Annotated in this window: 89 protein-coding genes, 2 tRNA genes and 1 riboswitch (1 of these 92 only partly in view); of the genes, 39 read left to right on the top strand and 52 right to left on the bottom strand. The window is 53.5% G+C overall.

The genetic code is table 11. From position 1 onward, the window contains the following. Positions 1 to 190 precede the first annotated feature (190 nt). The gene (locus HCX89_RS12900; RefSeq protein WP_071237667.1) at positions 191 to 2893 is read left to right on the top strand and encodes a bifunctional acetate--CoA ligase family protein/GNAT family N-acetyltransferase; all 2703 of its coding nucleotides are present in this window, start codon (positions 191 to 193) and stop codon (positions 2891 to 2893) included. 87 nt (positions 2894 to 2980) lie between these two features. Here the strand turns inward: HCX89_RS12900 and HCX89_RS12895 are convergent, their stop codons facing one another. The 3 genes from HCX89_RS12895 to HCX89_RS12885 all read right to left on the bottom strand — a co-directional run bounded on the left by HCX89_RS12895 (position 2981) and on the right by HCX89_RS12885 (position 6586). Beyond that, entirely contained in the window at positions 2981 to 4606 is a 1626-nt protein-coding gene (locus HCX89_RS12895) for a phosphoethanolamine transferase (RefSeq protein ID WP_071237666.1), read from the bottom strand. Positions 4607 to 5016: 410 nt separating this feature from the next. Further along, positions 5017 to 5454 carry a MarR family winged helix-turn-helix transcriptional regulator gene (locus tag HCX89_RS12890; RefSeq protein WP_025009721.1) on the bottom strand — a complete coding sequence of 146 codons (438 nt, stop codon included), beginning with the start codon at positions 5452 to 5454 and terminating at the stop codon, positions 5017 to 5019. Positions 5455 to 5467: 13 nt separating this feature from the next. Further along, entirely contained in the window at positions 5468 to 6586 is a 1119-nt protein-coding gene (locus HCX89_RS12885; protein ID WP_107004794.1) for a cation diffusion facilitator family transporter, read from the bottom strand. A 257-nt stretch (positions 6587 to 6843) separates the two neighbouring features. Here HCX89_RS12885 and HCX89_RS12880 point away from each other — a divergent pair, with 257 nt between their 5' ends. The 3 genes from HCX89_RS12880 to HCX89_RS12870 all read left to right on the top strand — a co-directional run bounded on the left by HCX89_RS12880 (position 6844) and on the right by HCX89_RS12870 (position 10577). After that, positions 6844 to 8907, top strand: coding sequence for a PhoX family phosphatase (locus tag HCX89_RS12880; protein WP_071237664.1), 2064 nt, complete (start codon positions 6844 to 6846; stop codon positions 8905 to 8907). Between the two features lie 292 nt (positions 8908 to 9199). Beyond that, positions 9200 to 9745, top strand: a complete 546-nt coding sequence (eco, locus tag HCX89_RS12875) for a serine protease inhibitor ecotin (protein WP_044734463.1) — start codon at positions 9200 to 9202, stop codon at positions 9743 to 9745. A gap of 136 nt (positions 9746 to 9881) precedes the next feature. Then, a complete protein-coding gene (locus HCX89_RS12870; protein ID WP_044734462.1) occupies positions 9882 to 10577 on the top strand; it encodes a tRNA/rRNA methyltransferase in 696 nt (231 codons plus the stop codon). Positions 10578 to 10596: 19 nt separating this feature from the next. Here the strand turns inward: HCX89_RS12870 and HCX89_RS12865 are convergent, their stop codons facing one another. From HCX89_RS12865 to HCX89_RS12850, 4 genes are all read right to left on the bottom strand, one after another. Then, positions 10597 to 12051: an efflux transporter outer membrane subunit gene (locus HCX89_RS12865; RefSeq protein WP_254428386.1), complete on the bottom strand. Its 1455-nt coding sequence runs from the start codon at positions 12049 to 12051 to the stop codon at positions 10597 to 10599. Further along, on the bottom strand, positions 12048 to 15188 hold the full coding sequence (locus HCX89_RS12860; RefSeq protein WP_062793681.1) for an efflux RND transporter permease subunit: 3141 nt from the start codon (positions 15186 to 15188) through the stop codon (positions 12048 to 12050). Before HCX89_RS12860 ends, HCX89_RS12865 begins: the two co-directional genes overlap by 4 nt. Then, a complete protein-coding gene (locus HCX89_RS12855) occupies positions 15189 to 16376 on the bottom strand; it encodes an efflux RND transporter periplasmic adaptor subunit (RefSeq protein ID WP_025009717.1) in 1188 nt (395 codons plus the stop codon). Positions 16377 to 16580: 204 nt separating this feature from the next. Next, entirely contained in the window at positions 16581 to 17357 is a 777-nt protein-coding gene (locus HCX89_RS12850; RefSeq protein ID WP_025889957.1) for a tRNA-uridine aminocarboxypropyltransferase, read from the bottom strand. Positions 17358 to 17972: 615 nt separating this feature from the next. On the opposite strand from HCX89_RS12850, the gene emrD reads away from it, so the two are divergent. After that, entirely contained in the window at positions 17973 to 19154 is a 1182-nt protein-coding gene (emrD, locus tag HCX89_RS12845; protein WP_257574394.1) for a multidrug efflux MFS transporter EmrD, read from the top strand. A 306-nt stretch (positions 19155 to 19460) separates the two neighbouring features. Here emrD and HCX89_RS12840 read toward each other — a convergent pair whose 3' ends face one another. From HCX89_RS12840 to dapA, 4 genes are all read right to left on the bottom strand, one after another. Next, the gene (locus HCX89_RS12840) at positions 19461 to 22553 is read right to left on the bottom strand and encodes an efflux RND transporter permease subunit (protein ID WP_107352131.1); all 3093 of its coding nucleotides are present in this window, start codon (positions 22551 to 22553) and stop codon (positions 19461 to 19463) included. Then, complete coding sequence (locus HCX89_RS12835; protein ID WP_025009714.1) at positions 22550 to 23635, bottom strand: efflux RND transporter periplasmic adaptor subunit; 1086 nt, start codon at positions 23633 to 23635, stop codon at positions 22550 to 22552. Before HCX89_RS12835 ends, HCX89_RS12840 begins: the two co-directional genes overlap by 4 nt. Before the next feature lie 439 nt (positions 23636 to 24074). Beyond that, positions 24075 to 25175 (bottom strand): outer membrane protein assembly factor BamC, encoded by a 1101-nt coding sequence (bamC, locus tag HCX89_RS12830; RefSeq protein ID WP_044734456.1) that lies wholly within the window; start codon positions 25173 to 25175, stop codon positions 24075 to 24077. A 4-nt stretch (positions 25176 to 25179) separates the two neighbouring features. Beyond that, on the bottom strand, positions 25180 to 26064 hold the full coding sequence (gene dapA, locus HCX89_RS12825) for a 4-hydroxy-tetrahydrodipicolinate synthase (RefSeq protein WP_167716279.1): 885 nt from the start codon (positions 26062 to 26064) through the stop codon (positions 25180 to 25182). 174 nt (positions 26065 to 26238) lie between these two features. Here dapA and HCX89_RS12820 point away from each other — a divergent pair, with 174 nt between their 5' ends. Both HCX89_RS12820 and bcp read left to right on the top strand, forming a co-directional pair. Further along, positions 26239 to 26787, top strand: coding sequence for a glycine cleavage system protein R (locus tag HCX89_RS12820; protein ID WP_025009712.1), 549 nt, complete (start codon positions 26239 to 26241; stop codon positions 26785 to 26787). A gap of 40 nt (positions 26788 to 26827) precedes the next feature. Continuing rightward, positions 26828 to 27295 carry a thioredoxin-dependent thiol peroxidase gene (bcp, locus tag HCX89_RS12815; protein ID WP_028779224.1) on the top strand — a complete coding sequence of 156 codons (468 nt, stop codon included), beginning with the start codon at positions 26828 to 26830 and terminating at the stop codon, positions 27293 to 27295. 116 nt (positions 27296 to 27411) lie between these two features. Here the strand turns inward: bcp and HCX89_RS12810 are convergent, their stop codons facing one another. Further along, entirely contained in the window at positions 27412 to 28038 is a 627-nt protein-coding gene (locus HCX89_RS12810; protein WP_025009710.1) for a LysE/ArgO family amino acid transporter, read from the bottom strand. A gap of 156 nt (positions 28039 to 28194) precedes the next feature. Here HCX89_RS12810 and HCX89_RS12805 point away from each other — a divergent pair, with 156 nt between their 5' ends. Further along, positions 28195 to 29088 carry a LysR family transcriptional regulator ArgP gene (locus HCX89_RS12805; RefSeq protein ID WP_107110381.1) on the top strand — a complete coding sequence of 298 codons (894 nt, stop codon included), beginning with the start codon at positions 28195 to 28197 and terminating at the stop codon, positions 29086 to 29088. Positions 29089 to 29153: 65 nt separating this feature from the next. Here HCX89_RS12805 and HCX89_RS12800 read toward each other — a convergent pair whose 3' ends face one another. Both HCX89_RS12800 and HCX89_RS12795 read right to left on the bottom strand, forming a co-directional pair. Then, entirely contained in the window at positions 29154 to 30245 is a 1092-nt protein-coding gene (locus HCX89_RS12800) for an AI-2E family transporter (protein WP_028779227.1), read from the bottom strand. Positions 30246 to 30325: 80 nt separating this feature from the next. Then, positions 30326 to 30547 carry a sulfurtransferase TusA family protein gene (locus HCX89_RS12795; protein WP_025009707.1) on the bottom strand — a complete coding sequence of 74 codons (222 nt, stop codon included), beginning with the start codon at positions 30545 to 30547 and terminating at the stop codon, positions 30326 to 30328. A 102-nt stretch (positions 30548 to 30649) separates the two neighbouring features. On the opposite strand from HCX89_RS12795, the gene HCX89_RS12790 reads away from it, so the two are divergent. The 4 genes from HCX89_RS12790 to HCX89_RS12775 all read left to right on the top strand — a co-directional run bounded on the left by HCX89_RS12790 (position 30650) and on the right by HCX89_RS12775 (position 35150). Continuing rightward, positions 30650 to 32119, top strand: coding sequence for a M48 family metalloprotease (locus HCX89_RS12790; RefSeq protein WP_045282759.1), 1470 nt, complete (start codon positions 30650 to 30652; stop codon positions 32117 to 32119). Positions 32120 to 32241: 122 nt separating this feature from the next. Then, positions 32242 to 32592 carry an arsenate reductase (glutaredoxin) gene (arsC, locus tag HCX89_RS12785; protein WP_025009706.1) on the top strand — a complete coding sequence of 117 codons (351 nt, stop codon included), beginning with the start codon at positions 32242 to 32244 and terminating at the stop codon, positions 32590 to 32592. Beyond that, positions 32593 to 32976: a DUF2069 domain-containing protein gene (locus tag HCX89_RS12780; RefSeq protein WP_025009705.1), complete on the top strand. Its 384-nt coding sequence runs from the start codon at positions 32593 to 32595 to the stop codon at positions 32974 to 32976. A 224-nt stretch (positions 32977 to 33200) separates the two neighbouring features. Continuing rightward, positions 33201 to 35150: a hypothetical protein gene (locus HCX89_RS12775; RefSeq protein WP_167716277.1), complete on the top strand. Its 1950-nt coding sequence runs from the start codon at positions 33201 to 33203 to the stop codon at positions 35148 to 35150. A gap of 91 nt (positions 35151 to 35241) precedes the next feature. Here HCX89_RS12775 and hda read toward each other — a convergent pair whose 3' ends face one another. Beyond that, positions 35242 to 35952 (bottom strand): DnaA inactivator Hda, encoded by a 711-nt coding sequence (hda, locus tag HCX89_RS12770; protein ID WP_025009703.1) that lies wholly within the window; start codon positions 35950 to 35952, stop codon positions 35242 to 35244. A 77-nt stretch (positions 35953 to 36029) separates the two neighbouring features. Next, positions 36030 to 37175 (bottom strand): DUF2066 domain-containing protein, encoded by a 1146-nt coding sequence (locus HCX89_RS12765; protein WP_144130945.1) that lies wholly within the window; start codon positions 37173 to 37175, stop codon positions 36030 to 36032. Positions 37176 to 37386: 211 nt separating this feature from the next. On the opposite strand from HCX89_RS12765, the gene HCX89_RS12760 reads away from it, so the two are divergent. Next, the gene (locus HCX89_RS12760) at positions 37387 to 38634 is read left to right on the top strand and encodes a uracil-xanthine permease family protein (protein WP_044734449.1); all 1248 of its coding nucleotides are present in this window, start codon (positions 37387 to 37389) and stop codon (positions 38632 to 38634) included. Positions 38635 to 38741: 107 nt separating this feature from the next. Here HCX89_RS12760 and HCX89_RS12755 read toward each other — a convergent pair whose 3' ends face one another. From HCX89_RS12755 to HCX89_RS12745, 3 genes are all read right to left on the bottom strand, one after another. Further along, the gene (locus HCX89_RS12755) at positions 38742 to 39221 is read right to left on the bottom strand and encodes a GNAT family N-acetyltransferase (protein WP_044734448.1); all 480 of its coding nucleotides are present in this window, start codon (positions 39219 to 39221) and stop codon (positions 38742 to 38744) included. A gap of 222 nt (positions 39222 to 39443) precedes the next feature. Then, positions 39444 to 41381 carry a sensor histidine kinase gene (locus HCX89_RS12750; protein WP_167716275.1) on the bottom strand — a complete coding sequence of 646 codons (1938 nt, stop codon included), beginning with the start codon at positions 41379 to 41381 and terminating at the stop codon, positions 39444 to 39446. A gap of 14 nt (positions 41382 to 41395) precedes the next feature. Beyond that, a complete protein-coding gene (locus HCX89_RS12745) occupies positions 41396 to 43615 on the bottom strand; it encodes an EAL domain-containing protein (protein WP_051472600.1) in 2220 nt (739 codons plus the stop codon). A gap of 517 nt (positions 43616 to 44132) precedes the next feature. Between HCX89_RS12745 and HCX89_RS12740 the strand changes: the two genes are divergently transcribed. From HCX89_RS12740 to HCX89_RS12730, 3 genes are all read left to right on the top strand, one after another. Beyond that, on the top strand, positions 44133 to 44567 hold the full coding sequence (locus HCX89_RS12740; RefSeq protein WP_167716273.1) for a GNAT family N-acetyltransferase: 435 nt from the start codon (positions 44133 to 44135) through the stop codon (positions 44565 to 44567). 54 nt (positions 44568 to 44621) lie between these two features. Then, entirely contained in the window at positions 44622 to 45110 is a 489-nt protein-coding gene (locus HCX89_RS12735) for an NYN domain-containing protein (RefSeq protein ID WP_071237652.1), read from the top strand. Positions 45111 to 45204: 94 nt separating this feature from the next. Further along, positions 45205 to 45990, top strand: a complete 786-nt coding sequence (locus HCX89_RS12730; RefSeq protein WP_093982964.1) for an alpha/beta fold hydrolase — start codon at positions 45205 to 45207, stop codon at positions 45988 to 45990. 97 nt (positions 45991 to 46087) lie between these two features. On the opposite strand, the gene ruvB is transcribed toward HCX89_RS12730, so the two are convergent. The 6 genes from ruvB to HCX89_RS12700 form a co-directional block, all read right to left on the bottom strand. Next, complete coding sequence (gene ruvB, locus HCX89_RS12725; RefSeq protein ID WP_025009694.1) at positions 46088 to 47092, bottom strand: Holliday junction branch migration DNA helicase RuvB; 1005 nt, start codon at positions 47090 to 47092, stop codon at positions 46088 to 46090. 35 nt (positions 47093 to 47127) lie between these two features. Then, positions 47128 to 47745: a Holliday junction branch migration protein RuvA gene (ruvA, locus tag HCX89_RS12720; RefSeq protein WP_025009693.1), complete on the bottom strand. Its 618-nt coding sequence runs from the start codon at positions 47743 to 47745 to the stop codon at positions 47128 to 47130. Further along, positions 47742 to 48263, bottom strand: coding sequence for a crossover junction endodeoxyribonuclease RuvC (ruvC, locus tag HCX89_RS12715; RefSeq protein ID WP_025009692.1), 522 nt, complete (start codon positions 48261 to 48263; stop codon positions 47742 to 47744). Before ruvC ends, ruvA begins: the two co-directional genes overlap by 4 nt. Before the next feature lie 8 nt (positions 48264 to 48271). Next, on the bottom strand, positions 48272 to 49018 hold the full coding sequence (locus tag HCX89_RS12710) for a YebC/PmpR family DNA-binding transcriptional regulator (RefSeq protein ID WP_025009691.1): 747 nt from the start codon (positions 49016 to 49018) through the stop codon (positions 48272 to 48274). A gap of 106 nt (positions 49019 to 49124) precedes the next feature. Next, a complete protein-coding gene (aspS, locus tag HCX89_RS12705) occupies positions 49125 to 50906 on the bottom strand; it encodes an aspartate--tRNA ligase (protein WP_044734442.1) in 1782 nt (593 codons plus the stop codon). Between the two features lie 188 nt (positions 50907 to 51094). After that, entirely contained in the window at positions 51095 to 53911 is a 2817-nt protein-coding gene (locus HCX89_RS12700; RefSeq protein ID WP_254428385.1) for a transporter substrate-binding domain-containing protein, read from the bottom strand. Positions 53912 to 54058: 147 nt separating this feature from the next. On the opposite strand from HCX89_RS12700, the gene cmoA reads away from it, so the two are divergent. The 11 genes from cmoA (at position 54059) to HCX89_RS12650 (ending at position 64783) form a co-directional block, all read left to right on the top strand. After that, complete coding sequence (gene cmoA / locus HCX89_RS12695) at positions 54059 to 54790, top strand: carboxy-S-adenosyl-L-methionine synthase CmoA (RefSeq protein ID WP_167716271.1); 732 nt, start codon at positions 54059 to 54061, stop codon at positions 54788 to 54790. Continuing rightward, positions 54787 to 55755, top strand: coding sequence for a tRNA 5-methoxyuridine(34)/uridine 5-oxyacetic acid(34) synthase CmoB (gene cmoB / locus HCX89_RS12690; protein WP_096141736.1), 969 nt, complete (start codon positions 54787 to 54789; stop codon positions 55753 to 55755). Before cmoA ends, cmoB begins: the two co-directional genes overlap by 4 nt. Before the next feature lie 63 nt (positions 55756 to 55818). Then, positions 55819 to 56583, top strand: coding sequence for an ATP-dependent zinc protease (locus HCX89_RS12685; RefSeq protein ID WP_123116292.1), 765 nt, complete (start codon positions 55819 to 55821; stop codon positions 56581 to 56583). A gap of 8 nt (positions 56584 to 56591) precedes the next feature. Next, complete coding sequence (locus tag HCX89_RS12680) at positions 56592 to 58097, top strand: inactive transglutaminase family protein (RefSeq protein WP_028779244.1); 1506 nt, start codon at positions 56592 to 56594, stop codon at positions 58095 to 58097. Between the two features lies 1 nt (position 58098). Continuing rightward, on the top strand, positions 58099 to 59046 hold the full coding sequence (locus HCX89_RS12675; protein ID WP_025009688.1) for an alpha-L-glutamate ligase-like protein: 948 nt from the start codon (positions 58099 to 58101) through the stop codon (positions 59044 to 59046). Next, positions 59018 to 60856 (top strand): M3 family metallopeptidase, encoded by a 1839-nt coding sequence (locus HCX89_RS22730; protein ID WP_174840105.1) that lies wholly within the window; start codon positions 59018 to 59020, stop codon positions 60854 to 60856. The genes HCX89_RS12675 and HCX89_RS22730 overlap by 29 nt, the downstream gene beginning before the upstream one ends. After that, positions 60816 to 61886: a DUF3541 domain-containing protein gene (locus tag HCX89_RS12670; protein ID WP_243891887.1), complete on the top strand. Its 1071-nt coding sequence runs from the start codon at positions 60816 to 60818 to the stop codon at positions 61884 to 61886. The genes HCX89_RS22730 and HCX89_RS12670 overlap by 41 nt, the downstream gene beginning before the upstream one ends. Before the next feature lie 58 nt (positions 61887 to 61944). Continuing rightward, the gene (locus tag HCX89_RS12665; protein ID WP_025009685.1) at positions 61945 to 62841 is read left to right on the top strand and encodes a LysR family transcriptional regulator; all 897 of its coding nucleotides are present in this window, start codon (positions 61945 to 61947) and stop codon (positions 62839 to 62841) included. Positions 62842 to 63262: 421 nt separating this feature from the next. Then, complete coding sequence (locus HCX89_RS12660) at positions 63263 to 63871, top strand: hypothetical protein (RefSeq protein ID WP_144225580.1); 609 nt, start codon at positions 63263 to 63265, stop codon at positions 63869 to 63871. Positions 63872 to 63944: 73 nt separating this feature from the next. Continuing rightward, complete coding sequence (locus HCX89_RS12655) at positions 63945 to 64397, top strand: hypothetical protein (RefSeq protein WP_052678553.1); 453 nt, start codon at positions 63945 to 63947, stop codon at positions 64395 to 64397. A 101-nt stretch (positions 64398 to 64498) separates the two neighbouring features. Further along, positions 64499 to 64783: a hypothetical protein gene (locus HCX89_RS12650; RefSeq protein WP_025009683.1), complete on the top strand. Its 285-nt coding sequence runs from the start codon at positions 64499 to 64501 to the stop codon at positions 64781 to 64783. A 129-nt stretch (positions 64784 to 64912) separates the two neighbouring features. Here the strand turns inward: HCX89_RS12650 and HCX89_RS22855 are convergent, their stop codons facing one another. The 8 genes from HCX89_RS22855 to HCX89_RS12610 form a co-directional block, all read right to left on the bottom strand. Then, entirely contained in the window at positions 64913 to 65881 is a 969-nt protein-coding gene (locus HCX89_RS22855) for a putative metalloprotease CJM1_0395 family protein (RefSeq protein ID WP_144406701.1), read from the bottom strand. A 417-nt stretch (positions 65882 to 66298) separates the two neighbouring features. Next, a complete protein-coding gene (locus HCX89_RS12640; protein ID WP_025888106.1) occupies positions 66299 to 66553 on the bottom strand; it encodes a hypothetical protein in 255 nt (84 codons plus the stop codon). A gap of 124 nt (positions 66554 to 66677) precedes the next feature. Further along, positions 66678 to 67835, bottom strand: a complete 1158-nt coding sequence (gene thiH, locus HCX89_RS12635; protein WP_167716269.1) for a 2-iminoacetate synthase ThiH — start codon at positions 67833 to 67835, stop codon at positions 66678 to 66680. Further along, on the bottom strand, positions 67828 to 68607 hold the full coding sequence (locus tag HCX89_RS12630) for a thiazole synthase (protein WP_167716267.1): 780 nt from the start codon (positions 68605 to 68607) through the stop codon (positions 67828 to 67830). The genes thiH and HCX89_RS12630 overlap by 8 nt, the downstream gene beginning before the upstream one ends. 3 nt (positions 68608 to 68610) lie before the next feature. Next, a complete protein-coding gene (gene thiS, locus HCX89_RS12625; protein WP_039035260.1) occupies positions 68611 to 68811 on the bottom strand; it encodes a sulfur carrier protein ThiS in 201 nt (66 codons plus the stop codon). Continuing rightward, positions 68801 to 71356, bottom strand: coding sequence for a bifunctional hydroxymethylpyrimidine kinase/phosphomethylpyrimidine kinase (locus HCX89_RS12620; protein WP_167716265.1), 2556 nt, complete (start codon positions 71354 to 71356; stop codon positions 68801 to 68803). The genes thiS and HCX89_RS12620 overlap by 11 nt, the downstream gene beginning before the upstream one ends. A 1-nt stretch (position 71357) precedes the next feature. Continuing rightward, positions 71358 to 73472: a phosphomethylpyrimidine synthase ThiC gene (gene thiC, locus HCX89_RS12615; RefSeq protein ID WP_167716263.1), complete on the bottom strand. Its 2115-nt coding sequence runs from the start codon at positions 73470 to 73472 to the stop codon at positions 71358 to 71360. 228 nt (positions 73473 to 73700) lie between these two features. After that, positions 73701 to 73800: riboswitch (TPP riboswitch) on the bottom strand. Between the two features lie 164 nt (positions 73801 to 73964). Further along, positions 73965 to 74876 carry a hypothetical protein gene (locus HCX89_RS12610; RefSeq protein ID WP_167716262.1) on the bottom strand — a complete coding sequence of 304 codons (912 nt, stop codon included), beginning with the start codon at positions 74874 to 74876 and terminating at the stop codon, positions 73965 to 73967. 605 nt (positions 74877 to 75481) lie between these two features. Between HCX89_RS12610 and HCX89_RS12605 the strand changes: the two genes are divergently transcribed. After that, complete coding sequence (locus tag HCX89_RS12605) at positions 75482 to 76162, top strand: hemolysin III family protein (RefSeq protein ID WP_167716259.1); 681 nt, start codon at positions 75482 to 75484, stop codon at positions 76160 to 76162. 72 nt (positions 76163 to 76234) lie between these two features. Here HCX89_RS12605 and HCX89_RS12600 read toward each other — a convergent pair whose 3' ends face one another. From HCX89_RS12600 to HCX89_RS12585, 4 genes are read right to left on the bottom strand one after another with little or no spacing between them, the layout of a single operon-like run. Next, entirely contained in the window at positions 76235 to 76837 is a 603-nt protein-coding gene (locus tag HCX89_RS12600; protein WP_167716257.1) for a tRNA-uridine aminocarboxypropyltransferase, read from the bottom strand. Between the two features lie 30 nt (positions 76838 to 76867). Further along, on the bottom strand, positions 76868 to 80086 hold the full coding sequence (locus HCX89_RS12595) for an error-prone DNA polymerase (RefSeq protein ID WP_167716255.1): 3219 nt from the start codon (positions 80084 to 80086) through the stop codon (positions 76868 to 76870). Beyond that, entirely contained in the window at positions 80086 to 81771 is a 1686-nt protein-coding gene (locus HCX89_RS12590) for a DNA polymerase Y family protein (RefSeq protein WP_167716253.1), read from the bottom strand. The genes HCX89_RS12595 and HCX89_RS12590 overlap by 1 nt, the downstream gene beginning before the upstream one ends. A 1-nt stretch (position 81772) precedes the next feature. Then, positions 81773 to 82870, bottom strand: a complete 1098-nt coding sequence (locus HCX89_RS12585; protein ID WP_167716251.1) for an ImuA family protein — start codon at positions 82868 to 82870, stop codon at positions 81773 to 81775. 152 nt (positions 82871 to 83022) lie between these two features. Between HCX89_RS12585 and HCX89_RS12580 the strand changes: the two genes are divergently transcribed. Continuing rightward, a complete protein-coding gene (locus HCX89_RS12580; RefSeq protein ID WP_243756855.1) occupies positions 83023 to 84450 on the top strand; it encodes an ATP-binding protein in 1428 nt (475 codons plus the stop codon). On the opposite strand, the gene def is transcribed toward HCX89_RS12580, so the two are convergent. Beyond that, entirely contained in the window at positions 84447 to 84941 is a 495-nt protein-coding gene (gene def, locus HCX89_RS12575; RefSeq protein WP_044734425.1) for a peptide deformylase, read from the bottom strand. The genes HCX89_RS12580 and def overlap by 4 nt on opposite strands. Before the next feature lie 176 nt (positions 84942 to 85117). On the opposite strand from def, the gene HCX89_RS12570 reads away from it, so the two are divergent. Then, positions 85118 to 85480 (top strand): MGMT family protein, encoded by a 363-nt coding sequence (locus HCX89_RS12570; RefSeq protein ID WP_037436559.1) that lies wholly within the window; start codon positions 85118 to 85120, stop codon positions 85478 to 85480. Between the two features lie 19 nt (positions 85481 to 85499). Next, the gene (locus HCX89_RS12565; RefSeq protein ID WP_231473497.1) at positions 85500 to 86228 is read left to right on the top strand and encodes a DUF3108 domain-containing protein; all 729 of its coding nucleotides are present in this window, start codon (positions 85500 to 85502) and stop codon (positions 86226 to 86228) included. Here the strand turns inward: HCX89_RS12565 and HCX89_RS12560 are convergent. Further along, complete coding sequence (locus tag HCX89_RS12560) at positions 86172 to 86972, bottom strand: class II glutamine amidotransferase (RefSeq protein ID WP_025009668.1); 801 nt, start codon at positions 86970 to 86972, stop codon at positions 86172 to 86174. The genes HCX89_RS12565 and HCX89_RS12560 overlap by 57 nt on opposite strands. A gap of 252 nt (positions 86973 to 87224) precedes the next feature. Here HCX89_RS12560 and fadE point away from each other — a divergent pair, with 252 nt between their 5' ends. Then, entirely contained in the window at positions 87225 to 89675 is a 2451-nt protein-coding gene (gene fadE, locus HCX89_RS12555; protein ID WP_096141723.1) for an acyl-CoA dehydrogenase FadE, read from the top strand. A 229-nt stretch (positions 89676 to 89904) separates the two neighbouring features. Here the strand turns inward: fadE and bluB are convergent, their stop codons facing one another. The 6 genes from bluB to dnaQ form a co-directional block, all read right to left on the bottom strand. Next, positions 89905 to 90648, bottom strand: a complete 744-nt coding sequence (bluB, locus tag HCX89_RS12550) for a 5,6-dimethylbenzimidazole synthase (protein WP_167716247.1) — start codon at positions 90646 to 90648, stop codon at positions 89905 to 89907. 201 nt (positions 90649 to 90849) lie between these two features. Further along, positions 90850 to 92853 (bottom strand): sodium:proton antiporter, encoded by a 2004-nt coding sequence (locus HCX89_RS12545; protein ID WP_107004765.1) that lies wholly within the window; start codon positions 92851 to 92853, stop codon positions 90850 to 90852. 204 nt (positions 92854 to 93057) lie between these two features. Then, positions 93058 to 93134 (bottom strand) — tRNA-Asp (locus HCX89_RS12540). Between the two features lie 50 nt (positions 93135 to 93184). After that, positions 93185 to 93261: transfer RNA gene (locus HCX89_RS12535), tRNA-Asp, on the bottom strand. Between the two features lie 110 nt (positions 93262 to 93371). Next, a complete protein-coding gene (locus HCX89_RS12530; RefSeq protein ID WP_107004764.1) occupies positions 93372 to 94682 on the bottom strand; it encodes a TIGR03503 family protein in 1311 nt (436 codons plus the stop codon). 8 nt (positions 94683 to 94690) lie between these two features. Beyond that, positions 94691 to 95437 (bottom strand): DNA polymerase III subunit epsilon, encoded by a 747-nt coding sequence (gene dnaQ / locus HCX89_RS12525; protein WP_167716245.1) that lies wholly within the window; start codon positions 95435 to 95437, stop codon positions 94691 to 94693. 72 nt (positions 95438 to 95509) lie between these two features. On the opposite strand from dnaQ, the gene rnhA reads away from it, so the two are divergent. Next, the gene (gene rnhA, locus HCX89_RS12520; protein ID WP_025009664.1) at positions 95510 to 95986 is read left to right on the top strand and encodes a ribonuclease HI; all 477 of its coding nucleotides are present in this window, start codon (positions 95510 to 95512) and stop codon (positions 95984 to 95986) included. Positions 95987 to 96013: 27 nt separating this feature from the next. On the opposite strand, the gene HCX89_RS12515 is transcribed toward rnhA, so the two are convergent. Beyond that, on the bottom strand, positions 96014 to 96931 hold the full coding sequence (locus tag HCX89_RS12515; RefSeq protein ID WP_071237593.1) for a LysR substrate-binding domain-containing protein: 918 nt from the start codon (positions 96929 to 96931) through the stop codon (positions 96014 to 96016). A 5-nt stretch (positions 96932 to 96936) separates the two neighbouring features. Beyond that, positions 96937 to 97680 (bottom strand): class I SAM-dependent methyltransferase, encoded by a 744-nt coding sequence (locus tag HCX89_RS12510; protein WP_028779263.1) that lies wholly within the window; start codon positions 97678 to 97680, stop codon positions 96937 to 96939. A gap of 116 nt (positions 97681 to 97796) precedes the next feature. On the opposite strand from HCX89_RS12510, the gene gloB reads away from it, so the two are divergent. From gloB to HCX89_RS12495, 3 genes are all read left to right on the top strand, one after another. Further along, complete coding sequence (gene gloB / locus HCX89_RS12505; protein ID WP_144168271.1) at positions 97797 to 98609, top strand: hydroxyacylglutathione hydrolase; 813 nt, start codon at positions 97797 to 97799, stop codon at positions 98607 to 98609. A gap of 274 nt (positions 98610 to 98883) precedes the next feature. Beyond that, positions 98884 to 100416: a LysM peptidoglycan-binding domain-containing protein gene (locus HCX89_RS12500; protein ID WP_252348041.1), complete on the top strand. Its 1533-nt coding sequence runs from the start codon at positions 98884 to 98886 to the stop codon at positions 100414 to 100416. A gap of 167 nt (positions 100417 to 100583) precedes the next feature. Beyond that, positions 100584 to 102134, top strand: coding sequence for a PAS domain-containing methyl-accepting chemotaxis protein (locus tag HCX89_RS12495; protein ID WP_167716242.1), 1551 nt, complete (start codon positions 100584 to 100586; stop codon positions 102132 to 102134). A 98-nt stretch (positions 102135 to 102232) separates the two neighbouring features. On the opposite strand, the gene HCX89_RS12490 is transcribed toward HCX89_RS12495, so the two are convergent. Genes HCX89_RS12490 through HCX89_RS12480 form a run of 3 tightly spaced genes read right to left on the bottom strand, consistent with a single transcriptional unit; the run spans position 102233 to position 105142 of the window. Then, positions 102233 to 102775, bottom strand: coding sequence for a BsuPI-related putative proteinase inhibitor (locus HCX89_RS12490; protein ID WP_115390428.1), 543 nt, complete (start codon positions 102773 to 102775; stop codon positions 102233 to 102235). Further along, complete coding sequence (locus HCX89_RS12485) at positions 102772 to 104607, bottom strand: AsmA family protein (protein WP_167716240.1); 1836 nt, start codon at positions 104605 to 104607, stop codon at positions 102772 to 102774. The genes HCX89_RS12490 and HCX89_RS12485 overlap by 4 nt, the downstream gene beginning before the upstream one ends. A gap of 40 nt (positions 104608 to 104647) precedes the next feature. Next, positions 104648 to 105142 carry a putative 4-hydroxy-4-methyl-2-oxoglutarate aldolase gene (locus tag HCX89_RS12480; RefSeq protein ID WP_107004755.1) on the bottom strand — a complete coding sequence of 165 codons (495 nt, stop codon included), beginning with the start codon at positions 105140 to 105142 and terminating at the stop codon, positions 104648 to 104650. A 210-nt stretch (positions 105143 to 105352) separates the two neighbouring features. Between HCX89_RS12480 and HCX89_RS12475 the strand changes: the two genes are divergently transcribed. From HCX89_RS12475 to HCX89_RS12465, 3 genes are all read left to right on the top strand, one after another. Further along, complete coding sequence (locus tag HCX89_RS12475; protein ID WP_025009657.1) at positions 105353 to 105670, top strand: hypothetical protein; 318 nt, start codon at positions 105353 to 105355, stop codon at positions 105668 to 105670. A gap of 363 nt (positions 105671 to 106033) precedes the next feature. Further along, a complete protein-coding gene (locus HCX89_RS12470; protein WP_071237597.1) occupies positions 106034 to 107032 on the top strand; it encodes an ABC transporter substrate-binding protein in 999 nt (332 codons plus the stop codon). Further along, on the top strand, positions 107029 to 108354 hold the full coding sequence (locus tag HCX89_RS12465; protein WP_071237598.1) for a GGDEF domain-containing protein: 1326 nt from the start codon (positions 107029 to 107031) through the stop codon (positions 108352 to 108354). The genes HCX89_RS12470 and HCX89_RS12465 overlap by 4 nt, the downstream gene beginning before the upstream one ends. 31 nt (positions 108355 to 108385) lie before the next feature. Here HCX89_RS12465 and msrQ read toward each other — a convergent pair whose 3' ends face one another. Both msrQ and msrP read right to left on the bottom strand, forming a co-directional pair. After that, positions 108386 to 109000 carry a protein-methionine-sulfoxide reductase heme-binding subunit MsrQ gene (gene msrQ, locus HCX89_RS12460; RefSeq protein ID WP_083390240.1) on the bottom strand — a complete coding sequence of 205 codons (615 nt, stop codon included), beginning with the start codon at positions 108998 to 109000 and terminating at the stop codon, positions 108386 to 108388. Then, positions 108997 to 109366 carry the end of a protein-methionine-sulfoxide reductase catalytic subunit MsrP gene (gene msrP, locus HCX89_RS12455; protein WP_107004988.1) on the bottom strand. The gene runs 626 nt beyond the window's last position, so only the last 370 of its 996 coding nucleotides appear in the window; its start codon lies beyond the right edge, outside the window — the gene reads right to left on this strand; the stop codon is at positions 108997 to 108999. The genes msrQ and msrP overlap by 4 nt, the downstream gene beginning before the upstream one ends.

Genomic DNA, 109366 nt, shown 5'->3' with positions numbered 1-109366 from the left:
AAAATTCCCCTTTCCCGCCATTCAAGTTTGCGTTTCCTCTTGCTCTTGTCTTTTCATTCCCGCAAAAAGAGTAAACACCTCTACTGCATGGTATTTTTGTAAATCAAGCCCGACTTTTTGCATATTGCTTACTTTCTCCGGCCATGGAATCATGGAGCATAGACAAGGTCCTTTGCCGACAGGGAAATTCATGAGCCAACGTACTCTGCACACGCTGTTCAAACCCGGGTCCATCGCCGTCATTGGCGCGTCCAATCGCGACAAGCGAGCGGGCAATGTGGTAATGAAAAACCTGCTCTCGGGGGGCTTTGCCGGGCCAATTATGCCGGTAACGCCCAAGTATAACGCGGTTATGGGCGTGCTGGCCTATCCCAATATTGAGTCTTTGCCGATCAAACCTGACCTGGCCATCATCTGTACCCGCGCCTCCAGCGTACCTGCGATAGTGGAAACCCTGGCACAATTTGGCTGCAAAGTGGCGATCATCATGGCCTCCGGTATGGCCGATGAATTAAACGAACAAGGCGAAAACCTGCTTGAACTGACTCAAGCCAACGCCAGACGTTACGGCATGCGGATCCTCGGTCCCAACAGTTTGGGGATGATGTTGCCGCCCCAGGGACTCAATGCCAGCCTGGCCCATGCCGGTGCCCTGCCCGGTAAAATAGCCTTTGTATCCCAGTCTGCAGCCATCTGCACCACAGTACTCGACTGGGCCAACAACAAAGGGATCGGCTTCTCCTCATTTATTTCCCTCGGTGATGCCACAGACATAGACTTCGATGAGCTGCTGGATTTTCTCGGCCGCGATTCCCGCACCAGCGCCATCATGCTCTATATAGATTCGGTCAATGAGAAGCGCCACTTCCTGTCGGCAGCCAGAGCCGCGGCCCGGCATAAACCTATTTTGGTGATCAAATCCGGCCGCAGCGCCGAAGGTGGCAATGCAGCCAAACTGCACACAGGTGGCATTGCCGGTAATGACGCCGTATATGAGGCCGCCTTTCGCCGCGCCGGTATGCTGCGGGTCACCGACTTGGTTGAGCTATTTGCCGCGCTCGAGAGTCTGGCTCACCTCAACCCGCTCAATGGCGAGCGCCTGTGTATTTTATCAAATGGCGGCGGTCCCGCCGTGCTGGCGGTGGATGAATTGGTACTCAAGGGTGGCAAGCTGGCACAGTTGTCCGACACCACTGTGGAGAAACTCTCGCAGCGGTTGCCCTCCACCTGGTCCGGGCAAAACCCGGTTGACATCATAGGTGATGCCGGCGCCGAGCGTTACAGCCAGGCGCTGTCGGTATTAATGGACAGTGATGAGCTGGACGCCATCTTGGTATTGCACTCCCCTTCGGCCCTTGGCGAAAGCGTCACCATAGCCGATGCATTGATTGAAACTGTCAAACAGCACCCGAAACGTAACCGGGTGAGCATCTTAACCAACTGGAGCGGTGAAGATGCCGCTTACCGGGCTCGAAAGCACTTTTCCAAGGCGGGGATCCCAACTTACCGCACACCCGAGGGCGCCGTGCGCGCCTTTATGCATATGGTGGAGTATCGCCGTAACCAAAAACTGCTGCAGGAAGTGCCGCAATCTATACCTGACACTATCCCAACAGACAGCACTACCGCCAGAAGTCTGTTGCAGCAAGCCATAGCCAAGGGCAAACGGGTACTGGAAACCCATGATGCCCGCAACATACTCAACGCCTATGGCTTGGATACCATAGATACCTGGTTTGCCAGGGATGCGGCCGAAGCCGTGGCCATTGCCGATAAGGCGGGTTATCCCGTGGCATTGAAAGTGCAATCACCGGATATTTTGCATAAATCGGACGTTCACGGGGTAATGCTGAATCTGACATCGGCTTCCGAGGTCAATCAGGCCGCGGCGGCAATAGTCGAACGGGTGCACGCCTCCAACCCTGCAGCCTCGGTGGAAGGCATGATAGTGCAAAAGATGGCGCTGACCGCCGGCGCACAGGAGCTCAGAGTCGCGGTAATCAACGACCCAGTGTTCGGCCCAGCCATCATGCTCGGTGAAGGTGGCTCCGAGTGGGAACCCACCCGGGATGCGGCCGTCGCCTTGCCGCCACTGAATATGGCACTGGCACGTTATATGGTGATCCAGGCGCTCAAGACTCAAAAGATCCGCGATCGTCACTTGCCCCAAGGCTTGGATATGCGAGCCTTGTGCCTGATGTTGACCCAGATTTCGCAGCTCATTATCGATTGCCCCGAAATCGAGAGCCTGGATCTTAATCCTGTATTGGCGGCGGGCGAGAAAATTACCCTCTTGGATGTCAATCTGCGCCTTAACCCGGAAGTTACGGATAACGCCGGACGACTGGCGATTCAACCCTACCCCAAAGAGCTGGAAGAAAAAGCCAAACTGCGTAATGGCCTTGAGGTGATGTTGCGGCCAATACTGCCGGAAGATGAACCCAAGCATCTGGACTTTGACAACTCGCTGACAGATGAAGACAGATACAAGCGCTATTTCGGGGTACGCTCGCGTATGACCCATGAAGAAATGGCGGTACTGACCCAAATAGATTACGCCCGTGAGATGGCGTTTATCGCCACCATAAGAGATGAAAACGGCGAAGAGGAAACCTTGGGTGCAGTGCGAGCCTCTATCGATCCGGATAACACAGAAGCGGAATTTGCCATGGCGGTTCGCAGTTCCCATCAGGGGATCGGTATTGGCAAGTTGCTGCTGGAGAAGCTTATCAACTACTACCGCACCACGGGCACTCAGGTGTTAACCGGTTTCACCATGTTCGAGAACCGCAATATGGCCAGTCTCGCCAAGAGTCTTGGCTTTACTGTCACCTTTGATATGGAAGAACACCTGATCAAGATGCACATGGAACTGGCCGGCAAGGACACATAACCCTTCTATATTGAAGGTGAACAACCACACCTCAAAACCAAGAACCCGGCCAATGCCGGGTTCTTTTGATAATTGGAGCAGACTAGCTTAACGGCGACAAAGGGCAATCAAGTCCAACTCAGGCCGGTAAACCTTGCTGCTGACATCGAAGAGCCCCAACAGCGTATCGAACAGGTTGTCGTGGGAAACACTCTTGGCGGCGGCTTCCTTTGCCAGGCAGTCATCATTCAACCCAAGTTGCTGCTTGAATTGCTTGGAAAACCAAGCCATCCAAGGCACCCTGGTTTGTTCACTCGGCGCTATGGCATAGGGTGATCCATGCAGGTACATGCCCTTTTCGCCCAGGGATTCACCGTGATCGGACAGATACATCATTGCCGTATCATAATCGATGCTGCGTCCCTTTAGCTGCTCGACCACCTGAGAGACGATATAGTCGGTATACAGAATCGTGTTGTCATAGGTATTGGTGAGCTGCTCGCGGCTGCAGTTTTGAATGTCACTGCGCTGGCAATCCGGGGTAAAACGGCGATATTGTTCCGGATAGCGCAGATAATAGGTAGGTCCGTGACTGCCGATGATATGCAACACTATCAGGCGATCCTGGCCATTGTTTGGCTGCGACAAGGCTTGTTTGAGCTCATCAAGCAGCACCTGATCCTGACAAAACTGGCCATCGCACAGCTTGGGATCGGCGTTCAGTGCTATCAGCTTGTTTTCCACCCTGTCACACACTCCTTTGCAGCCACTGTCGTTATCAAACCACTGCACTTTCACACCGGCATGGTGGAGCACATCCACAGCGGTATCCTGAGCCTTGGCGGCGCGGGAGTCATAATCTTCCCGGTTCATTCGGGAAAACATACAGGGTAAAGAAACTGCCGTGGCCGTGCCACAAGAGCTGACATCGCTGAAGATCAGCGGTGAAATCGCCTTGGTGTAGACATTGGTTGGCCTGTCATAGCCATAGTATTGGTAATTTTGCGCCCTGGCGGTTTCACCAACCACCAGCACCATCAGTCTGGGTTTAGTTTCCCCGGCTGGTTTTACCTGCTTGGCATCTGTACCCAACTCTTGATATTCGAGCGGCTTTTGCAGGTAGTGCTGATTGATGTATTTGGCCGCCGAGCCGACAAAATAGGTGGGCACAATGTAGCGTTTGATTTCATCATTATTGCGACCAAAAGCCAGATAGTTCTGCATATAGAAAAAGGCTATCACCACTATGATGAGGATGTTCGCTATGATGTACAGCGCCTTGTACGCCAGCTCCTTGCCTATGGGCTTATAGGCGATCTGGATACGATACAAGAGCACTGCCGGCAGCACCCCGGTCAACAGCAGATTTAATATCGATGCCCAGTTCACATAGGTCAAGGCCTCGGCGCTGTTGGTCTGAAAGGTATTCTCTATCATGCCGGTATCGAATACTACGCCATATTTGAACGCGGCAAAAAATACCCCCGATGAACACAGCAACAGCACAATAAAAAAAGGTTTGAGAATATATTTAAAGCTGAACAGGGAAAACAGTATCCCCAAAGCCGAGATCAAGAAGATGGGAATGGTAGCCACAAACAAAGGAGCCACATGCGCTTGGTTCTCGAGCCCCTGTTTGACTATGGTAAAAAAAGGCACATTGAACACGGCCACAAAATACAGTGCCAGTACAAAGGTCAGGCGATTGACAGAGATGGGATTCAACACACTCATTCCTAAATGACGGTTAAAATTGATGCAAGGCTCAGCAATTTCAACTTATGGTTAACTAAATGTTAATATAACAATTTTATCTTAAGGTTCCCTTATCGGTTCCGACATCGCTCATGGGGCCGAATTAAGCTTTCAGACTCTGTGCCAATGGGAAAGTTCGCGATGCACCATACGCTAAAACTGCGGTATAAAAGGTTAAAAGAGTCGTTTGATAACTCAAGAGCCGTTTTGCATGCAAATGTCCCGCAATTGTAAGTTGGAGGCGCATTAAGCTTGGCAAACCGGAAGTCGCCAAAATGTCTCTGAGAGTAAATTACGGCAAGTTTTATTGTGCTCTTCCATGTTCCGGAGAAAAAGAAAGCGCCTTTTAAAGGCGCTTTGAGGTTTTATATCAGGGTAAACAATCGCAATTAGAATTCGCTGTTGAGCCGATTGAAGAACCCAAGCAGTTGCTCCAGCTCAGCGTCACTGAATTTCGCGGTCATCTCTCGGGTTAACTGCAAATGCAGGGCATCATGCTCTTTAAACATCTGCTCGCCCTTTTCGGTTAAGGATACCTGGATGGCGCGCCGGTCATTTTCCAGCGGCTGACGTTCGGCCAGGCCCGCCTTAACCAAACGTTCAACCTGCACGGTCAGGGTTCCTGTGGTAATACCGAGCTTTTCCGCCAGTTCCTTCATCTTCATAGGGCCGTGAGCCCCCAGGATCTCCACTGTATGGATCTGAGCCAGTGAAGCGCCTTGGTCTCTGACTACGCTCTGCTCCCATGAGGACAGACGCTCATAAAACTCTATGATGGCGTGGTTGATTGACTGTTGCAGCGAATCCTGCCGCTGTTGCTGTTTCATCTATTCTTGCACCTCAATGATGATGGTGATGATGTCCTGTCTCAGTGTGGCTCGCTTGCTCACATTCTTTGGCTCTCGGCATCGCCGCTTTATCGCAGTCGGCACATTGATTTACTTCAATGGTCAGATGATCTATGCGACTGAAATCCGCCAGCAACTCATGATAATAGTCGGTACTGTGGGGAGCGTGGCTCACCAAAGAGATCATGGCTGCGTGATGATCGGCGCTGACCGGCCACACATGAATATCGGTTACCTTGTGGTCTTTTTCGGCTTCTATCCGTTCCACCAGCTTACGACTGAACTCGGCTTCAACACCGGCGTCAAGCAAAATAGGGCTGGTTTGGCTGATAAGTCCCCAAGCCCAGCGACTGATGATAACAGCTCCGACAATGCCCATCACGGGATCCAGCCAATTCAATCCGAAATATTTACCAGCCAACAGCGCGCCAATTGCCAACAAGGAGGTCAAGGCATCGGCCAATACATGGAAATAGGCTGCGCGCAGATTATGATCTTTGTGTCCGTGGGAATCCCCATGGTCGTGTACATGCTGCTGTCCGTGATCGCTGTGATGGCTGTGATTGTGGTCATGTCCGTGCTTGTGGCTATCTGCCTGGCTATGGCTATGTGCATGGTTATGCCCATGACTGTGGCCATGATCGTGACCGTGATGGTCCTTGAGCAGAAATACACTGACGATGTTGACGGTTAAACCTATGATGGCCACCAGAATCGCCTGGTCAAAATGAATATCTTCCGGATACAGGAGTCTGGAGCCGGACTCTATCAACATCAACAGTGCCACCAAGCCGAGAGCAATCGCACTGGTAAAACCACCGAGTACGCTGACCTTGCCGGTACCAAAGGCAAATCTGGGGTTGTTGGCATGTTTCCTGGCGTAAGAGTAAGCAAACAATGTCAGCATAAATGCAGCGGCATGAGTTCCCATATGCCAACCATCGGCCAACAACGCCATGGAACCGTATATAGTACCGGCAACAATCTCGGCCACCATGGTGACCACAGTCAGCAAAAGCACCCACTTGGTACTCTTCTCTCCCTGCTCATTATGGTGGGTAAAGTTATGATTATGCTGCCAGCGCGTGGTGGTATGAAACTCTGAACTCATAGTTAGCCTGCTGTTATATTTTGATGTTCAAACTATTTGATAGGCGAAATATCTCTTTTTCCTGACACAATTTCAAGCATTGCGACTGAAAAAAATCACAAGTGTGACCATGGGATTAACAAACTTCATCCTAAAGTCGGGGGATTATGTCTTATTTGTGTCACCTTTCAGTTATCTGGCTGTCATATGGCGTCATTAGTCTTTGCGTCGCATTTGCAATTCCTATAACGAGATAGAAGATCACGGAGTGAAATCTTATGAGCAAGGCGACTTTCGATCCGACGCGTTATAACAAGAGTCAGAACGAACCTTTTGCCCAGGTACTGGATAAACACCTTTCCCGGCGCAATTTTGTAAAAAGTGGCTTGGGCGTCAGTGCCCTGACTGCATTCGGCGGCTTCGGCCTTGCCGGCTGTGGTTCCGACAACAATAACACCTCTGGCACACCGGATCCTGTGCCCCCTACTCCGGTTCCTCCCAGCCAATCCAGTGTTACACTCGGTTTTGAGTCGGTAGCCGGTTCTCGCCTTGATGCAGTGGTTATCCCTGAAGGTTACCGGGCTCAGGTCCTGGCTCCCTGGGGGACTCCGCTGAACAGTAAAGCGGCCGATTGGAAGGCTGATGGCAGTAATACCGCTCAGGATCAGGCCAACTCTGTGGGTCAAAACCACGACGGCATGCATTTCTTCCCGCTTAATGAAGCCGGAACCGATGGCCTCTTGTGTATCAACCATGAATACATTGAACAAGATGCCCTGCACCCCAACGGCCCGACTATGGATGCCGATACCGGCCTGAGAACCCTGGTCGATGAAGTCCGTAAAGAGATCAATGCTCACGGCATGACTGTGGTACGCATCAAGCTTAACGACGGCAGCTGGGAAGTAGTCAAGGACGACAAACACAATCGCCGCTTCACCGGTGCTTCCACCATGGATCTCAGCGGCCCGGTAGCCTACACAGACAAAGTCGTAACCGCCTTCTCGCCTGATGGCAGCCAGACCCGTGGCACCCTGAACAACTGTGGTAACGGTTATACCCCTTGGGGGACTTACCTCACCTGCGAAGAGAACTGGCCCGGCTACTTCGTCAATAAGGGCGAGATGACTCAAGCCCAAAGCCGTATCGGTGTCAGCAGCAGTTCTACCCGCTATGGCTGGGCCGATCTGGCCGGTCATGCCGAAGAGCGACTGGATGAATTTGCCCGTTTCGATGTCACCCCCAAGGCCAGCGATGCCATGTATGACTATCGCAATGAAGATAACGGCTATGGCTATATCGTCGAAGTCGATCCCTACAATCCCAACTCCCGCGCAGTCAAACGCACAGCCCTGGGGCGTTTCCGCCATGAAGGCTGCGCCTACGGCAAGCTGACCGAAGGCAAACCACTGGTATTCTATTCGGGCCATGACTCGCGCTTCGAATATCTGTACAAGTTTGTTTCGGCGGCGCTTTGGGATCCCAAGGATGCAGACAGCAGCAACCGCCTGGCAACCGGTGCCAAGTACATGGATGAAGGTACCCTGTATGTGGCCAAGTTTAACGAAGGTGGCGTAGGTGAATGGTTGCCGCTGACCATGGATGCCATGACAAAGGACGGCAAGACCCTAGCCGATACATTTGCCAGCCAGGCAGATATCATCATTAATACCGCCGGCGCCGCCGATTTGGTTGGCGCGACGCCAATGGATAGACCCGAGTGGTGTGTGGTGGATCCTTTCACCGGCAGTGTCTATCTGACCCTGACCAACAACTCCAAGCGGACTGAAGCCAACGCCGCCAACCCAAGGCTTAAAAACAACTTTGGCCATATCATCCGCTGGGATGAAGGTGCCAGTGATACCGAGTTTAGCTGGGATATCTTCCTGTTCGGTTCTCCGGCCGACGGTGACGACGCCACCAACCTCTCCGGCCTGACTGAACTTAACCAGTTGGCCAGCCCGGACGGCCTGGCGTTCGATGCCCGCGGTATTCTGTGGATCCAGACAGATAATGGCGCCAAAGAGGTGACTGAGCACACCAACGACCAGATGCTGGCAATAGTGCCATCCAAGATGGTCGATGGCGACGGCAAGCCTCTGACAGTTACCGCCGACAATCAAACCGAGCTGAAGCGCTTCTTTGTCGGTCCCAATGGCTGTGAAGTCACAGGCTTTGCTATCTCGCCGGACTACACTTCGGTATTTGCCAACATCCAGCACCCGGGGAATTGGCCGGTATCGGCCAATGCCGCCGAGGAAACACCCATCGGCACCAGCATACGCCCGAGGGCAGCGACCGTGGTGCTGCGTAAAGTCGATGGTGGTGAAGTTGGCATTTAAATAAACAGCTGTGTTTAAACGAACAGCCGGTTCACACGAACCGGCCTGAACTGACAACGCCCGCCAGACTGAACCTGGTGGGCGTTTTGCCTCTCGATAACTTGAATTAAGAGCAAGCACATAGCTGGTACTATTTTGATTTGTATAGCAATACAAAATTATTTATGATTTTTTTGAAAATAAATAACCCTTTCTCAGAAGCTGGCCGTTTAACTCTACAGAAGCGCAATCATACACAGCGCCAATCCAATAATTGATTTCAGCCCATAGCGGGCCCATAAGGAGAAAACCTATGCTTAAGTCCGGCAAACTGAAACTGGCACTTATCGCTTCCGCTTTGTTATCTGCCCAGGTTTTGGCAGTCAGCCCGCCGCATCCACAGGGATACAATCAGAACATGATTACTGCAAACCAATTTGATGCCAACAGCTATCAGCCGCAGGATAGCAGCAAGATGTTCCCCGCCCCCAAAGAAGGCATGGTGCAACACATACTGACCCTGCCCCAATTGGAAAACGAAGACGACTACATGGTTGAAATTCAGGTGGGCCAAACCCAGATGGTCGACTGCAACAAGCACGGCCTGATGGGCGAGCTGAAGCAGATGGATCTCAAAGGTTGGGGTTACACCTATTGGGAGTTGGATGAAATTGGCCCGGGACGCTCGACCATGATGGCCTGCTTCGATAAGGCCAAGCATGAAGAGTTTGTTCGCATTCCGGGTGAATACAAGCTGAGATATAACAGCAAGTTGCCTATGGTTATCTATCTGCCTAAAGATGCCGAGCTGCGCTACCGGGTGTGGCGGGCCGAAACAGTGTTCAATTATTCCAAGTAACACAGTGCCTTAAGCCTTCTGGCTGCTCAAATAGAGCTGCAACAAACCTTTTCCCGGCCGGTTGCAGCTTTTTTGCTTTATTCTCGATTGCAGAACCTTATAATCGCTGCAGTTTTCCTTTAGAGCCTTTTTTCGGATGAAACTCAGCTTTGTACTCGTCTCCCCTGCTCGCGCCGCCAATGTTGGCGCTGCTGCCCGCGCAATCAAGACCCAAGGGTTCAATGAACTCATTGTGGTGAATTCGCAAGCTCACCGGGAAGAGGAAGCGGCCTGGGTCGCCTGCGGCGCCGAGGACATACTGGACAACATCCGTGAAGTGGCCAGCCTGGATGAGCTCAGAGAAGAGTTTGAGCTTATGGTGGCCACCACAGCAAGAGAGCGCGGCAGCCCACGACACTATTTAAGCCCGGCAGAACTCGGCGAACAACTGAGTCATCAGCAGGAACAGGTGAAGCGCACCGCCATCGTCTTTGGCTGTGAGGCCAGCGGCCTGAGTAACGCCGACTTGGCAATTTGTGACTTGCTCAGCTACGTACCACTGGCCACCGAATACCCTTCCCTCAATCTGGCGCAAGCCGTGATGGTCTATTCCTACGCTCTGGGTCAGGCTTTGGCTTGTGCCGATGGCAGCCTGGGGCTAAAAAGTGCTCAATCGCCGTTGGCACAACTCAGCGCCCTCAAACAAAAAGCCACCACTCTGCTGGAGCGAGTCGATGCCGCCGATGATGCCAAGTTAAGCCTGTGGTTGAATGAGAGCCTCTCTCGCCTCAGTGACAGAGACGCCAAAATGGCCCACCAACTGCTGGGCGATATACTCAAGAAACTCGACTGAGGTTACTGTGTTCCCTGGGTTAACTCTTTGCCGGTGCGCCGCCACGCAGGGCGCGATATAGGGCTATCATAGCCAGCAACTTATCGCGTTTTGACTCGCTCAACGAAAGCTCGGCGCTGAAGCGTTGGCGCTGGGCATCCATCAAATCGAGTGAAGTAGCAACACCGTTCTTGTATCTGAGCCGCGCCAGGCGCACATACTCAGAGGAAGCATCAAGCAAGCGTTGCTGCTCTATCAGAGCCTGCTGCGTTCTCTGATAATCATTCATCGCATTGCGTACTTCCATATAGGCGTTCAATACCGTGCTGCGATAAGCAAGCATTGCCTGCACCTGCGCTTCGTTGGCTATCTCATATTCGGCGCTTATCTTGCCGGCATTGAAAATTGGCGCCGTGATCCCACCGAGCAGCGACCAGGTGAGCCCCTTTGAGCTGAAAAGGTTATCCAGGCTATTAGATTCGCGGCCATATTCGGCGGTAATGGTAAAGCCGGGGAAAAAGGCGCTCTTGGCTACCCCGACCCCGGCCGTGGCCGCTACCAGAGCCAGCTCGCTGGCGCGTACATCCGGGCGGCGCGACAGTAGCTGTGAAGGCACCCCAACCGCCAGAGATTCGGGAAATTCACTGCTCACCAGTTTGGGAAGCTCTGGCAAGGGGTGATCGTAAGCCCCCAGTAAGATAAGCAACTGATTACGTTTGGCCTTGCTGTCATATTCGAGCTGAGGCAAGGTCACCATGGCGGTTTGATATTCCACTTCCGCCTGGTGTACATCGAGACCCGAGATCATCCCGTTGGCCCGCCTGAGCTTAGCCAGCTGCAGTTCCTTGGCGCGGATCTGAGCCGTTTCCCGGGAGATCTTAAGTCTTTGCTCTATATCGGTCAGCTCGTAAAAGGCGGTGGCGATATCACTGATAAGGCTGATTTTGGATGCCTCAAGCAGCTCTGCCTGCGACAGAGTATTGGCAAGCGCCGCCTCACTGGCCCGGCGATTGGCGCCCCAGATATCCAGCTCCCATGAAGCGACCCCGTTAAGGCCCAAGGCTGTCTTGGCACTGGGATCTTTATTGGTAATGGCGCTGCTAAGCGACCGTTTGGCTTCAAACTCCAGCCCAAGTTCGGGCCACAGGGCCGCATCGACCACCCGCCCTTCGGCTCTGGCGGCTCGCAGCCTGCTCTGCATCATCGCCAGGTCGATATTGTTTCCCAGCGCCTGACGAATAAGCGCCTGCAGTTCGGGATTGAGGAAAAACGTCTGCCATTCATCCTTAACGGCTTCATTGGACTCTACTTGCGGCAGCGTCTTATCAAACTGCGCCGGCATGTTGAGCTCGGGGCGCTGATAATCAGGCCCCAGAGTACAGCCCCAAAGGCCCGAGGAAAGTATCAAAGCGACTAGCGCCGGTCTAGTGCATTTGCAACTGACAAGGCCCTTGTTCGGCTTCTCTTGGCTCATGGCTAATACTCCGGTCATCATAAGCCTTCCTCCGTTGCCGGCTTTTGGCTTGCCGAATCACCCTTAACCTTGGCGCGAACCCAACCGGCTGTGGTCACAAAGAACAGCGGCACCAGTATAATCCCTATGCTGGTCGCCAGCACCATGCCGCCAAGGATGGGAATAGATACCGAGTGACGACTGACTGAGCCGGGTCCGGCCGATAACACCAGTGGCAAGACACCGAGAATAAAGGCCATGGAGGTCATCAAAATCGGCCTGAAGCGCATCGCGGCGGCTTCCATTGCCGCCTCCAGTCTTGAACGGCCCTCCCGGTGCAGTTGATTAGCGAACTCGACAATCAAAATCGAGTTTTTGGCTGCCATCCCGATAAGGGCGATAAAGGCAACCTGGAAGAAGAGATTACTCTGCATACCACTGAGCAGTGTTGCCAAAGAGGCTCCCAGCATGGCGACCGGAGCAATAAGCAGCACGGCCACAGGAATGGTCCAACTCTCATACAGCGCCGCCAAAAACAGGAATACAAACACCAAAGCCAGCGTAATGGCGATACTGGTCTGGTTGGCCGAGCGTACTTCCTGGAAGGTAAGCCCGGTCCATTCGTACTTGAATTCGGGCGGCAGCATGGGCTTAGCTACTCTGTTGATTGCTTTTATCACATCACCTGAAGCATACCCGGCTGCCGGAGTGATGTTGATGGAAGCACTGGAGAACAGATTGTAGTGAGTCACAGCCGCCGGCCCCACAGTATATTCATAGTCGGCCAGAACTCCGATAGGCACCATGACACCATTGGATGACCGGACATAATAATCTTTGATCTGCTGGGGGAACTGGCGATAACTGTCCTCGGCCTGAACCCTGACCTTATACACCCGGCCAAACAGATTGAAATCATTGACTACAGAGGAATCGGTAAAGGTCTTGATAGTGCTGTAAAGATCGGCCACATCCACCCCGATAGCCATAGCCTTGGCTTCGTTGACCGAGAGATACATCTGCGGAATGGAACCCTGCAGCGACATGGCCGCTGCCGCGACTTCCGGTTGTTGTTTGAGCTGCTCCACCAATTCGTTGCTGGTTTCCATCAGCCCCTTGAAATTGGTTCCCGAAGTATCCTGCAGCACCATTTCAACCCCGGAGCCGTTCCCCAAACCGGGCACGGCCGATGGCAGGTAGAGGTTGAACTCTGCCTGCAATACCTGGCTGAGTTCATGTTTCAGCTCTTTCATCACCTTCTGCACTGTGGCCTGGCTTTGCTCCCGCTCCGCCCAGGGCTTGAGGACCACTTCAAACTGGCCGTTGGCCTGATTCGAACCCGAGCGGCGGTTTTCACCGGCCAGGGTGAAGGACCAGGCTACCGCAGGATGGGCCAGCACATGGCGCTCGGCAATCTTGAGTACCTTTTGGGTGCGGTTGACCGTCGCTCCGGCCGGCAATGTCATATCAATAAAGAAACGCCCTTGGTCCTCATCCGGCATAAAGCTCGATGGCAAGTGGCTCATAATGTACCAAACCGCCACCACCATGGCGCCAAACACCAGGTAACTGCGCCGCGCATGTTTGTTGGCTACACCTACCAGGGATACGTATTTGTCGGTCAATTTGGAGAGGCGGTTGTTGAGCCAGAAGAAGAAACCGCTCTTGGCCGCATCGCCCGGACGCAACAACAAGGCGCAAAGTGCCGGACTCAGGGTCAATGCCACCACTGTCGAGATCAGCACGGCTACGGCAATGGCGACGGCAAATTCCCGATACATAATACCTGTGATACCGGCAAGGAAGGACACGGGAACAAACACGGCGCACAGCACCAAACTGGTCGCTATCAGGGCTCCGGATAACTCTTTCATGGCGCTGCGGGTGGCCGCCATCGGGCTCATGCCCTTTTCATTGATAAGTCGCTCGACGTTTTCCACCACCACAATGGCATCGTCAACTACAATACCAATGGCCAAAACCAGTGCCAGTAGGCTTACTGTATTGATGGTAAAACCGAAGGCCAGCATGGCGGCCAGCGTCCCTATCAAAGAGACAGGTACCGCGATCGCCGGGATAAGGGTCGCCCGCAGGTTCTGCAAAAACAGGTACACAACCAACACCACCAACACCAGGGCTTCGATCAGGGTCTGCACTACCTCATCGATAGACTCTTCGATAAACACAGAAGCATCGTAAAACACCTGCCAGTCCATACCGCTTGGGAACTTGGTCGCGAGTTCGGCCATGGTTTCCTTGACCTTACGGGTCACCTCAAGGGCATTGGCACCGGGCAGCAAATACACCTGCAAGATGGTGGCGTTTTCCCCATTGAGTTGTGATTGTAAGGTATAAGCCGAAGAACCCAGTTCTACCCTGGCAATGTCACGCAAGCGAATGAGCGAGCCGTCGGGATTGGCGCGAACTATGATTTCCTCAAATTCCCTGACACTGGACAGACGTCCGCTGGCGGTTATCGGCAAGGTCTGGCTCAAGGCGCTAGTGTTGGGTTGGGTACCCACGGTACCAGCCGGAGTTTCCTTGTTTTGTGCCTTGATGGCATCGATAACGTCTGTGGTAGTCAGGCTGTGACCGGCCAAGGCATCCGGGCGCAACCACACCCGCATGGCATAACTGCGAGCGCCTGTGTTACGAACCCGGCCAACGCCGGGGATCCTTCTCAGTGCCGATTCGATATTGATGGAGGCGTAGTTGGAGAGGTAAATCTCGTCAAAACGGGGATCTTTGGAGGTCAATGACAGCTTGAGCAGTTCCACCGAGGAATCCTTGGAGACTGACACCCCGGCGGTCTGTACATCGATAGGCAAGCTATCGATGGCCTGCTGAGTGGCATTCTGCACATCCACCGCCGCCAGATCCGGACTGGTGCCCACATCAAAGGTAATGGTGACATTGGTGCTGCCGGAATTGGTGCTCTTGGAGCTCATATAGATCATATTGGGCACACCGTTGACCTGCTGCTCCAGCGGTGTTGCCACAGACTCGGCGGCTGTAGTGGAAGCTGCCCCCGGATAAGAGGCTGAGATACTCACCTGCGGCGGCGTGATATAGGGATATTGATCCACCGGCAGCTGGAACATGGCTATCAAGCCCAGGAGCACGATAACGATACTGATAACAGCCGAGAATACCGGCCGTCCGATAAAGAACTGAGCCATTTACTTACGCTCCTGTTCTTTTGATTGCTGCTCCAGTGCCTCTTTCTTTTCCTGCTCGTCGAGCCGCTTTTGATACTCTTTGGCATCCAGCGGCTCGGCCAGTTGGCCATGACGCACGCGGTGCATACCTTCGACTATCACACGTTCACCGGCGTTGAGACCGCTTTTAACCACCACGCCTTCCGGGCCCTGGTATTCAATCACGATAAAGCGCCGTTCAACCTTATTGTCCGGCATCACCACCATCACATAGACGCCGCCCTGATCTACCTGAGTCGAGCGCTGCGGGATCACTATGGCATTGTCTATCTCACTGAGTTTGATCCTGACATTGGTGTATTGACCCGGCAATAACTCCTTGTCCGGATTGGGCAGTACCGCCCTCACCTCAAAGGTACCTGTGCTGGAATTGACCTGGGGATCGGTAAAACTGACGTTACCCAAATAGCGATAATCACTGTTGTCCGGTAAGGTGATACGCACAAAGCCTTCAACCGCCTTGCCTTCAGTTTCCGCTTCCTGCTGTTGGTTGTAACTGGTCATTCGCCGTCTGGCATTGAGGTAATCCAGCGCCGACATATTGAAATTCACATAGATGGGATTCACCTGCTTCACCCGTGTCAGCAGCGATTGCCCCTGACTGCCGACCAAGGCGCCGATATCCACCTCAGAGCGGCTGACCAGACCTGCGATCGGCGCTCTTATTTCGGTATAACTGAGTTCCAGCAGCGCCTCTTCCAGCTCGGCGTGGCCGGCGGCCAGGGCCGACTTGGCCTGCGCCAACGCCGACAGGGCATTATCATAATCCAGCTGACTGGCGGCATCCTGCTCATAGAGGGGTTTCAGACGCTTCACATCCCGCTGCGCCTTTTCCAGTATCGCCTGCTGCGACTCGACGTTGGCCTTGAGTCGATTAACCACAGCGTTATAGGGCTTGTTATCTATCTTATACAAGATATCGCCGGCATTGACCGCGCTGCCCTCGGTAAAGAGCCGCTCCTCGACAAAGCCATCGACGCGGGCCCTGACCTCCACATCCAAAGAAGCCTTGGTGATACCGACATAATTACCGTAGACAGGCACCGTCGCCTGTTTGACCTCTTCCACCACCACCAGTTTGGGCGTGATGGCAACGGGTTCGGGGTCACAACCGAGCAATAAAAAGCCACTGACGATAAGCAGTGGCATAGAGAAAAGCGATGCATTTGAACCCTTTCGGGCGAAGACGGTCATTAGCGCAGCAAAGACAGAGGACATAGCAGCTTCCAGCGTTCAATGGGAGATCCTGATTGTTAAACACCCCGACGTTTGGCGACAGGTTGTTCATTTACCAGTGTAAGTCCTTGAAGCTGCGTGTCAATTCCCGACTATTATTAAGGGAAAGCTAATAACTTATTTAAGCCTCAGAGTTTCAACCTGAAAAGCAAACTGCTCTTTAAGTGATTGAATATGCTCGGGCTTATTTTTTATCAAGCGGCTACGTGTTGCCAGACTGCTGCTGATAAAGAGCTTAAACCAAGTATCAAGCGCTTCGGCGCAGCCCTCTTCACCCAGAGACTGCAGCGTTAAAATTGCCACTTCGGCTGTACCCATCTGAAAGTCGCGGCTACCCTTTCTGAGCTGATAGCGAGCCAAGGTTTCGGCGCTGAATGACAACATAGGTAATTGATGCAGGTAAGCACTCTTGCGAAACATCTTCACCGCCTCACGCCAACTGCCATCGAGCAAAATGAACAGCGGTCGCTTGCCTTGCTCCGGATCTCCCTGATTAGCGAACACCTCGCTCAAAGCCTCAGTCACCACCTCTTGCCCCGGTAAGGCATATTCCCCCGGAAACACCAGATAAGGCTGATAATCCGGGTTTTCCAGCAAGGCTAAGAGTTGAGGGTCCGGCTGAGTTCTCGACCAAAGAAAGGCATGGGTATCCGGAATGAGATCGGCTATCAAACGCCCGCTGTTGCTGGGTTTCAATACCTCGGCATCATACATAAGCAAAGCAAACGCCGCTTCGCAGGGCAGAAGGCGCCTGTGCTCACAGGTACAAAAGCTCTGCTCCAACAGGCAACGGCCACAGCGAACAAGATTCTTGCCCCTTGATGCATAAGGCTTGGTCGACAGCGACTGTCGGTATTCATACAGACGGTGTACCGCGTGAGGTTGAATTGACATGAATTTCCCGAATTACAATGACTTAATAACTCTAGTGTACGACTTTCTTACCGCCAGCCTTGATGCTTTGACTGCCGTGCGTAAGAGCCGGCGCAGTTTACTGCCGCATTCATGTGGCGGCAAGTCGTTTAACCTCACTCTTGCCAGGATAGCCGGCACTTGGTACTTGTCCATAAGGCCGAATGAAAGAACCGATGGAAAATAATCCATCATCAAGATTTGTAAACATATCATTCCAATATAGAGACTCAATACAGCAATGAAAGTCCTCTGTAGGGCTATCATGGCGCTTTCAAAGGTAAACAACCCCAACTTTTGGGTTGTATTCCACCCAAACAGTGTAAAGATTAAGGTACACAAATATATTCTATATAAAATGTTATCAATAACCTTAATTTTTTTCTTGTATAACAGCGACTTCTGTCATTGAAATTGCAAAATTGCCGAGTATGATAGCGCCCGTCTCGGGAGCTCCCGAGCAGGAAGGGGCAGATACTTATCTCAAGAGGCACTCGCCTTATCGGCATCTTCCCAAACGGTTCTTTAGTTATGGTTCTTTATCAAGGTTGTGGGAGTATTACTGTGGTACCTGATGAGAATGTTTCCGGCGTATCCTTGAAGCCTTTATTAATCATGCTGGTGATGATGGTCGCCAGCGGCCAGATTGCCCAAACCATTTTTGTGCCGGCGCTGCCTATGATGGGTGAGCAATTCAGTGTCAGTGCCGGGCAACTGCAGGCGATTATGGGCACTTATCTCTTGGCCTATGGCCTACTGCAATTTGTTTATGGCCCGGTATCGGACAGATTCGGTCGCAAACCGCTGCTGCTCATCGGTCTTAGTCTTTTCGTCATAGGTGCCATCATCGCCGCCTGCGCCGAGAGCTTTAATACCTTGCTGCTGGCCAGTGCCATTCAAGGCTGCGGCACAGCCAGTGCCGGTGCCCTTTGCCGCTCTATTCCAAGGGATTTCTTCTTCGGCGAAAAACTGGTGCGTTTCAACAGCTATGTGTCCATGGCCGTGGTGTTCTCGCCGCTGCTGGCTCCCTTTATTGGCGGAGTGTTGAGTGTGCATTATGGCTGGCATGCCGTGTATTGGTTCCTGGCTTTTTTCGGTGTCTGTGTGGTGATAACCCTGGCGCTGAGGTTCAAGGAATCCCTCCCCAAGGAGAAACGCCAGCCGCAGTCCATGCTCAAGTCCTATGCCTTGGTGCTGAAGCACAGAGCCTTTCGCGGTTATCTGCTGTCCTTGGTGGCTACCTTCGCCGGGATTGCCGCCTTTGAAGCCATCGCCGGTATACTCTATGGCCAGGTGCTGGCTATGAGCCCCATGATGGTCAGTTGTTATTTCGTGGCGCCTATTCCGGGTTATCTGTTGGGAGCCTGGTATGCCGGCAGACAGGCATCACTGCATAAACTGTTTCACCACGGTGTAGCGCTGCTGGGTGCCGGGGCACTGTTTTTACTGCTGCCCGGCCTGTCAACTTTGGTGATAGGTTGGAGTCTACTGATTGGCTCAGTGCTCTTCTTCACCGGGGCCGGCATATTGTTTCCGGCACTGACATCGGCGGCGCTTGAACCCTTCCCGCGTCAAGCCGGGGTTGCCGGCGCCCTGCTCGGTGGCCTGCAGAACTTTGCCGCCGGCCTTGCGGCCATGTTAATGTCGCTGGTGCCCATGATGGGGCAACTCAGCATTGGGCTTTTGACTTCGTCCATGGTAGTGCTGGTGGTGTTGGCACTCAACTATGCCAGAACTCATCCGGATATTGATGTGCATACCGCCGGGGACCCGCTCTGATTTCCCTGTCAAACCATTAAACAGCAAGACCGGCCAACGGCCGGTCTTGCTGTTTATACCCCTCACACATCATGCTCTTCTTTGCGATTCAGACTTTGTCAGCGTTTTAGTCGACGAAGGCATTCGCTTTTGGACGCTATCCTTATGCGCCTTGCCAAACTGCGATCATGACAACAAAGCCAAAACAATCGAATAGCTCAGGCATAAAAAGCGCCCCTAAAGGAGCGCTGGTACCTAAATCTGAGGTTAAACCGAAAACAAAACCAACAGCCCCACCTTAAACGGTTTGGCGACTGATTAGGCCGGTTATTCTGCCAGCTCTTTTTCCAGTTGCTGCGCCACGGCTTCGGGCGAACTGGAACGGCGGGCAAACAGTGAATAAGCCACAGGGATCACCAACAGGGTAAACAAGGTGGCCAGCAAGATACCGGAGAGCACCACCACACCGATAACAAAGCGGGTCTCGGCGCCGGCACCTTCGGCGAGCACCAGAGGCACGGCACCGGCGGCCGTGGTTATGCCTGTCATCAGTATGGGTCTGAGCCTTTGGTTGGCCGCCTGCAAAATAGCGGCATCAAAGTCGACCCCCTTATCCCTGAGCTGGTTGGCAAATTCAACAATCAGAATACCGTTCTTGGCCGCCAACCCCACCAACATGATGATGCCTATCTGGCTGTAGATATTCAGACTTTGACCGGTCAGCAACAAACCCACCAAGGCGCCCACGGTTGCCAGCGGTACAGTCAGCATGATCACCATGGGGTGAATATAGCTCTCAAACTGCGCCGCCAATACCAAGAACACTATCCCCAGTGCCAGCAGGAACACGAAGTACATGGAGCTGCCGGACTCCTGATAGTCGAGCGACTGGCCTTTGTAGCTTATCAAGGCTTCTGCCGGCAGATAGGTGTGGGCCAAATCATTGAGATAATCGAGCGCCTCACCCAGGCTGTAACCTTCCGCCAAACTGGCCTCCAGCGTAATGGCCCGCATCCGGTTGTAGCGATGGAGCTGACTGGCGTCGGCAAACTCCTCTATGCTGACCAGGTTCGAGAGTGGGATCAGCTGCTTGCTGCGATCTGAGCGCACATAGATATTCTGCATATCCGAGGCGGTGTTTTGGCTGTCGCGGTTCCCCTCAATGATCACGTCATACTCTTCACCGTCGCGCATAAAGGTAGTCACCAGGCGTGACCCCAACATGGACTCAAGCGTGCGCCCTATATGAGCGATGGAAACCCCGAGATCGGCCGCCCTGTCTTTGTCGATAACGACTCTGAGCTGGGGCTTGGTTTCCTTGTAGTCATGATCCAAACCGACGAGATTGGGGTTTTCCGCCGCTTTTTCGAGCATGATGTCGCGCCATCTGGCAAGCTCCTCATAACTGGGGCCGCCAATGACAAACTGCACAGGTTTGCCCACTCCACGGCCAAAGGCCTGACGCATTACAGGAAACGCTCTGACACCGGCGAGATCGGCGAGCCTGGCACGGACATCATTGATGATCTCCTTGGCGGGACGGCGCTGGCCCCAGTCATTGAGCACTATGATCGCCATACCGTTGGAGAAGTTGGCCGAGCCGCCCCAACCGCGAGGCGCACGGATCAACAAACGCTTGATTTCGCCGCTGTCGACCAGAGGCATCAAACGTTGCTCCACCTCGTTCATATAGGCTTCAATATATTCATAGCTGGCGCCTTCCGGGCCGTTGACCATCAGGAACATAGAGCCCCTGTCTTCTTCCGGCGCAAACTCCTGCGGGATCAGTTTAACCATGTAGGCACTGGCCCCAAGAGCCGCCACCACCAACAGGGAAACCAGCAAGGGGTGCTTCATGGCGCCGGTGAGGCTGCGGCTGTAAAAGCCTGCCAGAGCGTTCATTCCCTTGTCGACCTGCCGCATCAACCAGGTATCCTGGCTCGCGGGTTTAAGCAGCTTGGAACACATCATGGGGCTGAGTGTCAGTGCCACTATCGAGGAAAACAACACGGCGGCACTCATGGTGACGGCAAACTCTTTAAACAGCTTACCGAGATCGCCATCGAGGAAGGTGATTGGCATAAATACCGCCACCAACACCGCCGTAGTGGCAATAACCGCAAAGGCCACCTCACGGGCGCCGAGGAAAGCGGCTTTCAATGGACTGTCACCCTCTTCGATGCGGCGGTGAATGTTTTCCAGCATCACGATGGCATCATCCACCACCATGCCGATGGCCAGGATCATCGCCAGCAGAGTCAAGAGGTTAATTGTGTATCCCAAGGCGTAGAGCACGATAAAAGTGGCCAGCAGGGATACAGGCACAGTCAGCGCCGGGATCAACATGGCGCGCACACTGCCAAGGAACAGGTAGATGACGATGATCACCAGAATAATGGCGATAAACAGTGTCTGATACACTTCATCGATAGAGGCTTCGATAAACACTGAGCTGTCGTAGGAGCGTTTAATCTCCATCCCCTGGGGCAGAGTCGGGTTGATCTCATCCACCAGTTTATTCACCGCCCGCGCCACTTCCAAAGTATTGGCGGTAGACTGTTTGGAGACCCCCAAGCCTATCATGGCTTCGCCGTTACCACGGAACATGATCCGCTCTTCTTCCGAGCCGATTTCGACCCTGGCCACATCCCCGAGCTTAACCAGGTAGCCATCGCCCCCTTGGGTCAGCACCAGGTTGGCAAAGTCTTCGGCGGTGCGAAAGCTGCGTTCAAGCCGCACGGTAAAGTGACGTTCCTTGGATTCGATGGAGCCGGCCGGCAGTTCGACGTTTTCCGATCTCAGGGCCGCTTCGACATCGGCTACGGTCAGGTTGCGGGCCGCCAGTGCCTGGCGGTCAATCCAGACCCGCATGGCGTAAACCTTGCCGCCACCGACACGCATATTGGCCACCCCGTCGATAACGGAGAATCTGTCGGTGAGGTAACGGCGGGCATAGTCGGTGAGCTGCAAAGTGGTCATCTGATCCGACACCAGATTGAGCCACATGATCACTTCATCGCCGCCATTGGCCTTTTGCACCTCCGGCGGATCGGCCTCTTCCGGCAAGTTATCCAGCAAACCGGCAATCCGGTCACGGACATCGTTGGCGGCGGCTTCAATATCGCGGTCAATATCAAACTCAAGCACCACAGAGGAGCGGCCATCTGTGCTGGAAGAGTCGATATGACGTATGCCTTCAACGCCACTGATCCTGTCTTCAATCAGTTGAGTGATACGGCTTTCCACCACAGAGGCACTGGCGCCACGGTAGCTGGTATCTATCGAGACTATCGGCGGGTCGATATCCGGGTATTCGCGTAGTGGCAACTTACCGAAGGACACCAGACCGAAAGCGATCAGCAACAGGCTGATGACCGAGGCGAAAACCGGCCGTTTAACGGAAATGTCTGTCAGTATCATGCTGTGGTCTTCGCCTCTTCAGCCGTCAGGAAGCTGAAATGTTCCTTGAACTCCACCTTGACCTTGTCACCGGGACGGACCTTGAGGATCCCGCGAATGATCACCTGCTCACCCAGCTCAACGCCTTCGAGAATTTCCACCCAGCCACGGCTGCGCAGCCCAATAGTAACCTGACGCTGTTCCACCACACCTTCACTGTTGGCCAGATAGATGTAGTGACGGTTTTGAATAGGAATAATGGCCGACTCAGGCAGCAACAACGCCTCACGGTTTTGCTTGATAAGCTTGACCTTCATCAACATGCCCGGTAGCAGTTGACCATCGGGGTTGGGGATTTCGGCGCGCACCACTACTGCCCGTGTGGTTGGGTTAACCCGGCTGTCGATGGAAACAACTTTGCCGCGAAACAGTTTATCCGGGTAAGCGACCGCGCTGGCTTCCACGATTTTGCCCGGCAACAAGTCCTGAATAAAACGCTCGGGAACCGAGAAATCCAGCTTGATCACCGAGATATCATCCAAGGTGGTGATCACCACTCCTGGGGTGACCAGGCTGCCGACCGAAACCTGGCGTAAACCCAGGCGACCATTGAAGGGGGCGGTGATCTGTCTGTCCCGCAGCGCCGCCTGTGCCTGCTCGACTTCGGCCCTGGCACTTTCTATCAGAGTTTGCAGTCGGTCGCGCTCGGTTTCTGCGACTGTCTTGCTGGTGACCAGAGAGCTGATGCGGTCGAACTCGCGGGTATTCTCCCGTACCTTGATCCTGGCCAGTTCCACTCTGGCCTGCTGCTCGGCGTCCTGCAGCTTGGCAAGCAGTTGCCCTTGCTTGACTATCTGACCATCATCGAAGCGAATCGAGGTCACCACATCGCTGACCTTGGGGGTGATGGTGACTGACTCATAGGCTTTGGAAGTGCCAAGGGCCTCCACTTCATCCCGCACAGCCTGAATGGCTGCCTTATACACCACAACATTGGGTACCGGGCGGGCCTTTCTCTCCGCCGGGGCTTGCTGCTGATGCCATTGTTGATAACCAATGGCTGCGGCCGCCAGTAGTACCAAAAGGAGTATTATTTTTTTCATTGGTTGTCCGAAGGTACAGAGTTTTATGGGTAAAACAGTTTACTCTGCGACTTATCGGCTTCAATACGTTTTACCTTTTCTTACAAATTACATTTATTTGACACAGATACACACACAGTTAAAACAACTGCATCAAAGCCGCCGGAACAAAGATACAGGCTATAGATTGACTCAAAAACCAAGGACTATTCTGCAAATGACTTTACAAACAGGGAGGCGTTGATTTCATCTATCGTGCGGTAAAGATGAAGGAGTAGGACAAATATCAAATAAAAACATTATAAATTAAATGGTTATAAATGGCTGGTGCTGAGAAAGCCACAGAACTTCGGTACCGACTTTTGGCACCCAAGGGCAGCAATAGGCTTATGAGGAGATCAAAAAAGGCGCCGAAATCGGCGCCTTTTCAATCACACTCTCTGGTATAAACCCGCAGAGCTTAACGCACTTTACGATCTTCGCGCATCAAATCCGCCAGGTTCTGATAGACGGCTTCAACGGTTTCATTCGCGAGCGGTTGGTCGGCCACATCGTGCAGGCGGATCTCTGTCTGCTCTTTGTTGGCGGCACTTTCCTGCAGCAATAAACGATAGCTGCCCTCTTTAAGCGCTAACTTGTTATCGCCCCACAGGGAACTCCAGAAGCCAGAGTTATCATTCAAGTTAACGTAGAACAAACCTTTGCTTGAGTCCATGTCCACCACTTCCAAACCAAGCTCAGGCAGTACTATCCGCAGACGATCCCAGGTACGCTTGAATGGCGCATCAGCCACCCAGTAGCTCTCGCTGTCGCCGCCCTGATGCAATGACATATCAATACCCAGACTCTGCTTGATACGGTTGGCCTTGATCATCTGCTCACGCTTGAGGCTCATATAGGCCACGGCGCTGTTGAGCATATCTATGGTGTAACGGCGCTTATCTTCACCACTGAGCAGTACCGGCAGCTCTGAGCCGTCGTAATGCTCTTCGTGATCTATAAGGTTAATCACCAGGTTGCCTGTGCGGCCATGTGGACGAACTTCGACATCGAAACGGAAACGCTGGCGCAGCTGGTAGACTTTATCGCTGCCAAACCAGGAAGAATCGAGCACCTGCTCTGTTTCAATCCAATCTGTTTCGATAGCGCCTTTATCATAATCTTCAGAGACTATGCCATAGCCTTGCTTTTGCAGATAACCCTTAACCGTGCTGAAGATCTCCTGTTTGAGATCAACGCTGTTGTCGATGGACTCAACCACCACTTTGATGTTGTCGCTGCCCTCTTCCACATGGGTGCCTTCAGCCATGGGCAGCACTTGCAAAGGCGGACGAATATCGAGTTTTTCACCAACAAACTCAGCATTACTCTTGGCGCCCGCTTGCGGGATCTCAAACTCTTTACTGAACCTTGGGGTGTCCAATCCTTCCGGGATCACCAAGGGAGCTGAAGTGCCGGCTTCAACATACTCGAAGTTGCCATTGGCCTGACGACGGTCAATCGGCGTACTGCAGGCTGAAACTGCGACAACCAGCACTAAGGGGGAAACTTGCTTTAGCATTAAATTATTCAACCTCTATCCCGGCTTTTTGCATTGCGTTAAGCAACAGACCATGAAACTCCTCGGAAAGTTCAGTCAAAGGCAAACGAATTGTGCCTTCGCTGATGAGTCCCATGCGATGGGCCGCCCACTTAACCGGTATTGGGTTCGCCTCACAAAAGAGTGCACTGTACAGGCCGCTCAGGGGTTCATCCACGGCTTTTGCCTCTGCTGCTCTTCCTTGCAGCGCCGCCTCACACATGGCCTTGAACGCCTTAGGGACGATATTGTTGGCAACCGAGATCACCCCGTTGCCACCAAGGGCCAGGAATTCGCGCGCCGTGGCATCATCACCACTGAACAGCAGAAAATTATCGCCGCAAAGCTCACGCAGCCGTTTAACCCGTGCGAGATCGCCTGTGGCTTCCTTCACCCCTATGATGTTGGGCACATCACAAAGTTGAGCAACGGTTTCCGGCTTCATGTCAACCGAAGTGCGGCCTGGAACGTTATACAGAATTTGGGGAACATCCGTACTGGCTGCAACCGCTTTATAATGGGCAATCAACCCCTTGGGAGTGGGCTTGTTGTAATAAGGTGTCACCCCCAGCATGGCAGCCACATCGAGTTTCGACAGGCCCTGGGTCAGCTCTATGGCTTCAGCGGTGGCATTGGCGCCATTACCGCCTATGACGGGAATACGGCCTGCGGCAAAAGAAAGGGTTTGTGACACCACTTCGAGGTGTTCGCGAATGGGCAGAGTGGCAGATTCGCCTGTGGTACCAACTGCAACTATGGCATCGGTCCCCTGCTCGATATGAAATTCCACCAAACGCTCGAGACTTGCAAAATCCACTGAGCCATCGCCTTGCATGGGCGTAATTAAGGCTACGATGCTTCCGTTTATCATCTTATGTCCCCAAGATTTCAGGATTCGCTATGGTACTGGTGCAGCCAGCCAATGACAAGCACTGTCAGGGCTAACAAATCGAATTAGTTGTGGTAGCATGGTTGACCGCACAAAAAACTCAGCTCAAAGGGGCTGAGTTTTCGCTCTATGATACCGGAAATATGAGGAAAATTCATGACCAACTACCTGGTCGTTACCGCTATGGGGGCCGACCGTCCCGGCCTGGTCAGCAAACTGGCAAGATTAGCCAGTGATTGCGACTGTGACATAGTCGACAGCCGCATGGCGCTGTTCGGCAACGAGTTTACTCTGATTATGATGTTGTCCGGCTCCTGGGCATCCATTACCAAGATAGAAACCAGCCTTCCCAGTCTCAGTGTCGAACTTGAACTGATGACGGTAATGAAGCGCACCTCCAAGCACACGCCGCAAAATTACATCTCGCGCATTGAAGTGACTTTCAACGGTCAGGACCAGCGCGGCACCATGAAACGCATCTCCCAGTTCCTGGCAGACAGGTCCTTGGATCTCGGTGCGGTGCGCTCCTACTCGGAAGAGCTGCCGGACGGCAGCCAGACTCAGCACGTTTTCCTGGCCATCAATATCCCGGAAAAGGTCGAATTGGATAAACTGGAAACCAGCATCCAGGCCTTGGCCGAAGAGATGTCCCTGACCTGCAACATCAAACGTATGCAGGGTATTGCGGTCCCCAAAGCCGATTGAATCCCACTCACCCCAGATAAAGATCAAAAGGATTGAACGCATGAACACCTTAAAAGCAGGCGATAAAGCGCCACTCTTCACCCTTAAAAACCAAAACGATGAAAATATTTCACTACAAGACTGCCTGAAAAAAGGCCGGGTACTGGTGTATTTCTACCCCAAGGCGATGACGCCTGGTTGTACAGTGCAAGCCTGTGGCCTGAGAGACAGCAAGGCGGAACTGGACGAATTCAATGTAACCGTGCTTGGAATAAGCACAGATCCCGTGGCGAGACTGGGCAAGTTTATCGATAAGCATGAGCTCAACTTCACCCTGCTCAGCGATGAAGACCACGCAGTAGCCGATGCCTTCGGTGTCTGGGGCGAGAAAAAATTTATGGGCAAAGTTTATGATGGCCTGCATCGCCTGAGTTTCCTGATTGACCAGGACGGCACCATCAGCCACAGGTTCGACAAGTTCAAGACCAAAGATCATCATCAAGTGGTGCTGGACTATCTCAAGGGATAAACCCCACGGCTATTTTGCCGGCTCCTATTGCCGGCATTTACCGCATCCCCAAGCCAGAGACGCTAAAAAGCCCGCAATGCGGGCTTTTGTTTTTCTGCAAGATACCTGAACTTACCTCAGAAGCCCCTTCCCTGAAAATAGGGCCACAGAATAGCCAGGGCGATTGACCACATGGTCAACCAGATAAATCTGTCCAGATAACGCCAGGCCGCGGGACGGCTGAACACGGGCGCTAGCAGGCGCGCGCCAAAGCTCAGACTAAAGAACCAGATAAAGGAAGCCAGCACGGCCCCGGCACCAAACCAGCCCCTGACCTCGGTATCAAACTGGGTACTTATGCTGCCGAGCAAAACCACTGTATCCAGATACAAGTGTGGGTTCAAAAAGCTGATCGCCAAGGTGGTGATCATCGCCTTGCGAAATGAATCCGCCGCTTCAGCATCCCCGGTCTGCAACCCCTGACTCTTGAATGAAGAGCGCAGCGCGTTGAAGCCGTACCACAGCAGGAAGGCCGCGCCGCCAAAGCTCGCCAGATGTTTGATGGCCGGCACGGCCAAGATCAACTGCCCTAGCCCGGCAACCCCAGCAGTAATCATCAGGGCGTCTATCAAAGAGCAGGTCAAGGCGATGGGAAACGGATAAGCACGCTTGATGCCTTGCTTCAACACAAAGGCGTTTTGAGCTCCCACGGCAATGATTAGACTGGCACCTATCCCCATGCCCTGAATGAAAGCGGTTTGCATAATCTCTCCAACAGCAGTTCGCCGCGATAGCCGGCGACCAATAAAAGTTTTCAATGGCGGCAGTTTACTCCCGGCAATAAAATTAATATAACTAATGTTTTTTATTGGTCATTAGCAAAACTTATAATCGAACAAGGATTAACCCAAGGAGTTTTTATGCTGGACTACAGTCACCTCAAAGCCCTGTCTGTGGTGGTCGCTGAAGGCGGTTTTGAGCGAGCAGCCAAACGGCTGCATGTGACCCAATCGGCGGTATCACAGCGGATAAAGCAGCTTGAGGAAAGAGTGGGTCAGGCACTGCTCGTCAGGAGTAATCCCGTAGTGCCGACACCAACAGGGAAGCGGCTCTTGCGCCACTATGCCCAGGTCGAACTGCTGGAGACTGAGCTCAGAGCCGAAATGGACGCCGACGATCCGGCCATGCCCACTGTGGTGAGAATCGCGGTGAATGCCGACAGTCTGGCAACCTGGTTTCTACCGTCCATCAGCGCCATATTCGCCCGCCGCGGTTGGTTGTTGGAATTGATAGTGGATGATGAATCTTACACTCATCACCTGTTGAAAAACGGTGAGGCTGTCGGCTGCGTGACCACCTTGGGTCAAGCGATGAACGGCTGCTCCAGCGAGTTTCTCGGGGTGATGGAGTATGCCTGTGTGGCCACGCCTGAGTTTGCCGAACGTTTTTTCGACGGCTTGCCGGATACCGACTCGCTGGCCTCGGCGCCGGCAGTGATATTCTCCACCCGCGACAAGCTGCATGAAAAATACTTGAAGCGCTACTTCGAAATGCTGCCGGGACAATGGTGGCAACACACAGTGCCGTCATCGGAAGGCTTTTTGGAAGCGATTCTACAGGGATTGGGTTATGGCCTGGTGGGCCATTTGCAGGCCGAGCCGCTGTTGGCATCCGGGCGCTTGATAGAGTTGACACCCATGATGCGGATGCGGGTACCGCTTTACTGGCAACACTGGAACCTTAAGGCCAAGCAGACCACTCTGGTATTCAGGGCATTGGCGGCGAGCGCCAGAAACCACTTGTTGCCCGAATGAATAGCGGTTGAAAAAACACAGGCGACCATAGGCCGCCTGTGTCAGTGAACTTGAAATTTACCGCCTTATTCGGCTTGCGCCTCTAAAGCGGCTTTGGCCGCATCTGCTTCGGCGTTGGGCCAGGCGTTCAGTACAGCCTTGACCAGAGAAGCCAGCGGGATCGCGAAAAACACGCCCCAAACACCCCAAAGGCCACCGAAGACCAACACTGCGGCTATGATGATCACCGGGTGCAAGTCCACCGCATCGGAGAACAACAAAGGCACCAGCAGGTTGCCATCCAGCGCCTGAATGATGCCGTAACCCAGCATCAGATAACCGAACTCGGGGCTGACGCCCCACTGGAAGAAGGCAACCAGCGCAATAGGTAAGGTCACCAGGGTGGCACCGACATAAGGAATAAGCACTGAAAGCCCGGTCAACACCCCAAGCAGCGCCGCATAACGCAGATCCATCAGGGCGAAGAATACGTAACTCACTACCCCGACAATCACAATTTCAATCACCTTACCGCGAATGTAGTTGAAGATCTGCTGATTCATCTCGAACCAAACCTTACGGGCCAGATCACGATTGCTGGGGAAGAAACGCTTGCTGCCGCGGATCAGTTCATCTTTATCCTTGAGGAAGAAGAACACCAGCAGTGGCACCAGGATGGCGTAAACCATCAGCACCAGCAAGGATGCCGAATAGCCGAGAAGCTGCTTGGCGATATCCAAAAGATGCTGGGTGTCGAGCAATTTTTTGAGCTCGGACACCATGGTATCGAGCTGATCTGTGGAGATAAACTGCGGATACTGCTGCGCCTGCTCCTGCAGCAGGATTATCCCCTTGTCCAGCATGGTGGGAAGGTCAGTCAGTAGCGCAGCACCCTGGCGCCAGATACTGGGGATCAGGCCGAATGACAACAAGATCATCAAGCCGATAAAGAGGATCAGCACCAAAGAGGCGGCCGCGGTGCGGCTTATCCCTACCCTTGCCATCTGTGCCACCGGCCACTCCAGCAGAAAGGCCAATACCAGAGCGACCAGCAGCGGCATCAATAAGCCACCGGCGAAATAGATGGTCAAGGCAATACCAAGCAGAATAAACAGCAGTGTCAGAGCCTGAGGATCACTGAAGCGGGCCTGGTACCAACGACTCAAATAGCTAAACATCCGGGATTCCTGTGGTGATGATGGCTGCGCCATCTTGATTATCGCTTCTTCAAGAAGCTGTGTAGTTACGTCCTGCGCTTCTATTCTGCAACGGACACCTGTAAGCGCAATACGGCCGGCTCGTCGGACTCAATCCGACAATCATAGCCCTGTTTTTTGGCAAAGCGGGGAACATCCTGCCGCGATCCCGGGTCTGAAAGCAAGAGACACAGAGTTTCACCGGGCCGCAAACGTTTCATCGCCATCTTGGCCTTGACCAGGGCTTCGGGACAACGACTCTGAGTTAAATCAATTAAAACCATGATGAGCTTGCTAAACATAAACCTCGGCTATTATCCTAAGTTGCAACTCAAACCACAAGCCAGGCAGTTATGCATTAGTGGCATACAGGAAATCTAATCAGCTTGAGTACATTGACTTTTTCCAAGTTCCGACATTCCATTCTGGCCGGTGCCACTGCTGTTTTAATTGCCACCGCCAGCCAAAGTTTCGCCAATAACGACCTGCCGGATCTCGGTACCGCTGCCGTCAACACCTTCAGTCTCGAAAAAGAGATGGTCTATGGTGACGCCTATATGCGGGTTATTCGTTCCCAGGCGCCTGTGTTATCCGATCCTGTGTTGAGCCAATATGCCACCGAACTGGGTAACAAATTGGTGGCGCATGCCACCGGGGTTAAGACCCCCTTCTATTTTTTCCTGTTGCGAAACGATGAAATCAACGCCTTTGCCTTTTTCGGCGGCCATGTGGCAATCCATACAGGCCTGTTTCTCAACGCCGACAATGAAAGTGAATTGGCCTCGGTACTGGCGCACGAAATTACCCACGTAACCCAGAGGCACCTGGCACGCTCACTCGAAGCCCAGGAGAAAGCCAGCCCGGCTACCATTGCCGGGTTGCTCGGCGCCATCTTGCTAACCATAGCAGCGCCTCAAGCCGGGATGGCGGCGCTGGCCACCACCCAGGCACTCTCGACTCAGTCCAAGATCAACTATACCCGCTTGCATGAAAAAGAGGCCGACAGGATAGGCATGCAAATTCTGGTGGAATCCGGTTTCGATCCCAATGCCTCGGCCAACTTCTTCGGCAAACTGGCGGCCCGTTACCGTTTTACCTCCAAGCCGCCGCAAATGCTGCTGACTCACCCCCTGCCCGAGTCGCGGATCACCGATGCCCGTAACCGCGCGGCTCAGTATCCCCACAGATATGTGGCAGACAACCTTAACTTCCACTTGGCCAAGGCCAGGATCCAGGTGCGCTTTTCCAGCTACAGCGACGATGCTGCACTGTCGCTGTTTGAAACCCAGTTAGCCAAGCACAACTATGCCTTTAAAGATGCGGCCCTCTATGGCAAGGCATTGGCACTGTTTCGCCTCAAGGACTTCAAACAATCCGAGCAGCTCATAGATCAATTGCTGGAAAAAGATCAAGACAACCTCTTCTATCTCGATACCAAAACCGATCTGCTGGTGGAGCGTAAGGATTATCAGGGCGCGATAAAGATGTTGGAGGCCCAAAGACGCCTCAAACCCACCTCCCAAGTGATCAACGCCAACCTGGCCAGTGTTTATCTCGAAAGTAAACAGCCACAGCGGGCAATCCCTATTCTCGAGGACATGGCGTTTCTGGATAAACAAAACCCCTTGCCCTATCAGTTGCTGACCGAAGCCTACAAGCAAACCGGTAACAAGGCGCTGGAACACTTCTCCAATGCCGAGTCCATGGCACTCAGGGCCGACTATAAAGGGGCTATAGATCAGCTCAATTTTGCTTATAAAGCCGCCGACGGCCAGCCTCTGCAGATTGCCAGAATCGAGGCCAAGATACGCCAGTTCCGTGTCGCCGACCGAGCGCTGGACGAATTGAAGAAATAATCGGCTTACACTTTGATTATGCTGGCTTTCACTGGCCCGTTAATCGGGCCACTTTCCGCTGACGTAACCGCTGATTTTTGCTATCATCGTCGCACTTTTCAGCCAAGGTAAAGAGAAAACCCATGACCCAGGTCACTATTTTCCATAATCCTCGCTGCTCCAAGAGCCGCGAAACACTGGCACTGCTGGAGTCCAAAGGCGTCGAGATCCAGATTGTCGAGTATCTGAAGCAGGTACCGGATGCTGCCACCCTCAGTGAACTGCTGGCTAAACTGGGCATCAGCGCCCGTGAATTGATGCGCACCAAGGAAGAGGAATACAAGGCTCAGGGGCTGAATAACCCGGAATTGACCGAAGCTCAATTGATTGCCGCCATGATTGCCACCCCCAAGCTGATAGAGCGCCCAATCGTCCTGGCCAACGGTAAAGCCGCCATCGGCCGCCCACCGGAAAACGTGTTGGCGATCCTGTAAATGAGCAGTCATGCGTTATTACAGGTCTCACGCACAGGCTATCTGCTACTGACAGCCTTGTTGACCTATGCCTTTATCGGTAAAGGGCTCGACGGCGAATACTCGCTGCTGTTCACCAGTCTTTGGCTGGTGCCCTTGCTGCTGCCGTTGCCTGGGATCCTTAAAGGTAATCCTTATACCTTTGCCTGGGCCAGCTTTATTCTCTGTCTCTATTTTTTGCACGGCTTGACCTTGCTCTACATAGCCGAGGGCAATGAATGGTGGTTTGCGCTGATTGAGAGTCTGTTGATCTCATGCTTACTGATCAGCATGCCCTTCTACGCCCGCAAGCGCGGCCGCGAATTGGGTCTGGGACTCAAGAAACGCGCCAAAGACAAAGAGTAAACCCGGATAATAGATAGGGGCCGACGATAATGGCCCCTTTTTTGTACTCTGTTCAGCTCTTGCTCTGACTCCCTCGCATACTGGCATAATTTGCAACAATTTTTCCCATCTTAAGGACTATTGGTCACCCTGCTGGCCCGTGCTATAGTGCCCAAGCAACACAACCATTTTTATATAAAACAACAACAAATAATAACAAGCAGTCAACCAAGTGGAGTCGTGCCATGAAGATACTGCCTTACCTCCCCTTCACCTGTACTCTATTGCTCACCGCCTGTGGCGGTGGTGGCAACGATGATGGCAGCGACCTTATCCCTCCTGTCGTTACCCCACCTCCGGCCTTGTCGCGTTGTGAACAACAAAGTGAATTCGACAACCAAACCACAGCCTCTGGTCTGGTTTTTAAGCTGCAAAGCCGCTATTTAGCCGGCCAGCAAAGCAGCGTTCTGGCCACTCTGGGAACGCTCAACAGCCGTAATATGCAGTTCCAGTGGCAACAGTTGTCCGGGCCCAGTGTCGATATGGACATGAATGACAGCCCTGTGCTGGCCTTTGTGCCGCCGCAAAGCGGTGATTACCGCTTTCAGTTGAATGTCAGCGGCAGTGATCTCAGCCTGCAGGAAACGGTAACCCTGACAGTGATGGACGGAAGTGGCCTTAATATCCGCCAGGATCACCAAGTGGTAGAGGGCAACAATGTCAGCGTACGACTGGATAGAGTCGATGGCACAGTGGCAAACAACATCAGTTGGTGTATTGCCGCCGGACCTGAGCTCAACCTGGATCTGACCAACCCTGAACGCCCCTTGTTTGTTGCGCCCGAGGTCAATCAGGACACAGGGGTGATCTTAAGAGCCAGCGCCAGTGTCAATGGCGAGACCTTAAGCGATGAAGTCAGCATACTGATAACAGATGAAGAGCAAATCACCTCAGAGTACTTTGATGCGCCCATCGCCCGCACCCATGCCTACAAACGCAACTCGCCTTATGCCGAAGTGTTAAAGCGCTGCACTTATTCCAATCAGTTGAGCGCTTGCCAGCTCAGTACCTTGCCCTTGATAGGACAAGGTGCCGGCGGCATCAGTGATAAAGAAGCGATAATGAACCGGGTACTGGTATCCCACGACTGGATGGGACGTAATTTTGAAGCCTTCCTCGATCAAATGGACACTCATGGTGACTTTGCCACCTTGCTGCAGTCTGTCACCGCAGTGGTGATAAGTTACGATGTCCGCCCCTCCTTCTACTGGGTGGTCACAGGTGCTATCTATCTGGATCCGGAAGATCTTTGGTTGACGGCAACTGAGCGCGACAGTATCAATGAAGCGCCGGATTACCGTGCCGGTTTCGGTAATGAACTGCAGTTCCTGATCCCCTGGCGTTATGTCAAAGACAACGATTATGCTTCTGTCTATCGTGATCGCAGCCAGCGCAGCAACCGCCCTATCAGCGAGTTGACAACCGATCTCTCCTCGCTGCTTTATCACGAGTTGGCCCATGCCAATGACTTTTTCCCGCGCAGTGTTCACCAAAGCCTTGAGGGGCCGACTTTGCTGGATGACTATTACCGACGCACGGCACAAAAAGCCTTGATATCGGATCAGCTCAGCAGCGCCTATCCGCTGGGCAGCGCAGAGATGAGCGCCCTGGCCGGCGTGAGCTTTATGGGCCAAACAGCCACCGCCACCCAAAAGGCATATACGCCCGGGGATGTCAGTGGCTTCTTCTCCGCAGACAGAGCCAATGACTTTTACAACTACAGCACCCCCAGGGAAGATGCCGCCATGCTGTTTGAAGAAGCCATGATGAGCTACCGTCTTGGCGTGCAGCGTGATGTGGCGATTACAGACAAACCCGAAACAGTGACCGCAAATAGCATCAGTGTCGACTGGGGCCAGCGGGGACGTATCGGCGCCTCGGCCCTCAGAAACCGTACAGGCTTGGTGCTGAGCGAAATGATGCCTGAGCTCAATGCTCAGCTGCTGCTGGATAGTTTGCCGGCGCCGCTGCAGATGCAACCAGGCCTGAGCTGGGCGGCCAACCTCGGCATATCACCCACACTTATGGCGCCGAACAGCAATGTCCAGCGTCAGCAAGGGCGTGAACAGACCCAAGTGCCGCTGCGTTTAAGTGGCGATCGCCACAAAACTCCCGTAGGGGTGAACAGACCCTGACACGCTTTTCGGTTTATTCGAGCATCAAAAAAGCGCAGCTTCAGCTGCGCTTTTTAAATGCATTTAAAATAACTAGGCTTGGACTCGACAGTCAGAGGCGCAACATCTCTTTGATAAAAGGAATGGTCAACTTACGCTGATGCACCATGGAGGCCTTGTCCAACCTGTCCAACACATCGAACAAGGTGCGCAGATCCCGGGCCAAACGATTGAGCAGAAAACGGCCCACATCTTCCGGTAATTGCAAGCCACGCATGGCGGCGCGGCGCTGCAATGCCACCAACTTTTCCTCATCGGCCATGGGTTGCAGCTGATAATTGAGCCCCCACTGCATCCTTGAGACCAGATCCGGCAAGGCAAAACCGGCATCTATGGGAGCCGCACTGCCGCTGACCACCAAAGCACAATGTTTCTGCTCGGCGACTCGGTTGTAGAGATCGAATATCGCTTCTTCCCACAAAGGGTGGCCGGCAATGGCATCGACATCATCAATACAGACAAGATCGAGCTGCTCCAAGCCTTCAAGCAAAGCGGTGGAGATACTGGCATGAATACCCAGGGGAATATAGAAGCTGCTGCGTCCCAACTCATTGGCATGAGCGCAGGCGGCGTGCATCAAGTGGGTTCGTCCCGACTTAACCGGTCCCCATAGGTAGACGGCTCCCTGGCTGCGGCCTTCGGCACAGGCCCTCAAGGTCTGGATCAGTTCATCGTTTCCTGCCGCAGGATAATAACTGTTAAAAGTCTCATCGTCCGGCAAGTGAACGGGCAGTGAAAGTTGCAAGGGTGAGTTTTGTGTCACTCAGGATCGTTCCAAATCGCAGTAAATCAAGTAATGCGGGCGCCAAGTCTAGCATGACTGGCGCCGCTGTTAAAACCTCAACGGCTGTGCCATTGGTATGGGCCTATGGGCTGGTTCACATTATCGCTGAATTCTGTGGTCTTGGATGGCTGTGGCAATGTATTCATGTCGTCATTGCCCTGCCCGCCAGCCACATCCTGAAAACCAGTCTCGGCCGAAGATAAACGTGGTTCCAGACGCAGCAGGTTTTTCAAGTCCTCTTCCGAGCCAAAAAGCTGCACGCTGAAAGTGGCACTGTCACCCTGCAGAGTACTGAGACTGGCTTCACGCACCGCACTGAGTTGGTTGAGAAACGCCTCTATTTCAACCAACTGTTTCATTTGGTTGATGCCGGTAAAACGCACTTTGCTCAACAGGCCATCGCCGGAATCGGCAATCGCGTACCGGGAAACGAAGTAATCAGACAGTGACAGCATCATCTCGGCCACGGCTTCGTCCTTACTGGCGGCCCGCCCCTGACGGCTGAGCAGAGGTTGGCCAAAAGACTGACTGACATCTGTCTTGGGATAAAGCACCAGTTGATAGCTGAATTCACTGCCGCTGGCTTCCAGTGTACCCATGGCAAAGAAGTCCGCCTGGTAACGCCCTGAAGCGGTAGCGACGGTATCTGCAAACAAACCGCGCACATCATTGACATTGATGCGCATCAGATCGTCCAGATCCATCAAAGGAAACATCAAAGGCACACCACGTTCCATCGAGGCATTGGCAAACGCCTTGCGCTCTTCGGCACTCGAATCATCACTGAGGATAACCCTCTCATTATTGATATCCGTGCTGAGCCAAAACAGAGTCAGGGGACGTTGTTTGCCCCAGACCGGCAAGCCGGCTTCGCGCAGCATGCTGATTATCTTGCGGTGATCGAAATTGGCCTTCAGCTTTAGCCCCTCTTCGGTATCCAGATAGCCAAACTGACTGACCATGGCATCGGCATTGGCGAGCTTGGCCTGAATTTCCGGGCTTTCGAGGGCGCTACGGGAGCCGGAGTTTTTCAAAATAACATCTTCCAATGCCTTCTTGAGCCCCTTGCTCTTCTCGGCACTGGTTCGGGATTCCACGGCTACAGTGGCTTCATCCAAACGTTTGACCTCAACAGCCTGGGCCAGAGTTGTGGCACAGAACAGGGAGAGAAAAACGACTGGCTTTATAAATGAATTCAGCATCTTTGCGACGGTAAAAAATGGTCGGAATGGCAAAAGTGTATCATATATGCCTCACTTGGCGAGCCGATGGAGATGAAAAACCTCCCGCTTCGTTCATCTAGGGTTCAGCGGTAGAATTTGTGAAAAATTTGATCTAAAACGGCAAATAGTCCCCCACGATTTACAGTGAACTGGTAATATTGGCCGGTTTAACCTAAATACGGATAAAAAAATGAAATACCTTGCCCGTCCTCTGCAAGGCGCACAGATGTTATTTGTCGCTTTCGGAGCCCTGGTGCTAATGCCGCTGCTCACCGGCCTAGATACCAGCGTAGCCCTGTTCACCGCCGGATTCGGCACCCTGTTGTTCCAGTTGATCACCAAACGTCAAATCCCTGTTTTCCTTGCTTCCTCCTTTGCTTTTATTCCACCTGTCATGTACGGCGTACAAACCTGGGGCGTCCCCGCGACCATGGGGGGCCTGATGGCTGCAGGATGCGTCTATCTGGTACTGGCCTCTGTGGTTAAACTGCGTGGCAGCGGCGTAATCATGAGACTCTTGCCCCCTGTGGTGGTGGGACCTGTGATCATCATCATAGGTTTAGGTCTGGCACCGGTTGCCGTGAATATGGCGCTCGGCAAGAGTGGTGACGGCAGTCAGGTACTGGTTGCTCAGGATACCGCCCTTATTGTTTCTCTGGCATCACTACTGACCACCATAGCCGTGGCCATCTTTGCCAAGGGACTGCTGAGGTTGATGCCGATCCTGGCCGGTATCATAGTAGGTTACGGCCTGAGTCTGTATTACGGCATAGTGGATTTCAATGTGGTACATGAGGCCGCGTGGCTGGCCATGCCCAACTTCGTTGCCCCCGAGTTCAACTGGCATGCCATTGCCTTTATGATCCCGGTTGCCATAGCCCCTGCCGTGGAACACATAGGAGATATTTTGGCTATCTCCAATGTTACCGGTAAAGATTATTTGAAAAAGCCCGGTTTGCATCGCACTCTTGCCGGTGACGGGGTCGCCACCATAGCGGCCACCGCTTTTGGCGGCCCGCCAAACACCACTTATTCTGAAGTGACGGGCGCTGTGACCCTGACCCGCAACTTCGACCCCAGAATTATGACCTGGACTGCCATTACCGCCATTTTGCTGGCCTTTGTTGGTAAACTGGGCGCCCTGATGCAGACGATTCCAGTACCTGTGATGGGCGGTATCATGTGTTTGCTGTTCGGCTCTATTGCCGCTGTGGGCCTCAACTCATTGATCAAGCATCAGGTGGATCTCAGCGAGCCCCGCAACCTCTCCATCGTTGGGGTGACATTGGTATTCGGTATCGGCGGCATGGCTTTCGGTATCGGCTCATTCAGCCTGACCGGTATCAGCCTTTGCGGTATTGTGGCTATAGTGATGAACCTGCTGCTGCCAAGCAGCAAGCCCCACGCAGCCAAGACAGGTGACTCCCTCGCGGACTGAGCCTTATCTCATTTTTGCGTAAACTTGAGTATCAAAGTACAAAGCGCCCAAAAGGGCGCTTTTTCATATTTTAAGCCACCCAAGAGGCCTTAACGACTCTTGGGCTGCTATAACGTCAGGCTCATGGGAATATCCACCATTCCCTCTCGCTCACGAACGCCATCTATACGTTTAAAACCGAATTTCAGGTAAACATTCTCGGCAGTGACGGCTGAATTAACCGTAAATTTGCCCTCATTGCCCTTGTCCAGGCATACCTTTCTGGCCACATCCCAAAGTCGCCGTGCCAGCCCCTGACCTGCTGCATCTTCGCGAACAAACAGATGATACAGATGGCGATTTTCCCTCATGCCTACTACCCCCAAAAGCTCACCTGAATCATTGACAGCCAGATGATAACGGTAATCTCCGTTTAAATAGCCGCTGACACTGGCAGGCGACATGGAATCAAGCAGCATTGCATGAACCTGAACACCACAGGAGGGCAATACAAACTTGCGGGTTTGGGGAATAATCAGATCACTGATAGCCTGGGCATCGGCAGAATTAGCGATTCGGATACTGGTACTGCTAGTATTGGTAGCCAATTGATAACATCCTGTTTTTCGTTCTAAATAGTTAGGGTTAATACTTTATGCATGGAACGCATCTATCTCAAGGTTGTTTGCCTTCAACCAGGGAAAAGTTCACTCATACATGACAGATACCGTCGAGTTATTGTAAAAATACGCAGAATAACAAGGGGCTGAGGTTAAGCTTTATAAGCTTTTATTTCAGGCAAGGACTTTTAGCTTTGCTCAAGGCAGGCTTCAGGCCGGTGCCATATCGGCTTCTTTAGCTGCGGGCTTGACCGCCGTTTGCTCCAGCGGCAACAGCAATATCATCGACGTTCCTATGCCATTGACTCCCGAAGATACCCGCACACTTCCTCCCAACACTTCAGTGGTCAGATGGTGCACTATATGCAGGCCGAGCCCGGTACCACCGCTACCTCGCTTGGTGGTATAAAAAGGGTCAAACACCCTTTGACTATCCTGCTCCTTAATCCCTATGCCGTTATCCATCACGCAGATCTCCACCTTGTTTTGCAGCTTGCGGGCACAGATATGCACTTCGCCCCGGTCGGGCTCTTCAAAGGCATGGATCAGCGCATTGTGTACCAGGTTCTGGATCACCTGCCCCAGGGGGCCGGGATAACTGTGCATATGAATATCGCTGGGAATATCCGTGGTCAACTTATGATGGCTGTGTTTCCACTGGCCGTGATTCAGTGCCAGGATATCCGCTATCAACTCGTGGAGCCAGAAGGCTTGCCTGTCGGCATTGGCCCTGTCAGATGCTACCTGACGGAACTGTTGAATAAGCAGGGCTGAACGTTTGAGATTGCGCTCGGCCAGGGTTAAACCTTCCGCTTGGTATTCAATAAACTCCTCCAACTGCGAGCGTTTAATATTGCCACTGTGATACCCACGCTTGAGTTCGTCCACCCTTTCATTCAGCGCAGTGACACACAACATGGCGGCACCAATAGGCGTATTGAGTTCATGAGCCACTCCGGCCACCATCAAGCCCAGGGACGATAGTTTCTCGGTGCGAACCAGTTCCTGTTGTGATGCCCTCAGTTGAGCCAATGTCAGTGCCAATGCCGCGTTGCTCTGTTGCAACTCATGAGCCTTATCCCCCAGACGCAGATTGGATCGCGCCAAAAATGCCCCCAGTAAAGTCATGCACAGAAGCACCACGGCACCGACACCTGTATAGAGCTGCCTGAGCCTGGCTTGAATGAGCAAAGGCTGCTCATCATGGGACAAGGTGTAAAGCATGGGCACTTGGCTGCCATTGTTTAAGCTCGGGCCCACCCGAGAGAAGGTCCACATACCGGTTTCATCGATAAACTGCCCCAGGCTGGTCTGCTGAATGCGCTGCCAGACCTTGGGGTGAACGACCGCCAGACGCTGCTCGGGATCGCCGAACATAAAGCCCCATTCCCTGTGGCCATAAGTTGAAAGCAGCCAATAGCCTTCGGCATTCAGCAACATGGTCTTGCCGGACTGGCGTAAACGCTCGAGTAAACCACTGCCATCCAGGTTTACCAATGCCAGTCCAAGCTCGCTGGCATTGGTATCCATCACTTTGGTGGCGGCGCGTAAGGTGGGACGATAGGGTTTCTCTATCTCACCGCCTTCGATATTGAGATCAAAAGGAGAGTAATAAACCGCCCCCGGAGCCAGTCGGTTGGCTTCAATCACGTAATAGCGTGATGATTTATCCTGCAATGCGTCGTTGGCAACGACCCGCCTTTGATTATCTGTATGATCAACCCTGACCCGCTCAACTCCTGAGATGCCTATCCAGCGAACTTGCATATAACTGGGATAGGCCTTGCTGAAATCAACAAACAGGCGTTGTAACAAGCTCAGCTGTTCGCTCTCGTCAAGCTTTGGGTCGGCCAATACCGATGCCGTCATTTGCGATAGCAGGCTGACATCCTGATGCACCTTGGTCAACTGCGCATCGAGTACCAGAGCGTCTCTGTCTACCAGCTCCCGCTGAGCATAACGCACCTGATCTATCTGCCATTGGGATGCATAGTGATACATGAGCCAGCTTCCCAGCGGTACCAGCAGCCACCAAGGCAAGAGATAACTGACCCAGGTCAACCACTTATTGCGTTTCTGACTCTTGGATGAGGTTTCCCCTGAAATCAGTGGTGTCATCACGGCCTGTTCGGGCAACTCTATCGACATAAGTGGGGTCCCATTCAGCGTTTACTGAGCCACAACAACAGCTCATCCAGTGGCATGGCCTTACCATACAGCCACCCTTGAGCGATATGGCAGCCATTATCCCTGAGCCAGTTGGCCTGGCTGCGAGTCTCAACCCCCTCGGCAACCACAGAAATATTCAATCGCCGTCCCAACTCAATGATCATCGACGCCAGAAAACGGCTGCGCTCATCTTCATCCAGCCTGGCGACAAAGGTCATATCTATCTTCAAGTGATCGGCCGGCAGCTGCAGCAGGTATTCGAGTGACGAAAGCCCGGTACCGAAATCGTCTATCGCAACTGTGCCGCCCCAGGCACGGTGACGCTGGAGAATTTTCGCAACTTGCTGGAACGATTGCATCATGGCGGTTTCGGTGACTTCCAAACACAGACGGCTAGGCTCAACACCTGCAAGACGGCATTGCTGTTTGAGCCTGTCGAGTACATCCGGTTTATCCAGTTGGCGGGCCGAATAATTAAGACTGACCAGAATATCGGTAAAACCGGCCTGATCCAGCGCATGTACCGCCTGACAGGATAACGCAACCACTATGTCGCCTATGCCGTGAATGTAAGACGACTGCTCAGCCAACGGGATAAAGGTGCCCGGAGGTACCATGCCGTCTTCGGTCTGCCAGCGCAGCAAGGCCTCCACGCCGACAACCTCACCACTCTTGAGATCTATCTGCGGCTGGAAGTGCAGTACAAACTCCTGGCGTTGAATGGCGGTATGCAGCCGTTGCATCAACTTGAACCTGTGTGCCGCCTGATGTTCAAACTCGGGATCAAACGCCTGTATGCTGCCAGGCCCACGGGATTTGGCATTTCTGAGCCCGGTACCTGCGGTGCGCAGCAGTTCGGCGGGATCCTGGCCACTGATGGCCAGAGAGACTTCTGTCATACAGGCGGTGAGAATATGACGGCTGTTATCGATTTCAAACGGCGCACTGAACACCCGCTGCGCCCTGTCGATATTGACCTGCTCCTTATGGCCAATGACGGCGAACAGATCTGAATGCAGTCGTCCAATAACAGTCGGCTGCGGAAAAACCTCCTGTAACCTTTCGGCTACCGCCTGCAACACCTGATTGCCAAACACAGAGCCAAACAGATTGTTGAGGCCGGAGAAATGATCCAAATCCAATAACAGCAGATTGTGCGCGCTTGCGCTGGACATAGCCTGCAACCTTGAGAGTTCCCGCAGCAAGGCACTGCGATTGGGGATGCCGAGCAGTTCATCCTGGTAGGCAATCTTGTCGAGCCGGCTTATCAGGGCTACGTTGCCAAAGCCCTTGGAAACATTGGCGGCAAACACCTTTAGCAGCTCCATTTCGGTGTCGTCCAAGGTGCGATCTGTGGCCACATAGATGGCAAATTCGGCCAATGCTGCCGATTTCGGGAAAAACAGCACCTGGCTTTCATCGGTACTGACAAAACGTTTTTCCCTGAGCGCCTGTTCCACCATGGACTGAATAGTGGGATCCGGCAACTCCCTGAGGGCACGATTGGCGTACTGCCGGAAACGGCCACTGCAGGCTATCGTCATAGGCTCAAAGATCTCCTGCCCCGAGCCATCTGCGCTATGACGACCCCGATTGACACAAACCAGCCCCTCATCCGGCACATCAATGAGATTGGCGATTTCACTTAAGGTAACCGAGGCTATCTGTGCCAGCGTTCGCAGCCCAAGCAAACGGTTGCTGGACTCGACAATGAGTTGCAAACCACGGCGGGCAGAGGAAATGGTCTTGAGCTGGTGATAATTACGCACAGCACCCGTCAGTATGTTGCGAATGCCGCGGCTGGCGAGATCGGACTTAAGCACATAATCAGACAAATCATAGTCTTGCATCACAGACTCGGCCGGTGCCATTCCCGGCTGGCCGGTTAAAAGCACAAAGCGGGTATCGGATATCCCCAGCAGATCCCGCACCGCCTTGACTAACCTGAGACCGGCATCTTCGGTTTCCATTACCACATCGACCAGGACTACGGCAAAGTCGGCGTCTTTACCAAGCAAACTGGACGCCTCGGCCATGCTGTAGGCTTGTATGAGTTCGAGAGGCCGCCCCATAAGGGTCATTTTATTGATGGCAAAACTCAGCGAGTTCTGGAATTTGACATCATCATCCACCGCCAGAATACGCCACTTATTGTCGCGTTGATGGGGCTCTTCCGGCGATGTTTCAGACGAAAACAGAAAATCATCGATCATAGTCACTAATCCCTCAGTCACTTTGTCCGCGTTATTACTTGGACAAAACCTGCAGGCGCTCTATGCCCTGCCCGGTACTCAGCACTATTTGCCTCGGCCAACTTCCTGAACCTACGCTCCTGAACCTCAGTTCAGATGAAATCAGCATGGTTACCGCAATCGCTGCGGCAGCACAATTCGGCATCAAGTACTTTTCAATACAGTACGCTATGTCTGATTTAAAGTGTAATCCACTTTTGGCTTAGTGCCGGTTAACTGCCCGAATAACGGTGTAAATTTTTGCCTAACACCTGTTTCTGCCTGCGATACTGGTTCAGTTGCCAACAACTGACGGGAAACAACCTATGTTGACGGTATTAAGCAATAAAAGTAAGGCTTTGAGCCATTTATCATTTTTTTAGCTTGCCCGGTTTGCTATTCTGCCCCCCATTATAGGGATTTGCCGAGCCCGCCAGCCAATTGGGGCGGTAAGCCTCCTAATCCCGTAACCAATTAAAATAATCCACAAGGAAGTTATATGATCCGTTCATTCGCCAAGGAAGACATGTATTCGCTATTGGAAATCTGGTTGACCGCCTCCATCAATGCACACGATTTTATCGCCGCAGATTTTTGGCAGTCCCAACTGGATAATATGCGCCGGGTCTATATTCCAGCAGCCGAGAACTATGTCTACCAGCATGGCGCCGAAGTGCTGGGGTTTTATTCTCTCTACGAGAACAGCCTGGCGGCTTTATTTGTCAAACCTGCGATGCAGGGATTAGGAATTGGCAGTCGCTTACTCGATCACGCCAGGCAGCAAAGAGAACAACTTACCTTAAGTGTTTATTGCGACAACCAGGCCAGTGTCGATTTTTATCAACGCAGGGGAGCTGTGATTATTGGCGAACAAACCTGCGCCGACACAGGCCACAGAGAATATAGCATGCAGCTGACAGGCCTCAGACCCTGAAAGTGGCTCAGATTGCCGATAAAGTTAGCGCCCTGAAGAGAAGGAACACCCGCTATGAGTGAGCAGCGAGGCAGAGTATTGATCCTGGTTGACGTACAAAACGTCTACTACACCACCAGGCAAGCGCTCGGGCGCAATCTTGACTACAACCGGCTCTGGTCCAGAGTCACCCGTCAACGGCAGCTGGTTAAAGCCTTCGCCTACGCCATAGACAGGGGCGATAAGAAGCAACGGGAATTTCAAAATATCCTGCGGGCCATCGGCTTTGAGGTGAAACTCAAACCCTTTATCCAACGCGCCGATGGCTCGGCCAAAGGCGACTGGGATGTGGGAATTACCATAGATGCACTGGAATACGCAGATGTGGTGGACACCATAGTGCTGCTGTCCGGTGACGGCGATTTTGCCCTGTTGGCCGAAAAACTACGTCAAAAAGGTAAACGGGTTGAGGTTTACGCCGTTCCCGAATTAACTTCGCTGGCTCTGATCAATGCTGCCAGCGAATTCTTCCCCATAGAGGGAGAGTTATTGCTCGGGCAGTGATCCGGGTTAAGGTCTGCAATCCAATATCTGCTCTATTGCTTGGCCGGCGTGGTTTACACCGGTTAGCAAAGCCAAGTTCAAAAGGAAAATAAACATGGAAAACAGTGGTTCAGATAAGCGCCCTTATCTGATTTTGGTGCATGGTGCGCTGGCCAATGCCGAGATGTGGCAACCGCATCTTCCCCACCTTGAAAATGAGTTTGAGATAATCCCTGTCAACTTACGCCATTTCACAGGCCAAACGGACGGCGGTTTCGGCCTCAATACCCACGCCGATGACCTGTATACACAGATAAACAAATTACCGCAGAAGAAGGCGTTGTACCTTGCCGGTTGGTCTTATGGCAGCGATGTGATCCTCAATCTGCTGCTAAAGCATTCTGTTATGCCCACAGGGATATTTCTCTATGAACCCGGTTACCCTGGGGCACTCGAAGGTCAAGTGATGCAAAGCTGGGGGGAAGATGCCAACAATATGTTTGCGCCGATATTTGAACGGGTCGCCAAAGGCGAGTTGGCTGCAGCGGTTGAAGCCCTGATAGATGGCTCGGGCGGTAAGCCCGGCTACTTTAGCCGCCAGGCCGAGGATATTCGCAAGCCCCAACTGGCGCTGGCTTATACTTTGCCGATGCAGCTCAATCAAACCGAGAGCCCTGCCATCACAAAAGATGCCTTGAAAGCTTTCAGGCTCCCCCAAACCTGTACCTTTATAATTGCCCACGGCAGCGATACCCGGGCACTGTTTCACTTGGTCAGTGAGCAGACCTCAAACCTAGTTGAGAGTGCTCAACTAAGAGTGGTGAAAGACGCCACCCATATGTTGCCTTTGGAAGCGCCCGAGCGCCTGGCCGAGCTTATCAAGAAAAGTTTGCTGTCCTAGCATCGGCATTTTTCCAAAATCACAAAAAAAGCGGCAACCTTTCAGCTGCCGCTTTTTTGTCTTATTCCCATTCTGCCCTAGGACTTTGGCCGGTGCTTTATTCGGGCTTTATCATCTCAAAATGGCTGTAGGCCCTGGCAGTGGCTATCCTGCCCCTGGGAGTACGCTGGATAAAACCTTGCTGGATAAGAAATGGCTCCAGCACATCTTCTATGGTTTCCCGCTCTTCGCCTATGGCCGCCGCCAGGTTGTCGAGCCCCACTGGGCCCCCCATAAACTTGTCGATGATCGCCAGCAGCAACTTGCGGTCCATGTAATCGAAGCCTTCGCCGTCCACATCCAGCATATCCAGCGCTTGCTCGGCCACCAACTTGGTGATCCGGCCATCGTGTTTCACCTCGGCAAAATCACGCACCCGTCTGAGCAGGCGGTTGGCGATCCGCGGGGTTCCGCGGGCACGGCGGGCGATTTCCCTGGCGCCGTCAGAGTCCATCTGCAGTTCCAACATATTGGCAGAGCGGGCAACTATGGTGCTGAGGTCGTCCACATTGTAAAACTCAAGTCGCAGCGGGATCCCGAAACGAGCCCTTAACGGGGAAGTCAGCGCACCGGCGCGGGTGGTGGCTCCCACCAGGGTAAATGGCGGCAAGTCCAGTTTGATGGAGCGGGCCGCCGGGCCCTCGCCTATCATGATATCCAGCTGATAGTCTTCCATCGCCGGATAGAGAATTTCTTCCACCACTGGGCTGAGACGATGAATTTCATCGATAAACAGGACATCGCCCGGCTCGAGATTGGTCAGCAATGCCGCCAGATCGCCGGCTTTTTCCAGCACAGGCCCCGAGGTGGACTTGATATTCACCCCCATCTCATTGGCCACTATCATTGCCAAGGTGGTCTTGCCAAGCCCAGGCGGGCCGTAGATCAGCATGTGATCCAAGGCTTCCTGGCGGTTTTTGGCGGCTTGAATAAACACCTTGAGCTGAGCGCGTGCCTCATTCTGACCTGTGTACTCGTCCAGTAACTTGGGACGCATCGCCCGATCGATAAGCTCCTCCTGAGGAGAGCTTTGGGGTTGGATCAGTCTGTCGGCCTCTATCATGCCTTTACCTTCATTCCTCAGTTATCCGCTCCATGTTACAGCATGGATTTGAGTGCGGCCTTGATCAGGGTTTCTGAATCTATGCCTTCAACAAAGGCGCTGGAAACCGCTTTGCTGGCCTGGGCGGGTTTATAGCCCAAAGAGAGCAAGGCTGCAATGGCATCTTCTTCAGCGCTGTTGGGCGCTTCTACCGGGGTAAAGTTGGACTTGAGCACAAACTCACGCTCATTGCCGCTGGAGGCTTCCATCAGGCTCTTGAGCTTGTCGCGCATCTCAACCAATAAACGCTCGGCGGTCTTCTTGCCCACCCCCGGCAGTTTCACCAAGGTGGCAATATCGTCGCGCTCGACACAACTGACAAATTCCTGCGCCGTCAGCCCCGACAGTATGGTCAGCGCCAATTTGGGGCCGACACCATTGGCCTTGATAAGTAACCTGAACAGGGCTCTTTCCTGCTTGGTAATGAAGCCATACAGCAGCTGAGCATCTTCACGCACTACAAAGTGGGTATAGAGAGTGGTGCTCTGTTGCAGTTCCGGCAGCTCATAAAAGCTGGTCAGCGGCATCTGCAGTTCATAGCCCACGCCATGCACATCCAACAACACTTCCGGAGCTTGCTTTTCCAGCAATATTCCCTGTAAACGCCCTATCATCTGTATCTTCCATAGCTGCGGGCCGTTGCCCGGCCGCCGAGGGCAACCAGACTCTGGCAAGTATGATAATGACACACGGCCACGGCGAGCGCATCTGCCGCATCCGCCTGCGGGGCGGCCGGCAGTTTGAGCAGCTGCTGGATCATGTGTTGTACCTGAGTTTTCTGGGCCCTGCCCGTCCCGACCACGGCGCTCTTTATTTGGGTTGCCGTGTATTCAGCCACCGGTAAATTCGCCACTGTGGCCGCCACTATGGCCGCGCCTCTGGCCTGGCCCAATTTCAGCGCCGAATCGGCATTTTTGGCCAGGAACACTTTCTCAATGGCAAACTGCTCCGGCTGATATTGGCGGATAATCTCCGACAGGCCGTCGAATATCTGTTTGAGACGGGAGGGAAGATCCTCGCAGCTGGTGCGAATGCAACCGCTGCCGAGGTAAATCTGGTGCCTTCCCTGACACTGGATCACGCCGTAGCCAGTGATCCGCGAGCCAGGGTCGACACCCAAAATAATCGCCATAGTCCGCCTTAACCGAGGCGTTCCATCACATCATCGGCAATTTCCGCGTTGTGATAGACTTCCTGAACGTCGTCGTGATCTTCCAGCGTGTCGATAAGACGCAGAAACTTGGCGGCGGTATCTTCATCCAGATCGGCCTTGGTCGATGGCACCATGGTCACTTCAGCATTCACCGCTTCAACCCCAATGGCATCCAGCGCATCTTTCACCGCACCGAAATCGGCAGGTGCAGTGTATACATCCACAGAGCCGTCATCATTGCTGACCACGTCCTCGGCACCGGCTTCCAGCGCGGCTTCCATGATGGCATCTTCATCAACGCCCTCTTCGTAGCTGATGACGCCCTGCTTGGTGAACAGATAAGCCACTGAGCCATCTGTCCCCAGGTTGCCGCCGGACTTATTGAAGGCGTTACGTACGCCGGTAACAGTGCGGTTGCGGTTGTCTGTCATACACTCGACCATCACGGCGGTGCCGCCCGGGCCGTAGCCTTCATAAACCACGGTTTCCAGCGACTGGCCATCGAGCTCACCGGCACCGCGCTTAACCGCACGTTCGACTGTGTCACGGGTCATGTTGTTGGACAGCGCTTTGTCGATAGCGGCACGTAAACGGGGGTTGGAATCCGGATCTGAGCCACCTTCGCGGGCCGATACTGTCAGCTCGCGGATAAGTTTGGTGAACAGTTTACCGCGCTTGGCATCCTGAGCGGCCTTGCGGTGTTTGATGTTGGCCCATTTACTATGACCTGCCATAGGTATATCTCCTCTCAATACCGGTTTAAATTCAAACCGGTAAAAAAACAGACCGAGGCTTATGCCCCGGTTTGATTCACACTTTTATGACTTCAAGCTCAGTCCTTCAGACTTCAGCTTTGTCGGCCGCCTTTTCAGCAACCTTGATACCCAATTCCACCAGTTGTTGTGGATTGGCCTCACCCGGTGCATTGGTCAACGGGCAGGCTGCGGTAGTGGTTTTCGGGAACGCCATCACGTCACGAATCGAGCTGGCGCCGGTCATCAGCATGACCAGACGGTCGAGACCGAAGGCCAAACCTGCGTGCGGTGGTGTGCCGTAGCGCAGTGCTTCCAGCAGGAAGCCGAATTTTTCTTTGGCTTCTTCATCTGTGATCCCGAGAATACGGAATACTGTGGCCTGCATCTCCTGGTTGTGGATACGCACAGAGCCGCCGCCGAGTTCGGTACCGTTGAGTACCATATCATAGGCGTCGGATACCGTCTCGGCCGGGTTGGCTTCCAGCTCGGCTGGAGTCACGCCCCTTGGCGCGGTAAACGGATGGTGCACGGCGTACAGGCGACCGTCGGCCTTTTCAAACATAGGGAAGTCCACAACCCACAGCGGAGCCCACTCGCCCTGGAGCAGGTTGAAATCTTCACCCAGTTTCAGACGCAGCGCGCCCATGGCTTCGGCAACCACGTTGGCCTTGTCGGCACCAAACAGAATGATATCACCGCTTTGCGCGCCGGTGCGTTCCAGCAGCGCCTTGACGATATCTTCATTGAGGAACTTGAGCACAGGTGACTGAATGCCTTCCATGCCGGCAGCCAGGTCGTTGACCTTCATCCAGGCCAGACCGCGAGCACCGTAGATACCGACATACTTGGTGTAGTCGTCTATCTGCTTACGGGACAACTCGGCGCCGCCCGGCACCCGGATAACCGCCACTCGGCCCTCAATATCGTTGGCCGGGCCGTTGAATACCGCAAACTCAACATCCTTGACCAGATCGGCCACGTCCACCAGTTCCAGTGGGTTACGCAGATCCGGCTTGTCGGAACCGAAACGGCGCATGGCTTCGGCATAGGTCATGGTCGGAAATTCACCCAGGTCCACGTTGAGCAGTTCGAGGAACAGACCACGCACCATCTCCTCGGTCTTTTGCATCACCTGCTCAGAGCTCATGAAAGAGGTTTCGATATCAATCTGGGTAAATTCAGGCTGACGGTCGGCGCGCAAGTCTTCGTCGCGGAAGCATTTGACGATTTGATAGTAACGGTCGAAACCTGACATCATCAACAACTGTTTGAACAGCTGAGGCGATTGAGGCAAGGCGAAAAACTGCCCCTTGTAAGTGCGGCTTGGCACCAGATAGTCACGGGCGCCTTCCGGCGTAGCCTTGGTCAGAATAGGGGTTTCGATATCCAAAAAGCCGTTGCTGTCCATAAAACGACGCACGGCACTGGTGACCTTGGCGCGGAAAATCAGTCGCTGGGCCATTTCCGGACGACGCAGGTCCAGATAGCGATACTTGAGACGCTGCTCTTCGCTGTTGTTCTGGAAGTTATCCATACTCAGCGGCAGTGGGTCGGCGGCGTTGATTATGGTCAGTTCCTTACCCAGCACCTCGATTTCGCCGGTACGCATATGAGCGTTGACCTGGCTGTCGGGACGGGCTCTGACCACACCTTTGACCTGGACACAGAATTCGCTGCGCAGTGTGCTGGCGACATCGAAAACCTCAGGCAAGTCCGGGTCATATACTACCTGGATCAGTCCTTCACGATCCCGGAGATCCAAAAACACCACACCTCCCAAGTCGCGGCTACGGTTCACCCAACCCACCAGGGTCACTTCTTGTCCAACGTGGGACTTGTTTACGTCCCCACAATAATGACTGCGCATCTGCTTTATATCCTTTATTCCGGCCTGCTGAGCTCTGGAACGATTCAACACGATAAGAGCGGCATTATAGAGAATATCTGCCACTTACCAAAGTACTTCACTTTCAGACGGTGAAGTATCAAACAGTTTGCTCCCTTTGACCAGTGGCTGAACCAAGGTCAAGGCACGAGCGTTCAAAATAACAACAATCAGGCACTGCGATAACAACTGCCGCCACTCTCTTTGGCGCGATACATGAGTTGGTCGGCCCGTTTGAGCAGTTCGATGGCGTTGTCGCCGTCCACCGGATACACGCTGATCCCGACGCTGAGCGACAGCTGCACACTGATGTTTTGCCACTTGAGCGGCCCGGCAAGCGATTGGATCAAATTATCCGCCACCTGACAGACAGCATCAAAATCCTGAATTCGATTGAGTATCACCACAAACTCGTCACCGCCAAAGCGCACCAGAGTATCAGATTTACGGATCACCGCGGCCAGGCGCTGGGTGACCTGCACCAGCATTCTGTCACCCACCTCGTGACCATAGGTGTCGTTTATGGCTTTGAAGCCATCGACATCCAAAAACAGCACGGCAAAACGCTCCTGCTCTCTGGCATGTTGCAAAAATGCCTGCTCCAGCCTGTCATCGAGCAGTGCCCTGTTGGGCAAGCCGGTGAGCGGATCGTGATTGGCAAGATGCTTCATCTTGAGCTCGGCCTCACGCCTTAAGCTCATTTCCCGGCTGAGGCGCCGATTGAGCTGCAACACCAGCAGTACAATAAACAGCGCAATCAAGAGTGCCAACAGAAAATAGCCAAGCCACTCCTTGTATTGTTGGCTCTTGTCGGTAATCACAGTGCCAACCCATTTTTCATGGATCCTTTGCCGTTGGCTGTCATCTATACCGCTTATTACCCGGTTAATCAAAGGCACCAAGGGTTTATAGCCGGGCGTGACGCCAATATGGCTCTTTTGATCGGCCATATCGGTTATCAGGTTCATCTTCAGCGCCGGATATTGCCCGGTAGAAAGGGCCGAGGCCAGCGATACCACTTTATCGATAAAGAGATCCGCCCTTCCCAGGTTGACGGCCTCCAACCCTTCACGCATGCCGGGCACCAACACTGGGCTTATGCCCTGGCTCTTGGCCATAAGCTCACCGGCCAACTGATAACCTTCAACAATCGCCACCCGCTGGCCATTGAGTTGTCCCAGGCTATAAAGATTCAGATGATCCACGGTTGAAACCATGGCCCAGGGCGATGGCCAATAACCGTCGGAAAAAGCCAGCGCAGCATGTTGCTCATCCCTCGCCGCCAGACTGGCGGCCACCACCACTTCGCCGCTGCCAAGCGCCTTGAGGAGATCGCGCCACTCATCGAAAGCCACGGGCAGCAGTTTAAGCCCCAACTGTTGCGCCACCCTCGTCATCACATCGGCATTAATTCCGGCAAACTGCCCCTGCTCATCCTTGAATTCAAAGGGGGGCCAATCCTTGAGGTAACCCACTTTAAGCTCGGGCAAGCTTTCAAGATAGCCCAGCTCTGCCTGGGTCAATGGCAGCCGACTTTGATCCTTGCTGTAAACATGATCGTCACTATTGAGCATCCATTTGTTTTCCAGCGCCGCCAACTCGTCGCGGGTCAACAGGTTAAAGCCGGCGATCAGCCTTTGGGTCAGGCCATCGTCCTGCCTGCGGGTCAACACATAGATATCTGAGCTGAACTGCAAGGCTTTTGCTTGCTGGTAACCGGCCCAGAGTCCATGAGTCAACAGATAGTGCTGAGTCCAGGCCGAGGGCGAGACAAAGCCTGAGATATCGCCCCGGTCGGCGGCATTGACCATGGCATCGAGAGAGTCGAAATACTTGAGCTGTACCTTGGGCAAGGCCTGTTTCAGCTCTGTGATATAGGGTGATGACGGGAAAATCCCCAAGCGTTTGCCGTCCAATAGCGCCAGCGGACTCTCCATCTGGCCTTTGAGAAACAGACGGCTGCTTTGGGTGTGTAAGTGCCAGGCACGCTTGAGTCCAGAGCTGAGATCGTCACTTTCAGGATAGCCTATATGGGCATCGACAATCCCCTGCTTGACCTGCTCCAGAGTGCTGTTCATGCTACCGGCAACAAACTCCACCGGCACCCCGGTTTTGGCGGACCATTTGTGCCAGATATCCACATACAGGCCATGGGGTAAGCCATCCGGGCCAAGATCGGAAAACGGCTCCATATTCAGTGGCATGGCAACCGTGATCCCATGCTGATCGGCACGATACCCCAGCCAGCGCCTCTGAGTCTGAACGATAAACTCAGGAGTGATCTGGGCAAAGCCACTATTAATTTCGGCCACCAAGGTCTGCCTGCCTTTGGCGACAGCCGGCGCCACCGGCGAATGCTTTATCAGCATCCGGTTGGCGGTGGGATATTGCTGGGCAATACTGCGGGCCAATTGCCGGTCACGTAGATACCCTTCCATGCCGGCAAACACCTTGATTTCTCCGCGGGATACCGCCTTGAGCAATGCGTCGCGACCTGGGTATAAGGCAAATGAAAGGCCGGACTCCTGAGCCTTAAGATCCGATTCGTGGGACGAGCCTTTGACTATCCCTATCCGATACGGCAGCAGCTTCTCAAAACTGTCCTTGTGCCTCAGTTCAGAGTGCAGATAAAGGTAGGTGTCAATACGACTGATGGGCTTGGCAAATTCAAATTCGGCTTCGCGCTCCGGGGTCAGCGCCAACGCCAGGTGTACATCCGCCTTGCCTTCTTTGAGCTGCTTCAGGGAATCGTTCCAGTGCCGCGCCACTAGTGTGATGGGTCTTTGATTGACCCGGCTCCATTCCTGCCAGAGATCAACCAGGATCCCCTGTGGCTGGCCGGCATCATCAACAAATTGGTAGGGATAACTATCCTCCCCCATCACTATGACGAGTGGTTTGGCGGGGGACTGGACTTGAGTGGCCGCATCCAGCGGCAGACATACGAGCACACACAATAGACTCAAAAGAGAGGTCAGCGATTTCAAGTGCTTATTTCCTGGTAAGGCGATGTAATTATTTTGTTATTCCTGCACTATTAGACAAAAAATTTGCGTCAATTACCAGAGCGCACTTGCTGCTTTCACGCGGGATTCGGTAAAATACGTCACTGATTTTCCCGCACAAGATTTCAGATGAACACTTCTCAAGACACCATATATGCGACTGACTGCGGTCAGGTCTCAGACTTTGCTTTTGATGACAGGGTAGCCGGCGTATTCAGCGATATGATCCGCCGCTCTGTGCCGGGTTACGGCCAGATCATCAACACCATTGGCGACTTCGCCGAGCGCTTTGTGACACAAGACAGTAAAGTCTATGATTTAGGGTGTTCTCTTGGCGCGGCAACTTTAAGTATTCGTAGGCGCATTGAAGGCAAAGGTTGCGAGATTATCGCCGTCGACAACTCGCCGGCGATGACCGAGCGCTGTCAGGAGTATCTCAATGCTTATGTCAGCGATACCCAGGTGCAGCTTATTTGTGGTGATATTCGTGATATCGTCATCGAAGACGCCTCCTTGGTGGTGCTCAACTTTACTTTACAGTTTCTGCCGCCCGAGGATCGCGATACCCTGATCCAGAAAATATATGCCGGCTTAAGACCCGGTGGCGCCTTGGTGCTGTCGGAAAAAATCCGCTTCGGCGATGAGGTTATCCAGCAAGTACTGGATGAACATCATCTGGATTTCAAACGCGCCAATGGCTATAGCGAGTTGGAGATCAGCCAAAAGCGCAGCGCACTGGAAAACGTGATGAAACCCGATCAACTCAACAATCACTACAACAGATTATCCCAGGCCGGTTTTGCCCATTACGGTGTCTGGTTCCAGTGCTTCAATTTCACATCCATGGTAGCTATCAAGTGATCAGTTTCAGTAATTTCTATCAACAGATTGCCGACTCCAATCTGCAGCATTGGTTGGAAACACTGCCGGCCAAACTCGGCGACTGGCAAAGAGAGCACAAGCACGGTGCCCTGCCCAAGTGGGAGAAGGTGCTCGCCAAGCTCAATTACCCCAGCCCCGACAGCCTGGATTTCAAAGACAGTGTCACCATAGGTTCCGGGGAGCAACTGGCAACGGGGCAGCGGGAAAAACTGGAAAACCTACTGCAGTTGCTGCATCCCTGGCGCAAGGGGCCATTTCATATCCATGGCATTCATATCGATACCGAGTGGCGCTCCGATTGGAAGTGGGAGCGGGTCGCGCCCCATATCAGCCCTCTGGCAGGCAGAACCGTGCTGGACGTGGGTTGCGGCAGCGGCTATCACATGTGGCGCATGTATGGTGAAGGCGCCAAAATGGTGATTGGTGTCGACCCCTCTTCACTGTTTTTATGTCAGTTTGAAGCGGTCAAACGCCTGGCCGGCGGGACTCCGCCGGTGCACCTGCTGCCTTTGGGTATAGAAGAGCTGCCGCCACTGGACGCCTTCGATACTGTGTTCTCCATGGGGGTGCTGTACCACAGGCGCTCACCAATTGACCACTTGTTGCAGTTGCGTGATCAATTGCGAACCGGAGGTGAACTCGTGTTGGAGACTTTGGTCATAGAAGGTGATGAAAATGCCGTACTGCTGCCACGGGATAGATATGGAAAGATGAATAATGTATGGTTTATTCCGTCCGTTGCCGCGTTGCAACTCTGGCTTGAGAAGTGCGATTTTCGTGAGGTTCGCTGTGTTGATCTTGACGTCACTTCACTGGCCGAGCAACGCTCCACGCCTTGGATGCGCAACGAATCTCTGGTGGATTACCTCGATCCGACCGACATCAATTTGACAGTGGAAGGTTACCCCGCCCCCAAACGGGCAACCTTTATCGCGATTAAGTAAGTCGAGTTCACCGAACCCTATATAAAAGTGACGCAATCTGGAAAACAGAATACAGGAAGCACTATGTTGAAACAGACGATTTCAATCGCCGTCATGGCCTCCATGGCAACACTTGCCGGCGGCTGCGCCAGCACTCAGGAAGTGGCAAATACCCCGGTGCCGGTCGACGCCCAGACCTTGCAGTCCAACCTCGCCTCTCAGGAAGCCAGCATAGTCAATGTGATAGCTCAGGCTCAGAATCAACAGCAACAGCATCTGGATGCCCTGAATACTCAGCTTCAGAGTTTACAACAGCAGATGAAGAAACTGCAGCAGCCCCCGAAGGAAACCATCAAGGAAGTACAGGTGCCTGCGCCCTGCGAAGCTTCACCTATTGGCGACAAATATATTCTCGGTGAAGTCGAGAGCGTCTTTATCGATGAGCTGAATGCCAGTTTCGATACCCGTATCGATACCGGCGCAGAATCCTCTTCACTCGATGCCCGCAACATTATTCTGTTTGAGCGTGACGGCGCCCAGTGGGTTAGATTCGATGTGATGATCAATGGCGCGGATGCGCCGGGAAAAACTTTCGAATCCAAGGTGGTACGTTTTGTCCGTATCAAGCAAGACGCCGATGAAAAAGACGATCGCCGTCCGGTGATCCACGCCCACCTCAAAATAGGCAAATATGCCGCCGAAACCGATCTTAACCTTACCGACCGCAGTCACCTCGAATATCCTTTGCTGCTCGGCCGCAAGTTTATGAAAGACATAGCCGTTGTCGACGTAGGCCAAGCTTACCTGCACGGCAAAGCCAAAGACTTAGTGATTTCGAGCCATAAATAGGAGCGGTAATGCATTCACGGAAACCTTTCTACCTGGTGGTAGCTCTGCTGTTTATTGTTGGGCTCAGCGCCAGTATTTATCGTGGTATTGAACACAATGTGCCCTTCCTGCCCGGTGAGCAGGTACAAAGTTGGGCTGTCGATGCCAAAGTCAGTTTTCAGGGTACGGGTGGCCCGGCAGAAGTCTCTTTCTCCCTGCCACAGGATCCGGCATTTGAAGTCTTGATGGAAAATGCCACCTCCCCGGGTTATGGCCTGACTATCAGCAACAATGAACAGGGCCGCCGCGCGCTTTGGTCGATTCGTCAAGCCAATGGTCAACAGGACCTCTACTACAAGGTCACCCTGATCCCCACTGGCCGTGAAATACTCAAGGCTCAGGAAGAACCTCTGCCGCCTGCACCTTATATCTGGTCTGCGACCGAGAAAGCCGCCGCCGAGCAGGTGATGGACGAAGCCTGGGCTCGCAGTGCCGGTAACCTCTCTTTTGCCCGTGAGATCATGCGCGCCATTGCCGGTCGCGATCGCAGTCAGAACATAGAGCTGCTGCTGTCGGCCAACTCACCCACCAAGCTGTTTGTCCATATGCTCAATAGCCGCGGTATTCCAACTCAGGAAGTCAATGGTCTGTATCTGGAAGATCAGCGCCGTCGGCAGCAGCTTTCTCCCTTTGTCGAAGTCTATCAGGACGGTAAATGGCACCTGTTCGATCTGGTCAAAGGCACAGAGGGCCGTCCGGAAAACATGGTGCTGTGGGAGCGCAGCGGTAAATCGGTATTGGACGTACTGGGTGGCAGCAACTCCCAGGTCAACTTCTCCATGCTGAAAGACACACGTTCAGCCCTGGCGACTTCCATAGACATGATGGCCAAAAACAACGCCATCGACTTTTCCCTCTATCAACTGCCGCTGGAAGAACAGAGCCTGTTCAAGGGTATTTTGCTGATCCCTATCGGGGTGCTGATGGTAGTATTCCTTAGGGTTATCATAGGAATAAAGACTTCAGGTACCTTCATGCCTGTACTTATCGCCCTGGCCTTTATCCAAACCACACTGCTGACCGGCTTGATAGGTTTCCTGCTGATTGTGGCCTTTGGCTTGATGATCCGCTCCTATCTATCGCATCTGAACCTGTTGCTGATTTCGCGAATATCGGCGGTGATCATAGTGGTGATAGGCATCATAGGCCTGTTTACCCTGCTGTCGTACAAGTTTGGGCTCAGTGAAGGCCTGACTATCACCTTCTTCCCGATGATCATTCTCGCCTGGACCATTGAACGTATGTCTATCCTCTGGGAAGAGGAAGGTGCCAAAGAGGTGATGGTGCAAGGTGGCGGTTCACTCCTGGTAGCCACTCTGGCTTATCTGGCCATGAGCGCCACTTGGGTACAGCACTGGGTGTTCAACTTCCTGGGTATCCATTTGGTGATCCTGGCGCTGGTGCTGCTGATGGGTCAGTACACAGGTTATCGACTGCTGGAGCTCAAGCGCTTCAAGCCACTGGCAGGAGAATAAGATGAATTTTGCCTGGCCATGGCAGCTGCGCCGCGCTGGCGTGCTGAATATGAACAAGCGCAATATCGACTATATTGGCCGCTACAATCCGCGCAAGTTTTACAAACGGGTGGACGACAAGCTCACCACCAAGCAACTTGCGCTTGCCAATGATATTGCCGTACCCGATCTGATAGGCGTGGTGCGCGAGCAACACGGTATCAATAGCATTCCCGAGCAGGTAAAAGATCGCAGCGGCTTTGTGATCAAACCCTCCAAAGGCTCGGGCGGCAAAGGGATCTTGGTGATCACCCATGTGGAGAATGGTCGCTTCTATAAGCCCAATGGCAATGAAGTCACCCCGAGCGAGGTCGATCGCCACGTTTCCAATATCCTCAGCGGCCTGTTCTCCCTCGGTGGCAAGCCGGATGTGGCCATTATTGAGGGCTTGATTGAGTTCGATCCCGTATTCGATGGCTTCAGCTATGAAGGGGTTCCGGATATCCGCCTGATAGTGTTCAAGGGTTTTCCTGTAATGGGAATGCTCAGGTTGTCCACCGCCGCTTCCGATGGCAAGGCCAACCTGCACCAGGGCGCGGTTGGTGTCGGCTTGGATATCGCTACCGGCCGCGGTCTGCATGCGGTGCAGTTTGACTGCCCGGTCGATTTGCATCCGGATACGGGGCGTAACCTGATTGAAATCGAGGTGCCCCACTGGGATACCTTGTTGCACACGGCCTCGAGCGCCTATGAGATGTGCGAACTGGGTTATCTGGGAACCGATATGGTACTGGATCAAAACAAGGGACCACTGCTGCTGGAGCTCAACGCCCGTCCCGGGCTTGCCATCCAGATAGCCAATGGCATGGGGATATTGCCAAGGCTGCAGCATGTGGAAAGAATGACGGGCAAACCCATGTCAGTGGAAGAACGGGTCGCTTATGCCAAGAAGCACTTTGCCAGCCGTTAACTCCGGCCTAAGTCCGTCTCGCCTCAAGTCCAGGCTGCCACTGTCGGTGTTGGCGTCGCTGCTAGCATCGACTGTGGCCTCTGGCATTTCCCCTGTCCTGGCCGCGCCTGATGCCGTCCCCTTGCTGACGGCCCAATGTGTCGAATACAGCAGCAATTTTCAACCTGAATTTCAGGATCTGCAGTTGCTGGAGCGACAAACCCTCGGGCTGCACAATATCAATGACCGCCTCGGTTATTATCGGAGTTTTCCCCTGTCAGCGGCTCAGCATGAGTTGCTGTTGCAGTGTCAGTTGAAACTGGCCGACACCATGGATAGATTCCTGAGCGAACCGGCGCTGATAAGCCTGACATCCGAACTGAACCATGATGATGAGCCACAGCTTCAGGCATTGTCCCAGAGATTGGACTGGTTGATGCAGCAACATCTGGGCATAGAGGAAAAAGCACGCCTCCACGGCGCCCAGGCCAGCATTCGCCAGGGAATGCGCAGTGACGATCTCAAGCTGGAGTTGGGACAATGTGCCCTGCCCGGCATGCAACAGGCTCTCAATCCCGAAGAGAATTCAGCGGAGCAGGAAGCCGCTCAATCACCCCAAAAGCCTGGCTTTTTTGCAGTCAATATCGCCTCTTACTTGATGCAACAGGCCGATGGTGATTGTCGCGCCAAGGTTTGGCGCACTTATCAGGGCCGCGCCAGATTACGCAATCAACTGCCGCTGTCATCCGTTTTTGCCCTGAGACAACAACAAGCCAAAGCGCATGGTTACCCGAGCTACAGTGATTTTATCCTCAGTTCTCAGTTGCTGAGCACGCCAAGCGATGTGGCCAGGTTTCTCGATACCAGCACCCAAAAACTGGATTACGCCCCTTGGGATCTGGGGCGCGAGTTACAGCAGGCCCAGTCAACCGAAATGGTCGCCCTCAAAGGCTCTGAAGTACTAAAAGCCCTGTTTGACCATCTCAAACCGCTGGGATTAACCACAGAGCAGATTAACGACGACTGGCTCAGGGTGTATCACCATGGTCGGCTGCTGGGTGAACTGCTTATCAGCGAAGGCAAACACAACCGCCATAAAATGCTGCGCCGCGCCGTTGTCGGCCAACAAACCGGCCAGAGCGAGCTGGTGCTTAAGCCTCAGCAACTGAAGCTCAAGGACTATCAGACCGCAGTTTCTTCCCTGAGCGCCGCCATAGCCCAACTCAGTGGCGGCGGCCGTTATTATCTCAACAACAGTCTGGAGTTGCCTCAGGATGGCGCCGGTGTGGGCAAAGCCTGGCTTGAGCGCTATCTGGCCGGCGCATTTAGATTTTCACTCAAGCCGGCTCCCGGCTCTCGCGAACAACTGGCCGAAGAATACCAGCAGCAGCTCAAGGTGTTTCGTGCCAAAGTGGCCCTCGCCAGCTTTGAAGCCTTTGGCAACAGCCAATACCCACAGCTGCACAAGGCGTTTGAAGCCAGTTTTAATGGCTCCTGGCCCGAAGTCAGTGACTATAGCTACAGCTTTGGCGCCATCAGCGATCAGGGGCCGCTCTATTATCTTGGGCTCTGGCAACAGCAACTTGCCAAAGCCATAGATGTTCACACCCGGGGCTGCAACCCGGCGCAACTATTTGATCTCTTGCTGGTCAACGAATCAGCCCAACCTATGGCCGCCCGTTTGCAAAGCCTGTTTGGCGCTGCCGATGCGGCCACACTCATCCGGAGGATACGCGATGCCAATACTCAAGAGAACCGGTCAACTGACACTTGCCCTCTGCCTGGGAGTGATGAGCAGTACCCTGGCGGCCAAGAGCCAGCCCAGCGCTGACGAGGTTTATCAACGCATTCAGCAGAATCTGGAGCAGCATCTCTACCAGCTGCCACCCAGGGTGCAGGGTCATTACGGGATCCGTCTCTATCGGATGACAGGTGACGAGCAGTACGCCAACGCCGCATTGGTGGATCTGTTTGCGGTTACTGAAGCGCAAAGCTTCTATGCCTGCCAACTGGACGACCCTGAATTTGTCAAAAGTGAATCGCTCAAGGCGATATCCCAACTGGGCAATGGCCCCCGGGCCAAGGCACGCAAAAAAGCGCTCAAACCCTTCCCCGAATTTCTGTTTTATACCGATGTGCTGCTGCGCTACGCCAGTCGCATAGATGAATTGGGATTTACCGGGCCCTGCCACGACAAGTTGCTCAAAGGGCTCAAGAGTACAGATCTGCAGCACGGCCTGACCGACGAAGCCATGATTGAAGCCTGGGCGGCGCAGCTGATCAATTATGTTTACTGGGCCAAGCAGCTTGGCGTTGGCGATTACCTGGAAGACTACAAGGCCGCCTTCAAACGTGTCTACCCTGATGCCGAGGATGACAAGCTCAGTAAGGCACAATATCGCAATAAGCTCTATGGCATGACTCACTTTATCTTCGCCGCCAGTGAATACTATCAGCACCCGGTTGATGCCAAGGAATTCGCCTGGATCCTCGACTACTTCGAAGCCAACCGCGAACGGATCCTCAGTGATGCCACCAACGACATTATTGCCGAAGTAGGAATAAGCTATCTGCTCGCCGGCAAGGGCAAAGATCATCCCATGGTGAAAGCCACCCAGGCGCACATAATCAACTCCTTCGATCCTGAAGTAGACTTTATTCGCTCCCCCAAAGGTAACCCGGCGCTGGCCCTGGGTGAACACCGTAATGTGCTGGCGATGATGCTGCTCAAATGGCCGGAAAAACTGCATAAAGGCCCCTATTTGAGTGAGCTCAAGGCGACCCGAAAATACCTGCCGATGCAGGTGACGCCACTCGAGTCGGTCAAACAGGCGACCGAGTCGACGAAAAAGGCTAAATAGTTTGAAAAACTGGCAGTTTCCACCCATGATAGGCCGAAATCTGACGAGTTTTTAGAAAATGAACAGACCCAAGTCCACATTGGAACAGTGGCGGATCCTGCAGGCCGTCGTCGACTTCGGTGGTTACGCCCAGGCCGCCGAGCAGCTCAACAAGAGCCAATCATCCCTCAACCATGCTGTGGCCAAGCTGCAGCATCAGTTGGGGATCCAACTCCTCGAAGTGCGTGGCCGCAAGGCCTATCTGACCGAATGCGGCGAAGTACTGCTTCGTCGCTCTCGTCACGTCACTCAGGCTGTGGGGGAGTTGGAGCAGCTCGCCAGCAATCTGGAACAGGGCTGGGAGCCGAGTCTGAGCATCGCCAGGGAGTTGGTCTACCCCATGGAAACCCTGACCGAGGCGCTGGCCGCCTTTCTGCCCCAGAGCCGCGGAACCCGGGTCACAGTGCGGGACACAGTGATCAGCGGCACCCAGGAGATGATCAAAAACCATCAGGTAGATATTGCGATTTGCGGTACCCCGCCCATGGGTTATATCTCTGAGCCCCTTTGCGATCTGGACTTCTACCTGCTCTGCCACCCTTCCCATCCGCTGGCGGCCCAAGTTGAAATTGAAGACGACAGAGTGCTGGCCCAACATCTGCAAATTGTGATCAAAGATACCGGCGTCAATAGTCAGCAGGAAATCGGCTGGCTCAAGGCCGAGCAGCGCTGGACCGTCAGCAACTTCCACGAAGCCAAGGTGATCCTGGCCAAAGGCATAGGTTTTTGCTGGATCCCGGCGCATCTGGTCAAGCAGGAGCTGGAAAATGGGCAATTGGTACGGCTCAGTCTCAAAGGCTCCAGCAGTCGCAAGATACTGCTCAGTCTGGTAGTGCCACAGAGAGACAAACAAGGCCCGGCCTGTAAGCTGCTGGAATCACTGATCCTGGCTCAACATAAATCCGGCTCAGTATAAATCTGAGCTCATTATAAATAGTAAGAAACGGAGCAACTTCATATTTACGCTGTGTCCCTATGGTATGACGTCATGAATATCAGTTGGAAAAAGACCCGAACAGCCCCTGGAGAGCGCTATAACGCTGGTTTTTCACACAGTATTATTGAGGTTTTGACAAAAGCCCCTGAAATTTGAAGTTAATCTGGCGCATTATTTCTGTAATATCACAGAAAATATCATTAAAGTCATATAGATATAAAACACTGTTGGTAGATAATAGGTTTGGAAACCGCGCATGTACGTTTAACTGCAAGGGATATTTTGGCTAGACTCTATTATATCTAACTAATACAAAGAGATAGCTATGCGCGTTTACAGTCCTCCGAGGACTAAAACGCGCATGCGCACTATACAGCTGTTATATGCTCAGAGGGAAACTGTGAATCAAGATATATTAAACATTGCGTTTGAGGAAAGCATCGATAGTAAAGCTATTGATCAGTTAAAGCAGTCCCTAGAACATCTTGGTCAAGATGTGGCTTTTCACGAAACTCCTAAAAAAGGCCCTCAAGCTTCCATCCTACTGCTTGGCATCTCATCCGTTGCAATCCTTTTTGGCGGAGCTTTTGTCAAAAAGCTAGGCGACAAGGCAGCTGAGGATACCTATCCACATATTAAGAATGCTTTATCCAAGTTATATCTAAAATACTTCGGGGAAGACCCAGAGTATAAAGTCAGTATATTGACGACGTCCGAGAATAAGGAACCAGACACAAAGTATTCCTTAATATTGGCGCTGTACTGTGTAGGAAAAGATAATCAGCGGGCTAAGTTTTTATACGAAACCAGCTGGTCAAAAGAACAATTCGAAATGGCTACGGACATTTACATTCGCGCAATGACCGAATTCGTGACCAACAACCAGAGTGAAGTAAAAGAGTTGATTGACGCCAGTGGTAGCAGAATGGAGCCTCATTTAATTGCTTGGTCCCCTTCAGTTGGGAAGTTGGTTAGAATTAGCGCATTACCTAGCCATGTGCGCAAATAACAAGGCCAGCCAGAGGGACACCCAAACCACTGCGCGCTTTGTCTGCCCCTGCTGGCGGCGTTAGGCTTCCAGTATGTTCGAGTATGATGATCTAGAAAAAATTGATTTTGAAGACATGAGTCTTGGGCGCTACCGAGGTCTTTATACAACCACGTATAACCGGTTTGCATTTAGAGTACCTGATTCCGAGGAGAGCATTCGAATCTGTAGATCTCCAAAGCTTGGTCGCGATAATGGTTTAAATTTTTGGTTAGCTGCCGAACTTCAAGATGACTGGAGCGATCGAGAAGAATACTTTAAGCCATATATTATTGAGGCTGATTTTACAAAGATATCAGAAGATAAATTTAACTCAATGGTACACAGCCAGTGTAGTGAGCTTATAGCGCAGCCAAGTTTACCGCTTAACACAGGGGAGTTCGTTGGAGCCTATGCAATGTATACCCTTGATAGGGAGTTAATAGTTGACTTGTATGCCGAATACACAGACGAATATATACATTTCATTTGGGAGTCCACAGCCTAACAAGGCCATGCACGTGACCTTCGGTACTTGTCACGCTTTTTTCCAAAAAGTGTGCCAAATACCTCGGCTCGTGATGGCGGCGTTATGTATAGGAAAGAGATATGATCGAGAAGCCTAAAGTAACTACGCTTACAGAAGCCAAGGTAATACACAAGCTTCATTGTGGCGAATGCAACTGGAAGCAAGAGATAGCTGCAAACACCGATGCAGAAATTAAGTGTTGCCCTTGGTGTGGATGGAGTGATTTAGACATAAGCACAGTTGCTAATGAAGGTGGATTTCAAGAAATTGAATGCGAAAAGCACGGTAAAGTAACAGTCATTATGCCAAGTCCAAATATTGAACTACTAGATTTTATGGATAATTTATTTTGCCCATTCTGCTGAGAATATAGATTCCCAACGTTAATGACGCGGAAGTAAACCTCCTACTATGCTTTGTTTAAGCATTGAACAAAGAGGTTATTAAACCGTGCCCTCGCCGAACTCAAATTGGCCTTGAAGATATGTGAAGCACTAACGACTCTCATCCCGAATACGCTGCGCCTGTTGCTGCTCAGCGGCTATCACGTCGGCAACAGAACCCGACTCAAGCTGCAACTCGGCCTTGGGTGGACTGAAAGCCCGTTCATTCAAGGCATTTGACTGCTGTGCTATGGCGCCCATCAAACGAGACAGACCTATGGGGAAGTTTGCAGAGTCGCCAGCCTTGGGTTCAAAGGAAGGCGCGGACTTTTCAGCAGCCGGATCTGCGGCTCCCAACAGGTTTTGACTCAGCTCAGGCTTTGGTGCGGCGGCAAGTCTCTGGTTTCCGGCCTCTTCTCTTGCCTGGTTATATTTACGCATCGCCTCGGCGGCAACCCGGATATCGGCCATGGAGGGATCGACAGGTGCCATCGCCGCCGCATAGACCTGTTTCATTTTCGCCATGGTCGCCAGCGGATCGCCGTTCACTACAGAGACATCTATCTGAACTTCACCTTCCACCGCGTAACGCTTGCCATCGGGTCCTTTCTCGAATTCAAATGCCGGTTGTCCGGCATGGATCCCGCCTACCGCGGCATGAGCCTGTTCATGGGATCGCACCTGGGTATCGCGCTTCATCAGGGAGTCGATTTCCCGCTCAAGCGCCTGTTGCTCACGACTCTCACGGTTCTGCTGCTGTTTCTGTTGCGCCTCATCCGGCTTGGGTTCGGCGGAGCTTGTCGTATTCGACTCCCCGGTTGACTGGCGAGCCGCCCCTTCGTCCCCTTCTTTTACTTCGCTGCCAGCCTGGCTCGATGAGCGACTCGATGAGCTGCCGGAAGTGTTGTCAAAATCCTGCTCTGCCCCACTCATAGAGTTGGCGGAAGTATTTGTGCCATTAAAAGCGGGAACCTCAGGAGCTTCTCCCGCTAAAGTTACTGGTATCGCAGGGCCGCCGACAATGTCAGCCCCTTGGCCGGAAAAGGCAGATGCTTGAGTCGATGTCCCCGCGAGCGGCATCGATGCTTGAACCTCTCCATGCCAATGGCCAGAGCTGGACAAGGCCGCTGCCCCCAGAGCTCCTTTAGTCAAACTGACCAGTGCTTCCCGCGGTGGCTTTACAATTTGTGGCTCTGAATGTTGCGCAGCTGAACCTTGGAGTGGGCTCAGATTAACTGAACTTGTATTGACTGGGCTTTGATTTCCCGAGCTCAGGTTTATTGGGCTCGGGTTTATTGAGCTGGGCTTTACGCCACTTATCTGAGAGGGATTTTCCTGAGAGGGATTTTGACTGGCGGAGATTTTACCGGCAGGGTTGGCGCTGAGAGGCGATTGGTTTATGGAGCTGCCACTGCTTAAGTTGGCAATTGACGAGCTTGGCCGCCGGGACACGGCTGTTGCCGTCAGCCCCGCGCCGGCCAGCGCGCCAACCATATATTACACCTCGATATCTATGATACTGCCCAAGGTGTCGGATGCGCGTTCAATCACCTCTACTGAAGCTTGACCCTGGGCCTTGGATTCCAATGCAGATACCAGTGCCGAGGTTTTGTCTGCCTCCTCAACCGGGCGGGCCGAATCGGCCTGCTGCGCAGGTGCCGGACGAGCGATATCCACTGTTGCCTGAGTCAGGCCGGACTGGGCGCTTTGCAGCCCTTGAACTCCCGCCGAAAAAGCCGATGGAATTTGCATGATTGCCCCTTGTCTGTATTGGACTGTGGATTTTCGTTCTGTGGTTAAAATCAGTTGCTACCATTTTAGCCACAGCTTTGAACAATTATTGGCCAATTCAGTGCAAATGTACAGCCCGAAAGGTTCATGCGCCTTGATGGGTTACCGCAAAGGAGGCGCCTGCGAGCCAACTCGCGTCCCAATCTTTCCACACAGGTTGCATGCCTTGTGCTCGAATGGCGCTGACCACCTCAGGAACTGTGCGCTCATCACTTATCTGGAACTGATCCAGCTGCAACTTGGGATTGCTGTAACCACCTGGCTCTGTTGAGCTGGCGGCACTCACATGGGTGATCCCAAGGGGCAATAGATTGTCCCTGAGTGAGGCGCTCTCCCGGGTAGAGAGACTCAACTCCAGCGCCGGGCTGAACAAGCGCATGGCGCAGATAAGCTGCACCAATCCGGCATCATCCAGAGTCACAGCCGGCGTTACTCCGCCAACGCAGGGCCTGAGCCTTGGCAGCGACACGCTGAAGCGACTACGCCAGTACTTTTGCTGTAAATAGTCCAGGTGCAACCCCATCAATGCCGAGTCCAAGCGCCAATCATCCAGCCCGAGCAAAACGCCCAGGCCTACTTTGTCGACCCCGGCCCTGGCGGCCCTGTCCGGTGTATTAAGCCTGAAACCAAAGTCCTTTTTATTGCCTCTGAGATGATGGCGGTCATAGGTGGCGGGCTGATAGGTCTCCTGATATACCATCACGGCATCCAGTCCCTCATCAACCAGGCGTCGATAACCCGCTTCTGCGAGAGGCTGCACTTCAATCGCCAGATAGCTGAAGTCCTGCTTGAGCCTCAAAAGCGCCTGGGCAAAATATTCCAGCCCTACCTTGGTTTCATGTTCGCCGGAAACCAGCAACACAGAATCAAAGCCGCGCTGCTTGAGAATGGCAATTTCAGCATCCAGTTCGGCCTGGCTTAGGGTCTTGCGGCGAATTTTATTGCTCATGCTGAAACCGCAGTAGTCGCAATCATTGGCGCATAGATTGGAAACATAGAGCGGCGCATAGAGACCTATGTTGGCGCCGAACTTCTTGCGGGTGAGCGCAGCAGAGAGCTGCGCCATAGGCTCGAGAAATTCCCGGGCCGCCGGTGACAAAAGAATGGGCAAGGCCGAGGGATTGTGCGCTATCGTCTCGGGCCGCGCCAGACAGCGCTCAACCTCGGCGGCGCTGACACTGGCAATCGCAAGGCGCAGTAGATCTCTGTCGATAGCGGTAAAACGCTCAAGAAAATCAGCCATGGTTTTCTCCCAGATTGAGAAACCCGGTCAGCGGACTGGTGTTTTGGGCTCGATTGCTGATGGTCCCGAGTCCGGCAAGATAGGCTGCTCGCCCGGCGCGCACCGCATCCTTGAAACTACTCGCCATGGTCACGGGATCCAAGCTGGATGCGATGGCAGTATTGACCAGCACGGCATCGGCGCCCAACTCCATCGCCCGCATCGCCTGAGACGGCGCGCCGATCCCGGCATCCACCACCACAGGCACATTGGCCTGCTCTATGATGATCTTCAAAAAGGGTTCTGTGGCCAGCCCCTGATTGGAACCTATGGGACTGCCAAGCGGCATCACGGCGGCGCAGCCTACCTCTTCGAGGCGCAAGCACAACACGGGATCGGCATGCACATAAGGCAGAACAGTGAAGCCTTCGGCGCACAAGATCCGGGCCGCTTCCAGTGTTTCTACCGGATCCGGCAATAGATAACGGGGATCCGGGTGGATCTCCAGCTTCAATAGTTGGGTGCCCAGCATCTCCCGTGCCAGCTCGGCGGCAAAAATCGCCTCCCTGGCATTGCGGGCCCCGGCAGTATTGGGCAGCAGCTGCACGCCGCGCTCTTTGAGCGGTGCCAGCAATTCATCACTGCCCTGATTAAAATCGAGCCGCTTCATCGCCACAGTGACCAACTCGGCGCCGCTGGCCACGAGCGAGCGTTGCATCAGCTCTGCCGAAGCAAACTTGCCGGTGCCGCCAAACAGCCTGGATTGAAACTCAAACTCGCCAATTTGCAACATATCTCAACCCCCTGCAACGGCGGAAAACAGCTCGAGGCTGTCTCCGTTTTGACATTCAAGCTCTGGCCACTGAGATCTGGGCACTACGGCGCCATTACGCACCAGCGCCACGCTGCCAGGCGCTATCTCACACCACTCGAGCAGCTGTAACAGCGTCATAGCTTCAGGCAACTCTTTGACTTGATTGTTTATCTTAATTTGCATCGCAATTCTCCTCACGGCTAAGCTCTGGGCGCCCTTTCATGAATTGGGTTTGTGTTTTATGTCCAGCCTGAGTGTGGGTTTGACAGCAAAGACATGCCGGGTCGGCGCAAAGCGCAGCCTCACGTACGCTTAACGTTCGGCAATCCAGGCTGATGAGCCGTCCCAGGGTGCTGCGCTCTCCAAGCAGAGTATTGATGGCTGCCAGCGACTGCATCGCCGCCAGGGTTTGCACCGCAGGCCCCAGCACCCCCATGTCGCGGCAGCGCCCCGAGCCAGTGCTGTCTCGCGGGAACAGGCATTCATAACAGCCCGCCTCTGGGTTAAGCCAAGGGGCGGTATGACACAATAGGCCGGAATCGGCGCTGATCGCCGCCGCAATCAGCTCTTTGCCCAACTTCACACAGGCTTGGTTAAGGTTATGACGGCAAAAAAAATTGTCGCTGGCATCCAATACCAGTGACGCCTCACTAATAAGCTCCGCGCTCTTGGGGCCAAATAGCTTGGGCTCAATCTCAATCAGGCAGTTTGGATAATCGCGCCCCAGCTTTTCCTTGGCCACGTCGACCTTCAAACGGCCGATATCCTGCTCGTTGTAGAGCAGTTGCCTCGGCAGATTACCCAACTCGACAATATCGGGATCGATTAGAATGAGACGCCCTACTCCGGCGGCGGCCAAAGAGCGCGCCAGATGATGACCAAGACCTCCGAGCCCCACTATGGCGACCGTCTTTACCTGTAAGGCGAGCTGCCCCGCTTCTGAGACTCTGGGCAGCAGCAACTGGCTACCGTAACGGATAAAGTCGCGATCGCTCAGCCCGGTACAGTCCTCAACCCCAGCACGGCCCAGAACTCCAGTACCATCCCGCTCAGCTGCACCTTCCTGAAGCCCGGCATTTTGTTGGGCATAGCTAATCCCGCTTGCAATCGTGGCTGCTCGCCCTAACCAGCTTTGTGTCAGGTGCCTGAAAGCCGTTACCGGTTCGGCGGCCTCGGTAATGGCCCGCACCACGGCGACATTGGCCACACCGGTATGCTTGACGGCATCGAGGTTATGCTCGTCAATGCCGCCAATGGCGACCGTCGGCAGCAAGGAGCCGAAAGTTTCGCTATAGGCGCCAAGGCGCGTCAGTCCCTGGGGCAGAGACGGCATCACTTTGGTCTTGGTGGCAAAGATATGCCCGAGGGCCAGATAACTGGGCCTGTGGCGCAATGCAAGCAGCGCCTCGAAATAACCATGACTGGATAACCCCAGCGCCATACCCGCCCCTTGGATGGCCTCAAGGGATGCCTGGCTGAGATCCTCCTGGCCCAAATGCACACCAAAGGCGCCGTGGACAATGGCCAGTTGCCAGTGATCATTGATAAAGACCCGCGCCTGATATTGGCGCCCGAGCGCGATGGCGCGAATGATCGCCCGCTCGGCGCTCGAGCCGGGCAGCACTTCCTCCTTGAGCCGCAATTGAATGGTGCGGCAACCTGCCTTGAGTAAGGCTTCCAGCAATTCGACATCGGCCACGACCGGATAGATACCCAGATTATGGGGCAGTGTTTTAAAGCCTTCAGCACTAACGCCTTTAACACTAACAGCATCAGCAGAGGTTGGCGCTGCAAGCCAAGGGGCGCCGAGCACCTGGGCTGGGTTGGCCCAGGGATAATCCTCCAGCGGCCAAATGACAGGCATAAGCTCGGCGGCCAGACAAGCCCCGGGGCGACCTAAGGGGCCGGGACCACTGCCTACCCGATAACTCTGCGCCAAAGCGCCATTGATATAGGCCTTGGCCAGAATTAGGGCATCGGGCAAGATCCAGTCGTGGGCCAAAAATGCCGCTATGGCACTGGATAACGTGCAGCCGCTGCCATGGTTGTTGCTGGATGCTTGCCTTGGGCTCGCCAACACAAACCCCTGCCGTTGATGCAACCCGGAGCTGTGAGGCAAGTCTTTAACAAGCAGCAAGTCTTCTGCCAAGCCGCGCGCGATCCCCGCCTCGAAATCCCCGCCCTTGGCCAAGAGATGGCAAGGCAGTTCGTTTGCCAGGCAAGTTGCCGCATCTTGCCAGGAAGGAAAGTCATGAATATCGCTGCGACTCAGCAATGCCAGCTCGTGAATATTGGGGGTCAGCACAGTGGCGAGCGCCGCCAGCGGCCGGTAATCCAGCCGCGCCGTGTCCGTTGCAGTGCTCTTTGAGAGTGCATCGCCGCAACTGGCCACCATGACGGGGTCGACCACCAAAGGAACATCAGGCAGGTGCCGAGCCAACCAGTCACAAAGCAGCTGCAGCTGCGCTTGATTGGCAAGCAAGCCAATTTTTATCGCCTTGGGCGGCAAGTCACCGAGCAGAGCATTGAGCTGCGCCAGCAACATCTCCTCGCTCACCGCCTCGGTTAGCGTCACTGCCACACTGCTCTGGGCGGTCAAAGTGGTGATAACAGAGCAGCCATGGCAGCCAAGATTACTCAAGGTGGCAAGATCGGCCTGGATACCGGCGCCGCCGCCACTGTCTGAGCCGGCTATGCTCCAGACTATCGGCCTTTTATCAGCCGCCATTTCAGGCTTCCTCTTCATAGCGTGTAGCCTCTGGCTCGGGATTGGGATAGGACTTGGGATTGGACTCGGGTTTTGGATTGGACAAGGGCTTTTCGCCTGCTGTAGCCGGATGATACAGGGCGCTGCCAGCGGCCTTGAACTGCGCCGACATCCGCGCCATCCCCGCCTCGGCATCCAGTACTTCCAGCGGCTGTACCGTCAGTTCTTCAGCCTGCACTGGCTCGGTTTGGCGCTCTGCCGCGTCTGGCCCTGACGAATCCCCCGAAGCTAGCTGAGATGCAGACAAGGATGCAGCCAAAGACGCTGCATAGTCGCGTACATCCTGGGTGATTTTCATCGAGCAGAACTTGGGGCCGCACATGGAGCAAAAATGCGCCACCTTGGCAGACTCCTGAGGCAGGGATTCATCGTGGAACGCCCGGGCGGTATCGGGATCCAACCCCAGGTTATATTGATCTTCCCAGCGAAACTCGAATCTGGCCTTTGACAACGCATTGTCGCGCAGCTGGGCACCTGGGTGTCCCTTGGCAACATCGGCGGCATGCGCCGCAATTTTGTATGCAATAAGCCCTTGTTTAACGTCTTCCTTATTGGGCAAGCCCAGATGCTCCTTGGGGGTCACATAACAGAGCATGGCACAGCCGTACCAGGCAATCATCGCCGCGCCTATGCCAGAGGTGAAATGATCATAACCGGGCGCAATATCCGTGGTCTGGGGCCCCAAGGTGTAGAAAGGCGCCTCATCACAGTACTCAAGCTGCTTGTCCATATTTTCCTTGATCAGCTGCATAGGAATATGGCCCGGCCCTTCGATTATGGTCTGCACATCGTACTCCCAGGCGATTTTCACCAGCTCACCCAAGGTTTCCAGCTCGGCAAACTGAGCCTCGTCGTTGGCATCGGCGATCGAGCCGGGGCGCATGCCGTCACCGAGCGACAGAGAAACATCATAGGCGGCGCAAAGCTCACAGATGTCGCGGAAATGGCTGTAGAGGAAGTTTTCCTTATGATGGCTCAGGCACCACTTGGCCATAATGGAGCCGCCGCGGGATACCATGCCGGTCACCCGATTGGCCGTCATGGGCACATAGCGCAGCAAGACCCCGGCATGAATGGTGAAGTAATCCACCCCTTGTTCGGCCTGCTCTATCAGGGTGTCGCGAAACACTTCCCAACTGAGATCTTCGGCAATGCCGTTGACCTTTTCCAGCGCCTGATAGATGGGCACGGTACCTATGGGCACAGGCGAGTTACGCACTATCCATTCGCGGGTTTCGTGGATATAACGGCCGGTGGACAGATCCATCACTGTATCGGCGCCCCAACGGGTGGCCCACACCAGTTTTTCCACCTCTTCCTCGATGGAAGAGGTCACCGCCGAATTACCGATATTGGCGTTAACCTTCACCAAAAAGTTACGGCCGATAATCATAGGCTCGGCTTCCGGATGGTTGATGTTGGCGGGAATGATGGCGCGGCCACGGGCCACTTCGCTGCGGACAAACTCAGGGGTTATCGGCGTGGCAACTATAGCGCCAAAGGCTTCTCCTTTGGCCTTGCGGGCCAGCTGCGGATCTTTGGCAAGCGCTTCGTTGGCCCGGGCCATATTTTCACGAATGGCGATATATTCCATTTCAGGAGTGATAATGCCGGCGCGGGCGTAATGCAATTGGGTCACCCGCTTACCCGGCTTGGCCCGGCGCGGTTTGGGCAAAGCGTCGAATCTCAAATGATCCAGCCCTTCATCCGCCAGCCGCTGCTGGGTAAAACTGGAGCTGACAGAAGTCAGCTCTTGCGTATCATCACGCTCTAAAATCCAGCCCTGGCGCAGTTTATCCAGGCCCTGGCGCACATTGATAGCTGCGTTGGGATCTGAGTAAGGGCCGGCACAATCATAAACACGTACAGCGGGATTGGGTTCAAATTGCTCACTGCCATCTTGGGTTGGTATTCGGGTGTCTGTCTGCCTGATTTGGCGCATGGCAACCTGAATATCTGCCCGGGAACCCTGAACAAACAGCTTCTGTGAATTGGGATGCAACAAGGGTTTAAGGTTATCGATAAAAGCCTGGGCGGCCTCACGGGTTTGACGACGATTGGATTGACGATTTGACATAAGCAAGCTCACTCTTTTGGAAAATGAAATTGCTTGTCAGGAGAGTTGAATAATAAGCGGCGCGAGCTGACTGATTAAACTCCTTGATTTGGAGTCCTCCTCCGGCGGTGTTGGCAGACTGACCTCGTGGTTTCAGGTCAGTTCAATGTCAGCTGGAGAAGCCAGATATCGCCTCGGCTCTTTAAAGCCTTTGGCATAGATTTTTGCTCGCAGTGGCTGCGGTAATGCTGCAGCTGAATGCTTGTTTCCTTCGCAGGTGCTAGCCTGATCAGGTTCAACGGATCCCGAATAAACGGTCTCAGCCCAGAGGGCACTCCGACAAGATTACTGCCGAGTATAAGCACAAGCGGAAGCGGGAAACAAGCCCGACAGCAAAACGCGCCGCAGAATCTAATCCATTAAAATCATAAGTTAATTATTTGAAGTTAATGAAAATATTTACAAAAATCTGGAAACCAATCTATTTCCAATCAAATAAATTGATTACAAAACTCACTTACCAAGCCGCTTTAGACGGCTGACCACCGCCTCCTTGAGTGCTTTTTCCATCTCTGTCTGACCGCACTTAAATGGAAACCCCAAATTTTCGGCGTAGGGATTGAGCGGAGTCGGCACCTTGACGACCCGATAGCAGGTATCACCATCTTTGACGATACGGTTGGGGTCAAGCGGCAGATCAAGACTGGCCACTTTATTGAAATCATCGGCGTCATTGACCCAAAGCTCCTCCATCTCCCCATCCATTTCACTGAGGCTCTTGCGTCCCGTGGCCTTATCCGCATATTGTTGTGATAACTGCTGCAGCGCCTGCTGTTGCGAGTGTTGCAATACTTTTCGGGCAGACTTTAATGCGCTTGAACTGAAGTCAAGCTGAGCTTGCTCTGCCGGCTGCGGTTTAAAGTCATTTGTTCGCTCTGGCGCAGATACGGCTGCATTTTTTGTTTTTTCAATGACTCTATCAATAGACTTAACGCTTTGAGCCCGAGTCTTGGGGATGCTTTGCTCTTTCTGGTCTTGAACAGCCACTTGTTCAGTCTCTTGCAGCGGCTCTTCGGCAGCCTGCTCTTGTGGCTCAGTGTTTTGTTGCTCGGTTTTTTGTGGCTCAGAACGCTTGCTCGAGTCAGCTTTTTTAACCTCTATCGCTTCCTTGGACTGGATTATTGCTTCTTCGGCCAAGGCTTCCGGCACTGACGTTAACGGTTTGGGGCTGGGCTGACTGAAATAAAGATAGGATTGCAACGCCTTGGGTTTGGCAGGCTCTGTCACCACTCTTCGCCATTCGGCTTGCTGCCAAAACCAGGATAACCCCAGCAATAGCACTAAGTGCGCGGCTCCCGCCACGGTCCAACTACTGAAGGCGTTGCCCTTTGCCTCAGCATCCCCCTGCTCTGCTTTTTTAGTCATGCCAACTTGCGCCAGGCATTGGGGTTGAACCCCAAGCTGTTGACTAAAAAGCGATTGGTCAAAGAAAGGGTCAATCGAATGTATTTGAAAATGGCTTGGTTGGCAGGAACCTGTGTTAAGGATTTCATCCAGATCAAGCTCAAAGGCAGCATCCCTACCCGGAATGCTGAAGCTCAAGCTTGCCATTGTCGCCGGGCTTTCGTCTCGGCTGGCAATCAATTTATCTGAATGTGGAGGCATAAGCCGCTGATTTATCTTTCACCAAATGTAAACTCAGTGTTAGAGAAAACCCTCGGTAAAAAGTTCATTCCCTTGTTTGAAAAGCAATTTACGCTACAAACTCAAATCGACGGCTTCAAACAAAACAGGTAAAACCTTTGTCAAATAAGGCTGACGGGATCCTCTGAACAAATTAACTGTAAAAAGCGACTTGGAAGCCGGGCAACGAGTTGTTAAGGTGCAGCATTAGACGTTTGCAAAAAATGCAGACGATACGGTTTAAAGAACAAATCAATCTCAGCGAACAGCTGTACACTTTTATCTGGCCAGAGTGCCATAGCGCTGTTAGACTCACTTTCAATGAGGTCGAACCAGAAGAGTCAATCATGCCCAACAGTAAAGCTTCAGTCACTGCATCTCAATTTAATAGCCAATTTTCAGCTGGATACAGTCTGAATGAAGAGATAGCCAATGCCGTCAGCCATGGTTTGGGAGTGGTTGCCGGCATTCTGGGCTTGGTGCTGATGTTGCTCAAGGGCTGGCATTCGCTGGATGCTATTCAGTTAACAGGCGTAACCATCTATGGCAGCAGTATTATCCTGCTGTTCCTCTGCTCGACCCTGTATCACAGCATTCCTCACCCTGTGTGGAAACGGCGCCTCAAGATGCTGGATCACTGCGCCATCTATCTGTTAATCGCCGGAACCTATACCCCACTGATGTTAATTACTTTGGCCGATGCCCAGGAAGAATGGGTGCTGATAGCCATCTGGTCGTTGGCACTGGGGGGAATAGTGTTCAAGAGCTGCTTTATTCACAGATTCAAGGCGCTGAGCCTGATACTGTATCTGGCCATGGGCTGGCTCTGCGTCGCCGTGTTGCCTGAGCTTATCGATAACCTGTCAACAGCCGGGTTCAACTTGCTGTTGGCCGGGGGGCTGAGCTACAGCTTGGGTGTGATCTTCTACGCTACCAAAGCGATCCCTTTCAATCATGCCATCTGGCATCTGTTTGTGTTGGGCGGCGCCGTTTGCCATTTCCTGTGTGTTTATCTGACGGTGATCTAACGCAGGCGAATAGACTTAACTCAGCGCCGCCGTAGAGACAGCTTCCGGCTTGCAGTTCTAACTCTAGTGCAGCTAGGCCGGAGCTCTTATCTCAGCCTGCCATTGATTAAACTCACTGAGTAACCGCCTGGCGGCGATACTATAGTCCCCCCCCAAGTCTTGCCAAACAGCCGCAATACATTCCAAGGTACATAACCCGCCCTGGCGCTGATTGCGCCGTAAGCGAAACGCCGAGCCCTGCTCTGCCTGCAGTTCGACTCTGGCAAGCGACTGCAGATAGGGGCTTTGGCGATACATCTTGCCGGCCTCCTGCCAGGTTGCATCGAGTATGACCAGCGAATTTAGCGGCTTCCCTAATTTCAGAGCAGCTTTCTGAGCAGCGTTGTGAGGCAATGTTACGCCCTGAGCCGGGCTTTGGTTTGGGCTCTGGCTTAAGTTTGGGCTTTCATTTACAGCTTGAGCTCGCGAAATACTTTCTTCAGAAGTATTTTCTTCGGTTTGCGGATAGAGTAAGGCGGTTCGCCCCAAAGACAAGTGCTCCATTAACCAAGCATCCGGGGCTTTACGCGCCCACAATACCCGCTTACAGAGAGTCGGATAAGCATTAAGCGCCAGGGTGGCTGTATTACTGGCTCGATTCAACTCTCTTTCATGGGTCAGCAGGATTATTTTCACAGATAGCTGCAGCTTAAAATGGGTTATCGGCTAATGGAAATCCCGCGAGTGTACCACCAGCGCGTGCATACTGCCCGAGATATCCTCCAACCGACCGGCCAGCAGATGCAATACGCCGGACGAGAATTCCACGACCCCACTCACCTTGAGGATCCTGGCGCTCAAATAAGCCTGTCGCTGGGCCCTTGCCGTATCACTCCATACCACCAGGTTAACATTGCCGGTTTCATCTTCGAGGGTGATGAAGGTAACACCACTGGCAGTCCCAGGCCTTTGCCTGCCGACCACCAGCCCGGCCACAGTCACATTCTGACCATGACGACACTGCCACAAAGAGGTGGCGCTGTGACACTTGCCGAGTACCCCCTGCTCTCTGAGCAATGCCAGAGGATGGCGCCCCAGAGTTAGCCCGGTACAGGCGTAGTCAGCCAGCAAGGCATCGACTTCGGTGACCTCAGGCAAGGCGGTTTCAAGGCGAAAATCGGCCTCGTCCGGCTGCTCAAACAAAGGCAAACTCTGCTGACGGGCGGCCAACTGCCACCTGATCTGATGGCGATCGCCCCCCAGGGTAGCAAAGGCATTGGCGCTGGCAAGCGCCTCCTGCTCACGCCTTGGCAGTGCCAGAGCCGCCAACTGCGATAAGTGAGTAAAGCCCTCGCCCCGACCCGCTACTATCTTGGCGGCGCTGTGCTCGGATAATCCCTTGACCAACCTGAACCCGAGGCGCAATGCCAAGGAGCCATCGGTTTGTCGCTCCAGTGTGCTGTGCCACTGACTGAGGTTGATGCAAACCGGCAATACCAGGCCGCCATGATGACGAAGATCCTGAATAAGCTGTGATGGGCTGTAAAAGCCCATGGGTTGACTGTTGAGCAAGGCGCAGCAAAACGCCACCGGGTAATAGTGTTTGAGAAAGGCCGAAACATAGGCCAGGAGCGCAAAGCTGGCCGAATGAGACTCGGGAAAACCATATTCGCCGAAGCCGCGGATCTGGTTGAATATCTGCCTGGCAAAGGTGTCACTATAGCCTCGGGCCGTCATCCCCTGAAGCAGCTTGTGTTCAAATTGCTCCAGCTCACCACTGCGTTTCCAACTGGCCATGGCTCGGCGCAATTGATCGGCTTCCCCGCCACTGAAACCGGCGGCGACCATGGCCAATTGGATCACCTGCTCCTGGAAAATGGGCACCCCCATAGTGCGTGACAACACGCCTTCCACCTCGGCCGAAGGAAAAGTAACCGGCTCGATTTTATCGCGGCGGCGCAGAAAGGGATGCACCATGTCTCCTTGAATTGGGCCCGGGCGCACTATGGCTATCTGTATTACCAGATCGTAGTAGCAGGCGGGTTTGAGCCTGGGCAGCATGCTGGTCTGGGCTCGTGACTCCACCTGAAACACCCCCATGCTGTCGCCCTGCTGCAACATACGATAGACGGCCGGATCTTCCCAGCGAATATCCGACATGGCAAAGGGACGAATGTGACGGGAGATCAACTCGAAACATTTGCGGATCGCGGTCAGCATTCCCAACGCCAATACATCGACCTTTAACAGCCCCAGACTCTCGAGATCATCCTTGTCCCATTGGATCACAGTGCGCTTGGCCATGGCGGCATTCTCTACCGGCACCAGCTCGGCCAATGGCCCGGCCGAAATCACAAAGCCGCCGACATGTTGCGACAAGTGCCTTGGAAAACCCATCAGGGTCTCCACCAGCGGCAACAACCACTGCCCCAAACCTTGTTGTGGCAATAGCTTGCCTTGTTGCAACTGCTGCTGCCAAGGCACTTGCGGATCGCGGCGATCGACAGCGCCTATCAGCTCATCCAGCCGTTGCTCGCTGAGCCCCAGAGCCTTACCAACATCTTTCATGGCACTCTTGAAACGATAAGTGTTCACACTGGCGGCCAGGGCTGCACGCTCACGACCATATTTTTGGTAGATATACTGGATCACCTCTTCGCGGCGTTCATGTTCAAAATCGACATCGATATCCGGCGGCTCATGGCGCTCCTTGGAAATAAAACGCTCAAACAGCATGTTGACCTTGGTGGGATCCACCTCGGTGATCCCGAGGCAATAACAGACCACAGAGTTGGCGGCCGAGCCACGTCCCTGATGCAGTATCCCTTGCCTGGCGGCAAAACAGACCAGATCATAGATGGTCAGGAAAAAGTATTCATAATTGAGCTCGGCAATCAGCTTGAGCTCGCGCCGATACTGAGTCTGCACTTCAGGTGGAACCGCCTCGCCAAAACGCCTGCGGGCGCCCTTTTCCACCTCTTGCGCCAGGTATTCACCGGCACTTAGGCCGCTTGGCACCAACTCGGCCGGGTACTCATACTTGAGTTCATCCAGGCTGAAATGGCACCGGGACGCCAGCTCACAGCTCCTTGCCAACCAGGCTTGGGGATGACGCCTGGCCATGGCGGTTATCGGTTTAAGTGCCATTTCGGCATTGCCCGATAACAGCTCGCCGGCCATGGGCACGGCGCGGCCATGGCGGATACAGCTGAGTACATCGTGCAGCCTTTGCCGCTCGGCAAGATGCATCTGCACATTACCGGCGGCGACACAGGGAAGGGAAAAACGATTCGACAGCGCCTCACAGGCCTCGAGATACCAAGCCTCTCCGGGTTGCAATTGCCGCTCCATCAAGAGATAAAGCGGCAGTGAAAACACGGCTTTGACCCGTGTCGCCAGGGCATTCAATTGTGCCAGACTGCGCTGCTGCAGCTGCGTCAACCAAGGAGTTTGCTGACTTAGGCTTTGGTTGCTTAATCCCTGGTTTGTAGAGTTCTGATTATCGACATTCTGCTGACCAAGGCTTTGGTGCTCAGTGCTTTGCAAGTCGGCTTGCGCCAGCAACTCGCTCACTGATGGCGGCCGCCACAGGCAAAAGCAGCCGCGGTCAATGGTCGCAAAATCATCCAGGGTTAACCGATACTTGCCCTTATCGGCCCGGCGCCGCCCCCGGGTTATCAGAGTGCTGATAAGACCATAGCCCCGGCGATTTCTTGCCAGCAGTACCAGGCAGCCTTCCGGCAGGTGGAATTCGGCGCCGACAATCAGCTTGATACCGCTTTGTTTGGCGGCCTCATGCGCCTTGACCACACCCGCCAGAGAGCACTCGTCGGTAATGGCGATGGCCTCATAGCCCAGTTTGGCGGCCTGCTGCACCAACTCATCCGGGTGGGAAGCCCCGCGCAAAAAGCTGTAATTGGAAATAGCATGCAATTCGGCGTACATCAGCTGAACCAAGCGTGAAGAAAGAGCCCATTAGCGGTGCGAAACAGCCAACACAGACCGCCGTTCTCCTTATGATGGGCAAGAAAATAATCCCGGCAGGGGAAAGGCCCTGAATGCCAGGGGCTCTGTAACCTTTCCGGCCCCCTAAGCAGCTCCACGGCTTCATGAGCAATGGCTTGCGGCTCTTGCAGCAGCCAAAGAGGCCGCAGTGCCAGCGACGGCTGAACAGGCGGCCTTGCCGGTGGCGGCCAGCGAGTCAGGGGAGCCGCCGTACTGGCCAGTTCAGGCATGGGATCGGCCGCCAACACCAAAGAGCGCACCTTATGGCTACCTAACCTGGCCTGTAATCTGGCGAGTAATTGATTGGCATCCTGCTGCTGCCCTTCTCTGGACTCGGTCAACTCTCGACTGCCCTGCTGCTGCGACACAAACTGCCTGGCTCGCAGCTCAATATCGACGACCGGGCTCGGCAGTTGCAATCCTTCCAGCTGTAAACGGCAGAGCTGAGATAACCCCTGCAGTTGATATTCTCCGAAGGGATAGTTGAGTGTCAGTTGCAGCGCCGGGGTCTCTGGCTCGCGAAACTTCAGCCACAACTCCAACTGTTGCACCGCCAACTGCCTGATCCGCAAATAGGTTGCCAATTCCCCCAGCAGCTTTTGCAATGGAAACAGCAATCCCTGAACCCACTCAACATCATGCAGCAAGGTCAACCTGGCCTGAAACTGTTCGGGTAACTCATATCCCTTGCGGCAACAGGGCAAACGCCCCTGGATTTGTGCCAGCAGCTGCAGCAAACCCTGACCAAAGCGCCGCCCCAACTCGGCAAGGGGTAAGGTATCAAGCATGGCTAGAGTCGTCAGCCCAAGCGCGCCGAGCCGTTGCCGTTCCTCTTGGGTTAATGGCAGCAAATCCAGTGGTAAATCTGGCGGTAAGCCATGATGCACCTTGAGGTGCCCGGCTTTTTCAGCTGTGGGTGAGCTCATGAAGGCAGCTGATACCGCGCTGATGCCGACGTGAGTATGCCGCGCCAATATCGCCGCATCCAGCGGTCCGTGTGCCACCACCAATGAGCATTCCAGACCATAGTCGGCGACTTTGTTGAGATAAGCCTCGACAATGGCGCTCAAACTGCCAAACAGTTTAACCATGGACCCCACTTCCAGCAGCAGTGTATCTGTAGGCCAGCGCGCATCGGCCGCATTTTGAGCAGCTTGTTCAGTAAGCCCGGATAACAACGGCGGCCAGATTCTGGCGCTGAAATCATAGCTCCACTGACACAACCAATCCCGCAACGCCTCGCTGTCCACCTCTTGCAGCGGCCAGAGTTGCAACTCTCCGAGCAGCGACTGGGCGCTGCCGACACTCATCCCCGCTGTAACGCCTTTTGCTTGAGCGGCGGGACAGGCCGAATGTATGACCAGCTTCCGGCTGTCATACAAGGCCATGGGTACTTGGGGATCAAGAGGCTCTGACGCCGCAGCGGTTGGCACTGTTTTGGGTTGATTTTGGGTTTGGGGCTGAGGTTGGGCGCGTGTTTGAACCTGAGACGCACCACTGCCTGTCATACTTCCAGTCATAGTACCAGTCATAGTGCCCGTCATATTGTCGAGCATAGTCAGGCGATAACGCTGATATTGCAGCAATAGCTGCGGAAACCAGACTCCCATCCATACCTGGGTCATCTCAGATAGCCTCTTGACTCTGAGCAGTATGGTTTTGAGTGGTTTGAGAATTGACCGTTTGCGGATTAGCGCTTTGAAAAAGCCCCGCGGGCTTGTTTGACTCTTGCCGTGCCGTCCAGGGATTAGGCGCGCCTTCATTGGATGCAACAGTCGTTGACTGCGCCATCCCCCAAGGACCATGAAGCACAGTGCCATGAAAACCAGAGTCGTGAAGAACAGGGTCATTAGCCTTGCGGCCGGAATGGTTTGGCTCAATTGAGTCTGTTGAGTTACTTAAGCAATGATTGGGAGCCGCCTTGCCGCTTCTCAGGGTTACCACGCCCGGCTCGACATGGGGCAGTTCAAGCGCCAGTGCCGGCAAGCCACGCAGATGCAATTCAGGGACGGGCCAACCACCGCGACGCTTTAAAATTTGCAACTTGACGGTATTAACGCCAGCCGTGCTGATAGCCAGCTTTAGGGTGACAGGATGATTGCTGTCGGCCTGAGCCATAGGCAACTGGCAAATTCCCAGCGCCTTGCCCTGCTCTGCGGCAAGTTGCAACCTTCTGGCCTCGGTCAGTGTTAGCTTGTCCAGCCAAGCCAGCACCAGGGGACAGGCGCCGCTGCTCAGCCCTTGCTCCATGGCCCAGAGCACCTCTTTACGCTGGGTTAACTCCAGCCACAAAATACGCTCGGCGGCAATACCGTGCTGGGCAAAGCTCTGTGCCAGCGGCTGCAGTGGCGGCGCTATCAGCATTATCATGGTATCTCTGGAATCATCCCCTCTGGACTGATTTTTTTCGGACTGACTTCTTGCCGAATGATTTCTTTCGGAATGAGAGCCACACTTAGCCGGCAGTAAATAACGCATCAAAGGCAACAACAGGCTGAGTTCCCCGTGCCCAGGAGACTGACTGAAAAGCTCACAAATGCCCTGCCTTGGCCACCCTGCATCACTGAGCTGCGCATCCAATGCTTCAAAACCACTGGGATACCCCAATGTTTTGCCCTGACTGCCCGGCCCCAACCAGAGATCCCGGCGCTCCAGCAGACCGTTCAAGGCCTGAGATTTTGCTGGATCAGATTTTACAGAGTGAGTTTTGGCTGAAAGAGACATGAAAAACACCGATACTGTATTTTTATACAGTATAGCGAACTTTAGCCAACTGACAAGTCGTGCTGGCGCCAAAGCCTTAACCCGAGATAGAATAAATGAGAATGATTATCGAAACATATTCTCGACTTCAGCGAATAATTCAGGAGCTTGCCTTGCTGCCCTTTTCCGGCCTGTTTTCCCAACTCCAATGGCGACTGTTTGGCTATTTTGGTGTGTCATTACTGCTTATCCTGCTGCTCGCCAGTAGTATTGAAGCCATGTTGCTAAACCGCTTGTTACTGCTGCCCCAGCAGACCCAAAGCCAGTTACAGCAACTGGCCGATGAGGCCAACGACTATATCGTCAGGGGCGATATAGCAGGACTGGCGGATTGGGAGGGGCGTCAGGCATTTGTACTCTATGTGCTGGATAGCAAGCAGCAGGCGGTGAGTCAGCGGGAAATGCACCCGCACTTTGTTTACAAACTCAATTTCCTCAAGCAGTTGCAGCAGCCTATGGGGGACAGGGTGCAAAAACCTTTGATAGGCCTGCCACTACGCAATAGCCTGGAGCCGGACAATCCCCTGCTCTTGGTGGTACAACTCAACGCCTCTTTACACCCGGCGCAGCAACTGGATAAAAGCCTCTGGCTTATCCGTATCCTGGTAGGACTACTGGTGCTTTTGTTGTTCAGTCGTCTGCTGAGCCGCCATCTGATCCAGCCGCTGAGTTTACTGCGCAGTGCCACCCGTCAGCTGGCACAGGGCCAACTCGATACCCGGATTGCCGGCCATTTTTCACTAAAGCAGCCGGAATTTTTCCAGTTGGCGACCGACTTTGACCATATGGCCGAGCAGCTGCAAAAGAGCATTCAAACCCAGCAGCGGTTACTGAGGGATGTATCCCACGAACTGCGCACTCCCCTTGCCCGGCAGGAGCTGGCCTTACACCTGTTGGAAAATCGCTTGGGGGAGGAACATCAACAACCGCTTGCCAGGCTAAGACGCCAGGGCGAAGAGATGGCGCAATTGATTAACACTATTTTAGACTTCAGCCGCCTGAGCAACGGCTTCATCAAGCTGACGGCAGCGCCTTTTACCCTGACAGAATTACGCCGCTCACTGCTGCAGGATCTGGAGTTTGAGTCTGGCCCCAAGCAAAGCATAGTCTGGGCACAGGCCCCCATTGATGAGCAAACTTTGCATACCGATATGGCCTACTTGAAGCGGGCGCTGGAAAATGTCTGTCGCAATGCCCTCAAATATGCCGGTGAAACCTGCCGGGTGGAAATCCAGGTATCTCAATTGGGTGACGACAAATTGGGTGATAGCAGACTGCAGCTGAGTGTCAGCGATAATGGACCCGGGATCCCCAAAGAGCAACTGGAAGCCTTGTTCAACCCTTTCACCCGTTTGGATGAAGCGCGTCACAGCTCTCAGGGAGGTTATGGGCTGGGATTGGCGATTGTGCGCCAGTGTATGCAGCTCCTGGGCGGCTCGGCCCAAGCGATCAACCGGCCTCAGGGCGGTTTGAGCATATTGCTTGAGCTGCCGCTGCAACTACCAAACTGCAGCGAAGCCCAACTTAAGTCTATTGCTTAGGCGGTAAACTTACGCACCTTCTTCAGTGCCATCTCCTGTTTAAGGCGGGAGAGATGCTCGATAAATACCTTGCCGTGCAGATGATCGATTTCATGTTGCAGCACTATGGCCAGGAAATCATCACTGTGGATCGTCTGGGCTTGGCCCTGGCGATCCAGATAGCTGACAGTGACCGACTCGAAGCGTTTTACCTTGGAGCGATAACCGGGAATGGACAAACAGCCCTCTTCACCGATAAATTCGCCGCTGGACTCAGTGATCTGCGGATTGATCAGCACCAGAGGTTGATTGCGCTCTTCTGAGATATCAATGACGACTATCGCGTGTTCACTGCCCACCTGGGTCGCGGCCAAGCCGATACCATCGTCTGTGTGATACATGGTTTGCAACAGATCATCGATGAAAGGCTGCACGGCTTCTATTTCGGTGACAGGCTTGGCTTTACGCTTGAGCCTGGGATCGGGAACCGTCAAAATATCCATAATTGCCATAGGGTTATATTCTCAATTTACTCGACTTGGCGTTCAATGGGCGCCATTATGGCGAAAAAGCATCAAAAGGCAAACCTTGCGTGTGCAGCACAGAGCCGCCAAGGCACTTTTGCCAAGTGAGTAACCTCCGCTATGGAATGGTATTATAATTTGCGCCAATAGCATCAGGAGCCAAGATGACCCCGGAAACGAGCGCCCCGCCACTAAGTCCAATGCAGAAGATTTGGCATATAGTTGCACTGATCCCCGAAGGTCGGGTGGCAAGCTATGGCAAAATTGCCGACTATGCAGGCCTGCCCGGACGGGCACGCTATGTTTCCCGGGCACTGAAACAGGCGCCGGACAGCCTGGCGCTGCCCTGGCACAGGGTTATCAACAGTCAGGGGAAAATCTCCTTTGCCAAGGATACCCATCCGTTTCAGCTACAGATGAGCCTGCTGCGCAGCGAAGGCGTACAAGTGAACCAAGGCAGAATTGCCCTGTCTGAATATGAGTGGCGGCCGGACATGGCCACTCTGGTCTTGTCCATGCCGTTTTAACCACAGGAGACTGCCTTTGATCCGTTCGCTTCTACTTTTGATACTGTTACTGCCCTTGCCGTTATGGGCGCAGACCAGCCCCCTGGCACCCCACACCGCCGAATATCAGGTCAATTATGGCGAAATCAATCTCGGTGGCGCCCGTTTTATGCTGTTGCCGCCAGAGGGCGACTTCTATCAATACAAGTTGGACAGCGATCTCAGCCTGCTGGTGCTGAGCGATAAACGCCATATCCGCAGTGAATTTACCTATCAGGATGGTCAGTTGACGCCGCTGCGCTTCAGCCATCAGCGAACCGGCACTGGCCCCAACTTCAATGAGCAGATAGCCTTTGCCAAGGAACAGGGCAAAATTTTCAGTCGCTACAAGGATGAAAAGAGCAAATTGGACTATTCAGGCACTCTCTACGATGCCCTGATGGTGCAGCTGCAGTTTCGGCTGGATCTCGCCGCCGGCAAGGAGCCCCTGGCCTATGAGCTGGTCAAGGACAACGAGATAGATGACTATCGTTTCAAGATAGTCGGCAAGGAGCGGATGACACTGGACAGTGGCGTCTATAACACGGTGAAACTGGAAGTGGTCCGCGACAGCACCAAGCGGCAGACCTTTGTTTGGATGGCGCCGGATCTCGGCTGGCTGCCGGTGCGCCTGACCCACTTTGAGTCAGGCAGTAAGCAGCTCGATATCAAGTTAGCCAAGCTGAGCCTGGGCTCGGAAGTCAATAACCAGCTCGCCAAGACGGAATAATTTCCAGTCCCCCGGCGCCAACAGCTGCCAGTTTTCATTGCCGGTCAGCGGCCGGGTGGCTATAACAGTGACCACATCCTTGGGGGTGGTCTGGGTGTCGAAATCAATCACCACATCCGTGTCTATCAGCTGCGCCCGGCCAAAGGGCGCCCGGCGGGTGATATAGCAGAGGTTATTGCTGCAATAACTCATCAGATAACGGCCATCGCTGAGGATCATATTAAACACCCCAAGAGTGCGGATCTCCTCGGCAAGCTGGGCCACATACTCAAACACGGGCAAAATATCGTCCGGCTCGGATTCGCCGAAACGCTCGACCAGGCGGCTCATTATCCAGCAAAAGGCCTGTTCACTGTCTGTGTCACCCACGGCCTGAAAGCGGCCGCTTTGAAACTTCTGTTCATAGTCAGACAACTGGCCGTTGTGGGCATAGGTCCAGTAGCGGCCCCAAAGCTCGCGGGTAAAGGGGTGGGTATTTTCCAGCGAGACTTCACCGCGGTTGGCCTGCCGAATATGGCTGACCACCACTTCACTCTTGATCGGGTATGACTTGATAAGGCTTGCCACATGGGACTGGCTGCTGGGGCTGGCATCTTTGAAGGTGCGGCTGCCCTTGCCTTCATAAAAGGTGATCCCCCAACCATCCACATGGGGCCCGGTCACCCCGCCTCGCTCCGCCAGCCCGGTAAAGCTGAAGACAATATCCGTTGGCACATTGGCACTCATCGCCAGCAGCTCACACATCTTGTTTTTCCTGTCACTGAATCTGTTATTTCATTATCTGCGGCATTGTAGCCAAGCCGTGTCGGCAGGGGAATTATTGCTTGCAATAAAAAATTTAAACAATTGTTTGAAAAATGCTTGTATTCGATTTCGCTTAGGTTTAATTTTATTGCGACACAGGTCTGACCACATACTATAATTGTGATCTTGATCGCTCTCAAGCGAGGCGTTCTACACTGAATAAAGTGGTCGTTTTATTAAGGAGAACAAACAGTGACTACCCTACTATGGATCCTGGCATTGCTCTTGGTTTTAGGAGCAGCAGCGTACCTCAGAGTATCCCTGCTGACCGCAACCATAGCCGCCGCAGTGGTCATGGCAGCAGGCAGCCTGCTGGATGTAACTGGACTGATTAGCTGGATAATTTTCCTGGTTATTGCCCTGCCGCTGAACCTGAGTGCCTTCAGGCAGAGTGTGATAACCCGGCCATTACTTAAACTCTATCGCGGCATCATGCCGGAGATGTCTTCTACCGAAAAAGAGGCTATTGAAGCCGGTACTACCTGGTGGGAAGCCGATCTCTTCGCCGGTAATCCCAACTGGAAGAAGCTGCACAACTATCCGGTTGCCCGTCTGAGCGCCGAAGAACATGCCTTTCTGGAAGGACCTGTGGAGGAAGTCTGCCGCATGGTTAACCAGCATATGGTTTCCCATCAATTGGCGGACTTGCCTGCCGAAGTATGGCAATTCCTCAAGGACAAAGGCTTCTTTGCGATGATCATCAAGAAGAAGTACGGTGGTCTGGAGTTCTCTGCCTACGCCCAATCCCGGGTACTGCAAAAGCTGGCCGGTGTCAGCAGTGAACTGGCTTCAACCGTAGGTGTGCCCAACTCACTGGGCCCGGGCGAGCTGCTGCAGCACTATGGTACACCGGAGCAGCAGGATCACTACCTGCCCCGCCTGGCCAAAGGTTTGGAAGTTCCCTGCTTTGCCCTGACCAGCCCTGAGGCCGGTTCAGATGCCGGCGCCATTCCGGATTTCGGTGTAGTCTGCAAAGGCCAATGGCAAGGTGAAGAAGTACTGGGGATGAAACTGACCTGGAACAAGCGCTATATCACCCTGGCACCTGTTGCCACAGTTTTGGGGTTGGCATTCAAGCTTAAAGATCCCGAGCATCTGCTTGGCGATAAGGAAGAGCTGGGCATTACCTGCGCCTTGATCCCGACCGATGTTGAAGGTGTGGAAACCGGCCGACGCCACTTCCCGCTCAACTGTATGTTCCAAAATGGTCCAACCCGAGGCAAAGAGGTGTTTGTTCCTCTGAGCTTTATCATAGGTGGCCCGAAAATGGCGGGACAAGGCTGGCGCATGCTGGTGGAATGCCTGTCGGTTGGCCGCGGCATCACCCTGCCCTCCAACTCAGCCGGTGGCGTTAAAACCGCGGCTTTGGCAACCGGTGCCTATGCCCGCATTCGTCGTCAATTCAAGCTGCCTATCGGTAAGCTGGAAGGCATTGAAGAGCCAATGGCACGCATCGGTGGTAACGCCTATCTGATGGACGCTGTAACCTCCTTGACCACCACAGGTATTGATCTGGGTGAAAAGCCTTCTGTCATCTCGGCGATAGTCAAATATCACCTGACCGACAGAATGCAGAAATGCGTTATCGACGCCATGGATATTCACGGTGGTAAAGGGGTATGTCTTGGCCCCAACAACTATCTGGGACGCGGATATCAAGCGGCACCTATCGCCATCACGGTTGAAGGGGCCAACATTCTGACCCGCTCAATGATCATCTATGGTCAAGGCGCCATTCGCTGCCATCCATATGTGCTGGCAGAGATGGAGTCGGCCTTTGATAGCGACGTAAACCGTGGCCTGAATAACTTTGATGCGGCGCTGTTTGGCCATATCGGCTTTACCACAAGTAATTTTATCCGCAGTCTGTGGATGGGCCTCACCGGCAGTCGCTTCTCCAATGCGCCTTTTGCCGACAAGACCAAGCGTTACTATCAGCATATGAACCGCTTCAGTGCCAACCTGGCCTTGCTGTCGGATCTGGCGATGGCGACCTTAGGGGGTAACCTCAAACGTAAAGAGCGGATCTCTGCCCGCCTGGGTGACTTGCTCAGCCAGTTGTATCTGGCATCGGCAACCCTCAAGCGTTATCAGGATGAAGGCCGTCAGAGTGAAGATCTGCCACTGGTACAGTGGGCGGTTGAAGACGCGCTCTACAAGCTGCAGTCTTCTCTGGATGATCTGCTGGATAACTTCCCTGCTGGCCTCGGCGGCGTGCTGCGCCTGGTGTTGTTCCCCTTCGGTCGACCACTGAAGCGCCCAAGTGATGTGTTGGACCACAAGGTAGCCAAGATAATGCAGACCCCTTGTGCCAGCCGTGACCGTCTGGGTAAGGGACAATTCTGGGAAGCTTGCGACAACAATGCCGTAGGTATTCAGGAGCAGACCTTCAAAGACATACTGGCGGCAGAGCCCTTGTATGACAAAGTCTGTAAGGCTGCCGGCAAACGTCTACCCTTTATGTGGCTGGATAAAGTGGCCGCAGAAGGCAAGGCGCTGGGGGTTCTGAGCGATGATGAAGTGGCCCTGCTGGAGCGCGCTGAAATCGGCCGAATGAAATCCATCAACGTGGATGACTTTGACCCCGCCGAACTCAAGGCCCAGAGCCTGGAGCAGGACAGCCGCGAAGAACAAGCTGCTTAAACCTGCCGAGTAACAAGCATGAAAAAGGAGACTCTGAGTCTCCTTTTCTTTTATGGCGAGGCAGACTTGATCACTTTTATGTGTCTATCTTTTATGTCTCTATCTTCTCTGTGCTTATCTTCTTGTAGCTATATCCACCTATTTTTCACCGACCTTACCGCTCTGCCATTTCATCCTTGCCTTGAGCTCATATCTGCGCTTAGCTCAACTGTTTCTATAGAATGAGATGTCATTTTCCGCTTTGGCGCTCTCTTTGGCGCAAGAATTCGGCCAGCAGTTCATCGGTTTGTTGCTGCTGCGCAGCCTGCCAGCCATCTTCATGGACCGCCAACTCAAGTGGTCGCCGGGGCAACCAGCCTTTGCGCTCAAGCTCAGGGGTATCGTTGAAAGCGCTCACCCGCCCCAGACACAAATAAGCGATAATTCTTATCTCCTCAGGTATCCCCAAGGTCTCACGCAGCACTTCATCATCAAGAATACTGACCCAGCCCACACCCAGGCCTTCGGCTCTGGCGGCGAGCCACAGATTTTGCACCGCGCAAACTGCACTGTAGTTGTCCATTTCCGGCTTGATGGTGCGGCCAAGTACCACAGGCCCGGTGCGGCTGGGATCGCAGGTCACACAGATCCCCAAAGGCGCCTCAAGAATACCTTCAAGCTTTAACCGCTGATAATGAAGCAGTCTTTCGCCACTGAACTGTTCCGTCGAACGGGCATTGGCGGCATCAAACCCCTGTTTAATGGCGCGGCGCTTGGCTTCACTGCGCACCAGAATAAAGTCCCAAGGCTGCATAAAGCCAACGCTGGGCGCATGGTGCGCCGCATCCAGGATCCTCTGTAAGCTCTCTTCAGGAACCGGCTTTGACAAAAATTGACTGCGTACATCGCGGCGGGCAAATATCGCCTTGTACAAGGCTTCTCTCTCCTGCAAAGAAAACGCTTCTGCTTCGGAGGAAACGGCAAAATCGGACATGGTTCACCTCTTTGATGGCTGATCTTTAACGCCTGCGGTGCCCGGACTATAGCAGGCATGTTACAGGAAGCGCCAATCCGGCATCTCAAGATTTGATGCTGCATTAATCTTCTATAGCCAAACCTTGTGATATAAAAATACCGGGCCGTTTTAATGACCCGGTATTTCCCGTTTGCTTTCGGCGCTGTGGCTCAAATTTGATCAGGCGGTAACTTTCCCCTTGTCTTCCCCATTACCTTTCCCGCTCTCTTTTCCACCGGCTTCGCCCTCTTTATCACAGCTCACTTTGTCTTGAACATCAGCCTCAGTTAGCGCGGTTTGCTGCTCTTTCGCTTCCTGCTCCTTGGCCTTTTGCTCGGCTTCAGCCCTTGCCTGCTTGAGGGTTTCCTCCGCTTCCTTGAGCGCCGATGCCTCCGCCAGCGCCTCTTTGGGGATCAGGCTGATAAGCTCGATTCCGCTTGGCAAATCTGTAGTGTTGCCGGTCAACATAGTGACCTTACCATTTTTCAGGTACATCAGCGGCACCACCGTTTCACCATAGCGGCGGCAAAAGTCTTTGTAGCCAAAGCTTTCTGTCAGGTTAGTGCTCTTCAGCACCCCGCCCTTGGACATCAAACTGGCCAGCTTGGCGTAGGAGACTGTTTCACCGAATAGGCACATACGCTTCAAATAGGACTCAGACAATTGATGGCGGGCACTGGTACCATTGCTTTCCGTGTTACTGAGACCATAAACCTTCTTCTGTCCGAGAATATCCTGGAAATGGAAATAGACCACAGGGTTGAGCTGACGATAGGGAGACAGGATTAACACCTTGCCGATGCCGGTCAAATCCAGATAGGTGTCGGCATGCTCCGAGGCCGGGTTGCCAAAGTAAACCGGAATATTATCCATCCGCGCCAAACGAATGTTATCCCAGTTACTATCGGCAAGGATCACCTTGATATCCTTGCTCTTGAGCACCTTGGCCAGCTCCCGGGAAAACTTGGAAGCGCCAAAGATCAGCAGGCCGCGGGCAGAGCCTGCCTGCACCCCAAGAATACTGGCCCAGCGTCTGGCGGTGAGCGACTGGATCACAACTGTGCCTATGATGATTAAAAACACCAGTGGCACTATGGTCTCGGCGCCGGGCACTTCCATCTTTTCCAGCTTGATGGCAAACAGTGATGACACGGCCGCCGCCACTATCCCCCGCGGCGCCACCCAGCTCAAAAACCACTTTTCAGCGCTGCTGAGCGAAGTGCCTATACCCGAGAGCCAAATGCTCAGCGGCCTGGCCACCAAAAGCACCACTGCCAGTACCCCAAGGCCGCCCAGACCAAGGTCCAGCATGGCCGACGAATCCAACCTGGCCGCCAGCAAAATAAACAGCGCCGAGATAAGCAGCACCGTGAGTGTCTCTTTGAACTCGAGGATATCGGCAATATCCACGCCGCGCATATTGGCGAGCCAAATCCCCATTACTGTCACGGTCAACAGGCCGGACTCTTCCTGCAATAGGTTTGAACCGACAAAGACCCCGAGCATTATGGTCAGTACAGCCGTGTTGGTTAGATAGTGGGGCAAAAGATTGCTTCTCAGCACCCGCCCGACAAGATAACCGGCCAAGGCACCAAGCCCAAGGCCAATACCCAGCATAGAGCCGAGTGCCAGCAGTACATGCGCTGTCTGCCCGGCGCTGACAGTAATGTACTCAAACACCAACACCGCCAGCATGGCGCCTATGGGATCTATCACTATCCCCTCCCAGCGCAGAATGCTCGCCAACTGAGACTTGGGCTTAACGGTTCTGAGCATGGGCACTATCACAGTCGGCCCGGTAACCACTACCAAAGCACCAAACAACAGTGCCAGCGGCCAATCAAAACTCAGCAGGAAATGCGCCGCCGAGGCGATGCAACCCCAGGTGATCAGCGCGCCCACAGACACCAAATGCGTCACCATCCGGCCGTGATCCTTGATCTCCTTGAAGTTGAGCGTCAACGCCCCTTCAAACAGAATGACAGCAACCCCGAGGGAGATGATGGGAAACAGCAAGTCGCCGAAAATCGCATCGGGATCCAGTAAACCCAGCCCGGGACCCAGCAACAAACCACAAAGCAGCAGCGGTAATATCGCCGGCAGACGCATCCGCCAGCCAATCCACTGACACGCCAGAGATAAGACTCCTATCAACGCCAGCATGGCGGTGATTTTTTCAACCATAAGTAGAATCCTTTTTTGTTTCTTTCGGGCGACCCGAAACAGCTTTACAGCATGAGCAACGCCAGAGTCAATCGCTGTTTCTGTATGAGCATATATGAGTTAAAGAGGATGGGATCAGAAATTTTTGTGGCAATGTGCCAGATTCGGCTTGAAACCAGATAAAACAAAAAGCCCGGTCATTGCTGACTGGGCTTTCTGCTTGTTTGGCGGAGCGGACGGGACTCGAACCCGCGACCCCCGGCGTGACAGGCCGGTATTCTAACCAACTGAACTACCGCTCCAAACTCTTGCTTATCACCTGGGCAATAAGGCTTGAATTCGTTAACTTGACTGGCGGAGCGGACGGGACTCGAACCCGCGACCCCCGGCGTGACAGGCCGGTATTCTAACCAACTGAACTACCGCTCCACTCAAGTTGCCGGGAATAATACGTAGGCCCCTTGTCAGCGTCAACAACTTTTTTACCCCGAGGATCCCGATTAGCTAAAAAATCAGCAAAGCATGGATAATCAAGATGTTCAGTTGGATTTGCGCTCATCCTCATCGGGTAGGGTCAGGTCAATCTCCTGCACATCATCTTCCTTGGGCGCCGCCTGCTGTTTTGCCAGCAACTGCTCTTCAGCCGCAGCCAAGGCCTGCTTCAGACTTTGACGCTTGCGCCAAAACAGAATCGCACCGACCCCAAACAGTAACAGCAAGACGTTACCCCCTATGATCAGGTAAAGGGCATTTTGTTTGGCCGCCGCTTCTTCTTTGGCTGCTATTGCTGCAGCCCTGGCGGCCATCTCTTCGGCGCTCGGTGGCGGCTTGGGTGGCTCGACAAAATTGAAAAAGCGCTCCGGCAGGGTCAACACCAGCTCCCTTCCCTGCTTGTCTGTGCTGAAGACAGTGCCCTTGATACGGTAACTGCCAAAGTCACTCACCTGGGGCAGCACGAGTTGCGTGGTGCCTTCTGTGGGCTGACGCACGGTAACCGGCAGTTGCAATCCGGCCGGCCCCAAAAGCTCAATATCGAAATAGGTTTCCTCAAGGCGCAGAATGTCTGGATTGGCACTCAGCATCAGGCCCCATGGCTGAGTCAGGGGATCGTCCGGCTCAACCACCTTAATATCCACAGGCGAAGGTTCGAGGCGAAATGCCTGTTTGAACTCACGTTCAAACACATCGTTTTGCACACTGACCTGCAGGGTGTAATCTCCCCAGGGCTGGTTGAGGTTAATATTGGAAGTAAAGGTGCCGTCATCTGGCCGTTCATCCAGCGCCTCTCCGTTGTCCTGATAACTGCCGACAATAAGGGTACCGGCGGCAAAGTTTTCATCGCCCGGTTTGTGGGAGGAAACAAAACGCGCCGTCCATTGCAACAGGTATTCAAGCCCGGGAAGTCGCATTCTCAGCGAATCACCGGTGAGATGGGCGGTCAGCTTAAGGCGCTCGCCCTGATACAGTGGCTGAGGCAGTTCATCCACCTCAATCCCCAGCTCGGATACCCGGGTGATTTGCGAGCCGGGCACCACTTTACCAATGAGCTGCCAAGGGCCTGGCACAGGGTTTTCCACCGCAATCATGTCGCCTGTGACGCCATCGGTCCATTTGACATTCTCCGGGTGGCGCGAGGCATACCATTTACTGCCATCAGGCAAAACCACCACCACAGGGGCGGAGCCGTATTCCCGCTGCACCAGAAGCACGATTCTGTCGACCATATGGTCAACCCGAAAACGATTCTTAAGCTCAGAGGCCTGTTCCTTGGGTACTATCTCGGCCACAGCCGGGGCCCCAAGGCCAAGCAGCAGACACACCATGAGGCCCAGCGCTGGTCTCAATCCCATTATTTGCTTCAATCCATAGGTTGTGGCTCGTCGCGCCAGAGGCACTTGCCTGATTTTGCAATTAAATCGAGCCTTTGCTCATGCATATTCAGTTCATCGGCCGATGCGGCGATCACTTTAAGTTTTGCGCGATTGGCATCGAGACGCATGATGCCGCCGGCTTCCTGACCTGCTTGTTCACTGGAGAGGTTGAACTTGGTCTGGCCGCCTGTCATCGCCAGATAAACATCGGCGAGGATCTCGGCATCGAGCAAAGCGCCGTGATACTCGCGGCGGGAGTTGTCTATGTGATAACGCTTACACAGGGCATCCAGATTGTTCTTTTGCCCTGGGTGCAAAAACTTGGCGATGGCCAGGGAGTCGAGGATCTGACAAATATCCGCCGTCACCGGCCCCCTGGGATGGGTCATGGAAAACTCATGATCCATAAAGCTCACGTCAAACGAGGCGTTGTGAGCCACAATCTCCGCCCCTTGAATAAAGGCGATAAAGTCGGAGGCTATTTCATGAAACCTGGGCTCGTTGGCCACTCTCTCATCTGTGATACCGTGAACCGCAATCGCTTCTTCATCAATGGGTTGGCCCGGATTGATATACTGGTGGAAAGTGCGGCCGGTCAAGCGGCGGTTAATGACTTCCACACAGCCGATTTCAATGATTCTGTGGCCTAGATAGACGGGGCCTGCGCCCTGGTTCATACCTGTGGTTTCGGTATCCAGAATGATCTGCCGACTGGCATTCGATATGATATTCATCTATTTTTTGCAGCTTCCTGAGTGAATTTACGGGTATACTCGCCCGCATTTGCCGGATATGGTAACAACTTGATGAGCGAACTGAAACAGATCCAGATATACACCGACGGCTCTTGCCTGGGCAACCCCGGGCCCGGCGGCTATGGTGTTGTCATGCGCTATAAACAGCATACCAAAGAACTCTCCGGTGGCTTTGCCCTGACAACCAACAACCGCATGGAGTTGCTGGCACCTATCATAGCGCTTGAGAGCCTGAAAGAGCCTTGCAAAATCGTGCTGACCAGCGACAGCCAATATATGCGCCAGGGGATCACCCAATGGATCCACGGCTGGAAGAAAAAAGGCTGGGTCACTTCCAACAAGACGCCGGTGAAAAATGTCGATCTCTGGCAGCGACTCGATAAGGCCACGCAACAGCATCAGATAGACTGGCGCTGGGTCAAGGGCCACGCCGGACACCCGGAGAACGAGCGTTGCGACACCCTGGCCCGCGAAGCCGCCGAGGCCAACCCTGCCACAGTCGATCAGGGTTATCAGGCCAGTCTTTAATGGCTACAGTCTTTAGAGGCTTGGTCTCTAATGACTACCTTTGTCCGCGACTGTCTTGAGTTTCAAAAATTTGCCGCAAAAGTCGATAAAGGCCTGCGCCAACGGCGTCAGGCTGTGGCTCTTGTGGCGGATGAGGTAAAACGGCCGCTCGAGCGCCAGTCCCTCCACCTCCACCAACGCCAGCTCTCTGCGAGCCAGCTCTTTATCCAGTGTCAGCTCAGACAAAACCCCAAGCCCGGCGCCCTGCTTCACCGCCTGTTTGATGGCATCCGGAGTTGGAAAACAGAAACGGGCTTCTGGCTGCAGGTCAAGGCGGTTGGCGGCATCGACAAAGTACTCCCGGGTGCCCGAGCCCTCTTCTCTCAATACCCAGGAGAGCCCCTTGAGCTCGCTTGGCGATACCTTGCTTCCCGCCAGCGGGTGCGCCGGATGGCAGAACACCTTGAGACAGTCCTGATGCCAGGGCAATACGGCGATACGACTGTCGAGGCAATAACCTTCAATAAAGCCCAACTCGGCGCGAAACTCGGCCACATCACGGATAACCTTACGGGTATTGTCTATCGCCAAGTCGACCTGAGTCTGAAGGTGCTGCTGGCTGAATGCCACCGCCGCCTTGGCAAGCAGAAAATTGCCTATGGTGGAACTGGCGCTGACATTTAACATACCGGCCAGTTCATGGTTGTTCGGAGTAAAAGCCTGCTCTATGCGCTCGATGCGCTGCAGCACATCGCTGGCCAGTGGCAACAGCAGACTGCCTTGAGAGTTGAGCTGCAAGCGGTTGCCTATACGCTCAAACAAACGGGTATCGAGCTGCTTTTCAAGCTCCGACAGTGCCATGGAGGTGGCCGGCGCGGAGAGGTTAACCCGCTCGGCGGCCTTGGCCACCTGGCCTGTGCGGGCCACGGCTTCAAAAATCATTAACTGTTTCAGGGTAATACGCATTGCAATTATTGCTCTTCTTTAGTGTGGCGCTCCAGTTGCCTGCCGGAGAATCCCGGTGTCGGCGTGGGTTGCCAGCCGGGGATCCGCTGACGACGTTTATCCCCCAAGGGGGTTAACGGCGAATCCAGCTTGCGGGCCACCAATAGATACAGAGAGCCGGTACCCGGCAGCCACTTTTGCTGCCAATGATGCCATATCCTCAAGGGCGCGGCTTCGCTGAGCAGCGAATGGTACAAGAGCCGCTCATCGTGCACCAACTGATACCCCAGAAGCCCCAGCCAGTCCTTGACCCTGGCCGGCATAAAGAAATGGCCGCTCCAGGGTAAAGCCTGCTGAAATCTGGGCAGCAGCTTGCCGAAAAAGGCGCAGCTGAACGGGTTAATCCCGACGATGAAAAGATAACCTCCGCTGACCAGCACTCTGTCGGCTTCACGTAAAATCCGGTAAGGGTTTGCCTCAAACTCCAGCACCAGGTTCATCACCACCGCATCTATGCTGGCCGGAGCCAACGGCAGCGAGGCAAAATCGGCAACTATCGAAGCGCCGTTGCCGGGATAGAGGGAAAACTGATGCCCGACCGGACAGTTTTTGATCTCGAGTTCGCGGCTTAAGGCCCCCAGGCGCAACAGATGATAACCAAACACTCTGGGCCACCAATAGGCCAGTTTGCTTTCCAGTTCACGTTTAATAGTCTCACCGGCTGGCAAACTGTCCCAGGAGCTGGGTCTGGACTCAGACGAGAGAGGCATAGATACTCCGGTTAAGCCGTTCTAGGCTCAGCTTAATAACGAACCCCCTATACAAGCAAGTATGAGGCTCAGTAAAATTGAAACTGATCCCGTCGACTCAAAGGAGCCTTGAGCTTATGTCCAATGTCAATGTCCCCCTCGCCCGGCCAAAGATAACGCCCATTGCCGCCTTCGATGACAACTATATCTGGGCCATAGTGGCACCCCAAGGTGATTGCTGTTGGGTGGTGGACCCGGGTGATGCCGCGCCCGTGTTGGCTTTTTTGGCACAAAATAATCTGACGCTGGCCGGGGTACTGATAACTCACCATCACAGCGACCATACCGGCGGTATCCAGGCCTTAAAGGAAACTTTCGGCTCGCTCCCGGTATACGGGCCTGCCAATCCGGCCATCAAAGGCATTACCCGGGTACTAACCGAGGAAGGCGAATATCGGCTTGAGCCTAGGCAAGGCCGATTTGCTTTAGAGTGCCGACTGTTCAAGGTTCCCGGGCACACGCTGGATCATATCGCCTACTTGATTGGCGATGCCCTCTTTTGCGGCGATACCCTGTTCTGCGCCGGCTGCGGCCGCCTGTTTGAAGGCAGTGCCGAACAGATGTACCACTCCTTGAGTCAGTTTGCGGCCCTCGATGACAACACCAAGGTGTATTGCACCCATGAGTACACCTTGGCCAATCTGCGTTTTGCCAAAGCCGTTGAGCCGGATAACCAGGCACTGGCTGACTACCAACTTGCAGCCGAAGCGCTGCGCGAGCAGCAACACCCCACACTCCCCTCCACTATTGGTCGTGAAAAGGCCATCAATCCCTTTATGCGCTGCCAAAAGAACACACTGCAGAACGTACTGGAGGCCCACAGCGGCCACCCCTGCCATGATCCCGTGAGCCGCTTTGCAGTTCTCAGGCAATGGAAAGACAATTTCTGAAAACCGGGTTACAATAAGCCGCTTTTTTGTGTCGTTATTATGACAACGCTAGGCCAAGATAGATTTATCTACTTGTTTTAAATAACAATACTTGGCTTCCAGTAACGGCACTTCTTTTTCACCACGGAAACAAAACCAGGGTAAAAGTACCACCCAAGGTACTATCCCGGGCCAAGGGACCAGGCCTATCCCGGGTTTCCGTTTGATGTGCGTTTGCCTGTCTGTTCAGGCCATCATTCGAGGATTGCTGTTTTTGAAGCAAATCAGATTTTTTATGTTGGCGGGGAGCCTTTCCCTGCTTGGCGGCTGTCAGCTGCTGTCTCAGGCGCCGGAGTCCACTGCCGAAGCGCCGGTCAAGGCCACTCCGGCTCCGGTCATCACTCAGGCTCCACAAGTCATCAGTGAGCCGGAAGTCGCTGTCACAGATGTATGGCAACGGATCCGCAGCCAACTCAATATGCCGGTTCCCGATGAGAAGCTGGTGCGCCAGTACCGTCAGTGGTACATCAATAATCCAAGACACCTGGAGCAGATCTCCGAGCGGGCTGCCCCTTTTATGTATTTGATTGTCGAGCAGATAGAAGAGCGTAAATTGCCGATGGAGCTGGCGCTGCTGCCGATAGTGGAAAGTGCCTTCGACCCCTTTGCCTACTCCCATGGTGCCGCCTCCGGGCTGTGGCAGTTTACGGCGCCCATGGCGCTGCATTTTGGTCTGGAGATCAACTGGTGGTATGACGGACGCCGCGACGTACCAGCTGCCACGGCCGCTGCGCTGAATATGATGGAATACCTTTACGACAAGACGGGCGAGAACTGGCTCTATGCCATTGCCGCGTATAACACAGGCGAAGGTCGGGTGTTGAACGCGGTTAAGCGTAACCGTCAAAAGGGGCAAGCTACCGATTTCTGGTCCCTGTCACTGCCCAAGGAAACCGAGCGTTATGTGCCGCAACTGCTGGCACTGGCCGATGTGATCAAAAACGCCGACAAATACGGCATTAACCTGACACCGATTGCCAACGAGCAGAAGTTGGAAGTTGTCGATGTCGGCAGCCAGATAGATCTGGCTCTGGCGGCGCGCCTGGCCGGTATGGAAGTCAATGAACTGCAACAGTTCAACCCGGGTTTTAATCGCTGGGCCACAGCGCCGGAAGGGCCACACAAATTGGTACTGCCGTTGGACAAGGCCAAAGAGTTTGAAATCGCCCTGGCCAGCACTGAACCCAGCGAGCGCCTCAACTGGCTCAGATACAAGATCCGTAAGGGTGACTCCCTTGGAGTGATAGCCAAGAAACATCATACCAGTATCGATGTGATCCGTTCTGTCAACGGCATCAGTGGCAACAATATTGTCGCCGGTAAGCACCTGTTGATCCCGGTCGCCCTCAAGGATGCATCGGCCTACCCGCTCTCCAAAGAGCAGCGTCTGGGTCAGAATAAGTCCGGCAAGAGTAAACGCAGCTACCATGTCAAGTCCGGTGACTCCCTGTGGCAGATAGCCAAGGATAATGGTGTCAGTGTCAACGAGCTGGTGAAATGGAACGGTATCTCGGCCAAGACGCCGTTGCGTCCCGGGAAACAGCTGACCATCTGGACTAAAGCCTCTGGCAAATCCCAGAATGCCAACGCCGTAATGCGCACCGTGAAATACAAGGTTCGCTCCGGGGATTCGCTGGCACGAATAGCCAGCAAGTTCAATGTCACTGTGGATGATCTGCTGGAATGGAACCAGCTCAAGGCCAGTAAATACCTGCAACCCGGACAGATGTTGACCCTGTTCGTGGATGTGACCCGAGTCAAGACCTGATAAAAACTCCTACCCAAGCGGTATCTTTGATGCCGCTTTTGATCCTGCTCTAACTTTCACAAGCCGCTTCGGTACAATTGTTAACCATTTGTTCGCTGTCACAAATTTGACGCTCATCTTTGTCGATAATCATCCGCTGAATTAATCCACCCTAAATAAAAACAAAAATGAGCAGAGATTTGTCCATTACCGGCATCGAGACGCCGGTGCCTGAAGGTGCCCGTATTCTATCAACCACAGATCTCAAAGGGCGTATCACCCACATCAATCAGGAATTTGTCGAACTTTGTGGCTTTTCCCATGAAGAGTTGTTGGGCCATGGGCATAACATAGTGCGCCATCCTCATATGCCCAAGGCAGCCTTTGCCGATCTCTGGCAACAGATCAAGAGTGGCAACAGCTGGATGGGTTTGGTGAAAAACCGCCGCAAGGATGGTGGTCACTATTGGGTCAACGCCTACGTCACCCCGATCCGCCGAAAAGGCAAAATAGTTGAATATCAATCAGTGCGAACCAAGGCAACACCAGAACTGATTGCCAGAGCCGAGGCCTGCTACCTGGCCATCAGTCAGGGAAAATCAGTACTGCCACGCGTTAAACTCGACCTGACAACCAAACTGGCACTATGCTGGGGTGCATCACTGCTATCCTTGGTGCCCCTGCCCTGGCTAAGCGGCCTCTGGCAATTTGTGCCTGTCTGCACCGCGGCAACTTTGATGGGCTGGAGCCTTTTCAGACTCAAACAAAGGTTAAAAAATGTCAGTCAACTCAGCCGCGGAGTACAGAATAATCCACTGATGCAGGCTATTTACTGTAACAGCACAGATGAACTCGCCGAGCTGGAATTGAGCCTGAGAATGCAGCAGGCCGAGATATTCGCCATCACAGGGCGGATAAAAGACAGCGGTGAGATCCTCGATAACAGTTTGAGTGCCCATCAGGCCGCAGTCGATGCCAACTACCGCGAACTGGCACAGCAAACCGGCGCACTGAAACAGCAAGGTGATGCCATCAACGAACTCAAAGGTGCTGTGACAGAGATTGCCGAAACTTCCGCCGACACCGCCAACGAGGTCACTGAGCTTGAGCAAAGTAACCGGCAAACGCTCGAAGCCCTGGCCGCCAGCCGCGCAGCCAACAGTGAAATCACCGCTCTGCTTACCAAGGTGGAGGCTCAACTGCTGGCGCTGGATAAACGCTGCAGCAGCATTAACACCGTGCTGGAAGTGATAGAGCAACTATCGGATCAGACCAACCTGCTGGCACTCAATGCGGCAATCGAAGCGGCCCGGGCCGGTGAAGCCGGCCGCGGATTTGCCGTGGTGGCCGATGAGGTACGTAACCTTGCAATGCGCTCCGGTGAATCCGCCGGTGAAATACATCAAATTATTGCCGAGCTCAGTCTGCAAAGTCGGCAGACAGTGACCGAGATGGAGCGCAGCCAGCAACTGACCAAAGAAAGTCTGCAACTGGAGCAAAAGTTGGCGCAGCGGTTGGATGAAGCCACCAGTGCCCTGGGCCGAATTGCCGCACACAGCCAGCAAATCGCCGTTGCCACGGAGCAGCAAGCCTGTGTGGTTGAGCAGTTGCACCGCCACTCAGAGCAGTTGCAACAAGGGGTTGGCAGCCTGACCAGCAACAGTGAAGCCGCAAGCCATCACGGCGAAGAGTTGACCCGCCAAAGTGAACGGCAAAAGGAACTGATAGCCCAGTTTTAACGCGCTTTACCGCCCGTTACAGCTTGGTCAAAGACTGAGTATCCCAATAAAAAAGTCAGGATTAACCTGACTTTTTTATTCCAACCTAGATAAGCGCCTTAACGCCTCGCCACCGGCACTTCCAGCATGGCCATAGCCGCCAACTTGGACTCCAGAGGTTTGCCTTCAAAGCGGGCCTGGAAGCTGTATCCCTCAGGGCCAATTCGCTCAAGTGTCTTGGCCGGTACCTTGAACATCACTTTCAGCGTCTGTCCCGGCTTGATACTGGTATCTCTGATAGCCTGAGTGAACATCATTTCATCCGACCAAGCCCAGACTCGCTGTTCCTTATCATCCACCAACCAGAGATCCGCCGTCATCCCTGAGTTAAAGCGGATCCCAACCACATACTCGCTCGGGTTACGGATCTCCAGCATCGCCTGCAGCGGCTGCTTATTGACTACTTCTGCAAACGTCAGTTTACCCTCAAGCAAGGCAGCTGTCGGTGCTTTTTTGATGGTACCAAAGTGCAGTGTCGGCATTCTGAGTTCCTCCATCCCAGTCGGGGTCTTTTGAGGTACAGGCTCAGTAGTTGCAGCATTGGAGCCGCTGCAACCTGCGAGTGCCAAGACCGCCAGCAAAGGCAAAACGGCGCGCATCATTTACCTCCTCCGAGTTTCTTGAAGATGCTGTCTTTAAGTTTATCTTTCACCTTCTCGGTTTCTTCCTTGAGTTTGGAATCAAACAGCGCCTGGGTATCGAGTGCAAACTTGGGTTCCTGGAATGAACCGGAAATCATCAGCGGAATTTCAACACCGGCCAGATCATTCTTGCCTTCACCGCCTTGGCCCTTGAGGCTGCCGACCACTGAGGTTTTCAGCTTATAGTCCAACTGCTCACTGATAAGGTTGGCGCTACCGGCACCCGCCAAGCGAATGAGTGGTGAGGCCATCGCCAGATCCGGGTTATTGGCCACACCATTTTTCAGACTGAAACTGCCGGTCAGGCTGGAGAAGTCTGTCTTGCGTTCGCCCTCTTCCTGAGCCGACAAATCACCTTTTAGCTTGGCCTGGGCACTGCGGATCATATGAGGGATATTCACGCCGTAAAGGGCACCGTCACTGATTTCAAACTTGCCGTTGGCGTCCAGGTTTTGCTTGATGTTATCCGGAATTAGGCTCTTGCCTTTACCTTTGACATTAAAAGCGGTGGCACCGGCAAGAATTTCCAAATCGGCCGCATCCTTGAGCAAAGGTTGAATTTTGACGCCACTGAGCTGAGTATCAAAATTGTAGCTGGCGACCTTGTTGCGACCGTCAAGTTGTGCCTTGGTCATCAGTTTGCCCTGATACAAGTCAGCGCTGAGCTGCTTCATATCCAGCACGCCATTGTTCAGAGCCAGATCCATTTTCCAGTTTTCAGTGGTCAAGCCGGTAGCCTTAATGGCCTTAACAGTAAGATCCATGGCGAAGTTGACCTGCTTCATCGCACTCAAGTCCGGTTCACTGCCGGCCTTGGCGACCGTTGCCGACTCAGTGGTTTTGGCTGCGGCTTTATCTTCCTCACCGGCAGGCAGTAACTTGTCGAGGTCAATTTCCCCCAGTGCCAACTTGGCTTTTACATCCGGTACCTTGCCGCCGAAAGCCACTTTAAGATCCCCTTTGCCTTCAATATCGGCCACCTTGAGACTGCTCAATACCAGCTCGGCGTTTTGACGGTTGAGATCCAATTTCACATCGGTATTCAGATCGGCGCTCAACTTGCCGCCGGGCATACTCTTGCCTTCAACGCGATTTTCAATGGCAAAGCCGGTGATCTCCAACTGCTTCATGTCCGGTGAGATCTTCAATTGCCCTTTACCCTCGCTGGCAATTTTCATGTCCGGCATGCTGCCGCTGAACTTATAAGCCAGAGAGGCAAATTTACCCAGCGAAAACTCGCCCAGGGTCAGGGACTCAAGTACAAAGGTTTGGTCACTGCCACTGCGCTTGTCGAGCAGATGAATTTGGGTATTGGTGATATTGATGCCACCGATATTGAGACTGGCCAGCCCCTGAGCGTTGCCTTCGGTATTCTTGGGTTGCTCTTTGGCCGTACCGGCATCGCCGCTGAGCCCATCCAGACTGGTGCGGCCGTCTTTCTGGGTTATGAGATCCAGTTTCAAGCCATCGAGGTTTAACTGGGCAATTTCCACTTCTTTACGAAACAGCGGCATCAGAGCAACTTCAGCGACAACCTGATTAACTGCCAACATCTGTTTCTCGTCGAAACCATCCGGGTTACTCAGGCTGATACCGCCCAATTCAATTCCCAGAGTCGGGAAAAAAGTCCAGTTGAGATCCTGACTGATGACCAATTCACGCCCTGTCTGTTTTTTTACCGCATCGACTATTTCGGGTTTAAAGTCGTTGGGATCAAATAACAAGGTCAAATACAGAACCAGACCGAGAAACAATACCGCGAAAATACCCAGTATCCACTTAACCACTTTCATAATAGTTTCCTTGTTCAACAATAAGGACAAAGGCGCTTGTTCAACTGATAAAGGCCATATTCAAGGGATTTTGGCTGACGGCGATGCCATTATCATCGGCATAGAGCATCATGCCGGGAGTTATCTGCACATCGCCAATGGAGAGCGCACAGTTGATTTCTCCAGCCCCCTTACGCTCGGTTTTGATAGGTACCGCCGCCAGGGCCTTTACCCCAAGCTGCATGGTCGCCAAGGTGGCAACATCGCGCACGGCGCCATAAATCACGACTCCCTGCCAACCATGGTCAACTGCGCTTTGGGCAATAAGGTCTCCCATCAGGGCCTTGGATGTAGAGGCGCCACCGTCCACCAACAGCACTTTACCCGTGCCATCAGTAGCCAACAGCTGCTTCACCATGGAATTATCCTCGAAACACCTGACGGTTACGGCTTCGCCCCAAAAAATAGACTTGCCACCAAACTGGTGAAAAACAGATGGCAGCAACATGAGATCATTTTCATAATGATCAAAGAGATCCGGTAACAAATCCAGCATATAGGCCTCCGTGCAAATACTGCTTTCTAGGTTAACGCCCTTATCCTGCCACCACAAGTTTCATGATAGCAAAACAGGCATCTCCTACGCTGTGCAGTGAAATGCTTGAGTAAGTTCGGAAATATACTATAAACTACTACAAGTGACAGCTTTACGATCCCTTTATCCTGTCCACTCTTTCGGGCAAAACTTCGTTTTAAGTGAACATACATGACAAAAGATCTCGATTTGCAGAGTGCTATTGCGGCGCTCGATGCATATGGATATGAAAAAAAACACTCAACGGATCTTGAGCAAGCCAGAAACAAACAACAGATGACCCGTTACTTGAAGTCTTTGGACTATAGCCTCAGGCGTTTGAAGCTTCTGCAGGAAGCGGTCAATGAATTGGTCGAAGAAACGCAGAACGACTTGCATAAACAAGAGCAAGTACAAACCTTCAAGACCAAGGTCATCAATTTATCCCGCGAACTCAATATGTCCTACGATGAAGTATTGGTCTATATGGCCAATCAAGGCGGTAAGTAAGTCCTATAGGGAAGTGAGTTCAGTATCGATTGCAATATAGTTCGATATACCAGAAAGGCGCAGACAATATCTGCGCCTCTCTTTTTATAACAATGATATAAACCCTTTCTGTCCAACAACTATTTATTCCATCTTTTAAATTTCATTCCGTTATTGAAAGTTTCTGATGCTTAACAAAAAGCAATAAGTATCCGCTCAAATCCCCAACCTATTATTCGTCCGGATTATTCCAAATAATCCCATGAAAATTATGAGGCTTTATAGCGCACCCTCTTGTTTGCACTACACTTAGGGAAAGTACAAACGGCCCAGTTTGAAAAGATAAGGGCTCAAAGCTGTGACGAATGGAGGGCAGCAACCACTATGGGAAAGATGCTAGTGCCTTTGGCTCTGCTGCTACTCTTGTTTATCTGGCTCAGCGGGCCCAGGCAACCAACCTCCCCTGTTTTACTCAATCAGACCCCGGTTCGCATCGCCGTGTCCACCTCGCTGCTTTCAGCCCCTGTCATCATTGCCGATAAGCTCGAACTCTTTGCCCGCGAAGGCGTCTATGTGGTGCTGCAACCACTTCAAGGTGGCGATCTTTGTTTCGAGGCCCTGCTCTATCACAGGGCGGATCTGGCCACCAGCTCAGAGTCAGTGGTGATGTTCAACAGCTTTGAGCGAACCGACTTTACCGTGCTGGCCAGCTTTGCCGAATCGGATAACGACATTAAGCTGTTAACCCTGAGCCAGAGCGGTATCACTACCCCGGCGCAACTGGATGGCAAACGCGTTGGAGTCGTTGCCGGCAGTGCCAGCGAGTACTTTCTCGATACCATACTGAATATTGCCGGACACCCAGCCTTGGCGCCAGTTAGGGTGGATATCCGTCCGTCTCGCTTGGCACCGGCGCTGTTGGCCGGCGATGTGGATGCGATTTCAGTTTGGGAGCCCTACGGATTTCAGCTGCTCAAGCATCAACCGGGCAAGATAAGCGAGTTCCCCAGCCGGGGGTTATATAGCCTTTCTTTCAATCTCATCAGTCGTAAGGCCGACAACCAAGCGTACTACGAGCATCATGTGCGGATCCTCAAGGCGTTGAAACTCGCCAGTGAATTTATTGTTCTGCACCCGCAGGAAGCCCGTCAACTGGTTGCCGAGTATCTGCACCTGCCAACAGAGGAGGTTGCCGCCCTCTGGCCCGACTACCTGTTCCGTCTGTCGCTGGGTAACAGCCTGCTCAGTAATCTGCAGTCGCAGGCCCGCTGGGCCATGGCCAGCGGCACCATTGAAGCCAAGCAGCTACCGGATTTCAGAAGCGTCATAGATCCCACTGCATTGGATCAGATACAACACATGTCTTTGGTGGAGCAGCAATGAAGCTATCCAGCCGCCTCAATATCCTGGTCATTCTCTGCATCACCCTGACGCTGGTACTGGCGCTGTCACTGCTGCAACAGCGCCATTTTTCCCAGCAGACATTCCAGCAGATGCACAAACTGGTGGAGCTGCAACTGCATCTGGATCTACTGCGCTCCAACTTATGGCTGTTGCAGCAATACCGGGATAACCGGGCAGTTGAAAATACCCAGCGGGATCTGCTGCGCCTCAACGCCCTCTTGAGTAACACTCAGGTCGATGATGAGCAGCAACAGCAGCTATTGGCCAATTTAAAACGCCAGAGCAGCAACATCAGTACCCTGCTGGAGCATTCCCTGCCCAAGCTGTCGCTGATAGCAGATGATCAGTTGGTCAGCAGCATGTTGCTGTCCAGATACAATATGAGCATTCAATCCATGAGCGAAGATCTGTTTCGCTTTCAACATTACACCATGGACAGAGCCCGTATGCTGCAGCTCAGTCATCTCTATCTCAACGGCGCCCTGCTGCTGGCCATTGCCCTGTTGGTGACAGGCTTTACCCTGCATACTCTGAGGCGTTTTCGGCGCCACTTGGGCAGTTTGAAACGCGGCATTCGCGATCTGGCCAAAGGCGATCTTCACAGCCGTATCAGGTTGGAACAACAGGATGAACTCTCGGAGCTGGCCAATGAATTCAACAATATGAAACAGGCATTGATGGAAACTACAGCCCGAAAGGAGCAGTTACAGCTGGAAGTGGAGGCGCAAACCCGTCAGTTGCAGCAGCAACAGGATAGATTAAGATATTTGGCGGATCATGACGATCTCACCGGCGCACTCAATCGCGGTGCCGCCACCACCGAGCTGGAAAACGCCATAGTACGTTGTCAACGTCAACAGCTTAAAGCGGCGCTGCTGTTTATCGATCTGGATAAATTCAAACCCATCAACGACAACTTTGGCCACAGCGCAGGTGACGCAGTGCTGGTGGAAATCGCCAAAAGGCTGCGAGAGACCTTAAGACGCTCGGATTTGGTGGCCCGTATCGGCGGCGATGAATTTATCATCTGGCTGGAGCCGATAAATAGCCGCGAAGAAGTCTGTGCCGTGTTGGAAAAGATTCATGCCTTGGGTGCCGATATCCCCTGGCAAGGGCAACAACTGCAAGTCGGCCTGAGTACCGGCATCAGTCTCTATCCTGAGCATGGCGACACCCTGGCCGAACTCATCGGCGCTGCCGACAGTGCCATGTATCAGGCCAAGCAGGCACTACCTCAGGCTTCCATGGAACTGGCACTAAAGAAGCGCTACAGCTTTGCCTCACCCAGTGCCGATGCCTGACTATGCTTGCCCGGCCACACACGCCTGAACTTCAAACTGCCGGCCAAAGGCGCCTAAACCAGCTGAACCTCGGCAGTCTTATCGCCAACAACAGCAACATGGCAGCAAGGTAAAGACTGGGCTCAATGATTTCAGACTTCACCGACCAGTAATAATGCACAGGTACCAACAGGGCTATGGCATAGATACTGTAATGCAGTTGCTGCCAACGTCGCCCCATCCGGCGCTGCAATGCCTTGAACGAGGTCAGCGCCAGCGCAGCAAGCAACAACCAGGCGCTGGCCCCCACCAGAATATAGGGACGCTTGATAATTTCACTGAGTAGCAGCTCCCAGGCAAACAGCAGATCCAGGCTGAAATAGCTGAGAATATGCAAGCAGGCCCAGGCAAATACCCAGAGTCCGAGCAAACGCCGGGTCTGCATCAAAAAACCCAATTTGAATTTTCTGGCAACAGGCGATACCAACAAGGTGGCCACCAAGACATTGAGCGCCCCTTTGCCGGTAAAATGGATAATATATTGCACAGGATCGCCACCGGCACTGTCTGTCACCACTTGCAGAGCCAAATAAAGCAGTGGCAAGCCGGCCGCCAAATGCAGCAACGCCTTTAACCAAGGCAGTAGCTTGGGGTCTAGACGCATCAATAATATTTCCTTAAATCCAGATCCCGGTAGAGATGGGCTACCTGCTCGCCATAACCGTTGAACATCTGGGTCGGGATCCGTTTGGCAGAGAAGATCCCACCTTCGGCAATCCGCCGCTCTGTCGCCTGTGACCAGCGCGGGTGATCCACCTTGGGGTTCACGTTGGCATAAAAACCATATTCATGGGGTGCCAGCTGATTCCAACTGGTCGGTGGCTGTTTGTCCAAAAGCCTAATTTTCACGATAGATTTAATGCTCTTGAAACCGTATTTCCAGGGCACCACCAAACGCACGGGAGCCCCATTTTGCGGCGGCAGTGTCTTGCCATAGAGGCCCACCGACAGGAAGCTTAACTCGTTCATCGCC

The organism is Shewanella sp. Iso12 (genome assembly GCF_012030025.1).
Classification (GTDB): Bacteria; Pseudomonadota; Gammaproteobacteria; order Enterobacterales; family Shewanellaceae; genus Shewanella; species Shewanella algae.
Note: the sequence above shows the minus strand (reverse complement) of the source record. Positions and strands in the feature narration are given on the sequence as shown.

What these genes read in the sequence shown, in the direction of transcription:
- HCX89_RS12890 (WP_025009721.1), bottom strand. Translation starts at nt 5,454, where the DNA reads ATGAAACAGCAACAGCGGCAGGATTCGCTGCAACAGTCAATCAACCAC.
- HCX89_RS12585 (WP_167716251.1), bottom strand. Translation starts at nt 82,870, where the DNA reads ATGTCTCTTTCAGCCAAAACTCACTCTGTAAAATCTGATCCAGCAAAA.
- cmoA (WP_167716271.1), top strand. Translation starts at nt 54,059, where the DNA reads ATGAACACTTCTCAAGACACCATATATGCGACTGACTGCGGTCAGGTC.
- arsC (WP_025009706.1), top strand. Translation starts at nt 32,242, where the DNA reads ATGACCCAGGTCACTATTTTCCATAATCCTCGCTGCTCCAAGAGCCGC.
- HCX89_RS12760 (WP_044734449.1), top strand. Translation starts at nt 37,387, where the DNA reads ATGAAATACCTTGCCCGTCCTCTGCAAGGCGCACAGATGTTATTTGTC.
- HCX89_RS12805 (WP_107110381.1), top strand. Translation starts at nt 28,195, where the DNA reads ATGCTGGACTACAGTCACCTCAAAGCCCTGTCTGTGGTGGTCGCTGAA.
- HCX89_RS12605 (WP_167716259.1), top strand. Translation starts at nt 75,482, where the DNA reads ATGCCCAACAGTAAAGCTTCAGTCACTGCATCTCAATTTAATAGCCAA.
- HCX89_RS12655 (WP_052678553.1), top strand. Translation starts at nt 63,945, where the DNA reads ATGTTCGAGTATGATGATCTAGAAAAAATTGATTTTGAAGACATGAGT.
- HCX89_RS12675 (WP_025009688.1), top strand. Translation starts at nt 58,099, where the DNA reads ATGAATTTTGCCTGGCCATGGCAGCTGCGCCGCGCTGGCGTGCTGAAT.
- HCX89_RS12780 (WP_025009705.1), top strand. Translation starts at nt 32,593, where the DNA reads ATGAGCAGTCATGCGTTATTACAGGTCTCACGCACAGGCTATCTGCTA.
- ruvB (WP_025009694.1), bottom strand. Translation starts at nt 47,092, where the DNA reads ATGATAGAGGCCGACAGACTGATCCAACCCCAAAGCTCTCCTCAGGAG.
- HCX89_RS22730 (WP_174840105.1), top strand. Translation starts at nt 59,018, where the DNA reads ATGCCAAGAAGCACTTTGCCAGCCGTTAACTCCGGCCTAAGTCCGTCT.
- HCX89_RS12590 (WP_167716253.1), bottom strand. Translation starts at nt 81,771, where the DNA reads ATGACCCAGGTATGGATGGGAGTCTGGTTTCCGCAGCTATTGCTGCAA.
- thiH (WP_167716269.1), bottom strand. Translation starts at nt 67,835, where the DNA reads ATGGCTGATTTTCTTGAGCGTTTTACCGCTATCGACAGAGATCTACTG.
- HCX89_RS12650 (WP_025009683.1), top strand. Translation starts at nt 64,499, where the DNA reads ATGATCGAGAAGCCTAAAGTAACTACGCTTACAGAAGCCAAGGTAATA.
- HCX89_RS12560 (WP_025009668.1), bottom strand. Translation starts at nt 86,972, where the DNA reads ATGTGTGAGCTGCTGGCGATGAGTGCCAATGTGCCAACGGATATTGTC.
- HCX89_RS12835 (WP_025009714.1), bottom strand. Translation starts at nt 23,635, where the DNA reads ATGAAAAAAATAATACTCCTTTTGGTACTACTGGCGGCCGCAGCCATT.
- HCX89_RS12710 (WP_025009691.1), bottom strand. Translation starts at nt 49,018, where the DNA reads ATGGCAGGTCATAGTAAATGGGCCAACATCAAACACCGCAAGGCCGCT.
- def (WP_044734425.1), bottom strand. Translation starts at nt 84,941, where the DNA reads ATGGCAATTATGGATATTTTGACGGTTCCCGATCCCAGGCTCAAGCGT.
- bluB (WP_167716247.1), bottom strand. Translation starts at nt 90,648, where the DNA reads ATGTCCGATTTTGCCGTTTCCTCCGAAGCAGAAGCGTTTTCTTTGCAG.
- HCX89_RS12820 (WP_025009712.1), top strand. Translation starts at nt 26,239, where the DNA reads ATGACCAACTACCTGGTCGTTACCGCTATGGGGGCCGACCGTCCCGGC.
- HCX89_RS12775 (WP_167716277.1), top strand. Translation starts at nt 33,201, where the DNA reads ATGAAGATACTGCCTTACCTCCCCTTCACCTGTACTCTATTGCTCACC.
- HCX89_RS12800 (WP_028779227.1), bottom strand. Translation starts at nt 30,245, where the DNA reads ATGTTTAGCTATTTGAGTCGTTGGTACCAGGCCCGCTTCAGTGATCCT.
- HCX89_RS12470 (WP_071237597.1), top strand. Translation starts at nt 106,034, where the DNA reads ATGGGAAAGATGCTAGTGCCTTTGGCTCTGCTGCTACTCTTGTTTATC.
- rnhA (WP_025009664.1), top strand. Translation starts at nt 95,510, where the DNA reads ATGAGCGAACTGAAACAGATCCAGATATACACCGACGGCTCTTGCCTG.
- HCX89_RS12495 (WP_167716242.1), top strand. Translation starts at nt 100,584, where the DNA reads ATGAGCAGAGATTTGTCCATTACCGGCATCGAGACGCCGGTGCCTGAA.
- HCX89_RS12670 (WP_243891887.1), top strand. Translation starts at nt 60,816, where the DNA reads ATGAGCAGTACCCTGGCGGCCAAGAGCCAGCCCAGCGCTGACGAGGTT.
- HCX89_RS12685 (WP_123116292.1), top strand. Translation starts at nt 55,819, where the DNA reads ATGTTGAAACAGACGATTTCAATCGCCGTCATGGCCTCCATGGCAACA.
- HCX89_RS12500 (WP_252348041.1), top strand. Translation starts at nt 98,884, where the DNA reads ATGTTGGCGGGGAGCCTTTCCCTGCTTGGCGGCTGTCAGCTGCTGTCT.
- HCX89_RS12840 (WP_107352131.1), bottom strand. Translation starts at nt 22,553, where the DNA reads ATGATACTGACAGACATTTCCGTTAAACGGCCGGTTTTCGCCTCGGTC.
- HCX89_RS12740 (WP_167716273.1), top strand. Translation starts at nt 44,133, where the DNA reads ATGATCCGTTCATTCGCCAAGGAAGACATGTATTCGCTATTGGAAATC.
- HCX89_RS12595 (WP_167716255.1), bottom strand. Translation starts at nt 80,086, where the DNA reads ATGTACGCCGAATTGCATGCTATTTCCAATTACAGCTTTTTGCGCGGG.
- bcp (WP_028779224.1), top strand. Translation starts at nt 26,828, where the DNA reads ATGAACACCTTAAAAGCAGGCGATAAAGCGCCACTCTTCACCCTTAAA.
- HCX89_RS12880 (WP_071237664.1), top strand. Translation starts at nt 6,844, where the DNA reads ATGAGCAAGGCGACTTTCGATCCGACGCGTTATAACAAGAGTCAGAAC.
- ruvC (WP_025009692.1), bottom strand. Translation starts at nt 48,263, where the DNA reads ATGGCGATTATTTTGGGTGTCGACCCTGGCTCGCGGATCACTGGCTAC.
- HCX89_RS12640 (WP_025888106.1), bottom strand. Translation starts at nt 66,553, where the DNA reads ATGCAAATTCCATCGGCTTTTTCGGCGGGAGTTCAAGGGCTGCAAAGC.
- HCX89_RS12570 (WP_037436559.1), top strand. Translation starts at nt 85,118, where the DNA reads ATGACCCCGGAAACGAGCGCCCCGCCACTAAGTCCAATGCAGAAGATT.
- HCX89_RS12480 (WP_107004755.1), bottom strand. Translation starts at nt 105,142, where the DNA reads ATGCTGGATTTGTTACCGGATCTCTTTGATCATTATGAAAATGATCTC.
- HCX89_RS12610 (WP_167716262.1), bottom strand. Translation starts at nt 74,876, where the DNA reads ATGACTAAAAAAGCAGAGCAGGGGGATGCTGAGGCAAAGGGCAACGCC.
- HCX89_RS12730 (WP_093982964.1), top strand. Translation starts at nt 45,205, where the DNA reads ATGGAAAACAGTGGTTCAGATAAGCGCCCTTATCTGATTTTGGTGCAT.
- HCX89_RS12735 (WP_071237652.1), top strand. Translation starts at nt 44,622, where the DNA reads ATGAGTGAGCAGCGAGGCAGAGTATTGATCCTGGTTGACGTACAAAAC.
- HCX89_RS12475 (WP_025009657.1), top strand. Translation starts at nt 105,353, where the DNA reads ATGACAAAAGATCTCGATTTGCAGAGTGCTATTGCGGCGCTCGATGCA.
- HCX89_RS12850 (WP_025889957.1), bottom strand. Translation starts at nt 17,357, where the DNA reads ATGTCAATTCAACCTCACGCGGTACACCGTCTGTATGAATACCGACAG.
- HCX89_RS12900 (WP_071237667.1), top strand. Translation starts at nt 191, where the DNA reads ATGAGCCAACGTACTCTGCACACGCTGTTCAAACCCGGGTCCATCGCC.
- HCX89_RS12810 (WP_025009710.1), bottom strand. Translation starts at nt 28,038, where the DNA reads ATGCAAACCGCTTTCATTCAGGGCATGGGGATAGGTGCCAGTCTAATC.
- dnaQ (WP_167716245.1), bottom strand. Translation starts at nt 95,437, where the DNA reads ATGAATATCATATCGAATGCCAGTCGGCAGATCATTCTGGATACCGAA.
- HCX89_RS22855 (WP_144406701.1), bottom strand. Translation starts at nt 65,881, where the DNA reads ATGCCGCTCGCGGGGACATCGACTCAAGCATCTGCCTTTTCCGGCCAA.
- HCX89_RS12895 (WP_071237666.1), bottom strand. Translation starts at nt 4,606, where the DNA reads ATGAGTGTGTTGAATCCCATCTCTGTCAATCGCCTGACCTTTGTACTG.
- gloB (WP_144168271.1), top strand. Translation starts at nt 97,797, where the DNA reads ATGTCCAATGTCAATGTCCCCCTCGCCCGGCCAAAGATAACGCCCATT.
- HCX89_RS12865 (WP_254428386.1), bottom strand. Translation starts at nt 12,051, where the DNA reads ATGATGACCGGAGTATTAGCCATGAGCCAAGAGAAGCCGAACAAGGGC.
- bamC (WP_044734456.1), bottom strand. Translation starts at nt 25,175, where the DNA reads ATGCTAAAGCAAGTTTCCCCCTTAGTGCTGGTTGTCGCAGTTTCAGCC.
- HCX89_RS12630 (WP_167716267.1), bottom strand. Translation starts at nt 68,607, where the DNA reads ATGTTGCAAATTGGCGAGTTTGAGTTTCAATCCAGGCTGTTTGGCGGC.
- HCX89_RS12860 (WP_062793681.1), bottom strand. Translation starts at nt 15,188, where the DNA reads ATGGCTCAGTTCTTTATCGGACGGCCGGTATTCTCGGCTGTTATCAGT.
- HCX89_RS12855 (WP_025009717.1), bottom strand. Translation starts at nt 16,376, where the DNA reads ATGCCACTGCTTATCGTCAGTGGCTTTTTATTGCTCGGTTGTGACCCC.
- aspS (WP_044734442.1), bottom strand. Translation starts at nt 50,906, where the DNA reads ATGCGCAGTCATTATTGTGGGGACGTAAACAAGTCCCACGTTGGACAA.
- ruvA (WP_025009693.1), bottom strand. Translation starts at nt 47,745, where the DNA reads ATGATAGGGCGTTTACAGGGAATATTGCTGGAAAAGCAAGCTCCGGAA.
- HCX89_RS12620 (WP_167716265.1), bottom strand. Translation starts at nt 71,356, where the DNA reads ATGGCGGCTGATAAAAGGCCGATAGTCTGGAGCATAGCCGGCTCAGAC.
- HCX89_RS12870 (WP_044734462.1), top strand. Translation starts at nt 9,882, where the DNA reads ATGAAACTCAGCTTTGTACTCGTCTCCCCTGCTCGCGCCGCCAATGTT.
- HCX89_RS12485 (WP_167716240.1), bottom strand. Translation starts at nt 104,607, where the DNA reads ATGAAAGTGGTTAAGTGGATACTGGGTATTTTCGCGGTATTGTTTCTC.
- HCX89_RS12765 (WP_144130945.1), bottom strand. Translation starts at nt 37,175, where the DNA reads ATGCTGAATTCATTTATAAAGCCAGTCGTTTTTCTCTCCCTGTTCTGT.
- HCX89_RS12680 (WP_028779244.1), top strand. Translation starts at nt 56,592, where the DNA reads ATGCATTCACGGAAACCTTTCTACCTGGTGGTAGCTCTGCTGTTTATT.
- eco (WP_044734463.1), top strand. Translation starts at nt 9,200, where the DNA reads ATGCTTAAGTCCGGCAAACTGAAACTGGCACTTATCGCTTCCGCTTTG.
- HCX89_RS12665 (WP_025009685.1), top strand. Translation starts at nt 61,945, where the DNA reads ATGAACAGACCCAAGTCCACATTGGAACAGTGGCGGATCCTGCAGGCC.
- HCX89_RS12465 (WP_071237598.1), top strand. Translation starts at nt 107,029, where the DNA reads ATGAAGCTATCCAGCCGCCTCAATATCCTGGTCATTCTCTGCATCACC.
- HCX89_RS12885 (WP_107004794.1), bottom strand. Translation starts at nt 6,586, where the DNA reads ATGAGTTCAGAGTTTCATACCACCACGCGCTGGCAGCATAATCATAAC.
- thiC (WP_167716263.1), bottom strand. Translation starts at nt 73,472, where the DNA reads ATGTCAAATCGTCAATCCAATCGTCGTCAAACCCGTGAGGCCGCCCAG.
- HCX89_RS12745 (WP_051472600.1), bottom strand. Translation starts at nt 43,615, where the DNA reads ATGATCGATGATTTTCTGTTTTCGTCTGAAACATCGCCGGAAGAGCCC.
- HCX89_RS12530 (WP_107004764.1), bottom strand. Translation starts at nt 94,682, where the DNA reads ATGGGATTGAGACCAGCGCTGGGCCTCATGGTGTGTCTGCTGCTTGGC.
- HCX89_RS12750 (WP_167716275.1), bottom strand. Translation starts at nt 41,381, where the DNA reads ATGTCGATAGAGTTGCCCGAACAGGCCGTGATGACACCACTGATTTCA.
- HCX89_RS12515 (WP_071237593.1), bottom strand. Translation starts at nt 96,931, where the DNA reads ATGCGTATTACCCTGAAACAGTTAATGATTTTTGAAGCCGTGGCCCGC.
- HCX89_RS12795 (WP_025009707.1), bottom strand. Translation starts at nt 30,547, where the DNA reads ATGGTTTTAATTGATTTAACTCAGAGTCGTTGTCCCGAAGCCCTGGTC.
- HCX89_RS12545 (WP_107004765.1), bottom strand. Translation starts at nt 92,853, where the DNA reads ATGGTTGAAAAAATCACCGCCATGCTGGCGTTGATAGGAGTCTTATCT.
- thiS (WP_039035260.1), bottom strand. Translation starts at nt 68,811, where the DNA reads ATGCAAATTAAGATAAACAATCAAGTCAAAGAGTTGCCTGAAGCTATG.
- HCX89_RS12510 (WP_028779263.1), bottom strand. Translation starts at nt 97,680, where the DNA reads ATGCCTCTCTCGTCTGAGTCCAGACCCAGCTCCTGGGACAGTTTGCCA.
- HCX89_RS12490 (WP_115390428.1), bottom strand. Translation starts at nt 102,775, where the DNA reads ATGATGCGCGCCGTTTTGCCTTTGCTGGCGGTCTTGGCACTCGCAGGT.
- dapA (WP_167716279.1), bottom strand. Translation starts at nt 26,064, where the DNA reads ATGATAAACGGAAGCATCGTAGCCTTAATTACGCCCATGCAAGGCGAT.